The 114,740-nt window shown below is 65.8% G+C and carries 111 protein-coding genes, 2 tRNA genes and 1 pseudogene (2 of these 114 only partly in view); 79 read left to right on the top strand and 35 right to left on the bottom strand.

The window, feature by feature from the left end; genetic code table 11:
• Window positions 1-937, bottom strand: the 5' portion of a protein-coding gene (locus tag H7J93_RS12765) for a PQQ-dependent sugar dehydrogenase (RefSeq protein WP_267306637.1). 185 nt of this gene lie to the left of the window's left edge; 937 of the gene's 1,122 nt are visible here — the first part of the coding sequence; the start codon lies at window positions 935-937; the stop codon falls past the left edge of the window.
• Between the two features lie 136 nt (window positions 938-1,073).
• Here H7J93_RS12765 and H7J93_RS12760 point away from each other — a divergent pair, with 136 nt between their 5' ends.
• Window positions 1,074-1,904, top strand: coding sequence for a DoxX family protein (locus H7J93_RS12760; protein WP_267306636.1), 831 nt, complete (start codon window positions 1,074-1,076; stop codon window positions 1,902-1,904).
• 5 nt (window positions 1,905-1,909) lie between these two features.
• Here the strand turns inward: H7J93_RS12760 and H7J93_RS12755 are convergent, their stop codons facing one another.
• Entirely contained in the window at window positions 1,910-2,251 is a 342-nt protein-coding gene (locus H7J93_RS12755) for a PH domain-containing protein (protein ID WP_267306991.1), read from the bottom strand.
• A gap of 411 nt (window positions 2,252-2,662) precedes the next feature.
• Here H7J93_RS12755 and H7J93_RS12750 point away from each other — a divergent pair, with 411 nt between their 5' ends.
• Genes H7J93_RS12750 through ilvC form a run of 3 tightly spaced genes read left to right on the top strand, consistent with a single transcriptional unit; the run spans window position 2,663 to window position 6,082 of the window.
• Window positions 2,663-4,519, top strand: coding sequence for an acetolactate synthase large subunit (locus H7J93_RS12750; protein WP_267306635.1), 1,857 nt, complete (start codon window positions 2,663-2,665; stop codon window positions 4,517-4,519).
• Window positions 4,519-5,028, top strand: coding sequence for an acetolactate synthase small subunit (ilvN, locus tag H7J93_RS12745; protein ID WP_267306634.1), 510 nt, complete (start codon window positions 4,519-4,521; stop codon window positions 5,026-5,028). Before H7J93_RS12750 ends, ilvN begins: the two co-directional genes overlap by 1 nt.
• Before the next feature lie 52 nt (window positions 5,029-5,080).
• Window positions 5,081-6,082: a ketol-acid reductoisomerase gene (gene ilvC / locus H7J93_RS12740; RefSeq protein ID WP_267306990.1), complete on the top strand. Its 1,002-nt coding sequence runs from the start codon at window positions 5,081-5,083 to the stop codon at window positions 6,080-6,082.
• A 56-nt stretch (window positions 6,083-6,138) separates the two neighbouring features.
• Here ilvC and wrbA read toward each other — a convergent pair whose 3' ends face one another.
• The 4 genes from wrbA to H7J93_RS12720 form a co-directional block, all read right to left on the bottom strand.
• Window positions 6,139-6,738 carry an NAD(P)H:quinone oxidoreductase gene (gene wrbA / locus H7J93_RS12735; RefSeq protein ID WP_267306633.1) on the bottom strand — a complete coding sequence of 200 codons (600 nt, stop codon included), beginning with the start codon at window positions 6,736-6,738 and terminating at the stop codon, window positions 6,139-6,141.
• Window positions 6,739-6,803: 65 nt separating this feature from the next.
• On the bottom strand, window positions 6,804-7,259 hold the full coding sequence (locus H7J93_RS12730; protein WP_267306632.1) for a phosphoribosyltransferase: 456 nt from the start codon (window positions 7,257-7,259) through the stop codon (window positions 6,804-6,806).
• Window positions 7,260-7,307: 48 nt separating this feature from the next.
• A complete protein-coding gene (locus H7J93_RS12725) occupies window positions 7,308-7,736 on the bottom strand; it encodes a hypothetical protein (protein WP_267306631.1) in 429 nt (142 codons plus the stop codon).
• A gap of 37 nt (window positions 7,737-7,773) precedes the next feature.
• Window positions 7,774-9,204, bottom strand: a complete 1,431-nt coding sequence (locus H7J93_RS12720; RefSeq protein WP_267306630.1) for a phytoene desaturase family protein — start codon at window positions 9,202-9,204, stop codon at window positions 7,774-7,776.
• 101 nt (window positions 9,205-9,305) lie between these two features.
• On the opposite strand from H7J93_RS12720, the gene serA reads away from it, so the two are divergent.
• From serA to H7J93_RS12705, 3 genes are read left to right on the top strand one after another with little or no spacing between them, the layout of a single operon-like run.
• Complete coding sequence (serA, locus tag H7J93_RS12715) at window positions 9,306-10,892, top strand: phosphoglycerate dehydrogenase (protein ID WP_267306629.1); 1,587 nt, start codon at window positions 9,306-9,308, stop codon at window positions 10,890-10,892.
• Window positions 10,889-11,899, top strand: coding sequence for a 3-isopropylmalate dehydrogenase (locus H7J93_RS12710; RefSeq protein WP_267306628.1), 1,011 nt, complete (start codon window positions 10,889-10,891; stop codon window positions 11,897-11,899). Before serA ends, H7J93_RS12710 begins: the two co-directional genes overlap by 4 nt.
• Window positions 11,874-12,494, top strand: coding sequence for a hypothetical protein (locus H7J93_RS12705; protein WP_267306627.1), 621 nt, complete (start codon window positions 11,874-11,876; stop codon window positions 12,492-12,494). Before H7J93_RS12710 ends, H7J93_RS12705 begins: the two co-directional genes overlap by 26 nt.
• 4 nt (window positions 12,495-12,498) lie before the next feature.
• On the opposite strand, the gene H7J93_RS12700 is transcribed toward H7J93_RS12705, so the two are convergent.
• On the bottom strand, window positions 12,499-13,683 hold the full coding sequence (locus tag H7J93_RS12700) for an MFS transporter (RefSeq protein ID WP_267306626.1): 1,185 nt from the start codon (window positions 13,681-13,683) through the stop codon (window positions 12,499-12,501).
• A gap of 115 nt (window positions 13,684-13,798) precedes the next feature.
• Between H7J93_RS12700 and H7J93_RS12695 the strand changes: the two genes are divergently transcribed.
• From H7J93_RS12695 to H7J93_RS12675, 5 genes are all read left to right on the top strand, one after another.
• Entirely contained in the window at window positions 13,799-14,587 is a 789-nt protein-coding gene (locus H7J93_RS12695) for a fumarylacetoacetate hydrolase family protein (protein ID WP_267306625.1), read from the top strand.
• Window positions 14,584-16,068, top strand: a complete 1,485-nt coding sequence (gene gltX, locus H7J93_RS12690) for a glutamate--tRNA ligase (protein WP_267306624.1) — start codon at window positions 14,584-14,586, stop codon at window positions 16,066-16,068. Before H7J93_RS12695 ends, gltX begins: the two co-directional genes overlap by 4 nt.
• A gap of 116 nt (window positions 16,069-16,184) precedes the next feature.
• A tRNA-Gln gene (locus H7J93_RS12685) sits at window positions 16,185-16,259 on the top strand.
• A gap of 92 nt (window positions 16,260-16,351) precedes the next feature.
• Window positions 16,352-16,424 (top strand) — tRNA-Glu (locus H7J93_RS12680).
• Window positions 16,425-16,628: 204 nt separating this feature from the next.
• Entirely contained in the window at window positions 16,629-17,519 is an 891-nt protein-coding gene (locus H7J93_RS12675) for a universal stress protein (protein WP_267306623.1), read from the top strand.
• A gap of 50 nt (window positions 17,520-17,569) precedes the next feature.
• Here H7J93_RS12675 and dosR read toward each other — a convergent pair whose 3' ends face one another.
• Entirely contained in the window at window positions 17,570-18,220 is a 651-nt protein-coding gene (gene dosR, locus H7J93_RS12670; RefSeq protein WP_267306622.1) for a hypoxia response regulator transcription factor DosR/DevR, read from the bottom strand.
• Window positions 18,221-18,372: 152 nt separating this feature from the next.
• Window positions 18,373-19,377, bottom strand: coding sequence for an Acg family FMN-binding oxidoreductase (locus tag H7J93_RS12665; protein WP_267306621.1), 1,005 nt, complete (start codon window positions 19,375-19,377; stop codon window positions 18,373-18,375).
• A gap of 115 nt (window positions 19,378-19,492) precedes the next feature.
• Here H7J93_RS12665 and H7J93_RS12660 point away from each other — a divergent pair, with 115 nt between their 5' ends.
• Genes H7J93_RS12660 through H7J93_RS12645 form a run of 4 tightly spaced genes read left to right on the top strand, consistent with a single transcriptional unit; the run spans window position 19,493 to window position 23,523 of the window.
• Window positions 19,493-20,977, top strand: coding sequence for a bifunctional aminoglycoside phosphotransferase/ATP-binding protein (locus H7J93_RS12660; RefSeq protein ID WP_267306620.1), 1,485 nt, complete (start codon window positions 19,493-19,495; stop codon window positions 20,975-20,977).
• A gap of 38 nt (window positions 20,978-21,015) precedes the next feature.
• Window positions 21,016-22,374, top strand: a complete 1,359-nt coding sequence (locus tag H7J93_RS12655) for a WS/DGAT/MGAT family O-acyltransferase (protein ID WP_267306619.1) — start codon at window positions 21,016-21,018, stop codon at window positions 22,372-22,374.
• A 34-nt stretch (window positions 22,375-22,408) separates the two neighbouring features.
• Window positions 22,409-22,657, top strand: a complete 249-nt coding sequence (locus H7J93_RS12650; protein ID WP_267306618.1) for a DUF1918 domain-containing protein — start codon at window positions 22,409-22,411, stop codon at window positions 22,655-22,657.
• On the top strand, window positions 22,654-23,523 hold the full coding sequence (locus tag H7J93_RS12645; protein ID WP_267306617.1) for a universal stress protein: 870 nt from the start codon (window positions 22,654-22,656) through the stop codon (window positions 23,521-23,523). The genes H7J93_RS12650 and H7J93_RS12645 overlap by 4 nt, the downstream gene beginning before the upstream one ends.
• 10 nt (window positions 23,524-23,533) lie before the next feature.
• On the opposite strand, the gene H7J93_RS12640 is transcribed toward H7J93_RS12645, so the two are convergent.
• Window positions 23,534-24,409, bottom strand: a complete 876-nt coding sequence (locus H7J93_RS12640; RefSeq protein WP_267306616.1) for a universal stress protein — start codon at window positions 24,407-24,409, stop codon at window positions 23,534-23,536.
• Entirely contained in the window at window positions 24,406-25,302 is an 897-nt protein-coding gene (locus tag H7J93_RS12635; RefSeq protein WP_267306615.1) for a universal stress protein, read from the bottom strand. The genes H7J93_RS12640 and H7J93_RS12635 overlap by 4 nt, the downstream gene beginning before the upstream one ends.
• A 576-nt stretch (window positions 25,303-25,878) precedes the next feature.
• On the opposite strand from H7J93_RS12635, the gene H7J93_RS12630 reads away from it, so the two are divergent.
• A complete protein-coding gene (locus H7J93_RS12630; protein WP_267306614.1) occupies window positions 25,879-27,594 on the top strand; it encodes a SulP family inorganic anion transporter in 1,716 nt (571 codons plus the stop codon).
• On the opposite strand, the gene H7J93_RS12625 is transcribed toward H7J93_RS12630, so the two are convergent.
• The gene (locus H7J93_RS12625; protein WP_267306613.1) at window positions 27,578-28,279 is read right to left on the bottom strand and encodes an IclR family transcriptional regulator; all 702 of its coding nucleotides are present in this window, start codon (window positions 28,277-28,279) and stop codon (window positions 27,578-27,580) included. The two genes, H7J93_RS12630 and H7J93_RS12625, sit on opposite strands and share 17 nt — an antisense overlap.
• Window positions 28,280-28,317: 38 nt before the next feature.
• Here H7J93_RS12625 and leuC point away from each other — a divergent pair, with 38 nt between their 5' ends.
• The 3 genes from leuC (at window position 28,318) to H7J93_RS12610 (ending at window position 31,182) form a co-directional block, all read left to right on the top strand.
• Window positions 28,318-29,748, top strand: a complete 1,431-nt coding sequence (gene leuC, locus H7J93_RS12620) for a 3-isopropylmalate dehydratase large subunit (RefSeq protein ID WP_267306612.1) — start codon at window positions 28,318-28,320, stop codon at window positions 29,746-29,748.
• 14 nt (window positions 29,749-29,762) lie between these two features.
• Entirely contained in the window at window positions 29,763-30,356 is a 594-nt protein-coding gene (leuD, locus tag H7J93_RS12615) for a 3-isopropylmalate dehydratase small subunit (RefSeq protein ID WP_267306611.1), read from the top strand.
• Window positions 30,357-30,549: 193 nt separating this feature from the next.
• Window positions 30,550-31,182 (top strand): HU family DNA-binding protein, encoded by a 633-nt coding sequence (locus H7J93_RS12610; protein WP_267306610.1) that lies wholly within the window; start codon window positions 30,550-30,552, stop codon window positions 31,180-31,182.
• Window positions 31,183-31,253: 71 nt separating this feature from the next.
• Here H7J93_RS12610 and mutT1 read toward each other — a convergent pair whose 3' ends face one another.
• The 3 genes from mutT1 to cofC are packed head-to-tail and all read right to left on the bottom strand — an operon-like array spanning window position 31,254 to window position 35,141.
• Window positions 31,254-32,180 carry an 8-oxo-(d)GTP phosphatase MutT1 gene (gene mutT1, locus H7J93_RS12605; RefSeq protein WP_308204915.1) on the bottom strand — a complete coding sequence of 309 codons (927 nt, stop codon included), beginning with the start codon at window positions 32,178-32,180 and terminating at the stop codon, window positions 31,254-31,256.
• A gap of 51 nt (window positions 32,181-32,231) precedes the next feature.
• Window positions 32,232-34,442 (bottom strand): RNA degradosome polyphosphate kinase, encoded by a 2,211-nt coding sequence (locus tag H7J93_RS12600; protein ID WP_267306609.1) that lies wholly within the window; start codon window positions 34,440-34,442, stop codon window positions 32,232-32,234.
• Window positions 34,443-34,496: 54 nt separating this feature from the next.
• Window positions 34,497-35,141 carry a 2-phospho-L-lactate guanylyltransferase gene (cofC, locus tag H7J93_RS12595; RefSeq protein ID WP_267306608.1) on the bottom strand — a complete coding sequence of 215 codons (645 nt, stop codon included), beginning with the start codon at window positions 35,139-35,141 and terminating at the stop codon, window positions 34,497-34,499.
• Between the two features lie 44 nt (window positions 35,142-35,185).
• On the opposite strand from cofC, the gene H7J93_RS12590 reads away from it, so the two are divergent.
• The 3 genes from H7J93_RS12590 (at window position 35,186) to H7J93_RS12580 (ending at window position 38,481) form a co-directional block, all read left to right on the top strand.
• On the top strand, window positions 35,186-36,184 hold the full coding sequence (locus H7J93_RS12590; protein WP_267306607.1) for an NAD(P)H-dependent glycerol-3-phosphate dehydrogenase: 999 nt from the start codon (window positions 35,186-35,188) through the stop codon (window positions 36,182-36,184).
• A 4-nt stretch (window positions 36,185-36,188) separates the two neighbouring features.
• Window positions 36,189-37,292: a cystathionine gamma-lyase gene (locus tag H7J93_RS12585; protein ID WP_267306606.1), complete on the top strand. Its 1,104-nt coding sequence runs from the start codon at window positions 36,189-36,191 to the stop codon at window positions 37,290-37,292.
• A 61-nt stretch (window positions 37,293-37,353) separates the two neighbouring features.
• On the top strand, window positions 37,354-38,481 hold the full coding sequence (locus H7J93_RS12580) for a D-alanine--D-alanine ligase family protein (RefSeq protein WP_267306605.1): 1,128 nt from the start codon (window positions 37,354-37,356) through the stop codon (window positions 38,479-38,481).
• Here the strand turns inward: H7J93_RS12580 and H7J93_RS12575 are convergent.
• The gene (locus tag H7J93_RS12575) at window positions 38,478-39,035 is read right to left on the bottom strand and encodes a DUF3515 domain-containing protein (protein ID WP_267306604.1); all 558 of its coding nucleotides are present in this window, start codon (window positions 39,033-39,035) and stop codon (window positions 38,478-38,480) included. The genes H7J93_RS12580 and H7J93_RS12575 overlap by 4 nt on opposite strands.
• 9 nt (window positions 39,036-39,044) lie before the next feature.
• Window positions 39,045-39,287, bottom strand: coding sequence for an Lrp/AsnC ligand binding domain-containing protein (locus H7J93_RS12570; protein ID WP_267306603.1), 243 nt, complete (start codon window positions 39,285-39,287; stop codon window positions 39,045-39,047).
• A 73-nt stretch (window positions 39,288-39,360) separates the two neighbouring features.
• On the opposite strand from H7J93_RS12570, the gene H7J93_RS12565 reads away from it, so the two are divergent.
• Window positions 39,361-40,317 (top strand): thiamine-phosphate kinase, encoded by a 957-nt coding sequence (locus tag H7J93_RS12565; protein WP_267306602.1) that lies wholly within the window; start codon window positions 39,361-39,363, stop codon window positions 40,315-40,317.
• 28 nt (window positions 40,318-40,345) lie between these two features.
• Complete coding sequence (locus H7J93_RS12560) at window positions 40,346-41,029, top strand: uracil-DNA glycosylase (protein ID WP_267306601.1); 684 nt, start codon at window positions 40,346-40,348, stop codon at window positions 41,027-41,029.
• Window positions 41,030-41,108: 79 nt separating this feature from the next.
• Here H7J93_RS12560 and H7J93_RS12555 read toward each other — a convergent pair whose 3' ends face one another.
• Both H7J93_RS12555 and rpmB read right to left on the bottom strand, forming a co-directional pair.
• Window positions 41,109-41,453 carry a hypothetical protein gene (locus tag H7J93_RS12555; protein WP_267306600.1) on the bottom strand — a complete coding sequence of 115 codons (345 nt, stop codon included), beginning with the start codon at window positions 41,451-41,453 and terminating at the stop codon, window positions 41,109-41,111.
• A 48-nt stretch (window positions 41,454-41,501) separates the two neighbouring features.
• On the bottom strand, window positions 41,502-41,696 hold the full coding sequence (rpmB, locus tag H7J93_RS12550) for a 50S ribosomal protein L28 (RefSeq protein WP_083125945.1): 195 nt from the start codon (window positions 41,694-41,696) through the stop codon (window positions 41,502-41,504).
• A gap of 223 nt (window positions 41,697-41,919) precedes the next feature.
• On the opposite strand from rpmB, the gene H7J93_RS12545 reads away from it, so the two are divergent.
• The 4 genes from H7J93_RS12545 to H7J93_RS12530 all read left to right on the top strand — a co-directional run bounded on the left by H7J93_RS12545 (window position 41,920) and on the right by H7J93_RS12530 (window position 47,917).
• On the top strand, window positions 41,920-43,554 hold the full coding sequence (locus H7J93_RS12545) for a DAK2 domain-containing protein (protein ID WP_267306599.1): 1,635 nt from the start codon (window positions 41,920-41,922) through the stop codon (window positions 43,552-43,554).
• Window positions 43,555-43,556: 2 nt separating this feature from the next.
• Complete coding sequence (gene recG, locus H7J93_RS12540) at window positions 43,557-45,821, top strand: ATP-dependent DNA helicase RecG (protein WP_267306598.1); 2,265 nt, start codon at window positions 43,557-43,559, stop codon at window positions 45,819-45,821.
• Window positions 45,818-46,525: an HNH endonuclease family protein gene (locus H7J93_RS12535; protein ID WP_267306597.1), complete on the top strand. Its 708-nt coding sequence runs from the start codon at window positions 45,818-45,820 to the stop codon at window positions 46,523-46,525. Before recG ends, H7J93_RS12535 begins: the two co-directional genes overlap by 4 nt.
• 72 nt (window positions 46,526-46,597) lie before the next feature.
• On the top strand, window positions 46,598-47,917 hold the full coding sequence (locus H7J93_RS12530; protein WP_267306596.1) for an acetyl-CoA hydrolase/transferase family protein: 1,320 nt from the start codon (window positions 46,598-46,600) through the stop codon (window positions 47,915-47,917).
• Window positions 47,918-47,921: 4 nt separating this feature from the next.
• Here the strand turns inward: H7J93_RS12530 and H7J93_RS12525 are convergent, their stop codons facing one another.
• Entirely contained in the window at window positions 47,922-48,752 is an 831-nt protein-coding gene (locus H7J93_RS12525) for an aldo/keto reductase (protein WP_267306595.1), read from the bottom strand.
• A 5-nt stretch (window positions 48,753-48,757) separates the two neighbouring features.
• Entirely contained in the window at window positions 48,758-49,591 is an 834-nt protein-coding gene (locus tag H7J93_RS12520) for an aldo/keto reductase (RefSeq protein ID WP_267306594.1), read from the bottom strand.
• Between H7J93_RS12520 and H7J93_RS12515 the strand changes: the two genes are divergently transcribed.
• The 14 genes from H7J93_RS12515 to smc all read left to right on the top strand — a co-directional run bounded on the left by H7J93_RS12515 (window position 49,590) and on the right by smc (window position 64,794).
• The gene (locus H7J93_RS12515; RefSeq protein ID WP_267306593.1) at window positions 49,590-50,687 is read left to right on the top strand and encodes an alpha/beta hydrolase; all 1,098 of its coding nucleotides are present in this window, start codon (window positions 49,590-49,592) and stop codon (window positions 50,685-50,687) included. The genes H7J93_RS12520 and H7J93_RS12515 overlap by 2 nt on opposite strands.
• Before the next feature lie 34 nt (window positions 50,688-50,721).
• A complete protein-coding gene (locus H7J93_RS12510) occupies window positions 50,722-51,510 on the top strand; it encodes a DsbA family protein (RefSeq protein WP_267306592.1) in 789 nt (262 codons plus the stop codon).
• Complete coding sequence (locus H7J93_RS12505) at window positions 51,507-52,139, top strand: vitamin K epoxide reductase family protein (protein WP_267306591.1); 633 nt, start codon at window positions 51,507-51,509, stop codon at window positions 52,137-52,139. The genes H7J93_RS12510 and H7J93_RS12505 overlap by 4 nt, the downstream gene beginning before the upstream one ends.
• Window positions 52,140-52,161: 22 nt before the next feature.
• Complete coding sequence (locus tag H7J93_RS12500; protein ID WP_267306590.1) at window positions 52,162-55,545, top strand: pyruvate carboxylase; 3,384 nt, start codon at window positions 52,162-52,164, stop codon at window positions 55,543-55,545.
• Window positions 55,542-56,117 (top strand): 16S rRNA (guanine(966)-N(2))-methyltransferase RsmD, encoded by a 576-nt coding sequence (gene rsmD / locus H7J93_RS12495; RefSeq protein WP_267306988.1) that lies wholly within the window; start codon window positions 55,542-55,544, stop codon window positions 56,115-56,117. The genes H7J93_RS12500 and rsmD overlap by 4 nt, the downstream gene beginning before the upstream one ends.
• A gap of 51 nt (window positions 56,118-56,168) precedes the next feature.
• Complete coding sequence (gene coaD, locus H7J93_RS12490) at window positions 56,169-56,645, top strand: pantetheine-phosphate adenylyltransferase (protein ID WP_267306589.1); 477 nt, start codon at window positions 56,169-56,171, stop codon at window positions 56,643-56,645.
• 83 nt (window positions 56,646-56,728) lie between these two features.
• Complete coding sequence (locus H7J93_RS12485) at window positions 56,729-57,295, top strand: hemerythrin domain-containing protein (RefSeq protein WP_267306588.1); 567 nt, start codon at window positions 56,729-56,731, stop codon at window positions 57,293-57,295.
• A 225-nt stretch (window positions 57,296-57,520) separates the two neighbouring features.
• The gene (sepIVA, locus tag H7J93_RS12480; RefSeq protein WP_267306587.1) at window positions 57,521-58,258 is read left to right on the top strand and encodes a cell division protein SepIVA; all 738 of its coding nucleotides are present in this window, start codon (window positions 57,521-57,523) and stop codon (window positions 58,256-58,258) included.
• Between the two features lie 30 nt (window positions 58,259-58,288).
• Window positions 58,289-58,876: a YceD family protein gene (locus H7J93_RS12475; RefSeq protein ID WP_267306586.1), complete on the top strand. Its 588-nt coding sequence runs from the start codon at window positions 58,289-58,291 to the stop codon at window positions 58,874-58,876.
• Window positions 58,869-59,573 (top strand): ribonuclease III, encoded by a 705-nt coding sequence (gene rnc / locus H7J93_RS12470; RefSeq protein WP_267306585.1) that lies wholly within the window; start codon window positions 58,869-58,871, stop codon window positions 59,571-59,573. The genes H7J93_RS12475 and rnc overlap by 8 nt, the downstream gene beginning before the upstream one ends.
• Window positions 59,566-60,423: a DNA-formamidopyrimidine glycosylase gene (gene mutM / locus H7J93_RS12465; RefSeq protein WP_267306584.1), complete on the top strand. Its 858-nt coding sequence runs from the start codon at window positions 59,566-59,568 to the stop codon at window positions 60,421-60,423. The genes rnc and mutM overlap by 8 nt, the downstream gene beginning before the upstream one ends.
• 75 nt (window positions 60,424-60,498) lie before the next feature.
• Window positions 60,499-60,915: an OsmC family protein gene (locus H7J93_RS12460; RefSeq protein WP_267306583.1), complete on the top strand. Its 417-nt coding sequence runs from the start codon at window positions 60,499-60,501 to the stop codon at window positions 60,913-60,915.
• The gene (locus H7J93_RS12455) at window positions 60,899-61,183 is read left to right on the top strand and encodes an acylphosphatase (RefSeq protein ID WP_267306987.1); all 285 of its coding nucleotides are present in this window, start codon (window positions 60,899-60,901) and stop codon (window positions 61,181-61,183) included. Before H7J93_RS12460 ends, H7J93_RS12455 begins: the two co-directional genes overlap by 17 nt.
• A 26-nt stretch (window positions 61,184-61,209) precedes the next feature.
• Complete coding sequence (smc, locus tag H7J93_RS12450) at window positions 61,210-64,794, top strand: chromosome segregation protein SMC (protein ID WP_267306582.1); 3,585 nt, start codon at window positions 61,210-61,212, stop codon at window positions 64,792-64,794.
• A 49-nt stretch (window positions 64,795-64,843) separates the two neighbouring features.
• Here the strand turns inward: smc and fni are convergent, their stop codons facing one another.
• Window positions 64,844-65,863, bottom strand: a complete 1,020-nt coding sequence (gene fni / locus H7J93_RS12445; protein WP_267306986.1) for a type 2 isopentenyl-diphosphate Delta-isomerase — start codon at window positions 65,861-65,863, stop codon at window positions 64,844-64,846.
• A 31-nt stretch (window positions 65,864-65,894) separates the two neighbouring features.
• Here fni and ftsY point away from each other — a divergent pair, with 31 nt between their 5' ends.
• The 6 genes from ftsY to H7J93_RS12415 all read left to right on the top strand — a co-directional run bounded on the left by ftsY (window position 65,895) and on the right by H7J93_RS12415 (window position 74,449).
• Complete coding sequence (gene ftsY, locus H7J93_RS12440; protein ID WP_267306581.1) at window positions 65,895-67,247, top strand: signal recognition particle-docking protein FtsY; 1,353 nt, start codon at window positions 65,895-65,897, stop codon at window positions 67,245-67,247.
• 242 nt (window positions 67,248-67,489) lie between these two features.
• The gene (locus H7J93_RS12435) at window positions 67,490-68,794 is read left to right on the top strand and encodes an ammonium transporter (protein ID WP_267306580.1); all 1,305 of its coding nucleotides are present in this window, start codon (window positions 67,490-67,492) and stop codon (window positions 68,792-68,794) included.
• 33 nt (window positions 68,795-68,827) lie between these two features.
• Window positions 68,828-69,166 carry a P-II family nitrogen regulator gene (locus H7J93_RS12430; protein ID WP_083150001.1) on the top strand — a complete coding sequence of 113 codons (339 nt, stop codon included), beginning with the start codon at window positions 68,828-68,830 and terminating at the stop codon, window positions 69,164-69,166.
• Between the two features lie 80 nt (window positions 69,167-69,246).
• Window positions 69,247-71,736, top strand: a complete 2,490-nt coding sequence (locus H7J93_RS12425; protein ID WP_267306579.1) for a [protein-PII] uridylyltransferase — start codon at window positions 69,247-69,249, stop codon at window positions 71,734-71,736.
• Window positions 71,737-71,814: 78 nt separating this feature from the next.
• Window positions 71,815-73,374 (top strand): signal recognition particle protein, encoded by a 1,560-nt coding sequence (ffh, locus tag H7J93_RS12420; protein WP_267306578.1) that lies wholly within the window; start codon window positions 71,815-71,817, stop codon window positions 73,372-73,374.
• Between the two features lies 1 nt (window position 73,375).
• Window positions 73,376-74,449 carry a metal-dependent hydrolase family protein gene (locus tag H7J93_RS12415; protein ID WP_267306577.1) on the top strand — a complete coding sequence of 358 codons (1,074 nt, stop codon included), beginning with the start codon at window positions 73,376-73,378 and terminating at the stop codon, window positions 74,447-74,449.
• Here the strand turns inward: H7J93_RS12415 and H7J93_RS12410 are convergent.
• The 3 genes and pseudogenes from H7J93_RS12410 to H7J93_RS12400 form a co-directional block, all read right to left on the bottom strand.
• Window positions 74,446-76,017, bottom strand: a pseudogene (locus H7J93_RS12410) (diflavin oxidoreductase). The gene H7J93_RS12415 and the pseudogene H7J93_RS12410 sit on opposite strands and share 4 nt — an antisense overlap.
• Window positions 76,018-76,147: 130 nt before the next feature.
• Window positions 76,148-76,972, bottom strand: coding sequence for a D-alanyl-D-alanine carboxypeptidase family protein (locus H7J93_RS12405; protein WP_267306576.1), 825 nt, complete (start codon window positions 76,970-76,972; stop codon window positions 76,148-76,150).
• 72 nt (window positions 76,973-77,044) lie between these two features.
• The gene (locus tag H7J93_RS12400; RefSeq protein WP_267306575.1) at window positions 77,045-77,923 is read right to left on the bottom strand and encodes a D-alanyl-D-alanine carboxypeptidase family protein; all 879 of its coding nucleotides are present in this window, start codon (window positions 77,921-77,923) and stop codon (window positions 77,045-77,047) included.
• Window positions 77,924-77,968: 45 nt separating this feature from the next.
• On the opposite strand from H7J93_RS12400, the gene H7J93_RS12395 reads away from it, so the two are divergent.
• Complete coding sequence (locus H7J93_RS12395; protein ID WP_267306574.1) at window positions 77,969-78,400, top strand: nuclear transport factor 2 family protein; 432 nt, start codon at window positions 77,969-77,971, stop codon at window positions 78,398-78,400.
• A 3-nt stretch (window positions 78,401-78,403) separates the two neighbouring features.
• Here H7J93_RS12395 and H7J93_RS12390 read toward each other — a convergent pair whose 3' ends face one another.
• Window positions 78,404-78,886, bottom strand: coding sequence for a nuclear transport factor 2 family protein (locus tag H7J93_RS12390; RefSeq protein WP_267306573.1), 483 nt, complete (start codon window positions 78,884-78,886; stop codon window positions 78,404-78,406).
• Between the two features lie 241 nt (window positions 78,887-79,127).
• Between H7J93_RS12390 and rpsP the strand changes: the two genes are divergently transcribed.
• The 4 genes from rpsP to trmD are packed head-to-tail and all read left to right on the top strand — an operon-like array spanning window position 79,128 to window position 81,124.
• A complete protein-coding gene (gene rpsP / locus H7J93_RS12385) occupies window positions 79,128-79,658 on the top strand; it encodes a 30S ribosomal protein S16 (protein ID WP_267306572.1) in 531 nt (176 codons plus the stop codon).
• Window positions 79,659-79,663: 5 nt separating this feature from the next.
• Window positions 79,664-79,906, top strand: a complete 243-nt coding sequence (locus tag H7J93_RS12380; RefSeq protein WP_003881089.1) for an RNA-binding protein — start codon at window positions 79,664-79,666, stop codon at window positions 79,904-79,906.
• Window positions 79,907-79,916: 10 nt separating this feature from the next.
• Entirely contained in the window at window positions 79,917-80,432 is a 516-nt protein-coding gene (gene rimM, locus H7J93_RS12375) for a ribosome maturation factor RimM (protein WP_267306571.1), read from the top strand.
• 14 nt (window positions 80,433-80,446) lie between these two features.
• Window positions 80,447-81,124: a tRNA (guanosine(37)-N1)-methyltransferase TrmD gene (gene trmD / locus H7J93_RS12370; RefSeq protein ID WP_267306985.1), complete on the top strand. Its 678-nt coding sequence runs from the start codon at window positions 80,447-80,449 to the stop codon at window positions 81,122-81,124.
• Window positions 81,125-81,129: 5 nt separating this feature from the next.
• On the opposite strand, the gene H7J93_RS12365 is transcribed toward trmD, so the two are convergent.
• On the bottom strand, window positions 81,130-81,678 hold the full coding sequence (locus H7J93_RS12365; protein ID WP_267306570.1) for a hypothetical protein: 549 nt from the start codon (window positions 81,676-81,678) through the stop codon (window positions 81,130-81,132).
• Between the two features lie 94 nt (window positions 81,679-81,772).
• Window positions 81,773-82,717, bottom strand: coding sequence for a serine hydrolase family protein (locus tag H7J93_RS12360; protein WP_267306569.1), 945 nt, complete (start codon window positions 82,715-82,717; stop codon window positions 81,773-81,775).
• Window positions 82,718-83,025: 308 nt separating this feature from the next.
• Between H7J93_RS12360 and rplS the strand changes: the two genes are divergently transcribed.
• The 4 genes from rplS (at window position 83,026) to H7J93_RS12340 (ending at window position 85,450) form a co-directional block, all read left to right on the top strand.
• Window positions 83,026-83,367 (top strand): 50S ribosomal protein L19, encoded by a 342-nt coding sequence (gene rplS, locus H7J93_RS12355; protein WP_067092307.1) that lies wholly within the window; start codon window positions 83,026-83,028, stop codon window positions 83,365-83,367.
• An 86-nt stretch (window positions 83,368-83,453) separates the two neighbouring features.
• Complete coding sequence (gene lepB, locus H7J93_RS12350; RefSeq protein WP_267306984.1) at window positions 83,454-84,275, top strand: signal peptidase I; 822 nt, start codon at window positions 83,454-83,456, stop codon at window positions 84,273-84,275.
• Between the two features lie 9 nt (window positions 84,276-84,284).
• The gene (locus tag H7J93_RS12345) at window positions 84,285-85,028 is read left to right on the top strand and encodes a ribonuclease HII (protein ID WP_267306568.1); all 744 of its coding nucleotides are present in this window, start codon (window positions 84,285-84,287) and stop codon (window positions 85,026-85,028) included.
• 116 nt (window positions 85,029-85,144) lie between these two features.
• A complete protein-coding gene (locus H7J93_RS12340) occupies window positions 85,145-85,450 on the top strand; it encodes a DUF2469 domain-containing protein (RefSeq protein ID WP_083149988.1) in 306 nt (101 codons plus the stop codon).
• A 4-nt stretch (window positions 85,451-85,454) separates the two neighbouring features.
• Here H7J93_RS12340 and H7J93_RS12335 read toward each other — a convergent pair whose 3' ends face one another.
• Entirely contained in the window at window positions 85,455-85,691 is a 237-nt protein-coding gene (locus H7J93_RS12335) for a hypothetical protein (RefSeq protein WP_267306567.1), read from the bottom strand.
• Window positions 85,692-86,122: 431 nt separating this feature from the next.
• Here H7J93_RS12335 and H7J93_RS12330 point away from each other — a divergent pair, with 431 nt between their 5' ends.
• Genes H7J93_RS12330 through H7J93_RS12300 form a run of 7 tightly spaced genes read left to right on the top strand, consistent with a single transcriptional unit; the run spans window position 86,123 to window position 94,137 of the window.
• Window positions 86,123-87,313: an MCE family protein gene (locus tag H7J93_RS12330; RefSeq protein WP_267306566.1), complete on the top strand. Its 1,191-nt coding sequence runs from the start codon at window positions 86,123-86,125 to the stop codon at window positions 87,311-87,313.
• Window positions 87,310-88,335 (top strand): MCE family protein, encoded by a 1,026-nt coding sequence (locus tag H7J93_RS12325; protein ID WP_267306565.1) that lies wholly within the window; start codon window positions 87,310-87,312, stop codon window positions 88,333-88,335. Before H7J93_RS12330 ends, H7J93_RS12325 begins: the two co-directional genes overlap by 4 nt.
• Window positions 88,335-89,444 (top strand): MCE family protein, encoded by a 1,110-nt coding sequence (locus H7J93_RS12320; RefSeq protein WP_267306564.1) that lies wholly within the window; start codon window positions 88,335-88,337, stop codon window positions 89,442-89,444. Before H7J93_RS12325 ends, H7J93_RS12320 begins: the two co-directional genes overlap by 1 nt.
• Window positions 89,434-90,843, top strand: a complete 1,410-nt coding sequence (locus H7J93_RS12315) for an MCE family protein (protein ID WP_267306563.1) — start codon at window positions 89,434-89,436, stop codon at window positions 90,841-90,843. The genes H7J93_RS12320 and H7J93_RS12315 overlap by 11 nt, the downstream gene beginning before the upstream one ends.
• A 2-nt stretch (window positions 90,844-90,845) precedes the next feature.
• Window positions 90,846-92,012, top strand: coding sequence for an MCE family protein (locus H7J93_RS12310; protein ID WP_372507883.1), 1,167 nt, complete (start codon window positions 90,846-90,848; stop codon window positions 92,010-92,012).
• A complete protein-coding gene (locus H7J93_RS12305; RefSeq protein ID WP_267306561.1) occupies window positions 92,012-93,658 on the top strand; it encodes an MCE family protein in 1,647 nt (548 codons plus the stop codon). The genes H7J93_RS12310 and H7J93_RS12305 overlap by 1 nt, the downstream gene beginning before the upstream one ends.
• Window positions 93,658-94,137 (top strand): Rv2253/PknI dimerization domain-containing protein, encoded by a 480-nt coding sequence (locus H7J93_RS12300; protein WP_372507882.1) that lies wholly within the window; start codon window positions 93,658-93,660, stop codon window positions 94,135-94,137. The genes H7J93_RS12305 and H7J93_RS12300 overlap by 1 nt, the downstream gene beginning before the upstream one ends.
• Here the strand turns inward: H7J93_RS12300 and H7J93_RS12295 are convergent.
• Window positions 94,121-95,227 (bottom strand): NAD(P)H-dependent amine dehydrogenase family protein, encoded by a 1,107-nt coding sequence (locus tag H7J93_RS12295; RefSeq protein ID WP_267306559.1) that lies wholly within the window; start codon window positions 95,225-95,227, stop codon window positions 94,121-94,123. The two genes, H7J93_RS12300 and H7J93_RS12295, sit on opposite strands and share 17 nt — an antisense overlap.
• 107 nt (window positions 95,228-95,334) lie before the next feature.
• On the opposite strand from H7J93_RS12295, the gene H7J93_RS12290 reads away from it, so the two are divergent.
• From H7J93_RS12290 to H7J93_RS12270, 5 genes are read left to right on the top strand one after another with little or no spacing between them, the layout of a single operon-like run.
• Entirely contained in the window at window positions 95,335-95,589 is a 255-nt protein-coding gene (locus H7J93_RS12290) for a hypothetical protein (protein ID WP_267306558.1), read from the top strand.
• Entirely contained in the window at window positions 95,574-96,647 is a 1,074-nt protein-coding gene (locus H7J93_RS12285) for an NAD(P)H-dependent amine dehydrogenase family protein (protein ID WP_267306557.1), read from the top strand. Before H7J93_RS12290 ends, H7J93_RS12285 begins: the two co-directional genes overlap by 16 nt.
• A gap of 18 nt (window positions 96,648-96,665) precedes the next feature.
• Complete coding sequence (locus H7J93_RS12280; RefSeq protein WP_267306556.1) at window positions 96,666-97,712, top strand: LLM class flavin-dependent oxidoreductase; 1,047 nt, start codon at window positions 96,666-96,668, stop codon at window positions 97,710-97,712.
• Complete coding sequence (locus tag H7J93_RS12275) at window positions 97,709-98,905, top strand: cytochrome P450 (RefSeq protein ID WP_267306555.1); 1,197 nt, start codon at window positions 97,709-97,711, stop codon at window positions 98,903-98,905. Before H7J93_RS12280 ends, H7J93_RS12275 begins: the two co-directional genes overlap by 4 nt.
• A 3-nt stretch (window positions 98,906-98,908) precedes the next feature.
• A complete protein-coding gene (locus H7J93_RS12270) occupies window positions 98,909-99,808 on the top strand; it encodes an SDR family oxidoreductase (protein WP_267306554.1) in 900 nt (299 codons plus the stop codon).
• 16 nt (window positions 99,809-99,824) lie between these two features.
• Here the strand turns inward: H7J93_RS12270 and H7J93_RS12265 are convergent, their stop codons facing one another.
• From H7J93_RS12265 to H7J93_RS12250, 4 genes are all read right to left on the bottom strand, one after another.
• Window positions 99,825-101,168, bottom strand: coding sequence for a TetR/AcrR family transcriptional regulator (locus tag H7J93_RS12265; RefSeq protein ID WP_267306553.1), 1,344 nt, complete (start codon window positions 101,166-101,168; stop codon window positions 99,825-99,827).
• A 97-nt stretch (window positions 101,169-101,265) separates the two neighbouring features.
• On the bottom strand, window positions 101,266-101,814 hold the full coding sequence (locus H7J93_RS12260; protein WP_267306552.1) for a nuclear transport factor 2 family protein: 549 nt from the start codon (window positions 101,812-101,814) through the stop codon (window positions 101,266-101,268).
• Window positions 101,815-101,828: 14 nt separating this feature from the next.
• Window positions 101,829-102,485: a nitroreductase family protein gene (locus tag H7J93_RS12255; RefSeq protein WP_267306551.1), complete on the bottom strand. Its 657-nt coding sequence runs from the start codon at window positions 102,483-102,485 to the stop codon at window positions 101,829-101,831.
• Between the two features lie 8 nt (window positions 102,486-102,493).
• A complete protein-coding gene (locus H7J93_RS12250; protein ID WP_267306983.1) occupies window positions 102,494-103,468 on the bottom strand; it encodes an SDR family NAD(P)-dependent oxidoreductase in 975 nt (324 codons plus the stop codon).
• A 184-nt stretch (window positions 103,469-103,652) separates the two neighbouring features.
• On the opposite strand from H7J93_RS12250, the gene H7J93_RS12245 reads away from it, so the two are divergent.
• From H7J93_RS12245 to H7J93_RS12205, 9 genes are all read left to right on the top strand, one after another.
• On the top strand, window positions 103,653-105,299 hold the full coding sequence (locus H7J93_RS12245) for a nitric oxide reductase activation protein NorD (protein WP_267306982.1): 1,647 nt from the start codon (window positions 103,653-103,655) through the stop codon (window positions 105,297-105,299).
• 153 nt (window positions 105,300-105,452) lie between these two features.
• Window positions 105,453-106,298 (top strand): CbbQ/NirQ/NorQ/GpvN family protein, encoded by an 846-nt coding sequence (locus tag H7J93_RS12240; protein ID WP_267306550.1) that lies wholly within the window; start codon window positions 105,453-105,455, stop codon window positions 106,296-106,298.
• 62 nt (window positions 106,299-106,360) lie between these two features.
• Window positions 106,361-107,473: an ABC transporter substrate-binding protein gene (locus H7J93_RS12235; protein WP_267306549.1), complete on the top strand. Its 1,113-nt coding sequence runs from the start codon at window positions 106,361-106,363 to the stop codon at window positions 107,471-107,473.
• Window position 107,474: 1 nt separating this feature from the next.
• Window positions 107,475-108,608, top strand: a complete 1,134-nt coding sequence (locus H7J93_RS12230) for a spirocyclase AveC family protein (protein WP_267306548.1) — start codon at window positions 107,475-107,477, stop codon at window positions 108,606-108,608.
• Window positions 108,601-109,608 (top strand): SDR family oxidoreductase, encoded by a 1,008-nt coding sequence (locus H7J93_RS12225; RefSeq protein WP_267306547.1) that lies wholly within the window; start codon window positions 108,601-108,603, stop codon window positions 109,606-109,608. The genes H7J93_RS12230 and H7J93_RS12225 overlap by 8 nt, the downstream gene beginning before the upstream one ends.
• A gap of 28 nt (window positions 109,609-109,636) precedes the next feature.
• Window positions 109,637-111,091: an aldehyde dehydrogenase family protein gene (locus H7J93_RS12220; protein ID WP_267306981.1), complete on the top strand. Its 1,455-nt coding sequence runs from the start codon at window positions 109,637-109,639 to the stop codon at window positions 111,089-111,091.
• A gap of 20 nt (window positions 111,092-111,111) precedes the next feature.
• Window positions 111,112-112,329, top strand: coding sequence for a cytochrome P450 (locus H7J93_RS12215; RefSeq protein WP_267306546.1), 1,218 nt, complete (start codon window positions 111,112-111,114; stop codon window positions 112,327-112,329).
• A gap of 88 nt (window positions 112,330-112,417) precedes the next feature.
• Window positions 112,418-113,689: a cytochrome P450 gene (locus H7J93_RS12210; protein ID WP_267306545.1), complete on the top strand. Its 1,272-nt coding sequence runs from the start codon at window positions 112,418-112,420 to the stop codon at window positions 113,687-113,689.
• A gap of 84 nt (window positions 113,690-113,773) precedes the next feature.
• On the top strand, window positions 113,774-114,655 hold the full coding sequence (locus H7J93_RS12205) for a mycofactocin-coupled SDR family oxidoreductase (protein WP_267306544.1): 882 nt from the start codon (window positions 113,774-113,776) through the stop codon (window positions 114,653-114,655).
• Between the two features lie 9 nt (window positions 114,656-114,664).
• Here the strand turns inward: H7J93_RS12205 and H7J93_RS12200 are convergent, their stop codons facing one another.
• On the bottom strand, window positions 114,665-114,740 hold the 3' portion of the coding sequence (locus tag H7J93_RS12200; RefSeq protein WP_267306543.1) for a TetR/AcrR family transcriptional regulator. Its footprint extends 572 nt past the window's final position; 76 of the gene's 648 nt are visible here — the last part of the coding sequence; its start codon lies beyond the right edge, outside the window; its stop codon occupies window positions 114,665-114,667.

Raw genomic sequence — 114,740 nt, 5'->3', positions numbered from 1 at the left:
CGCCGGTGACGGCGCCGGTCTCCGGAGCCAGGCGGACGGCGACCGACTGCTTGGTGTTCACCAGGTTCACCAGCACGGTGCCGTCGAGCGCTGCGCACCCCGCCACACCGGGGCGGTCGGGCCACGTCCACACCGTCGACACCTTGGAGTCCTTGGTGATGCGCTGGAGGCGGTCACCGGTCGGGGTGCGGTCGGTGACATACAGCGACTGGTCCGACGGATCGATGCACAGCCCGCCGCCGGCGCCCAGGCCTGACAGCGCCGTCGTCGTCGGCGCCTGATCGACCGTCGTCGGCTGCTCGATCCGCAGCAGCTTGCCTGCCAGCGAACGGGGGTCATTCGCCTCAGCGGGGTTGCCGGCGTCGCCGGTCTGCACCAGCAGCGTGGTCGGGCTGGTGAAGATGAGCGCGCCGGTGTTACCCGTCGCGCCCTTGGGGATGCCGGTCAGGATGGGCTTGGGAATGTCGCCGTCGGCGATGCGGATGACCCGGTTGTCGGTTGGCGTGCTGACGTAGGCGTACATCAGCCGGTCCTGGGTGTAGGTCGGCGACAACACAATGTCCATGAGCCCGCCGTCGCCGCTGCCGTCGACCGGCAAAACGGTTTTGACCTTGGGTTCTGCGCGCACCGACACCTCTTTGACGGCGCCGGTCGTCCGCTCGGCCACCAGCGCCGACTGGCTGTCGGGCAGCATGATCAGACCGCTGGTGCTTTCCAGGCAGCCCTGCATCACCCCTGGTGCCGGGCATTCCTTCGGGAACGGCTTTGGCGGCAGCGGCGGAGGGGGCGGAGGCGACGTCGTCGGCCCTGGCGCGAGTTCCGGCTCGGTGGTGAACGGCTGCGATTGCGCGTCGTCGAATCGCGCGCAGCCGGACCCGACGAGCAACGCCGCACACACCACGGCGAACACACCCCGCATCGACCGGCGCATTCTCATGCGAGCCAGGTTACGGATTGTTCGGCCCTACGCGCCACGCACCTGCGCTCACGCGCCTGCAACGTCCGTGAATAGGGTGCCGAAAGCGCCGCGCCAATCCTCGGTTAACGGGTGACTAGCACTTACGCTGGCTGTCGTGACCAGTAATCCCCACGACCCAAGCGCGTGGCAGCGGCCGGACGACGCGGCTGGGCGCCCCACGTCGGCAAGTCTGGTCGACCCCGAAGACGATCTTCCCTCCGCGGATTACGCGGGCGATTTCGAAACCACGGCGATCCCGTCGTACGACTCGAACCGGTCCTCGACAGAGACTCCCGCATTCTCGCTGCTCAACGACCCGGAACCGCTGCCGTACGTGCAGCCGGGCGGCCGGCACGCAATGCCCCCGTACGGGGCGGAACCAGCCGAATTCGGGTCCGGTGTCGACACCACCGGTGCGGACCGGCGCGGCACGCAGGACCTGGGTCTTCTGCTGCTGCGTGTCGGCGCAGGAGCGATCCTGATCGTGCACGGCCTGCAGAAGGCCTTCGGTTTGTGGGGCGGCCCAGGTCTGGACGCCTGGGGGGACTCGCTGGCCGAGATGGGCTTCAAGTACGCCGACATCCTGACCTACGTCACGACGGTCGGTCAGCTCGCCGCAGGCCTGCTGCTGATCCTGGGGCTTTTCACGCCGGTGGCGGCGGCCGGAGCGCTGGCGTACCTGGTGACGGGGCTGCTGGCCGAGGCGATGGCGGCGCACGAAGCGGCCCGGCTGGGGTCGTTCCTCACCGACGGCCATGAGTACCAGGTCTTCCTGGCGTGCGGAGTTGCGGCGCTGGTCCTGACCGGTCCCGGCCGTTACGGACTCGACGCCGGACGGGGCTGGGCGCGTCGGCCGTTCGTCGGCTCTTTCATTGCGCTGCTGCTGGGCGTCGGTGTCGGCGTCGCGGCGTGGGTGCTGCTCAACGGCGGCAACCCGCTGGGTTAATAGCTCTACGCGTACGGATTGGGCACCCGGCCGCCGCTGATTTCGGTGAGCCGGGGCAGTGTCGCGAAGGTCACTGCGGGAAGCCGCAGTTCCTGGCCGTCTTTGAGCTGCGCGGTCGCCCACGACGACCTGCTGAACCGCAGCCCGTGGATGTCGTCCCACCCGACGGTCTCGCTGCTCAGCAGTGAACGTGCGGTGACCGTCTCGGCGTCCGCGACGGTCCGGTACCGCACCACCGCCACCGACAGCATGATCGGGATGACGAGCAGGAGCGCAACCCACGGCGGACCGGCGAGAATCACTGCCAGCAGGCCCAATGTGAGGAATCCGACCGCGAAGTGCGCCATCGGGGAAATCCGGATGACGACGGGCTTCTGGTCGGTGTCGGCGCTCACCTGGCCATCTTCGCACTGGAGGGGGATGGGTAGGGAATTTGACCGCCCCGGCTGAGCCGGGAATTTGACCGCCCCGGCTGAGCCGGGAATTTGACCGCCCCGGCCGAGCCGGGAATTTGACCGCCCCGGCCGAGCCGGGAATTTGACCGGTGACCAGTGCGGAGGCTACCGTCAACGGTTATGCAGGCCCTGGGAATGCTCGTAGTAATTGGGAAGCGCGTTGATGCCGCGCTTGCCCTCGCCCGGGCATAGCCAACCGCATCAACGCGCGACCCTCGTACAGCAGCCCAGCTGACGGGGGTTTTTTGTTGCCCCACCACCGATTTGAGACCCTAGAAAACACAGGAACAGAGAGAGACCATCGTGAGCGCACCCACCACGCGACCGCCCGAGCAGTCGGAGACCGCGCCTAACGGGGCACCTGCCGCATCCAAGCCAGTGTCGGCGCAGTCCAAACGCATTGCGCCGCACCAACTCACGGGTGCGCAGGCGGTAATCCGGTCGCTGGAGGAACTCGACGTCGACACCATCTTCGGCATCCCGGGCGGTGCTGTGTTGCCGGTCTACGACCCGCTTTTCGACTCGAAGAAGCTGCGCCACGTCCTGGTGCGCCACGAGCAGGGCGCCGGACACGCCGCCAGTGGATACGCGCATGCCACCGGCAAGGTCGGTGTGTGCATGGCGACTTCGGGTCCGGGGGCGACGAACTTGGTCACCCCGCTCGCCGACGCGTACATGGACTCCATCCCGGTGGTCGCGGTCACCGGACAGGTCGGCCGACAGCTGATCGGCACCGATGCCTTCCAGGAAGCTGACATCTCCGGCATCACCATGCCGATCACCAAGCACAACTTCCTGGTCCGCAACGGCGACGAGATCGCTCAGGTGATGGCCGAGGCGTTCCATCTGGCGCGGTCGGGCCGACCGGGCCCGGTGCTGGTCGACATCCCCAAGGATGTGCTTCAGGGACAGTGCACGTTCAGCTGGCCGCCGCAGATCGATCTGCCGGGCTACAAGCCGAACACCAAACCGCACAGCCGACAGGTCCGCGAAGCGGCCAAGCTGATCGCTACGTCGCGTAAGCCGGTGCTGTACGTCGGCGGCGGGGTGATCCGCGGTGAAGCCAGCGAGGAGTTGCTGAATCTGGCGGAGCTGACCGGCATTCCGGTCGTCACCACGCTGATGGCGCGCGGCGCGTTCCCGGACAGCCACCCGCAGAACATGGGCATGCCGGGAATGCACGGCACGGTGGCCGCGGTTGCGGCGCTGCAGCGGAGCGATCTGCTGATCGCACTCGGCACCCGTTTCGACGACCGGGTGACGGGCAGGCTGGATTCCTTTGCGCCGGAAGCCAAAGTCATCCATGCCGACATCGACCCCGCCGAGATCGGGAAGAACCGGCACGCCGACGTGCCGATCGTCGGTGACGTCAAGGCGGTGATCGTCGATCTGATCGAGGCGTTGCGGCGTGACGGCAGCATCGGTTCGATCAAGATCGACAACTGGTGGGAGTACCTGCGCGGCGTGCAGGCGACCTACCCGTTGAGTTACGGCGCACAGAGCGACGGGAGCCTGTCGCCGGAGTACGTCATCGAGACGCTCGGCAAGATCGCGGGTTCGGATGCCGTCTACGTCGCCGGCGTTGGGCAGCATCAGATGTGGGCCGCGCAGTTCATCAAGTACGAGAAGCCGAAGACGTGGCTGAATTCGGGCGGTCTGGGAACGATGGGTTACGCCGTTCCCGCCGCGATGGGCGCCAAGTTCGGTCGTCCCGAGGCCGAGGTGTGGGCGATCGACGGCGATGGCTGCTTCCAGATGACCAACCAGGAGTTGGCGACGTGTGCCGTCGAGGGCGCGCCGATCAAGGTGGCCATCATCAACAACGGCAACCTGGGCATGGTGCGGCAGTGGCAGACGCTGTTCTACGAAGAGCGGTACAGCCAAACCGATCTGGCCACGCACTCGCATCGCATCCCGGACTTCGTCAAGCTGGCCGAGGCGCTGGGCTGCGTCGGATTGCGTTGTGAGCGGGCCGAAGACGTGGAGGCCGTCATCCAGCAGGCGCGTGAGATCAACGACCGGCCGGTGGTGATCGACTTCATCGTCGGCGCCGACGCCCAGGTGTGGCCGATGGTGGCCGCGGGCACCAGCAATGACGAGATCCAGGCTGCACGTGGCATCCGCCCGTTGTTCGACGATCCAGAAGAAGGGCATGCCTGATGTCGACGATTCCAACTCACACTCTCTCGGTGCTTGTCGAGGACAAGCCGGGCGTGTTGGCGCGGGTGGCATCGCTGTTCTCCCGGCGCGGCTACAACATCCAGTCGCTGGCGGTCGGTGCGACCGAGCAGAAGGACATGTCCCGGATGACGATCGTGGTCAGCGTCGACGAGGCGCCGCTGGAGCAGATCACCAAGCAGCTCAACAAGCTGGTCAACGTGATCAAGATCGTCGAGCAGGATGAGGACAACTCAGTTGCCCGCGAGTTGGCGCTCATCAAGGTGCGCGCCGATGCCTCCACCCGCAGCCAGGTCATCGAGGCGGTGAATCTGTTCCGCGCCAAGGTCGTTGACGTCTCAACTGAGTCATTGACCGTGGAGGCGACGGGAACCCCGGAGAAGCTCGAGGCGCTGCTTCGGGTCCTGGAGCCCTACGGAATCCGTGAACTCGTGCAGTCCGGTGTGGTGTCGCTGTCGCGCGGACCTCGCGGCATCGGCACGGTCAAGTAATCCCGAATCACTAGAAGAGTCAAGAAAAGGAAAATTACGAATGCCAGTTGAGATGTTCTACGACGACGACGCGGACCTGTCGATCATCCAGGGCCGCAAGGTCGGCGTCATCGGCTACGGCAGCCAGGGCCACGCCCACTCGCTGAGCCTGCGCGACTCCGGTGTCCAGGTGAAGGTCGGCCTCAAGGAGGGATCGAAGTCCCGCGCGAAGGTCACCGAGCAGGGGCTGGAGGTGGATACGCCTGCCGAGGTGGCCAAGTGGGCCGACGTGATCATGCTGCTGGCGCCCGACACCGCCCAGGCTGAGATCTTCAAGAACGACATCGAACCCAACCTGGAGGACGGCAACGCGCTGTTCTTCGGTCACGGCCTCAACATTCACTTCGACCTGATCAAGCCGCCGGCCAACGTCACCATCGGCATGGTCGCGCCGAAGGGCCCGGGCCATCTGGTGCGCCGTCAGTTCGTCGACGGCAAGGGCGTGCCGTGTCTGATCGCGGTCGACCAGGACCCCAAGGGCGAGGGCCAGGCGCTGGCGCTGTCCTACGCGAAGGGCATCGGCGGTACCCGTGCCGGCGTCATCAAGACGACGTTCAAGGACGAGACCGAAACCGACCTCTTCGGTGAGCAGGCCGTATTGTGCGGTGGCACTGAGGAACTCGTGAAGACCGGCTTCGACGTGATGGTCGAGGCGGGCTACGCGCCCGAGCTGGCGTACTTCGAGGTGCTGCACGAGCTCAAGCTCATCGTCGACCTGATGTACGAGGGTGGCATCGCCCGGATGAACTACTCGGTGTCCGACACCGCGGAGTTCGGCGGCTACCTGTCCGGACCGCGCGTCATCGACGCCGACACCAAGAGCCGGATGAAGCAGATCCTCGCCGAGATTCAGGACGGCACCTTCGTCAAACGCCTCGTCGCCAACGTCGAGGGTGGCAACAAGGAACTCGAGCGGCTGCGCAAGGAGAACGCCGAGCACCCGATCGAGGTGACCGGCAAGAAGCTGCGCGACCTGATGAGCTGGGTCGACCGGCCGATCACCGAGACCGCTTAAGCTAGCGATTTCGGCGTGCTGGGTCACGCTCAGCGTGACCAGCCACGCCGAAATCGCTACGACGCGAGGCGGTTCGCGACCTCGACAACGCGCTTGGCCAGATGGTCAAGCGCGTTGTTCGTTGCGTCGTCGATCTCGGCGATGTTCTCGTGTGTCGCGACGAGACTCGCGCCGTAGGGGTTTCCGTCGACGAATTTCAGCGGGTCGGTGTAGCCGGGCGGCACGATGATGCCGCCGAAATGCATCAGCGTGACGTACAGCGTGAGAATCGTCGTCTCCTGCCCGCCGTGCGCGGTGTTCGACGACGTGTAGGCCGCGTACACCTTGTCGGCGAGCTTGCCGTCGGCCCATAGTCCGCCCAGCGAGTCGAGGAAGTTGCGCATCTGCGAGGCGACGGAGCCGAACCGCGTGGGCGAACCGAAGATGACGGCGTCCGCCCAGACGATGTCGTCGCCGGTCGCCGCGGGCAGGTCCTTCGTCGCCTCGTAGTTGGCGGTCCATGCGGGGTTCTGTGCGAACGACGCCGGGTCCCGCGTCTCGGCGACATGACGGATGCGCACGTCGGCGCCGGCGACCTCGGCCGCGGCGGCGACGCGCTTGGCCATCGTCGCGCCGTGACCGGTCGCGGAGTAGTAGATGACGGAAAGCTTGGCCATGGCGACTAGTTAAGCAGCGATTTCGGCGTGTTGGGTCACGCTCAGCGTGACCCAACACGCCGAAATCACTCGCGACTCCAGGGAAAGTCGATCCAGAGATCGGTGTGGCGCCACACGTACTCGCAATCGACTTCCGATTGCGGCTTCTGGTAGACGACGGCGCACCGCACCTCGGCGGCATGCTGGGCGCAGAAGTCGCGGACGAAGCACAGCGTCGCCCCTGTATCGGCGACGTCGTCGGCAATCAGCATGCGGGCACCACCCAGATCGGCGATGTCCGGCATCGGCGGCAGCAGCACCGGCGCGTTAAGCCGCTCGTCGACTCCGGTGTAGTACTCGACGTTCATCATGTGGACGTTCTTGACGCCGAGCGCGTAGCCGAGCGCCCCCGCGAGGAACAACCCGCCGCGTGCGACGGCCAGAATCACATCGGGTGCGAACCCGTCACCGACAACAGCGGAGGCGAGTTGTCGTGTGGCGGCACCGAACTGGTCCCACGACAGTTCTTCCCGATCGGCCATTGGCAAACCGTAAACCGTCGTGGGCAGATCGGCGAGCGCAACGAGTTTCTACGGCCGGTGTTCGTGACCGGGGTTGCCGTGGGTCCGGCGCCGCTCTTTCATCTCGGCCTCGAATACGTGCCGCACACCCTGCTGCAACTCGTCGCGGACGCGCCGTTCATGATCGCGGAACACCGACCAGTAGTCGTCGTCGAACTCCTCGACGATCTGAAACGTCCAGCGCCCCTGCAGCACGTTGCGACCGACCAGCTCCTTCGCGAGGCGGTCCGCCACTGCCCCGTGGCCGGCGTCGCGCAACTTGTCGCACGCCTCGCCGAGCAACAGGTCGGCACGCCCCATCAGCTGATGAAACGAATACAACTCGCCCCGCGCCCGCTCCACCCATTCCAATGCCTTGGACACCGCGCCGACGGCCTCGACCGTCGCATCGTCCACACCCTCTGGTCGCAGGCTCTTTCTCGTATCCGGCTCGGCCATGTCGCGCGGGTACCCCTGGCCAGATGGGCGAAACGCGCTACGGCGACAGTCGCGGCAGCCTCTTGATGCCGAACTCGCGGCGCAGCACCGTGCGCGCCGCGTAGAAACCCGACATGCCGTGCACGCCGCCACCAGGCGGAGTCGCCGACGAACACAGATAGACCTTCGGGATCGGGGTGGCCCACGGGTTCAACCTCGGTGTCGGCCCGGCCAGCGCATGTATCAGCGAGTTGCCTCCGACGCCGATGTCACCGCCGACGAGGTTGGCGTTGTGGTCGGCCAACCGGGCAGCGGGTACCGAACGCGCCGCGACGACGATGTCACGGAAACCTGGTGCGAACCGCTCGAACACCTTGGTGATCGTTTCGGTCTGATCGACGGGTGAACCGTGCGGCACGTGCGCATACGTCCACAGCGGCCGGCGGCCCTGCTCGTCGACGCGGCCCGGGTCGGCCAGGTGGGGTAGCGCGGCAAGGATCATCGGCCAGTCGGCGTGCCTGCCCTCGGCGATCTCCTTCTCCGCGTGCGCCATCTGCTCCCGGGTGCCGCCCATATGCAGCGTCGGAGCTTCGGCTGCGCGCGGATCCGCCCACGGGATCTCGTCGGACAGCACGAAATCGACCTTCGCCACCCCCGGACCGAACCGATAGCGCTGCAACGCTTTTGCGTACCGGGCGGGAATCCGGTCTCGGTAGATCGTGAGCAGCGCGGTCGGCGCGGTGTCGAAAAGTACGACACCGCTTGGTGGTTCGGCGATCTCCTCACCGGCGGTGATGACGCCCCCGTGGGCGCGCAGATCAGCGATCAGTGCGTCCGGAATCGCCTGGCTGCCGCCGACCGGAATCGGCCAGCCGACGGTGTGCGCGAGTGTCGCCAGCATCAACCCGGCGCCGGTGGTGACGAACGACGGCATCCGGTTGATGGCGTGCGCCGCGACGCCGGTGAACAACGCGCGGGCATCCGCGCCTGCGAGCTTGCCCCACAGTGGCGTGCCCTGTTCGAGCATGTTCCTCGCGATGAACGCCGCGGCGATCGGATCACGCGGAATCGAACGCTTGTCGCCGAGCAGGAAGTTGACGACACCGCCGTCGCGGTTGGTGAGCGGACCGAGCAGCCGTCGCCAGGAATCACCGTGGACCAACTCCGCGCAGGTGCGGTCGAGGTCGTGATACCCGACCGCCGTCGGCTTGCCGGGAAGGGGATTGGCGTAGGAGACCGTCGGCACCTTCAGCGTCACCCCGCGGGCGGGCAGATCGAACTGCGCCAGGAACGGCGATGCGAGTGCCAGCGGATGCACGGCCGAGCAGATGTCGTGGGACACCCCGCCGAACTCGGGATCGGCGAGGGTGCGTGCACCGCCACCCAGCGTCGGCTGGGCCTCGAAAACCTGCACGGACAGGCCGGCGCGGGCACACACCACGGCGGCGGCCAGGCCGTTGGGTCCGCTGCCGACCACGGTGACGTCCACGCTTGCGATTCTCCCGTCCGCCACTTTCGCGATTCTCCCGCCCCCGCGCTTGCGATTCTCCCGCCCACCACCCGCAGATTGCAGCCCATTAGGCTGACCGCGTGAGCCTGCCCGTTGTATTGATCGCCGACAAGCTGGCGCCATCGACCGTGGCCGCCCTGGGTGACCAGGTGGAAGTCCGCTGGGTCGACGGTCCGGACCGACAAAAGTTACTGGCCGCGGTGCCTGAGGCCGACGCGCTCCTGGTGCGCTCGGCGACCACGGTGGACGCCGAGGTGCTCGCCGCCGCGCCCAAGCTCAAGATCGTCGCCCGCGCCGGCGTCGGCCTGGACAACGTCGACGTGGACGCCGCCACCGCCCGCGGTGTCCTGGTGGTCAACGCGCCGACGTCGAACATCCACAGCGCCGCCGAGCATGCGGTGGCGCTCCTGCTTTCGGCGGCGCGGCAGATTCCCGCTGCCGACGCGACGCTTCGCGAGCACACCTGGAAGCGCTCGTCGTTCTCCGGCACCGAGATCTACGGCAAGACGGTCGGCGTCGTCGGCCTCGGCCGTATCGGACAGTTGGTGGCGCAGCGGTTGGCCGCCTTCGGTACCCACATCGTGGCCTACGACCCGTACGTGTCGGCCGCGCGCGCCGCCCAACTCGGCATCGAACTGCTCACGCTCGACGAACTGCTGGGCCGGGCCGACTTCATCTCGGTACACCTGCCGAAGACCAAGGAGACGGCCGGTCTGATCGGCAAGGAGGCGCTGACCAAGGTCAAGCCCGGCGTCATCATCGTCAACGCCGCACGCGGCGGCCTGGTCGATGAGGCGGCGTTGGCTGAAGCCATCGCCGACGGACGGGTGCGCGCCGCAGGCCTCGACGTCTTCGCCACCGAACCGTGCACGGACAGCCCACTTTTCGAGCTACCCCAGGTGGTGGTGACGCCACACCTCGGCGCGTCGACGGCCGAGGCCCAGGACCGGGCGGGCACCGACGTCGCCGAGAGCGTGAAGCTGGCGCTGGCGGGCGAGTTCGTACCCGACGCGGTGAACGTCGGCGGCGGGGTGGTCGGCGAGGAGGTTGCACCGTGGCTCGACTTGGTGCGCAAGCTGGGACTGCTCGTCGGGGTGTTGTCCACCGACCTGCCGGTGTCGCTTTCGGTTCAGGTCCGCGGCGAGCTGGCCTCCGAAGATGTTGAGGTACTTCGCCTTTCGGCGTTGCGCGGCTTGTTCAGCGCCGTCATCGAAGACCCGGTGACGTTCGTCAACGCCCCCGCGCTGGCCGCCGAGCGGGGGGTTGAAGCCGACATCAGCACCGCCACCGAGAGCCCGAACCACCGCAGCGTCGTCGACGTCCGTGCGGTCTATTCCGACGGTGCGGTCGCCAACGTCACGGGAACCCTGTCGGGCCCGCAGCTGGTGGAGAAGATCGTCCAGATCAACGGCCGCAACTTCGATCTGCGCGCCGAGGGCGTCTACCTGATCATCAACTACATCGATCAGCCGGGCACGCTGGGCAAGATCGGCACGCTGCTGGGCACCGCCGACATCAACATTCACGCCGCCCAACTCAGCGAGGATGCCGAGGGGCCGGGCGCGACGATCCTGCTGCGCATCAACCGTGACGTACCCGAGGACGTCCGAGCCGCGATCACCGCGGCCGTGGGCGCCAAGCTGCTGGAAGTGGTGGATCTCTCGTGAAACTGGCGATCATCGCCGGCGACGGCATCGGCCCCGAGGTCGTGGGCGAGGCCGTGAAGGTGCTCGATGCCGTCCTGCCCGGTGTGGACAAGACCAACTACGACCTCGGCGCGCGCAGATACCACGCCAGCGGCGAGGTACTGCCGGATTCCGTGCTCGACGAACTGCGTGGGCACGACGCCATCCTGCTCGGCGCGATCGGCGACCCGTCGGTGCCAAGCGGTCTGCTGGAACGCGGTCTGCTGCTGAGGATTCGGTTCGAACTCGACCACCACATCAACCTGCGGCCCGCCCGGCTCTACCCGGGGGTGAACAGTCCGCTCGCCGGAAACCCGGACATCGACTTCGTCGTCGTCCGCGAAGGCACCGAGGGCCCCTACACGGGCAACGGCGGCGCGATCCGGGTCGGGACTCCGCATGAGATCGCCACCGAGGTCAGCGTCAACACCGCGTTCGGGGTGCGACGCGTGGTGCACGACGCCTTTGCGCGGGCATCGCGACGACGCGGTCAGTTGACCCTGGTGCACAAGAACAACGTGCTGACCTATGCGGGCGCACTGTGGTGGCGCACCGTGCAGGAGGTCGGCACCGAGTACCCCGACGTCGAGATCGCTTACCAGCACGTCGACTCCGCGACCATCCACCTCGTCACCGATCCGGGTCGATTCGACGTCATCGTCACCGACAACCTGTTCGGCGACATCGTGACCGACCTGGCCGCGGCCGTATGTGGCGGCATCGGCTTGGCGGCGAGCGGCAACATCGATGCGACGCGCACGAATCCCTCGATGTTCGAGCCTGTGCACGGCAGCGCGCCCGACATCGCCGGACAGGGCATCGCCGATCCCACCGCCGCGATCATGTCGGTGGCCCTGTTGCTGTCCCACCAGGGTGAAATCGATGCGGCCGCCCGCGTGGACAAGGCCGTCGAGCAGCATCTGGCCACCCGCGGCGACGAGCAGCGCTCCACCACGGAGATCGGTGACCGGATCGCCTCGCTTCTCTGAGCTGGTCGCCGTCGCGACCCTCAGACGACAGTGCTGGTTGTTCGCAATCGGTTCGACGCTGTTCGCGCTCGCGACCGTTCCGGGGATGTCGACCGTCGCGGGCGCCGGGATCGCCAACCTGTTGTGCTTCATCGGCTCCTGGTTCTTCACCGCCGCGGGCTGGATGCAACTCGTGTTGTCCGGACCGCCGATGCGGATCGGCTGGCTCTCGGCGGTCACTCAGTTCGCGGGGACGATCCTGTTCAACATCAGCACGGGCTCCGCGCTGTGGGCGCATGCGGTCAAGCCTGAGCGGCGGTTTGTGTGGGTGCCAGACGTCACCGGATCGATGGCCTTCCTGATCAGCGGTGTGCTCGGGGTGATCGCCGTGACCGCCGCTGTCGGGATCGTCGAGCTGAAATCCCCTGACTGGCAGGGGGAGTGGATCAACATGATCGGCTGCGTGGCCTTCGCGGTGTCGGCGCTCGGTGCGTTCGTGAGCAACTCCGGTGTCACCGAGGACGCGCTGCTGGCCAACGCCGGCACGTTCTTCGGCGCGCTGTGCTTCCTGATCGCGGCGCTGGTGGTGCTGCCACGACGCTCCCGGCACACGTGAGGTGTCAGGTCCGCTTCGGTTCGACCGGTACGACGCGCACCGCCAGTAGCGGTAGGAGGGCGCTCACGGCGAACGCCGCGGCGTAGCCGGCCACTCCGATCAATGCGCCGAAAAGCGGTGCGGCAGCAGCGGAAGCCAGGTGCTGATTGGTGTTCTGCACACCGAGTGCCCGTCCGCTCCAGAACGGGCCGGCGATCTCGGCGATCGCGGTGAACGCCAACCCGTTGTCCGACACCGTGATCACCGAGGCGATCACCATCATCGCCACACTGACCGGTGAACTGAGCCAATCGGTCAGCGCCAACAGGCCCATTGCGACCGCGGCCGCAAGGGCGATGGTGCGGATCGGCCTCAGCCGCGAGCCCGCGACATCCGACCAACGACCGGCAGCGATGCGGCCACCGGCGCCCAATACCTGGGCCACCGTGACGACGAGGCCCGCCGACGCCGCCGACCAGCCGCGGTCGGTCATCAGCCATACCAGCGCGAACGTCCACAGCACCGCCTGGGGCACCACCAGCAGCACGGACGCGGCGTGAATACGCGTCAACACCGACGATGCGCGATATGGGTTCGCCAGGTCCTCGGCCGGAGCCTCGGCGCGCGGCGGACGCGGCGGGTCGATCACCGCCACCGCACAGATCACCGCGGATACCGCGCACACCACTGCGGGGAACAACAGTGCCACCGAGATGCTGTAGCTCTCGGCCAGCCGCGGAATCACCAAGGCGCCCAACCCGACTCCGAGAGGTGTCGCGGTCTGCCGGATCCCCATGACCAACCCGCGTTGATCCGGCGGGAACCAGCCGACCACCAGCCGACCGCTGGCCGAATTGCTGCTCGCGGCCGCCATTCCGCCGAGAAGCAGGAACGCGCCGACGGCGAACAGGGAGTCCACGGACGCAGCCGCGAATGCGGCCGCGGCGATGAGAGCCGAGCCGAGGGACAACACGATGCGCTCACCGACGCGGTCGACCACGTAGCCCCACGCGATGAGCGTGAGCACCAGGCCGAAGCCGGCCATCGACGACAGCAGTCCCGCGGCGGCGAGGTCCAGCCCGCGCTCTCTCTGCAGGCTCGGAATCAGGAAGGCCGCACCGTTGATGAATACGTTGGCACTTGTCGTGGCGGTCAGTGCGATGACGAGCAGCGACCAGCGGCGCGCGGTGCTGATCGTCTCGACGGCCATGACCTCATGGTCGCACAACTGTCTCATATATCTGAATGATTGTCTCACTATCTGAAACAGCGTCGCTGGCAAGTGCGGTCGCAGCGCTGATGACCGCGGCCACTAGGCTGAGGGAATGCGCCTTGGTCGTATCGCCAGCCCCGACGGAGTCGCCTTCGTTGCCATCGAAGGTCCGCCCGATGATCTCAGCCAGGCAGTCGCTCGCGAGATCGCCGAGCATCCCTTCGGCACGCCGACCTTCACCGGACGACAATGGCCCCTTGCCGATGTGCGGCTGCTGGCGCCGATCCTGGCCAGCAAGGTGGTCTGCATCGGCAAGAACTACGCGGCCCACGTCGCCGAGATGGGCGGCGGGGATTTCCCCGACCCGGTGATGTTCATGAAGCCCAACACGGCGATCATCGGCCCGAATGTGCCCATCCAACTGCCGGCCGACGCCAACCCGGTGCACTTCGAGGGCGAGCTCGCCGTCGTCATCGGCAGGCCCTGCAAGGACGTGCCCGCCGCCCGCGCCGCTGAGAACATCCTCGGCTACACCATCGGCAACGACGTATCGGCGCGCGATCAGCAGAAGAAGGACGGTCAGTGGACCAGGGCCAAGGGCCACGACACGTTCTGTCCGATCGGGCCGTGGATCGTGACCGATGTCGATCCTGCCGATCTGGAGTTGCGCACCGAGGTCAACGGAGAAACGAAACAGCGCAGCCGGACGTCACTGATGATCCACGACGTCGGCGCCATCGTGGAATGGATCTCGGCGGTGATGACCCTGCTGCCCGGCGACCTCATCCTCACCGGGACTCCTGAGGGTGTGGGTCCGATCGAAGACGGGGATACCGTCAGCATCACCATCGAGGGTATCGGAACGTTGTCGAATCCGGTTGTCCGCAAAGGAAAGTCATGACAGCTAGCTCCGATATGCGAGTGCGGTTCTGCCCATCGCCGACGGGTACACCGCACGTAGGTCTGATCCGCACGGCGCTGTTCAACTGGGCATACGCCCGCCATTGCGGCGGGACTTTCGTATTCCGGCTCGAGGACACCGATGCCGAGCGTGACAGCGAGGAAAGCTATCTGGCGCTGCTGGATGCTTTGAGCTGGTTGGGGTTGAACTACGACGAGGGTCCCGAAATCGGTGGTCCGTATGCGCCGTACCGGCAGTCTGAGCGTCGCGAGATCTACCGTGACGTGCTCGCGCGCCTTGTGGAGTCCGGTGACGCTTACGAGGCGTTCTCGACGGCGGAGGAAGTGGAGGCGCGCCACATCGCCGCGGGCCGAAATCCCAAGCTGGGCTACGACAATTACGATCGCGAGCTGACGGATGCACAGCGCGCCGCGTTCATCTCCGAAGGGCGCAGGCCGGTGCTTCGGTTACGGATGCCCGACGAGGACATCACCTGGCACGATCTCGTCCGCGGCGAGACCACGTTCGCCGCGGGCGTGGTCCCCGACTTCGCGTTGACCCGCGCCAGCGGAGATCCGTTGTACACCTTGGTCAATCCCGTCGACGACGCGCTGATGAAGATCACCCACGTGCTGCGTGGCGAGGATCTGCTGCCGTCCACACCGCGCCAGATCGCGCTGTACCAGGCGCTGATCCGCATCGGAGTCGCAGAACGGATACCCGAGTTCGCCCACCTGCCGAGCGTGCTCGGAGACGGCAACAAGAAGCTGTCCAAACGCGATCCGCAGTCGAACCTGTTCATCCACCGCGAACGCGGATTCATTCCCGAGGGCTTGCTGAACTACCTCGCGCTGCTGGGCTGGGGTATCGCCGAGGACCGCGACGTCTTCAGCCTCGACGAGATGGTGGCCGCCTTCGACGTCGCCGACGTGAACTCCAACCCCGCGCGTTTCGACCAGAAGAAAGCGGACGCGCTCAACGCCGAACACATCCGGCTGTTGAGCGAGGAGGATTTCACCTCTCGGCTGGCGGCGTTCTTCGCCGCCCACGGCCACGAGACGGGTCTCGACGAGACGCAGTTCGCGGAGGCCGCCCGGTTGGTGCAGACCCGGATCGTCGTGCTCGGCGACGCGTGGGACCTGCTGAAGTTCCTCAACGACGCGGAGTTCGCTCTCGACGAGAAAGCCGCAGCCAAGGAGCTCGGTCCAGAGGCTGTGGCGGTTCTGGACGCCGCCCTCGGTGCGCTCGAGACGATCGGGGAGTGGACCACTGCCGAGATCGAGAACGCTCTCAAAGACTCGCTGCTGGAGAAGCTGGCGCTCAAGCCGCGCAAGGCGTTCGGCCCGATCCGGGTCGCGGCCACCGGCGCGACGGTCAGCCCGCCGCTGTTCGAGTCGCTCGAGCTGCTGGGCCGAGACCGCAGCCTGCACCGGCTGCGGGCGGGCCGCGACCACGCTGCTGCCGCGGCGGCCCACGCGTGAAAGGCAGTCGCAAATCTTTGGTAGTCTGCACGTCGGCCCAGAACAACGCGCGGCGGCACAGCCGAAAGCGTGAAAGGGTCGAAAAAGGCTCGTGACCTGCGGTTACGAGCGGCCAATGGGGTATGGTGTAATTGGCAACACAGCTGATTCTGGTTCAGCCATTCTAGGTTCGAGTCCTGGTACCCCAGCCATTCCGGCGGACGCCGGCGCGACAAGCGTCGAGCTTCGCGGATTATGAACCGCATAATCCGCTGGGCTATGCTGGCTCTCCGGAAATGTTCTAGCCCCCGTCGTCTAGCGGCCTAGGACGCCGCCCTCTCACGGCGGTAGCGTGGGTTCGAATCCCATCGGGGGTACAAATATCGCGGCACCGGTCTCCATGCCATACGGAGACCGCGTCTTCACCTCAACAGCGCCGCTCCTAGGCGTGTTAGTCGCCATCGCGGGACTTTTGACCATTCCGTACAGGACGAATGCCTCCTGAGGTCAGGTCGTTTGCGACGTTAATCTCCGATCAGTCGTGTGATTCAGCAACGTGCCACGGCGACGAGGAGAACGAAATGTCCGCTAAGTCAGATCCGAAGCTCAAGGGCCACGGCATTGTGGTGGGCGTCGACGGCTCACCCGCATCACGTGTGGCGACCGACTGGGCGGCGCGTGAGGCGGCGCTTCGCCATGTGCCGCTGACGGTGGTGACAGTCGTTCCGCCGGCGGAGTTCGGTCCCTTCGTCGATGTCCCGTATTACGCCGAAGAACGCGAGCAACGCGCGCAAGAGGTCATCGACGACGCGCTGAAGCTCGTGTTCGACGCGACGGCTGACGAGCCGAAGCTCGCCGTCGACCACCGCGTCGTGCCCGGCAACGTGGTGTCGGTGCTGGTGGAGATGTCCAAGGGCGCCGAGCTGGTCGTGGTTGGCTGCCGCGGTTTGGGTGGAGTGGCGGGACTGTTGCTCGGTTCGGTCAGCTCCGGCGTTCTCCACCATGCGCACTGCCCGGTGGCCGTCATCCACGACGAGGATCCGTTGATGGACTACCCGAGCGCCGCGCCCGTCGTGGTCGGTGTGGACGGGTCGCCGGCTTCAGAGCTGGCGACGGCGATCGCGTTCGACGAGGCCAGCCGTCGAGGAGTCGAATTGGTCGCGGTTCACACCTGGATGAACTTCGCAGACTTTCCCCTCGACATCCTGCCCGACGAGGTGGTGACGCAGGCTGACGAGGAACTCGCTCAGCGGTTGGCGGGCTATTGCGAGCAGTACCCGGACGTCGTTGTCCGACGGGTTGTCGAACAGGGCAATCCGGCGCATCGGCTCGTCGAGGAGTCCGAGAAAGCGCAACTGTTGGTCGTAGGCAGCCGTGGCCGCGGTGGGTTCGCGGGACTGCTCCTGGGTTCGGTCAGCTCGGCCGTCGCGCAGGCAGCGCGTATGCCGGTGATCGTGGCGCGGGGCAGCTGACCGAAGTCCCTGTGCCGGTGAGGGATTGACCGCGGGCCGGCGCGGAACGACTACTCCTCGGCGTGCGCGCGGGATTGGTTCAATTTCGACACGAACACCGCCGCCTGGGTGCGGCGTTCCATGCCGAGTTTGGCCAATAGCCGTGACACATAGTTCTTTACCGTTTTTTCGGCGAGGAACATTCGCGCGGCGATCTGCTTGTTCGTGAGGCCTTCGCCCAGCAGGTCCAGCAGGACCCGCTCCTGGTCGCTGAGTCCCGACAGGGGGTCGGACTTGTCGGCGGCGCCGCGCAGCTTTGCCATCAGCGCCGCCGCAGCGCGGTTGTCGAGCAGAGAGCGGCCCGCGCCGACTTCCTTGACTGCTCGCGCCAGTTCCATGCCCTTGATGTCTTTGACGACGTATCCGCTGGCGCCGGCCAGTATGGCGTCCAGCATCGCCTCGTCCGAGGTGAACGACGTCAGCATCAGGCACCGGAGATCGGGCAGCCTGGACAGGAGGTCGCGACAGAGTTCGATGCCGTTGCCGTCGGGCAACCGCACGTCGAGCACCGCGACGTCAGGTTTCAGCGCGGGGATCCGCGCCATCGCGTGGGCGACCGAGTCCGCCTCGCCGACCACCTCGAGTTCGGGGTCGGAATTCAGCAGGTCGATCAGCCCGCGGCGCACCACCTCATGGTCGTCGACGAGAAAGACTCTGACCATGGCAAGTCCCTCCTCCGCGCTCGTGCCCGCCACCATACTGACCGGGGACGGCGAAGGGGCACAGAACAACCCGTTGTGCTCGGCGGATGGTGCGACACGATCCCGAGGGTCCGCCGCCACCAGGTCGCGGTGCATTCTGCACCTCCTACTGATCATTGGTGGTGGGAGCGCACCTCGAGGACCTCATCGATCGGCCGCCGTGGCGTCGGGGGCGGCAACTCCTCCAAGCCTGGCGCCTGCCCGACGCGGATGATGACCTGCGGCGTCGTCGTCTGCCCGATCAGCGACGCCACCACGTCGCGTCCGGGCCACAACTCCGTGATGTTGGTCAGCGTGCACGTGGCCAGGCCGGCCACGGTGGCCTCGAGGAGGACGGCAGACAGCATCTCTCCGCACTCGAGCACACTGGTGCGGTCGGTGTCATATGTCGACAACACGAGGATCGTGGCCTGGTCACGAGCCAACTGAGGACGCCGTTCGCTGGTGGGGGTGACTGGAAAGTGGCGGCCTATCTCGACACGATCGCTTTCGGAAGCTGATACCAGCGAACTATGCGGAATACCCTGGGTGGATTCGAAAAGCCCTGTCCACCAATCGAGTTCGGATTGGTAGGCCGAGTCGTAGACGCGGAGTGATTCGGCGATGTCCGATGCCTGCGCCAATTCATTGCGCAGTTCGTCTGAGACCTCGTCGAGGCGCACGGCGTCACTCGTGACGGCTCGTTGGAGCGCGACCGAGACCGACTCCCAGTTGTGCGGCGGGCCGAACGGCAGTCGGTCGGTTCGCCGACGGAGTATGGCGTCCGCGAGGGCGCGGTGCCCGTCGGTCACGTATTCCATGGGACTGAACTCGATCGATGCCAGATGCATCCGGTTGTTGGGATTCGGGAAGCGCTCGACATGCGCCACCCAGCCGGCCGCGGCCATCACCACGCGGAAGTGGTCGAGGGCAGCGCCGCAGCCGAGTAGCGCCTCCGCACCCGTGTGGTCGGTGGCGTGCAAGACCCGGTTCCGGTCGAGGTACAGCATCACCGTGCTCCCGTCGACGCTCCCATCGACCACCCAGCGCCAGGGCTGGCTGTTGTGCAGCGACGGCGCGCGGCAGGCCAGCTGTACGGCCTGCTTGAGGATTCGGGTGTCCACCACGGTGTCGCGCATGCTCTCAGTTTCCGCCGCAAGACCGCGTGTCACCAGGGTCAATGGTCCCGAGGAGCGGGTCTTAATACCCTGGAAAGCGACGGTCAGCACGCCCATGATGTGAACCATGGATGCCATGACGATGTCCGATGAGATCCGCGAGCCCTGGACTGTGGCCGGCAACTTCGCTGCGGAGGTCCACGAGACGCACACGGGCGTCGTCATGCTGCTGGGGGACAAGGCTTACAAGGCGAAGAAGCCGATCGCCACGGATTTCCTCGACTTCACGACCGTCGAGCAACGGGAAAGCGTGTGCGAACGTGAAGTCGCGCTCAACAGCAGACTGGCACCGAACAGTTACCTCGGTGTCGCACACTTCGTGGGGCCGTCCGGAGGACTGGCGGAACCGGTGGTGGTGATGCGTCGCTACGGCGACCACCATCGGCTGTCCTGGAAGGTCAGAAACGGTGAGCCCGTGCACGAGCAGTTGACGGCCATCGCCGATACGCTCGCACGGTTTCATCGCGATGCGGTTCGCAGTGAAGCGATCGCGCAGCAGGCCGGCCCAGACGCCATCACTGCTCGGTGGGAACAGAACCTGCGCGAACTCGAACGCCACGGGGTGATTGCAGCGGACAAGATCACTGAAGTACGTCAGCTGGTCACGTCGTTTGTCGCGGGCCGTGCGCCGTTGTTCGCCCAGCGTGTGGCAGACGGCAGGGTCGTCGACGGGCACGGCGATCTCCTCGCCGACGACATCTTCTGCCCGCCAGGCGAGTTGGCGATCCTCGATTGCATGGAGTTCGACGACACGCTCCGATTCATCGACGGTATCGATGATGCTGCGTTCCTCGCGATGGACCTCGAGTTCCTGGGCCGCCCCGAGCTGGCGACCCACTTCCTCGCGGCATACCGCCGAGCCGCGGGGGAGACGGCGCCCGAGTCGCTCGTGGACTTCTACATCGCATACCGTGCGGTTGTCCGCGCCAAGGTCGATTGTGTGCGTGTGGCACAAGGGCACCCCGCCGCGGGCGTGGATGCGCAACGACATTTCGACATCGCGCTTGATCACCTGAGAGCGGGCGTCGTCAGACTTCTGCTCATCGGCGGCGGCCCCGGAACGGGTAAGACCACCGTGGCCCGCGGGCTCGCGGAACAGATTCGTGCCCAGGTGATCTCAACCGACGACGTCCGCCGCGAACTGCAGCAGAGCGGTGCCATCGGCGGCGAACCGGGCAGCCTCAACGCCGGCCTCTACGACCCGCGCAATGTGGCTGCCGTGTACGACGAAGTTCTGCGGCGCGCGAGTGTTCTGCTCCAGCGTGGTGTGTCGGTCATCCTTGACGGAACGTGGCGCGATACAGGGCAGCGAGAACGGGCGCGCCGCATCGCGGCCGACGCCGCGGCCCCGTTCTCCGAATTCACCTGCTCGATTCCGGCAGACGAGGCGTCGGCGCGGGTTGCGTCCAGGCCGGAGTCGACATCCGACGCCACGCCTGCGATCGCGGTCGAGCTGGCCGAGGAAAGCCAGGGGTGGCCGGGCGGGCATCGCTTGGATACCAGTCGGCCAGTGGCCGACTCAGTCACGGAGGCGCTCGAGATCTGTTGCTTGCAGTTCTGACTTCGGTATTGCACGGGCGTACGGAGAGTGAGGCAGCAGTGGAGCGATTGACCCCCCTTGATGCGGGCTTTCTCGAAGCGGAGGACGCCGACCCCCACATCAGCCTTGCGATCGGCGGCCTATCGGTGCTGGAGGGCCCGATCCCAGAATTCGAAACTCTGGCGGCGGCCGTTTTGGAGAGAGCGACCGCAGTGCCCAGGATGAGGCAGGTACTTCGGACTCACCTGCTCGATCTTCAACCGCCGGAATGGGAGGACGCGCCGGATATCGATCTCTCCCACCATATTCATCACATCGCTGTACCCGCGCCCGGAAGCGACAATGAGTTGTTCCGGCTGACCGCCGACATCATGGAACGGCGGTTGGATCGTGACCACCCACTGTGGGAATGCTGGATCATCGAGGGCCTCTCGGGCGGACAATGGGCGATGCTGCTCAAGATCCACCACTGCATTGCGGACGGAATCACGACCATGCACATGCTGTCCGGGCTCGCCGACGGGGGCAAGGGCGAAACCTTCGCGACGGAGATCCGGGCTGCCAAGCAGGTGCCCGCGAAGCAGGACGCTTCCTTCAAACTGAGTCTGAATCCCTTGGATTGGGCGCGCGCCACCTGGAGTCTCGCTACTGAGGCAGCGGCCAGTGCGGAGCTGGCGGTCGGAGGTGCGGTGAAGATCGCCAGCGCAATCTTGAGTCCGGCCGCCGACTCACCACTCGTTGGCCCCGTGACAACCATGCGGCGTTACAGCGCTGCGCGAGTGAGCCTTCGGGATGTCGCGAAAATACAGGATGCATTTGATGTGACGCTGAACGACGTTGCGTTGTCGGCGATCTCAGCCAGCTACCGGGCCGCGCTGATCCGTCGGGGCACGCCGCCGAAGCGGAACTCATTGCGGACGCTGGTGCCTGTGTCCGTGCGGTCGAACGACGAGATGGACATCACGGATAACCGGGTCTCCGTGATGCTGCCCTTCCTCCCAGTGGACCGCGAGGACCCCGTCGACCGGCTGCAGACGGTGCACAAACGGTTGACGCGGGCAAAGTCCAGCGGACAGCGTGAGGCGGGGAGCGCATTCGTTGCGGCCGTCAACATGGTGCCGTTCGCGTTGACCGCGTGGACCGTTCGCGCGCTCACCAAACTCCCGCAGCATGGTGTCGTGACGCTGGCCACCAACGTCCCCGGGCCACGCCACCGACTCCGAATCTTGGACCGCGAAGTCCTACGGATGATGCCGATTCCGCCGATCGCCCTGAACCTCCGCACCGGCGTGGCGATCGTGAGCTACGCCGATGAACTCACCTTCGGTATCACGGCGGATTACGACGCCGCGCCCGATGTGGACGAACTCGCACGCGGAATCGAGCAGGGAATCGACGAATTGATCGACTTGGTGTGATTGATCTGATGCCTTGATTGATGAGGAGGGAGATATGAAAGCCGAAGTCGGGGATTGGCTTGTGACCAAAGGCCTCACTATCGACCATCCCGAGCGACGCGGACTGATCACTGAAGTGCATTCCGATGACGGCTCGCCACCCTACGTCGTCCGATGGCTCGACAATGACCACACGGCGACTGTGTTTCCCGGGCCCGACGCGGTCATCGTCACGGCTGCTGAGCAACGAGCTGCCGAGGAACGCGCTGGCCATCACGCCGACATCCACGGCCAGCGCACGTGAGCACCGGCGAGGCAGGCGTCGTTGTCGCCGTTGACGGTTCACCTTCGGCCGAGGCGGCCCTTCGATGGGCCGCACATGATGCCCGCCTGCGTGACACGCGCCTGACCATCGTCCATGCCATTGCGCCGGTGGTCGGCACCTGGCTGGCAACACCGGTGCCACCCGACGTGTTGAGTTGGCAGAACGACCTGGGCCGGCAGATCCTCGACGAGGCTGTCTCGGTGGCGACGGACGCTGCGAATGGGGCCTCAGATGGGGCACTGCAGATTTCGACCGAACTGCTTCGCGCGACCGCGGTGCCGGCGCTGGTCGAGATGTCACAGCATGCCGAAATGGTGGTGGTGGGCAACCGAGGTCGGGGACGACTCGCACGCGCATTGCTTGGTTCGGTGAGCATGGGTCTGGTGCACCATGCGCGGTGCCCGGTGGCCGTCATCCGCGAGGAAACGCCAAATGTCGACGGGCCGGTTCTGCTCGGCTGCGATCTCTCGCCCTCGGCGGCGGCGGCCACCTCGCTGGCCTTCGAGGAAGCATCCCGACGTGGAGTCGAATTGGTGGCGCTGCACGCGTGGTGGGGTTCGGGGGCGTTCGAATTCACCCTCGACTGGGAGAATCTGCGCATCGAGGTCGACCAACAGTTCGCTGAGCGGCTGGCCGCGTGGCAAGACCGCTATTCCGATGTCGTCGTGCGCAGGGTGGTTGTTCGGGATCAACCGGCGCTGCGTCTGGTCGACTACCCCGGACCGCCGCAGATGATCGTCGTCGGCAGCCACGGACACGGAGCCGTCGCGAGCACGTTGTTGGGTTCGGTGAGCACCGCGGTTGTGCAAGCAGCGCAGATTCCGGTGATCGTCGCTCGTTCATGACGCCCGGTCGTCAATGACAGATGACGACCGGGGTTGGGCAGTGATGCAAGAGATTGAGCCCGGTGGAGCCCACCAGCGTCGCCGCCAGCAGAGTGCGCTTCCGGCTGCCCACGATGACAAGCTGCGAATCGGCCGCATGCCGCAGGAGAACCTTGGCAGGTCCATCCGGTTCGATGTAGTTCGTCACCTTCACGTCCGGATAGCGCGCGGTCCACGGCTCGAGAATGTTGAGAAGCTTTGCCCACTCAAGGCTCTCGAGACCGTCCCAATCGGTCAGCAACGGCTCGGTGACCCACGCCGGCGGCCGAACCGACGGCCAGGCGTGGACGGCCCTCAACTCGACGTCGAATCTGCTCGCCAACTCGAAAGCAGTTTCAAACGCGACCGCGCCCGTCCGCTCCCCGTCCACTCCGAGCACGATGGGCTTCTTCGTGGGCACGTCACTGTCACCGCGCCACACCACCACCGGACATGCCGAATGTGCCGTTACGGCAAGGGTTGTCGACCCGACCAGCAGAGCGGCCGCAGGCGATATCGCCCCGGCGCCGAGAACCACGAATCGGGCGGAGCGGCTGCGTGAAATCAGCAGGGCGTCGGCAGGCTCATCGGATCGCAGCGTGGTCACCTCGAGCCCGGGCGCCGCGGCGCGCACCTGTTCCTCGGTCGATTTGAGCAGCGCGGCCGCCTGCTCGTGATGCTCGGCGAGCGCGGCGGCCCGGATGGCCATGGCGGCGTCGGTCAGCAGGTGACCGGCTTCAGGTGCGCCACTGACCAACTCGAGCGGAACCTCGAATTTCAGCGCTACCGCGGCCGCCCATATCGCCGCCGACATCGCTGCGTCGCTACCGTCGACGCCGACGACGATGGGCCTCGTGGTGTCCGTCATTTCGAATCACGCCGGGCGCGGACGACGATCACAGGGGCCTTCGACCCCTGCGCCACCTTCGAGCTGACCGAGCCGAGCAGCATACCGGCGAAGCCGCCGCGACCGTGGCTGCCGATCACCACGAGCTGAGCCTTTTCAGACTCCTCGATGAGCCATCGTGCGGGCTGGTCGCAGACGATCCGGCGGTGGATACGCACATCCGGGTACTGCTCCTGCCATCCCGCGAGGCGTTCAGCCAATACCTCGTGTCCCTCGTCTTCGTACTTGTGCCAGTCCATTCCGAGGACCGGCAAGACGCCGACATCACTCCATGCGTGCAAGGCGACCAGATCGACGCCCCTTCGGGACGCCTCGTCGAACGCCAGGGCCGTCGCATCCTCGGATGCGGGGGAGCCGTCGACACCGAGAAGAACGGGTGCGGAGCCGTGGGGCGCAGGAGCCTGGTCGGAGGGAATGATCACGATCGGCCCATACCCGTGGTGGAGTAAACCGCTACTGACCGAGCCCAGAATCGTGCGCCCGATCGCGCCGAGCCCCCTACTGCCGGCCACCGTCATATACGCGTCGCGCGACGCTGTCACCATCGCTGAGGGGGCGTCGATATGCATGACCTCGGATCGAACTTCCGGGGGCTGAGCTTCTCCGATGCTTGCCTGGACCGTCTTCTGCGCTTTGTCGAGAACCTCGCGGGCGAAATTCTCCTGCGACTCGGCGAAGCTCGTTTCCAGATACGCGACGGGCCAGCTGACGACGACAGGCGGGATGGCGTGCAACAGGGTGATCGGCTGGTCACGCATGACGGCCTCATGGGTGGCCCATCGGATGGCCGCCTCCGATTCGGGCGACCCATCGACTCCGACAAGGATCCCGTACTTCGGGGAACTCTGGCTCATCGTCATTCCTCCTACTTCTTGGAATAGCGGCCGTTGATATAGGTGGTCAAAATCGTCATGACGGCGATGACAACAGCGATCAATACTGCGGCAGTGGGCCAATCCATAACGAGCCTCCTTTTCGGCCGACGTTACGGTCGGCCGAAGACGTTAGGCAGGGCCGTTGGTCCCTTCACGCGGTGTCTGTCGTCCCCGATCGAACGGTAATCTGCGGCAAGCGGCGGTGCGGTCAAACCGCGGAAGTCAGCCGGCTGCCCTTCTTCGCACGATGAGCACGACGATGCGGTCCAAATCGGTTGTGCTACCCAACATCGGGACTGGCGCCTGGCGAAGCGGCGCTCCCCGATTGCTGCTCGACCATCGATTCGTGACCCGGCCCGCCGTCGCCTCCCGTGCTCCTGTCCATTCGGCGTTGGTGCGTCAACGGTATTCAGCTGTGGCGTCTTTCGGACCGGGTCGTAGGTCCCTCGGCAACGGCCGAAGGTCACCAACCGTGCGCGGTGGGTGCCGCTGACCGGCACAGATCGGTAGCGTCCTGCTCGTGACAGCACCGTTCGGGAGACACTGACTCACACCATGGGGAACCTGCGGAGCTTCAGAGACTGGGCGCCGGGCGTCGCGCAGTTCCGGAATTACGAGCGCGCCTGGCTGCGTGGCGATGTGATCGCGGGACTGACCGTCACGGCTTACCTTGTTCCGCAGGTGATGGCCTATGCGACGCTGGCGGGTCTGCCCGCTGTCGTCGGATTGTGGGTCGCGGCGGTTGCGCTGGTGGTCTACGTCCTCATCGGCTCGTCGCGCAAGCTTTCAGTCGGGCCCGAATCGACCACCGCGTTGATGACGGTTGCCGTTCTCGCGCCGCTCGCCCTCGGTGACAGCGGGCGGTACGCGATGCTCGCGGCGCTGCTGGCGATCCTCGTCGGCGCCATATCTTTCATGGCGGCGCTCGCGCGGTTGGGGTTTCTGGCCAACATGTTGTCCAAACCCGTGCTCGTCGGCTACATGACGGGCATCGCGCTGCTGATGATCGCCAGCCAACTCGGCAAGGTCACAGGCACCACAGTCGAAGGTGGTGACTTCATCGAACTGATTCGCTCGTTCATCACCAACGTCGACGACGTCCATTGGCCGACGATCGTGCTTGCCGTCGGCGTTCTTCTGCTGTTGGAAGGTCTCGGACGGTGGGTGCCACGAGCGCCAGGACCGTTGATCGCGGTGCTCGCGGCTGCGGCGGCGGTGGCACTGCTGTCGTTGCAGGCCAATGGAATCAGCGTGGTCGGTGCGATCCCGAGTGGCTGGCCGACGCTGGGGGTGCCTCGCGTGGATCCCGGCGATGTCGTTGCCCTGATTCTTCCTGCGGTCGGAATTGCGATCGTCGCCTTTTCCGACAATGTGTTGACTGCGCGTGCGTTCGCGGCTCGCGAGGGCGAGGAGATCGACGCCAATGCCGAACTGCGTGCGCTCGGGGCCGCCAACCTCGGCGTGGGTTTGACACACGGATTTCCGGTGAGTTCGAGCGCGTCCCGCACCGCGGTCGGAGATGCCGTTGGCAGCCGCACCCAGTTGTGCTCGATGGTCGTGGTGGTGACCGTCCTTGCGGTGCTGTTGTGGGGAAGAGGTGTGCTGGCGCAATTTCCGACTGTCGCGCTGGGGGCCTTGGTCGTGTTCGCCGCGTGCCGGCTGATCGATGTCGGTGAGTACCGCCGGCTCGCGCGATTCCGCCGAAGCGAGTTGATCCTGGCGGTGGCAACCGCCGCAGCCGTACTCGGTGTCGGTGTGCTGTACGGGGTGCTCGCAGCGGTCGCCCTTTCCATCCTGGATCTGCTTCGCCGCGTCGCGCACGCCCATGACAGCGTCCTCGGCTTCGTTCCCGGCATCCCCGGGATGCACGACATCGAGGACTACCCGGAGGCCACCTCGATACCCGGTCTCATGATCTACAGGTACGACGCCCCGCTGTGCTTTGCGAACGCACAGGACTTCCGGCGCCGAGCACTGGCGGCCGTAACTGAAAACGACGGACCCGTCGAGTGGTTCGTGCTGAACGCCGAAGCGAATGTCGAAGTCGATCTCACTGCGCTCGATGCGCTCGAGCAGCTCCGCGAGGATCTCGCGCGTCGCGGCGTCGTGTTCGCGATGGCGCGGGTCAAACAGGATCTGCGGCAGGCGCTTGGCGCCGCGGGTCTGCTGGAAAAAATCGGCGAACACCGAATCTTCATGACGCTGCCGACCGCTGTGGAGGCGTTTCGGCAGCGGTCAGATGTCCGAAAACCCTTTACAGGCGACGCGTGAGCGCTTCGGCCGCGGCCAAGAGATCGGCGGCCCATCTCGCTCCAGGGCGCCGGCCCATCCGGTCGATCGGGCCGGACACCGACACCGCCGCGATCACCGCGCCGTGCGCATCACGCACCGGCGCAGAAACACTCGCCACGCCGGGCTCGCGTTCGGCGGCGCTCTGCGCCCAGCCGCGTTTGCGTACCTCGGCCAGGGTTCGGTCGGTGAATTTCGCCGCAGGCAGCACGGCCTGCTGGGTGGCGACGTCGGCGTGGGCGAGCAGCACCTTGGCCCCCGAGCCCGCCGTCATCGGCAGTCTCGTGCCGACCGGAACGGTATCCCTTAGCCCTGCAGGTGGTTCGAGGGCGGCGATACAGATGCGTGAGGTGCCTTCGCGGCGGTACAGCTGAACGCTTTCGCCGGTGATCTCGCGGAGGCGGGGAAGGACGACGGCACCGGCAGCCAGCAGTGGATCGTTGACCTGTGCCGCCAACTCGGTGAGCCCAGGTCCGAGCCGCCATCGGCCGTCTCCGTTACGGGTCAACAGCCGGTGCACTTCCAGACCCGCGGCCAGCCGATGCGCGGTGGCACGCGGTAGCCCGGTGCGTTCACACAACTCGGCGAGCCCGCATGGGGACTCGGCGATCGCGTGAAGCACGCCCACGGCTTTGTCCAGCACGCCGATGCCGCTATCCTGTCTCACAGGGAGATACTATCTTCCCAGAATGTGAGAAAGTCAAGATGGTTACCGAAGAAAAGCCGCGGACGCTGGCAGAAAAGGTGTGGGACGACCATGTCGTCGCCTACGGTTCCGGCGAGGGTGCAGCGCGCGAGCCCGACCTCATCTACATCGACCTGCATCTCGTCCACGAGGTGACCAGCCCGCAGGCATTCGACGGGCTTCGACTCAACGGCCGTCCGGTCCGCAGGCCCGACCTGACCATCGCAACCGAGGACCACAACGTCCCGACGATCGACATCGACAAACCGATCGCCGACCCGGTGTCGCGTACACAGGTCGAAACGCTGCGCCGCAACTGCGAGGAGTTCGGCATCCGTCTGCACTCGATGGGCGATGCGGAACAGGGAATCGTTCACATCATCGGGCCGCAGCTCGGGCTCACGCAGCCGGGCATGACGGTGGTGTGCGGCGACAGCCATACCTCGACGCACGGTGCGTTCGGCGCGCTCGCGATGGGTATCGGCACTTCGGAGGTCGAGCACGTACTCGCGACGCAGACGCTGCCGCTGCGGCCGTTCAAGACGATGGCGGTCAATGTCGACGGCCGACTGCCCGCCGGTGTGAGCGCGAAGGACATCATCCTCGCGGTGATCGCCAAGATCGGTACCGGCGGGGGACAGGGGTACGTCATCGAATACCGCGGCAGCGCCATCGAATCGCTGTCGATGGAAGGCCGCATGACGATCTGCAACATGAGCATCGAGGCGGGCGCGCGCGCGGGCATGGTCGCACCCGACGAGACAACCTTCGAGTTCTTGCGTGGTCGTCCGCACGCACCGAAGGGTGCCGACTGGGATGCCGCGGTGGCGGAGTGGCAGCAACTGCGTACCGACGAGGGCGCCGAGTTCGACACCGAGGTGTACATCGACGCCGCGACCCTGAGCCCGTTCGTCACGTGGGGGACCAACCCGGGTCAGGGCGTCCCGCTGTCTGCGTCGGTGCCCGATCCCGAGTTGATGGTTGACGAGAGCGCGCGGCAGTCCGCCGAGAAAGCGTTGGCGTACATGGATCTTCGGCCCGGTACGGCGATGCGCGACATCGCTGTCGACACCGTCTTCGTCGGCTCGTGTACTAACGGCCGCATCGAGGATCTGCGGGTGGTCGCCGATGTGTTGAAAGGCCGCAAGGTCGCCGACGGCGTGCGGATGCTCATCGTGCCCGGCTCGATGCGAGTGCGTGCACAGGCCGAATCAGAGGGCCTCGGCGAAATCTTCACCGCCGCCGGCGCCGAGTGGCGGCAGGCCGGTTGTTCGATGTGTCTTGGAATGAATCCAGATCAACTCTCGCCGGGACAGCGTTGCGCATCGACGTCGAACCGAAATTTCGAAGGTCGCCAAGGTAAGGGCGGCCGCACACATTTGGTGTCCCCAGCGGTCGCGGCGGCCACCGCTGTGCGCGGCACGTTGTCTTCGCCCGCAGACCTGAGTTAATAGAAGGAATTCCCATGGAACCATTCCGCACCCATACCGGTATCGGCGTTCCGCTTCGGCGCTCCAATGTCGACACCGACCAAATCATTCCTGCGGTCTATTTGAAGCGGGTAACCCGAACGGGTTTCGAGGACGGTTTGTTCGCCGCATGGCGCACCGACCCCTCGTTCGTGCTCAATGTTTCACCCTTCGACAAAGGGTCGGTGTTGGTGGCGGGCCCGGATTTCGGCACCGGTTCGTCACGCGAGCATGCCGTCTGGGCACTCATGGACTTTGGATTCAGAGTCGTCATCTCGTCGCGCTTCGCCGATATTTTTCGGGGCAACGCGGGCAAGGCGGGCCTCTTGGCGGCGCAAGTCGCCCAGGATGATGTCGAACTGTTGTGGAAGCTCCTCGAGGAGCAGCCAGGCATGGAAATTACTGTGAATCTTCAAGATCGGAACGTGGTCGCCGGAACGGTCATGGTGCCGTTCAACATTGACGATTACACCGCCTGGCGACTTCTCGAAGGACTCGACGATATAGGCATTACGCTGCGGAAATGCGATGAAATCGAGGCGTACGAAGCGCGTCGTCCGAGCTGGAAACCACGCACTCTGGCAATGTGACGAATCGGCTCTACGAGCCGACGAATTCATTACTTAACCCGGTTATCCGGGCCCCCGGCAGGAGTCCAAGGGGGGCAAGAAAGTTCGCTAGTTTCTCTTGAAATTGCGCGTGGCTCTTGGAAATCAGTGGCCAATAGGTTTACCGTGTCCACTAGTCGGCCCAAAGTGGGCTACTGGTTTTCGGAGGTTTTGGATGAACAAAGCGGAGCTCATCGACGTACTCACGGAGAAATTGGGCTCGGATCGTCGGTCGGCAACCCTCGCGGTGGAGAATGTCGTAGACACCATCGTGCGTGCGGTTCACAAGGGTGACAGCGTCACTATTACCGGCTTCGGCGTTTTCGAACAACGCCGTCGCGCTGCCCGTGTTGCGCGCAACCCGCGCACCGGCGAGACCGTGAAAGTCAAGCCAACGTCCGTACCGGCATTCCGGCCGGGTGCTCAGTTCAAAGCGGTTGTCTCTGGCGCACAGCGCCTCCCAGCGGAAGGACCAGCAGTGAAGCGTGGTGTGACTGCGGGCGGTGCCCGCAAGGCCGTGAAGAAGGCAGCGGCCAAGAAGGCAGTCAAGAAGGCTGTGAAGAAGGCAGCAGTCAAGAAGGCTGTGAAGCGCACCGCCGCCAAGAAGGCTGTGAAGCGGACCGCGGCGAAGAAGGCTGTGAAGCGCACCGCTGCCAAGAAGGCTGTGAAGAAGGCAGCAGCCAAGAAGACCGTCAAGAAGGCAGCAGCCAAGAAGACGGTGAAGCGCGCTGCGGCCAAGAAGGCTGTGAAGCGCACCGCTGCCAAGAAGGCTGTGAAGCGCGCTCCGGCCAAGAAGGGCCGCAGGTAGGTTCAACAACGAACGCGCCGTGGGTCATCACGACCCACGGCGCGTTTGTGTGTGGCAAGTGAGCGCGGCGCTCACTTCTTGACGGCGAGCGGACTTCCGATGTGGTCGGCGGCGATCACGTGTCCGTCGAACAACGACATCACCCACGTGCTGCCCTTGCGATTGCGCGACTTGTCGGGACGAACACCGTCGCGCTCACACCACCACGAGATGAGATCCGGAATCACCTTGCCCTGCGTACAGATCACGGGCGTGCCGTCGGCAGCGGCGATCTCGAGGAAACGGTTGCGCGCAGCCTTGCGGTTGTCGGCATAGGCTTCCTCGGTCAGCAGCGGTTCGCTCTTGATGCTGGCGCCGAGTTCCTCGGCCAGCGGTTCGAGCGTCTGCCGGCATCGTGTCCGGTCCGCGGCGTAGAGCGTATCGGCGCCGAACGCGAGCAGCTGGCCGACGAGAGATTCGGCTTGTGCACGCCCGCGCTTGTCCAACGGGCGGTGCCGGTCGTCGCCTTTGTAGCGGGACTTACTACCCGCCGTGCCGTGCCTGACTATCAGCACTGTCTTTGTTTCGGCGGGCAGCTTCATGAAGCGGCGTAGCACCTTTCGGTCATGCGGGTAACCGAGTGCTTTGACGGCTTGGGAGGCGGGCAACCACTTGAGTTCGTCGACTTCGTCGTTGGGGCTGAACTCGCCACCGATGGCGCGCGCAGACCAGTACCGCACCTTCTTGATGCCCTGTTCGATGGGGTAGCTCACGGCGGCGAGGCGACGACCGAGATGCGCTGTGTAGCCGGTCTCCTCGGCCACCTCACGCACGGCGGTCACAGGTTCGGTTTCACCGGGGTCGACTTTGCCCTTGGGAAGTGACCAGTCGTCGTACCGGGGTCGGTGAATGATCGCGACTTCGGGCACGGCGGGATCGTCACCGGGTCGCCACAGCACTGCGCCCGCGGCAAGAATGGCCTTGCCCGTCGGGACGGCGTCGGGATTCTCCTTCGGCACGTCAACTCCTGCTGATCATTCGGGCCCCGGAGAGCTCACCGCCGACGGATCTCAAGGGTGCCGGCGCAGATCCATCAGCGACACCTGGTGGTCGCGGACCGTGTGACCCTCTTGCGGCGATGCCGTCCACTTACCGTTGCTGTCCAACTCCCAGCAGCGGGTGGCGGGATCGAGCGCGGAATCGAGGACGTCGTTCAGTTGCGACGTCAGCCTCGGATCCTTGACCTGAGCCATCACCTCGACACGTCGATCGAGATTACGGTGCATCATGTCGGCACTACCGATCCAGAACTCGTCTATGGCGCGGAAGTGAATGACTCGCGAGTGCTCGAGGAACCGGCCCAGAATCGAGCGCACCGAGATGTTTTCGGAGTAGCCGGGCACGCCCGGCCGCAACGCACAGATACCGCGAACCACGACCTCGACCGGCACCCCCGCCTGCGACGCGCGATAAAGCGAATCGATCACCTGCTCGTCGACCAACGCGTTCGCCTTCAGTCGAATGCGGGCGTCGGCGCCTGATTGTTTGGCGGCGATCTCTCGTTCGATGCGTTCGATGATCCCTCTGCGGACGCCATAGGGTGCGACCAACAGGTTGCGGTACGACTCTTTGCGCGAGTATCCGGTCAGTGAGTTGAAGAGATCGGTGAGGTCTGCGCCGATGTCCGGCGCCGCTGTCAACAAGCCGACGTCCTCGTAGAGTCGCGCGGTCTTGCTGTTGTAGTTGCCGGTGCCGATGTGGCAGTAGCGCCGAATCGCCGATCCTTCGCGGCGCACCACAAGACAAGTCTTGCAATGTGTCTTCAACCCGACCAGTCCGTAGACGACGTGCACTCCCGCACGTTCGAGGGCGCGCGCCCATTTGATGTTGGCCTGCTCGTCGAACCGCGCCTTGATCTCCACCAGCGCGACAACCTGTTTACCCGCCGCGGCGGCGTCGATGAGCGCATTGACGATCGGTGAATCACCCGACGTGCGGTACAGCGTCTGTTTGATGGCCAGCACGTTGGGATCCGCCGCGGCCTGTTCGATGAACCGTTGCACCGTGGTGGAGAACGAGTCGTACGGATGGTGCACCAGCACGTCACCGTCGCGCAGGGTCGAGAAGATGCTCTTGGGGGTCTCGCGTTCGCCGAACGCAGGCGGTGTCGCAGGAACGAACGGGCGGTCCTTGAGTGCGGGGCGATCCTGGTCGTAGATCTGCCAGAGCGACGACAGGTCGAGGAGGCCGGGCACCTCGATGACATCGCCGGTGTCCACATCGAGTTCGCGCAACAGTAATTCGAGCATGCTCTCGGTCATGTCGTCGGACACCTCGAGGCGAACCGGTGAACCGAAGCGTCGTCGCGCCAGTTCTCGCTCAAGCGCCTGCAACAAGTCTTCGTCACGGTCCTCTTCGACCTCGAAGTCCGCGTTGCGGGTGATGCGGAACGCGTGATGCTCGACGATCTCCAGACCGGGGAACAGCACCGGCAGGAAGGCCGCGATCAGTTCCTCCATCGGGAGGAACCGCACGATATCGGACGAGCCTTCACGGCGCGCCAGCTCCACGAAGCGGTCGACGTTGTCCGGCACCTTGATTCGCGCGAAGTGCTGTCCGCCGTCCTCGGGCTGTCGCACCGTGACGGCGAGGTTCAGACTCAGCCCGCTCACGAACGGGAAGGGGTGCGCCGGATCAACCGCGAGCGGCGTCAGCACCGGGAACACCTGCTCATGGAAGTACGTCGACAACCGTGCGCGCTCGTCCTCGTCGACGTCGGCCCACGTGACGATCACGATCCCCTCGTCGGCGAGCGCAGGCCGCACCGAATCGAGGAACACATGCGCATGGCGGTTGGAGATCTGCTGAGTGCGTTCGTTGATCCGGCGCAGTTGTTCCCGCGGGGACAGGCCGTCGGCCGAACGCACCGACAATCCCATTTCGTCGCGCCGTTTCAGGCCCGCCACCCGGACCATGTAGAACTCGTCGAGGTTGGACGCGAAGATCGCAAGGAACTTCGCCCGCTCCAGAAGCGGTAGAGACGGGTCGGCTGCGAGTGCCAGCACGCGTGCGTTGAAGTCGAGCCAGCTCAGTTCGCGGTTGAGGTAGCGATCCTCGGGCAGCGCGTTGTCGACCGCCTGCAACGTCGCCGCGGGTGGCGCCTCAGGCGCCGAGTCTCCCGACTGGGGGGCGCTGGGACGCACGGTCGAGTCCGGTGTCGACGGCCGCGCGGCCGACGCGGCGGGGTCGGCGGCAAGGATCTCAGTATCGGCATCCGTCATTCCTCAGATGATCCCCTATTGAGTAGTAGTGCTGCCACCGCGATGAGGTAACTGTTATCTGCCACGTGCGATGGCCTGCGCGGTTGCCGCGCCGACACCGAGCCGACGCGCCACCAGCAGGTCATCGGGGGTGTCGATATCGCAGCGCAGGCCAGGCCACGCTCCGGTCAACTCGATGGCACCCGAATGGCGATGGCGCTGAGCCGAATCTGCGCCGAACCGTGGATCCAGCGGGCTGCCGAAGGCGAGCAACGCCGAGGTGCCCGTGCCGTGCCGGTCTCCGACGAAGCTGCGGGGATAGGTTCGGGCAGCCGCAATGGCCTCGCCGAGTTCCTGCGGTTGCAGGGCCGGTAGATCACCCTGCAGCACAACGAGGTTCGCCGTCTCCGCGCGAACGGATTCCTCGGCGGCGGCGATGGCGTTGTTCAACGGGTCACGGTGGCCCTGCGGAGTCGGGTCGGCCAGCACGCGCGCGCCGAGCTGACGGGCCGCGTCGCCGGCGACGTCGTCGGGTGTCACCACGGTGATCGACTGCACGGCGGGCACCGCCGACGCGGCCGTGACGGTGTCGATCAGCATGGCCAGCACGACGGTCTCGCGGGTGCGCGCCGAGAAGATCGGCGCAAGCCGTGTCTTGGCGGCGGTCAGACGTTTGACCGCGATCACCAGCCCGACATCGGCTTCCGATGACCTGCCCATGAGCGCCATCCTGCCAGCCGCTCGCACCGCGCTAGGGTGAAGGCGTGGTCGACGCGGCGGTGCTGGGCGCCGGAGCTTGGGGAACGGCACTGGCCAAAGTCCTGGCAGATGCAGACAACGACGTGCGGTTGTGGGCACGTCGCCCCGAACTTGCTGCGGAGATAAACGACACGCATCGCAACCCCACGTATCTCGACGACGCCGAGCTGCCGGAGACCATCCGCGCGACCAGTGACCCGGCAGAGGCACTGGCCGGCGCCTGCACGGTGCTGCTCGCCGTGCCCGCCCAGACGCTGCGCGCCAATCTCGAACAGTGGGCGCCGCTGATCGGCGACGACACCACTCTGGTGAGCCTGGCCAAGGGCATCGAACTCGACACCTTGATGCGAATGAGCCAGGTCATCGTGCAAGTCACCGGGGCCGACCCGTCACGTGTCGCAGTGATCTCCGGTCCGAACCTGGCCAGCGAGATCGCCGACGAGCAGCCGGCTGCCACGGTCGTCGCCTGCAGCGACTCCGGACGCGCGGTGGCACTGCAGCGCGCGTTCTCGACCGGATACTTCCGGCCGTACACCAACGCCGATGTCATCGGCGCCGAGGTGGGCGGGGCGTGCAAGAACGTCATCGCGCTGGCGTCGGGGATGGCGGCCGGTGTGGGACTGGGCGAGAACACGGCGGCGGCCATCATCACGCGCGGCCTCGCCGAGATCATGCGGCTCGGAATCGCGTTGGGCGCCAAACCGGCAACGCTGGCGGGTCTGGCCGGTGTCGGCGACCTCATCGCCACGTGTACGTCACGGCATTCGCGTAACCGCGCGTTCGGTGAACGGCTCGGTCGAGGCGGCACCATGGAGTCGGCGCTGCGTGCAGCCGAGGGGCATGTCGCCGAGGGCGTCACATCCTGCCAGTCCGTGCTGGCCCTTGCCGCCAGCTATGACGTCGAGATGCCGCTCACCGACGCCGTACACAGGGTCTGCCACAAGGGCGCATCGGTCTACGAAGCGGTCGCGCTCCTACTCGGTCGCAGCACCAAACCGGAGTAAACCGATGGACGGCCGATACGGCGATTCCACTCGCAGCGTCAAAGCGGTTGGCTCGGAGCCGATTCCGGGCACCCCCGTCGTTTCGCCCCCGGTACCCGCGTCGACCTTCCATCTGTCGCCCGACGACTCGGAGGCGTTGGACAAGTACGGGCGCTACTCGAACCCCACCTGGAGACAGCTGGAATCGGCGCTCGCCGAGCTCGAGGGCGCCGCCGCGGCGTTGGTGTTCGGTTCCGGCATGGCGGCCATCACGTCGGTGCTGCGAGCTCTCACGAAGCCGGGCGCCAAACTCGTCGTACCCGCCGACGGCTACAACCAAGTCCGCCGCTATGCCAGGGAATACCTTGCACCGCAGGGGGTTACAGTCATCGAGGCGACCAGCTCGGAGATGTGCGTTGCGGCGTCGGACGCCGATATCGTGCTCGCCGAGACGCCGGCCAACCCGGGCCTCGATGTCGTGGATCTGCACCGGTTGGCGATGGACTGCAGGAGCAGGGGTTCGACGCTGGTCGTCGACAACACCACCGCGACCCCGCTCGGTCAGCAACCGCTGTCCCTCGGGGCCGATCTCGTGGTGGCCAGCGCCACCAAAGCGCTGTCGGGGCACAGTGACCTGATCGCGGGATACGTCGCGGGCAGCCACGAGGAGTTGATGGCCGCGGTCGAACAGGAGCGTCTGCTCGCCGGCCCCATCCTCGGGCCGTTCGAAGCGTGGTTGTTGTTGCGGAGTCTCGGCAGCGCCGGGCTGCGGTTCGAACGGCAGTGTCAGAACGCGCAGGCGCTCGCGGTGACGCTGGCCCGCCATCCCGCGGTCAAGTCCGTCCGCTATCCGGGCCTGCCAGGCGATCCGTCCCATCCGGTCGCGACGTTGCAGATGAGGCGCTTCGGCGGGCTCATCGCCGTCGAGCTCGAGAGCGCTCAGGCGGTCAACGAATTCGTCGAGCGCAGCGCACTTGTCGTCTCGTCCACGAGCTTCGGGGGCATCCACACCTCCCTGGACCGCCGGGCCCGCTGGGGCGATTCGGTCAGCGACGGCTTCGCCCGCATCTCGCTGGGCATCGAGGACACCGACGACCTGATCAGCGATTTCGAGCAGGCGTTACGGTGAAATTGCAGGTCAGGTGACTGGCACGGCCCTCGCTGAGGCTGGGCGGTAGCCTCTTTAGGTTGTGACTGCCCGCAAGGAATCCGCTGCGAGAGGACGCGTCCGCGTCGCCGTCGTCTACGGCGGCCGCAGCTCCGAGCACGCGATTTCCTGCGTTTCCGCAGGCAGCATCCTGCGCAATCTCGATCCGGGACGCTTCGAGGTGGTCGCCGTCGGCATCACCCCGGACGGAGCGTGGGTGCTCACCGACGCCGAGCCCGACGCTCTAGCGATCGCCGACGGACAGTTGCCGCAGGTCACCGACGCATCGGGCAAGCAGCTGGCCCTCGCGACCGATCCGGGGCGACGCGGTGAACTGCTGTCGCCCGGCGAGGGCGCCGGCGAGGTGCTGGACACCGTCGACGTCGTGTTTCCGGTCCTGCACGGGCCATACGGTGAGGACGGCACCATCCAGGGGCTGCTCGAGCTGGCGGGCGTGCCGTATGTCGGTGCGGGCGTGCTTGCCAGCGCGTCGGGCATGGACAAGGAGTTCACCAAGAAGCTGTTGGCGGCCGAGGGCCTGCCGGTCGGCCCGCACGCCGTGCTGCGCCCGCGCCAGGAGACGCTGGCGCTCGGGGAGCGCGAACGACTCGGGCTGCCGGTCTTCGTCAAACCGGCTCGCGGGGGATCGTCGATCGGCGTCAGTCGCGTGACGGCGTGGGATCAACTACCGGCGGCCATCGAGCTGGCGCGTCGCCACGATCCCAAAGTGATCATCGAGGCGGCGATCGCCGGACGTGAATTGGAGTGTGGCGTACTGGAATTCCCCGACGGCCGGATCGAAGCGAGCACCGTCGGCGAGATCCGGGTGGCGGGTGTCCGCGGCCGTGAGGACTCGTTCTACGACTTCGCGACCAAGTACCTCGAAGACGCCGCGGAGCTCGACGTGCCCGCCAAGGTCGACGACAGTGTCGCAGATGAGGTGCGCCACTTGTCGATTCGCGCCTTCCACGCCATCGACTGCCAGGGTCTGGCCCGCGTGGACTTCTTCCTCACCGATGACGGCCCGATCATCAACGAGATCAACACGATGCCGGGCTTCACCACCATCTCGATGTTCCCGAGGATGTGGGGCGCCAGCGGTGTCGACTATCCGACGCTGTTGGCCACCATGGTCGAGACCGCTCTCAAGCGCGGGACCGGTCTGCGCTAGCCCACCGGTGCAGGGTCGACGGCCTTGGCCGGCAACGATTTTGCGATCAACCGCGAGATCTCCTGAATCGGCGTCGGGCCTGAACCCGGCGGCAGCGTCAGAGCCACATACACGGGGCGGTCAACGGCGAACCATGTGCTGCGCCCGTCGTCGCCACCTGCTCCTGCCTCGCCCACCCGAAACCACGATACGTCGTCCACGACCTGAAGGGGGCTGCCGAGGACGAACTCGGCGGGCCGCTCCACACCGCACCGCAGGATCACCGCCTCGCCGTCCGGGGTCGCCCGCCACGCCGCGGCACCGGCGGGTGCCGGGTCTGCGAGCGTCGCGCGCCGGTAATCGCCGAGCCGCTCAGGCAGCTCCTCGACCATTTCCCGGCACTGTGCGCTTTCTGACTGCGGGGCGGGGATCGTGACGATCGCAACAGGTTGTTCTGGGACCGGACGCTGACGCAGAGCCACCACGACCAGGATCGTGACGATGGCGCCCACCGCCACCACAATCGCCGCGATCATCAAAGCCCGGGGTGGGCCGTCACGCGTTTCGGTGTCCACGCCCAAACTCTATGGGCGCACCCCGTTGGCGATCGGACAGGTCAGCGTCCGGGTGATGCCTGCGATCTGCTGCACACTGGGCACAACGCTGGACTGCAGCTCATCGAGGGTTTCCGAGCCGACTCGCACCACCACGTCGTAGGGACCCGTAACGTACTCGGCGGACAGCACACCTGGCAGGCCCGCGAGCTGCTTGGCGATCACTTCTGCGCGGCCCACCTCGGTCTGGATGAGCATAAACGCCTCGACCACCCGGCTGTCCTCCCTCCTGGCTGCATAGACTCCGCCGCAGGGACCAAACGTACCGCAGCGCAGGGGAGGCGACATGACGAGTGAACAGCCCCCCGAGACTCTGGCCGGCGTGGGTGAGTTCGCCGTCATCGACCGGCTTGTCGCGGGCCGTCGACAACCGGACGTGGTGGCGCTGGGACCCGGCGACGACGCCGCGGTCGTGCGGGCAGGCGACGGCGCGACGGTGGTATCGACGGACATGCTCGTCGAGGGAAGTCACTTCCGGCTCGACTGGTCGACGCCCCACGATGTCGGCCGCAAGGCGATCGCACAGAACGCCGCGGACATCGAGGCGATGGGGGCGGCGGCCACCGCATTCGTCGTCGCGTTCGGGGCGGCGGGTGATACGCCGGCTGCGCAGGTCGTCGAGCTCGCCGACGGTCTGTGGCACGAGGCGCGCCTGCTGGGTGCAGGCATCGTGGGCGGTGATCTGGTGACGGCACCGCAGTGGGTGATCTCGGTGACCGCGCTCGGGGATCTGGGTGGCCGCGACGCGGTCCGGCTCGACGGCGCCCGCGCGGGTGACCACGTGGCCGTCATCGGAGACGTCGGCTGGTCGGCGGCCGGATATGCGTTGTGGCGCAACGATATTGCAGGCTTCGAGGACCTGCGTCGTCGTCATCTGGTGCCGGAGCCGCCCTACGGGCAGGGTCGAGTCGCGTCGGATGCGGGTGCGACGTCGATGACCGACGTCTCCGACGGGCTGGTCGCCGATCTCGGGCATATCGCGCGCGCATCGAAGGTGGGCATCAACCTGTCGACGGATTCGCTGCGGGCAGACCACGATCCACTCGTCGAGGCGGCGGCCGCTGTCGCGATGGATCCGTGGGAGTGGGTGCTCGGTGGAGGCGAGGATCATTCGCTGGTGGCGACGTTCCCGGGCGCCCCGCCGACGGGTTGGCAGGTGATCGGGCGAGTGCTCGACGGCCCGCCGCGGGTCCTGGTCGACGGCGAGCAGTGGCACGGACACGCGGGCTGGCAGTCGTTCTGAGTGGCGACGCACGCTAAGTTGACCCATCGTGGGTGCACGACCGCTGAATGAACTCGTCGAAGAAGGCTGGGCGCGCGCGCTGGAGCCTGTCGCTCCTCAGGTCGCACAGATGGGCGAGTTCCTGCGCGCGGAGCTCGCGGCGGGGCGCCGATACCTGCCTGCCGGTCAGAATGTGTTGCGGGCCTTCACATTTCCGTTCGATCAGGTTCGCGTACTCATCGTGGGGCAGGACCCGTATCCGACGCCCGGCCACGCCGTCGGCCTGAGCTTCTCGGTGGCGCCTGAGGTGCGGCCGTTGCCACGCAGCCTGGCCAACATCTTCACCGAGTACACCGACGATCTCGGCCATCCCGAACCTGCGACGGGCGATCTGTCGCCGTGGGCCGAACGCGGCGTGATGCTGCTGAACAGGGTGCTGACCGTCGCGCCGGGGACACCGGCGTCGCATCGAGGCAAGGGCTGGGAAGCGGTGACCGAGTGCGCGATCCGGGCACTCGTCACGCGACGGCAACCCCTGGTCGCGGTGCTGTGGGGTCGTGACGCGTCGACGCTGAAGCCGATGCTCGACGGCTCCGATTGTGTGGCGATCGAGTCCCCGCACCCGTCGCCGCTGTCGGCGTCGCGAGGTTTCTTCGGGTCTCGTCCGTTCAGCCGCGCCAATGAATTACTGGAGAAGATGGGCGCCGATCCGATCGACTGGCGCCTGCCCTAGGCGGCTTCGCCGAGTGCACGCCTGTTTTACGCCGCGGACGGCGTGTCGCGTACAACAAGCGTGCAGTCGGCGCCCTGCGCTATCCAACGCCGGGGATCGGCGGCGGTGACGGGATCGGCGGCGGGGAGGGGATGGCCGGCGGCGACGGGATGTCGGGCACCGGAATCTCGACGGTGTTGTCGCCATCGCCCGTAGTCGCGGGCGGCAACTCCGGAGGCGGCGCGGTCGTCGTGGGCGCGACCGTGGTTTCGACGGTCGTGGTCTCGACGGTCGTGGTCTCGACGGTCGTGGTCTCGGACGTCGTCGTCGTTGTCGTGGTCTCTTTGTCGCCGGAGTCGCTGCTACACGCAGTCAACAACGAGACCACCGCAGCGCCGGAGGCGAGTGCGAACAGAGCTGTTTTGGATACACCGCGGGATGTCATGCAGCCACGGCTACCCGCGTGCCCGCGGGGACTAAACCGACAAACGCGTCAGCCGCGCGAGACCTTTCCGGCCTTGATGCAGGACGTGCACACGTTGACCCGCTTCTTGTTGCCGCCGGGATGGGTCACGGCGCGCACGGTCTGGATGTTCGGGTCCCACCGACGGCTGGTCCGGCGATGGGAGTGTGACACCGACTTGCCGAAGCCGGGGCCCTTCCCGCAGATATCGCACACGGCAGCCATATGTAGAACTCCTCGAATCAGGTCTTGGGGGTCTGGGTTCCCGCCGCGACCGGCGGCGGTTCGACCGACAACCTGATCAGGATACCGGCCACCACGAGGATCGCCAAAATGGTCTCCACAAGCGGGAACGTTCCGAAGGGAGCTGTCAGCAGGAGTGGATAGGCTTGCGCGCACGGCGGCACCTCGAGCCAGCGGGTGTCGCCACAGTGGGCTGGAGGTGGGCATGTCGAATCGGCGGCTCGACGCCTCCGCATTGCGGGACTGGGCGCACACCGCCGTCGGCGACCTGATCACCCACACCGACGAGATCAACCGCCTCAACGTGTTCCCGGTCGCCGACGCCGACACCGGGACAAACATGCTGTTCACGATGCGTGCGGCGTGGGAACAGGCGGACGCTCTGGCCGCGTCCGACGACGTCGCGGAGGTGGCCGCCGCCCTCGCCCGCGGCGCGCTGCGGGGCGCGCGGGGCAACTCCGGGGTCATCCTGTCGCAGATTCTGCGCGGATTCGGCGACGTCACCGCCTCGGCGGCCGCCGACCGCGGCGGAGTGCTCGCCGACATCGGCGGAGCCCTGTTCGGAGCCGCATTGCGGCATTCGGTCGGCCTGGTCGTCAATTCGATGGGCGAGGCCGTGCCCGGCACCATCGTCTCGGTGTTGCAGGACGCCGCGGGTGCCGCCGAAGCCGCCGCCGCCGACGATTCCGGGCTCGCCGAGGTGGTGACGGCCGCCGCCGACGCCGCGGCCATCGCCCTCGACAAGACCACAGGACAACTCGACGTTTTGGCCCAGGCCGGCGTGGTGGATGCTGGCGGTCGCGGACTGCTGGTACTCCTGGACGCGATGAGCGCCACCCTGACCGGGCATGTCGCGCGTCGCGCGGAATACGTGCCGTCCCCACCACATGGCCATATCGCCGAGACCGCCGCCTCGGCGACGCCCCAGTTCGAAGTGATGTACCTGCTCAGCGGGTGTGACGCCGCCGGGGTGGAGACGCTTCGCCGCACTCTCGACAAGCTCGGGGAGTCGGTCGCGATCGCGACGACGGCCGGCGCGGGCCAGTACTCGGTGCATGTGCACGCCGACGACGCCGGAGCCGCCGTCGAAGCGGCCCTGCCGCTTGGCACGCTGAGCCGTATCCAGATCACCTCGCTGACCGGTGGGCCGGGTGCGCGGCCATCCGGGGGATTCGCCAGGGACCGGGCCGTGCTCGCGGTCGTCGACGGGGCGGGCGCGCACGAACTGTTCGCCGGAGAGGGCGCGCACGTGCTGCCGCTCGATTCCGGCGCGCCCGTCAGCGCCAAGGACCTGCTTCATGCGTTGGTCAACACCGGCGCCGCACAGATCATCGTGCTGCCGAACGGATACGTCGCCGCCGAGGAACTCGTCGCAGGCTGCACCGCCGCGATCGGTTGGGGCATCGATGTGGTGCCGGTGCCGACGGCGTCGATGGTGCAGGGTCTGGCCGCACTGGCCATGCACGAGGCGGATCGGCAGGCCGTCGACGACGGTTACACGATGGCCCGCGCCGCCGCGGGCGCCAGACACGGATCGGTGCGGGTCGCCACCGAGGAAGCGCTCACGTGGGCGGGCACGTGTCAGCCGGGCGACGGGCTCGGCATCTCGGGTGACGAGGTGCTGGTCGTCGGAAAGGACGTCGTCGAGGCCGGTGCAGGTCTGATCGACCTGTTGTTGGGGGTGGGGGGTGAACTCGTCACGGTACTCACGGGAGCGGGCGTCGACGCATCGGTGGGGGAGGCGTTGGCGCAGCACGTCCACCGCGAACACCTGGGCATCGAACTCGTCACGTACCACACCGACCACCGCGGCGACGCGCTGCTGATCGGCGTCGAGTAGCCGTGGCCAAGCTGACCGACCGGCTCGACTTCGTCATCGGCAAGAAGTCCGCCGCTCCGCTGGAGGAGCACTTCGGGATCCGCACGGTCAACGACCTGCTGCGGCACTACCCCCGCAAGTACAGCGACGGAATGAACGTGCTCGGTGAGGGTGACGAACTCGAATTCGAAGAGGGCGAGCACGTCACGTTCGTCGACGTGATCACGGACACCCATGTCGGCGACATGAAGCCGCAGTTCGACAAGAGGACGAAGAAGTTTCGGTCGCGCAAGTGGCTCCGCGTCACACTGGGGAGCCGCAAGCCGGAGGTGACGGCCACCTTCTTCAACGCCGACTGGATGATCGGCAAGCTCGACAAGGGCACCCGGTTGATGCTGTCCGGGGAAGTCGGATACTTCAGGCGCACACTGCAGTTGACCCATCCCGCGTTTCTCGTGCTGAACGATCCGAACGGCAAACAGATCGGCACCAAGTCGCTCAAGACCATCGCGTCGACGTCGGGCGCCACCGATGACGAGCTGCTCAAGGCCTTCGAGCGGGAGTTCTTCCCGATCTACCCGGCCAGCAGCAAGGTGCAGAGCTGGGACATCTACGCGTGTGTGCGCCAGGTGCTCGACGTGCTGGATCCCATCGACGAGCCGCTGCCGGAATCGTTTCTGCGCGAAAACGATCTGATCGGGGAGGACGAAGCGCTGCGTGCGATCCATCTCGCGGAAAGGGCGGCGGAACGCGATGCCGCGATCCGGCGTCTGACCTATGACGAGGCCATCGGGCTGCAATGGGCGTTGGCGCAGCGGCGGTTCGGCGAGTTGAGCGAGGCCGGCCCCGTTGCGACACCCGTCGACGACGGTCTGGTTGCGGCGATGCGCCACCAGATGCCGTTCGAACTGACCGCGGGCCAAAAGGAAGTCCTCGAGGTGCTGACCGACGAACTGGCGTCGAGCCGGCCGATGAACCGGATGCTGCAGGGTGAGGTCGGCTCCGGCAAGACGATCGTCTCAGTGCTGGCGATGCTGCAGGTGGTCGACGCGGGGTATCAGTGCGCACTGCTGGCCCCCACCGAGGTCCTTGCGGCCCAGCATGCCCGATCTGTCAGCGATGTCCTCGGCCCGCTGGCGATGGCGGGGCAACTCGGCGGCGCCGAGCGGGCGACTCGGGTCGCGCTGTTGACGGGATCGATGTCGCCACAACAGAAGAAGCAGGCGCGCGAGGAAGTCGCCTCCGGTGAAGCGGGCATCGTCATCGGGACGCACGCGTTGCTGCAGGACGCCGTCGAGTTCCATCGCCTCGGCATGGTCGTCGTCGACGAGCAGCACCGGTTCGGAGTCGAGCAGCGAGATCGCTTGCGCGCCAAGGCGCCCGAGGGTGTCACACCCCATCTGCTGGTGATGACCGCGACGCCGATACCGCGCACCGTCGCGCTCACCCACTACGGCGACCTCGAGACGTCCGTACTGCGCGAACTGCCGCGGGGCCGTCAGCCGATCACGACCAACACCATCTTCCTCAAGGAACACCCGAAGTGGCTCGATCGCGCGTGGCAACGGATCACCGAGGAAGTGGCCGCTGGGCGGCAGGCCTACGTCGTCGCGTCCCGCATCGACGAGGACGACAACGGCGGCAAGAAGGGAGCGGGCAAGAAGAGCAACCAGGAACAGGGCCCTCCCACGACGACCGTCGTCGAATTGTTCGACCGGCTGCGGGGCGGGCCACTGTCGGGCCTGCGGCTCGGACTCATGCACGGCCGACTGTCCGCCGACGAGAAGGACGCGGTGATGGCCGCGTTCCGGGCCCGGGAGATCGACGTCCTCGTCTGCACCACGGTCATCGAGGTCGGTGTCGACGTACCCAACGCGACGGTGATGCTCGTGATGGACGCCGACCGGTTCGGCATCAGCCAACTGCACCAGCTGCGCGGGCGCATCGGCCGGGGCGAACATCCCAGCCTCTGTCTGCTCGCCACGAAGATGCCGGAGAGCTCAAAGGCGGGCGCGCGGCTCAAGGCCGTCGCCTCGACACTCGACGGGTTCAAACTCGCCGATCTCGATCTCGCAGAGCGCCGCGAGGGAGATGTCTTGGGCTACAACCAATCCGGGCGTCCCGTCACATTGCGTTTCCTGTCGCTCTTCGAGCATCTCGATCTCATTCTGACCGCCCGCGACTTCTGCGATGCGCACTACACGAGGAATCCGGATGACCCGGGAATGGCGGCGCTGGCCGCTCCATTCGTCGACACCGACCGTATCGAGTATCTGGAAAAGGCGTGAACCGCAAGCGTCTACTGTGGCTCGTGGCGATCGTCGCCGCCGCGGTGCTGGTCGCTGTTCAGGCCACGCACTCGTCGATCGAGCGATCGCAGTTCATCGCCAGCGCCGACATCCCGACCATCGCACCGGGAGTCGACCCGCTCGCGGACATCGCAGTCATACCCGTGCGCATCCGCGGCTACGACTACCGGCGGGATGCGTTCGGCGACAGCTGGACCGATGACAACCCGGCACCCGGCGGCCACAACGGATGCGACACCCGCAACGACATCCTCGACCGTGACCTCGTCGACAAGACCTACGTGTCGATCAAACGATGCCCCACCGCCGTCGCGACGGGCCTGCTGCACGATCCGTACACCAACGCAGAAATCGCCTTCACTCGTGGCGAGCAGACCGGCGCGGCAGTGCAGATCGACCACATCGTGCCGCTGGCGCTGGCGTGGGACCTCGGGGCGCGCAATTGGACCGACGAGCAGCGCCTGCGATTCGCCAACGATCCGGCGAATCTGTTGGCCGTCGCCGGAGGAGCCAACCAGGACAAGGGCGATCGCGAGCCCGCCACCTGGATGCCGCCCAACACGGCGTTCCGATGCCAGTACGCCATACAGTTCATCGCGGTGCTGCGCGGCTATGCGCTGCCCATCGACGCACCTTCGGCCACCGCGCTGCGCGATGCCGCGGCCACATGCCCAACCGGCTGAACTGTCACGAAACCTGCCGGCTCGGCGTTTGATGCAGAGTATGGTCCTGCGCGTTCGACGGAAGGTAGGCAAGTGGTAGCCGACGTCACCGAGTTGTACGCCGCCAAACTCACGACCCCGGAGCGCGCGGTGGCACCGATCGCGAATGGCGAGATCGTGTCGTGCGGCATGGCGATCGGCCAACCGCCCGCCCTGCTCGCGGCGACCGCCGATCGCCTGCGTTCCGGCGACCTTGGCCGTATCCGCCTCTACTACAAGATCGCGATGGAACCCCTCGGTTCGACCCTGCTGGCCGAGGACGTCATCGAAAAGGTCGACGCCCACAGCTTTTTCATCGGCGCTCCCGACCATCAGATCATCAAGCGCCAGGCAGAGTCCGGTCACAAGCTGGTGAGCTTCGTGCCGGTGAACTTCAGTCAGATCCCACGGCTGTTCACTGAAGTGATCGACCTGGGCACGTTCCTGGTCACCGTTTCGCCGATGGACTCGGGCGGCTACTTTTCGCTGGGCACCAACAACGACTTCGCCTCGATGGCGGCACGTCGCGCCAACCGACTGATCGTCGAAGTCAACGACAACATGCCTCGGGTGTTCGGCCAGTCGCAGATCCACGTCAGCGAGGTGACGGCCATCGTCGAGAACCACGTGCCGCTGATCGAGGCCGGCGCCAGTGAGCCGTCACCCGAAGGCCGGGTCATCGGTGGATTGGTCGCGCCCATGGTCCCCGACGGCGCCACGATTCAGCTTGGTATCGGCAAGATTCCGTCCGGGGTCGCGGCGGCGCTGGGGGAGCACTCCGATCTCGGCATCCACACCGAACTGTTCTCCCCGGCCATGGCCGACCTCATCCGCAAGGGTGTGGTGACCGGCTCCCGAAAGACGTTGCATCCGCGCAAACACGTCTACACCGTCGCCTTCGGTACCACCGAGTCGTATGCCTTCATGAACAACAACTCCGCGTTCGAGAGCTATCCATCCGACTACGTCAACGACATCCGCACCATCGCCGCCCACGACAACTTCGTGTCCATCAACACGGCGATCGAGATCGACCTCTACGGACAGGTCAATGCGGAGTTCATCGGCGACCACGAATACAGCGGGTCGGGCGGCCAGTACGACTTCGTGAAGGGAGCGTCGTTGGCCCGCAACGGAAAATCGATCATCGCGCTGGCATCGACAGCACGCAAGGGCCAACTGTCCACGATCGTGCCCCGTGCGTCGATGGTCACCGACGCGCGGATGGACGTCGAATGGGTGGTCACCGAATACGGTGCGGTGAACCTACGCGGCAAGTCGACCAAGGAGCGCGCCGACGCGCTGATCTCCATCGCTCATCCCGACTTCCGTGCCGACCTGACCGCGGCCGCACGCAGCGTGACGTTGATCTGAACGGTTAGGAGCCCGTGTAGGTTTCGGGGTCCGGCCGGAAGCGGGTGCCGTCGTTCAGGCCGTTGAGGGTCGCCATCTCGTCCTCGGTCAACTCGAAGTCGAAGACCGCGATGTTCTCCTTGATCCGCTCGGGCGACTTGGAGCGCGGAATGACGACGTTGCCGAGCTGGATGCTCCATCGAATCAGCACCTGCGCCGGCGTCTTCCCGTGCGCCTGCGCCACGGATCCGATCGTCGGGTTGTCCAGAAGGTTGCCCACGCCCAGGGGGCCGTAGGCCTCCGTGACGATCTCGTGTTCGGCGTTGGTCGCGCGCAACTCGGCCTGATTCAGCAGCGGATGCAACTCGATCTGGTTGACCGCCGGCGGGAAATACGACAGGTCGATGATGTTCGACAGGTCCTCGGTGTGGAAGTTCGCCACCCCGATCGACCTGGTGTCACCGTCTTGCTTGCGCTTCATCATGCCGCCCCACGCATCGACGTACCGATCGGGGTTACCGGCCGGCCAGTGGATGAGGTAGAGGTCGACGTAGTCGAGGCCAAGCCGTTCCAGGCTGGCCTTCAGAGCGTCCTGTGACGCCTGAAAGCCCTGGTCAGGGATGTCCAGCTTGGTGGTGACGTACACCTCTTCGCGCGGAATCCCCGATGAGGCGATCGCACGGCCGACCGCGGCTTCGTTTCCGTATGCCTTCGCGGTGTCGAACAATCGGTAGCCCGCCTCCAGCGCGGCACTCACCGCCTGTTCGGTTTCGGCCTCGGAGAGTTCGCCGACGCCGAGACCGATGACCGGGAGGGTGTTGCCGTCATTGAGCGTGACGGTGGGCGTTTGGGTCATGACACCTAACCTGTGAAATCGAAGGTCCGTGGATCGGGACCCAACCGTGTGCCGCCCTCGCCCAGCGAGGAAATGGACGCCATGTCCTGCTCGCTCAGTTCAAGATCGAACACGTCGAAGTTACTCACAATTCGCTCGGGGGTCACCGACTTCGGGATGACTATATTGCCGATTTGGATATGCCACCTAATCAGTACTTGGGCCGGTGTCTTGCCGTGGCGGTCGGCCACTTCGGTCACCTTGGGGTGGTCCAAAAGCGCGCCCTGGCCGAGTGGGGCCCACGCCTCGGTGGCGATGCCCATCTGCTGATGCACCTCACGAAGCTCCTGCTGCTGAAAAAGGGGATGCAGCTCGATCTGGTTGACGGATGGAACGATGCCCGTGGCGTCGACCAGAATTCGCAGGTGCTCGGGCTCGAAGTTGCTGACGCCGATCGAGCGGATGCGGCCTTGGTCGCGTAGCTGCGCGAACGCCTTGAAGGTGTCGACGAACGTATTGCGCGCAGGCAGCGGCCAGTGGATCAGGTAGAGGTCGACGTAGTCGAGACCGAGCCGCTCCGCGCTGGCGTCGAACGCCTTCAGCGTCTTGTCGTAGCCCTGCTCGGAGTTCCACAGCTTCGTCGTGATGAACACGTCGTCGCGGGGCAGGCCGGATGCCGCAAACGCCTGGCCGACACCGCGTTCGTTACGGTAGGCCGCGGCGGTATCGATGTGTCGGTATCCGGCCTCGAACGCAAGACTCACCGCGCGTTCGGTTTCCTCAGGCGGTGTCTGGAAAACACCGAAACCAACCTGCGGGATCGCATTACCGTCATTGAGCGTGATCGAGGGAGAAGCCATGACGAAGAGTCTGCCAGTTCAACAACCGCGGGTCCTCAGCCGTAAGGAGACGATCCTCAATACGGCCGCAGGCGTCACCCTGCGCGCGTTGCCGCGGATCCCTAACCCGGTCAAGCGCGCGATGCTCGGCGGCAAGTCCGTCACCATCGACGGCAACACGCTGGACGCCACGCTGCAGTTGATGCTGGCGGGCCAGCGTGCGGTCGGCATCAACGGACTCGTGACGGACAACGACGTGGCCGTCTGCAGAGACAACCTCGAGATTCTGAGCGCCAGCTTCAAACAGCACATCCCGGTCGCGGCGGTGACCAATCTCTCCATTCCCGGTCCTGCAGGCGAGATGCGCGCCAGGCACTATCGCCCGGTCGACGGAGATGGAGCGCCGCTGCTCGTCTTCTACCACGGCGGCGGCCAGGTCATTGGAAGCATCGACACCCACGACGACCTGTGCAGGAAGATTTGCCGCGAGGGGCGGATGCACGTGTTGTCGGTCGACTACCGGCTCGCACCGGAGCACAAGGCCCCGGCGGGTGCCGACGACGCGCTGGCGGCCTTCCAATGGGCACTCGACAACGCCGCCGAGTTGGGTGCCGACCCGGACCGCGTCGCCGTCGGAGGCGACAGCGCAGGCGGCAACCTGGCGGCGGTGGTGGCGATGCGCGCCCGTACCGAGGCAGCCCGCCTGCCGGCCGTGCAGCTGCTCTTCTACCCGGTGGTGAACTACCGCGACGAGACACGCTCACAGATCCTGTTCGCCGACGGATTCTTTCTCACCAAGGCCGACATCGACTGGTTCAGCGACCACTTCCTCGACGGTGCGGACGTCGACGCGTCCGATCCCCGGGTGTCTCCGCTGCTCGCCGACGATTTGTCCGGTTTGCCGCCGGCGCTGGTGCTGACGGCCGGCTTCGACCCGTTGCGCGACGAGGGCAGGCAGTATGCCGACGCGATGCGTAAAGCGGGCGTGGCCGTCGACTACCGGGAGTTCGGCTCGCTGGTGCACGGTTTCGCCAACCTGTTCGCGCTGGGCGGGGACAGCGCGACCGCCACCGCGGAGTCGATCTCGGCGCTGCGCGCGCATCTGGCCCGCACGTGACGGACCTCGGAAAGGTCGCCGGTACTCTTGTCGCGTGGCTTCGAAACCAAAATACGATCTGAAGGCGTCCGATCGCAGGCGGAATCTGGCAGTTCAGATCGGTCTGACGGCGATCGTGGTGATCTTCGCCGTGGCTATCGTGCTCTACATAGTGCTGTCGGCCGACGAAAAGCCGACCGCGGGCGAAGCCGAATCCATCCGGGTCGCCTCGGCCCAGTTGATCAAGAAGGACGGCACCGACGAGCCCAAGGCCACGCTGTCGCTGTATGAGGACTTCCTGTGCCCGGCCTGCCGCAACTTCGAGCAGAACTTCGGGCCCACCATCAACAAGCTGATCGATTCCGGGGCCGTCGCCGCCGACTACTACATGGTCTCGATCCTGGACCGTCAGGGCCAGGGGTACTCGACGCGGGCCGCCAACGCGGCGTACTGCGTCGCCGGTGATTCGATCGATGCGTTCCGCAGGTTCCATGCCGCGCTGTACGCCCAGCAGCCAGAGGAGGGTGTCGGCCCGTTCCCCGACAACGCCAGGTTGGCCGAGCTCGCGCGTCAGGCCGGTGCCGGAGGGCAGGTGCCCGAGTGCATCAAGAAGGAGACCAACGCCGACATGGTGTCGGGCCTGGCCGCCGCGACCGGGGTGAAAGCGACGCCGACGATTCGCATCAACGGCGAGGATTACAACCCCACGACTCCTGACGCCCTGATCGCCAAGATCGAGGAGATCGTCGGCAACGTGCCCGCGCTCGACGCCGGCGCCCCGCCTCCCGCCGCCGACCCCACCCCGCTCGTTCCTCCCACACCCGCGCCGGCGCCGAAGCCGTGACCATCGCCGCACCCAGCACCGTGCAACCGAGCGATCCCGCCTCGGCACGGTCGACGGGTGCCGCGGTGGGCAGACCCAGCGCCATCTGGGTGCTGATCGCCGGTGTGCTGGGCCTGGCCGCGTCGGTGACGCTCACGGTCGAGAAGATCGAGATCCTGATCAACCCGGACTACGTCCCGACCTGCAGCCTCAACCCGGTGCTGTCGTGCGGATCGGTGATGATCACCCCGCAGGCCTCGGTCTTCGGTTTTCCGAACTCGCTGATCGGCATCGTGTCGTTCACCGTCGTGCTCGTGACCGGGATACTCGCGGTCGCCAAGGTGGCCCTGCCGCGGTGGTATTGGACCGGACTGGCGATCGGTTCGCTGCTCGGCACCGTATTCGTGCACTGGCTGGCGTGGCAGAGCCTCTACAACATCGGCGCGCTGTGCCCGTACTGCATGGTGGTGTGGGCCGTGACGATTCCGCTATTCGTCGTCGCGACGTCGATCGCCGCGGCCCCTGCGACCTCCAACGGTGTTGTGCGCGTGCTTCATTCGTGGCGCTGGTCGTTGGTGGCGCTGTGGTTCACCGCAGTGATTCTGCTGATCCTGGTGCGCTTCTGGGACTACTGGTCCACACTCCTCTAAACGACGACGGGGGCTGCAGCGCGTGATAACCAAGGTCCTGGTGGCCAATCGTGGCGAGATCGCGATCCGAGCATTTCGAGCCGCCTACGAGATGGGCATCACGACCATCGCGGTGTACGCCCATGAGGACCGCAACTCCCAGCACCGGCTGAAGGCCGACGAGTCGTATCAGATCGGCGAGACGGGCCACCCGGTGCGCGCGTATCTGTCCGTCGACGAGATCATCCGCGTCGCACGGCAGGCGGGTGCCGACGCCGTCTACCCGGGATATGGCTTCCTGTCGGAGAATCCGCAACTGGCCGCGGCGTGCGCGGAGGCGGGGATCACGTTCATCGGGCCGAGCGCGGAGATCCTCGAACTGACGGGCAACAAGGCCCGGGCCATCGCGGCGGCGCGTGATGCGGGTCTGCCGGTGCTGAATTCGTCGGCGCCGTCATCGTCGGTCGACGAACTGGTGGCGGCATCCGCGGAGATGGAATTCCCGTTGTTCGTCAAAGCCGTATCCGGTGGCGGCGGGCGCGGCATGCGGCGGGTGTCGGATGCGTCCGCGCTGCCCGAGGCGATCGAAGCGGCCAGTCGGGAGGCGGAGTCGGCATTCGGCGATCCGATGGTCTATCTCGAACAGGCGGTGCTCAACCCGCGCCACATCGAAGTGCAGATCCTGGCCGACCGGCACGGCGACGTCATGCATCTGTTCGAGCGGGACTGCAGCCTGCAGCGCCGCCATCAGAAGGTGATCGAGTTGGCGCCCGCGCCAAACCTTTCCGCCGAGCTGCGCGACAAGATGTGCGCCGACGCGGTCGCGTTTGCGCGTCAGATCGACTACACCTACGCGGGCACCGTGGAGTTCCTGCTCGACGAGCGCGGCCACTACGTGTTCATCGAGATGAATCCGCGCATCCAGGTCGAGCACACGGTGACCGAGGAGATCACCGACGTCGACCTGGTGGCCAGTCAGTTGCGCATCGCCGACGGAGAGACACTGGAAAGCCTTGGGCTGAGCCAGGATACGCTGCAGATACGCGGTGCGGCCATGCAGTGCCGGATCACCACCGAGGACCCTGCGAACGGCTTCCGTCCAGACACCGGGCGCATCACCAGCTATCGGTCACCGGGCGGTGCGGGTATTCGTCTCGACGGTGCAACGCATCTGGGCGCAGAGATCGGCGCGCACTTCGACTCCCTGTTGGTCAAGCTGACGTGCCGTGGACGCGACTACGCGGCGGCGGTTGCCCGGTCCCGTCGCGCGTTGGCGGAGTTTCGGGTGCGCGGGGTATCGACGAACATCCCGTTCTTGTTGGCTGTGGTCAACGATCCCGATTTTCGTGCCGGTCGGGTGACGACGTCGTTCATCGATGACCGGCCGTATCTGTTGACCGCGCATACCCCGGCCGATCGGGGTACCAAGATCCTCAACTATTTGGCTGATGTGACGGTCAATCAGCCGCACGGGGCGCGGCCGTCGACGGTGTATCCGCAGGACAAGTTGCCTGATATCGATCTGTCGTCGCCTGCGCCGCCGGGATCCAAACAGCGGTTGGTGCAACTGGGCCCCGACGGATTCGCGGCCTGGATGCGCGAGTCCAAGGCGGTCGGGGTCACCGATACGACGTTCCGCGACGCACACCAATCGTTGTTGGCGACGCGATTGCGCACCACGGGTCTGGTGATGGTGGCGCCCTACATAGCGCGGATGACCCCGCAATTGTTGTCAGTGGAGTGCTGGGGTGGGGCGACTTACGATGTGGCGCTTCGGTTCTTGAAGGAAGATCCGTGGGAGCGGCTGGCCGCGCTGCGTGAGGCGCTGCCCAACATCTGTCTGCAGATGCTGCTGCGCGGGCGCAACACGGTGGGGTATACGCCGTATCCGGAGTCGGTCACCCGGGCGTTTGTGGAAGAGGCGACCGCGACGGGCATCGATATCTATCGCATCTTCGATGCGTTGAACAATGTGGAGTCGATGCGCCCGGCCATCGACGCGGTCCGCGAGACGGGTTGCTCGATCGCCGAGGTGGCGATGAGCTACACCGGGGATTTGACCGACCCGGGTGAAAATCTTTACACCCTGGACTATTACCTGAAGCTGGCCGAGCAGATCGTCGACGCGGGCGCGCATGTGTTGGCGATCAAGGACATGGCGGGGTTGTTGCGTCCGCACGCGGCCACGGTGTTGGTGGGTGCGCTGCGCAGTCGGTTTGACCTACCGGTGCATGTGCACACCCACGACACCCCCGGTGGGCAGCTGGCGACGTATGTGGCGGCCTGGCAGGCCGGCGCGGACGCGGTGGATGGCGCGTCGGCACCGCTGGCCGGGACCACCAGCCAGCCTGCGCTGAGTTCGATTGTGGCCGCAGCTGCGCACACCGAATACGAGACGGGCCTGTCGTTGTCGGCGGTGTGTGATTTGGAGCCGTACTTCGAGGCGCTGCGCAAGGTGTATGCGCCGTTCGAGTCGGGGCTGCCCGCACCCACGGGGCGGGTGTATCACCATGAGATTCCCGGCGGTCAGTTGTCGAACCTGCGCCAGCAGGCCATCGCGCTGGGGTTGGGGGATCGGTTCGAGGAGATCGAGGCCAATTACGCGGCGGCCGACCGGATTTTGGGTCGGTTGGTGAAGGTGACCCCGTCGAGCAAGGTGGTCGGGGATCTGGCGCTGGCGCTGGTCGGCGCCGGGGTCAGCGCCGAGGAATTCGCCGCCGACCCGGCGCGGTTCGACATCCCGGATTCGGTGATCGGGTTTCTGCGCGGCGAACTCGGTGACCCGCCGGGGGGGTGGCCCGAGCCGTTGCGCACCAAGGCGCTGGCCGGGCGTTCGCCCGCGCGGCCTATCGAGGAGCTGTCCGCGCAGGACGAGGCGGCGCTGACCCAGCCGGGGCCGATCCGCCAGGCCACGTTGAACCGGTTGCTGTTTCCGGGGCCGACCAAGGAATTCGAAGCCCATCGGGAGCTGTACGGGGATACCTCGAGCTTGTCGGCCAACCAGTTCTTCTACGGGCTGCGCAGCGGCGAGGAGCATCGGGTGCGCCTGGAGCGTGGTGTCGAGTTGTTGATCGGGCTGGAGGCGATCTCTGATCCCGACGAACGCGGCATGCGCACCGTGATGTGCATCTTCAACGGTCAGCTGCGCCCGGTGTTGGTGCGCGACACCAGCATCGCCAGCGAGGTGCCCGCCGCCGAGAAGGCCGACCGGTCCAACCCCGACCACGTCGCGGCCCCCTTCGCGGGTGTGGTGACCGTCGGGGTCGCCGCCGGTGACACCGTCGAAGCCGGACAGACCATCGCCACCATCGAGGCGATGAAGATGGAGGCCGCGATCACCGCGCCGAAGGCCGGCGAGGTCAGCCGCGTCGCCGTGTCAGCCACCGCACAAGTCGAGGGCGGGGACCTGCTGGTGGTGGTCAGCTGACCCGCATCGTCGCAGGCGCCCTCGGTGGACGGCGAATCACGGTGCCGCGCACCGGAACCCGACCCACCACCGATCGAGTGCGGGAATCGCTGTTCAATCTCCTGGCGGCACGGATGGATCTCGACGGTATCGCGGTGCTCGATTTGTACGCCGGATCGGGCGCGCTTGGCCTGGAAGCGATGTCGCGCGGGGCGGTGTCGGTGACGTTCGTGGAGTCCGACGCACGCGCCGTGAGCGTCATCGACAAGAACATCGCGGCGCTCGGCGTGAAGGGGGCGACGGTGCGCCGCGGAGCCGTCGCGTCGGTACTGGCGTCAGCGATCGCGCGGCCCGTCGACCTGGTGCTCGCCGACCCGCCCTATGACGTCGACGGCGCCGAGATCGAAACCGTGCTGGCCACGCTCACGCAGGGCGGGTGGGTGACGACCGGAGCCGTCGCCGTCGTCGAACGCCCGGCGTCGGTTCCGGCGCTGACGTGGCCCGATGGGTGGCGGGTGTGGCCGTCGCGTACCTACGGCGACACCCGGCTGGAACTCGCCGATTACGACGCCGCCGCGGTTGTGACGCCGTAGTCGAATGTCGCCGCCCCGTAGCAGCCGAGCTGCCCTGTACCGTCTTCCCCCATGAGCGGCGCCGTATGCCCGGGTTCATTCGACCCGGTAACCCTCGGCCATATCGACGTCTTCGAGCGCGCGGCGGCCCAGTTCGACGAGGTCGTCGTGGCAGTACTGATCAATCCCAACAAGAAGGGGATGTTCACCCTCGACGAGCGCATCGCAATGATCGAGGAGTCCACGACGCACCTGCCGAATCTGCGCGCGGAATCCGGTGAAGGACTGGTCGTCGACTTCGTCAAGAGCCGCGGCCTGACCGCGATCGTCAAGGGTCTGCGCACGGGGACCGACTTCGAATACGAACTGCAGATGGCGCAGATGAACAAGCACATCGCGGGCGTCGACACCTTCTTCGTCGCCACCACACCGACGTATTCGTTCGTGTCGTCGTCGCTGGCGAAGGAGGTCGCCACACTCGGCGGCGACGTCTCTGCGCTGCTGCCCGAGCCCGTCAACGTGCGGCTTCAGGGCAAGCTCAAGGGTTAAGCACCTCGCTCACGGGGTAGGTAGAAGGCGGCGCACAGCCCATTGCGCCCCAACTATTTCCCATGAGTTTTGGAGGTTTTGCCGTGGTTGAGACATTTGTTCAGTCCACCGACGATGTCGTGAAGTTCCTCAAGGATCAGCACAATCTGATCAAGGACATGTTCGAGGAGGTGCTCCACGCCTCGGACGCGAAGGCGCGGGAGGAAGCCTTCGTCGAACTGCGCCAGCTGCTGGCCGTGCACGAGACCGCCGAGGAGATGGTGGTCCACCCGCGGGTCCGCCACGAGGCGGCCAAGGGCGACGAGATCGTCGACGCGCGCCTGGCAGAGGAGCACGAGGCCAAGAAGATGCTGTCGGCTCTCGAGGACATGGACATCGACTCCAAGGAGTTCCTCGAGGAGCTCACCAAGTTCCGCGACGCCGTCATCGAGCACGCCGAGCACGAGGAGAACGAGGAGTTCACCAAGCTCGAACGCAATCTCTCGGCCGACGATCGCGGCCGGATGGCCAAGGCGGTGCTGGCGGCGGAGGCCATCGCGCCCACGCGTCCGCATCCGGGCGTGGAGAGCGCCAAGGCGAACTTCGTCGCGGGTCCGTTCGCCTCGATGCTCGATCGGGCGCGCGACGCGATCGCCGCAGCGGTCCGCTAGTCACGCACAAGACTGCACCCTGAGATTCACTGTCGGGCCCGACCTACGGCGCTGCCGCTTCGTGTTGACATAATGTTCGCGGCGAAACGCAGACGGACCTGCGGCCTGGGGTAGCGGTGACATAAGAATTATCAGCCCAGACGCGACACACCGTGTCGCTAGCTGAGTCACAGGCGTAACACCAGGCACACTGGTAACTGTCAACTATGCCTGGAGGGTGTTGCCGTGTACCGAGTATTTGAGGCGCTCGACGAATTGGGCGCGATTGTGGAAGAAGCGCGCGGTGTGCCCATGACGGCCGGCTGCGTGGTGCCGCGCGGTGATGTCCTCGAGTTGATCGACGACATCAAGGATGCGATCCCCGGTGAACTCGACGACGCCCAGGATGTGCTGGACGCGCGCGACACGCTGCTGAGGGAGGCCAAGGAGCATTCCAGCTCGACGGTCTCCGCGGCGGCTGCCGAGGCGGATTCGCTGGTCAATCACGCCAGGGCGGAGGCGGACCGGCTGCTCGCCGACGCGAAGTCGCAGGCTGACCGCATGGTCGCCGAGGCCCGTCAGCACAGCGAGCGCATGGTCGCCGAGGCCCGCGAGGAGGCCGCACGTCTGGCTGCGACCGCCAAGCGGGAGTACGAGGCGAGCACGGGACGCGCCAAGACCGAGGCCGACCGGCTGATCGAGAACGGCAACCTCGCCTACGAGAAGGCCGTCCAGGAGGGCATCAAGGAGCAGCAGCGGCTGGTCGCGCAGACCGAGATCGTCCAGACCGCCACCTTGGAGGCCACCCGTCTTATCGATTCGGCGCACGCCGAGGCGGACCGGCTGCGCGGCGAGTGCGACATCTATGTCGACAACAAGCTGGCCGAATTCGAGGACTTCCTCAACGGCACGCTGCGCTCGGTGGGCCGCGGTCGGCATCAGCTGCGCACCGCCGCGGGCACGCACGACTACGCCGCCCGCTAGCTCAGCGAGGCCGCCGTAAGATCGACTCTTATGGCGACCCATGCGAATGCGCCCGCGCGGCGCGCATCCGGGTCGCCGCTTGTGCTGAATATCTCCAGGCTGGGGCGCAGGCCCGGGTCGATGATGACGTTCGCCGAGACCGTCGCCAGCCCGGTGCGCATCGGGCTGGACCTGATCGCCATCGCCGAGGGCGCTCCGCTGGACCTCGATCTGCGCATCGAGTCCGTCTCCGAGGGTGTGCTGGTCTCCGGCACGGTCTCGGCCCCCACGACGGGTGAATGCGCGCGCTGCCTGACGTCGATCACCGGGCACGTCGACATCGACCTCACCGAGCTGTTCGCCTACCCGGACAGCGCGACCGACGAGACCACCGAGGCCGACGAAATCGGACGCGTCGGCAAGGTCGGTGGCGCCGACACGGTCGACCTCGAACAGCCGATCATCGATGCGGTCGGGTTGGCATTGCCGTTCGCGCCGCTGTGCACTTCGGACTGCATCGGGCTGTGTCCCGACTGCGGGGTGCCGCTGGCGACAGCCGAGCCCGGACACCAGCACGAGAAGCTCGATCCGCGATGGGCCAAGCTGGCCGGCATGTTCGACGAGGACAACCGTGATTGACCGCGCGCCGTTACTCGAGGCGCTGGGTGTCGACCTCCCCGAGGACCTCCTCACCATCTCGCTCACCCACCGCAGCTACTCGTACGAGAACGGCGGCCTGCCCACCAACGAGCGGCTGGAGTTTCTCGGCGACGCGGTACTCGGCCTCACCATCACCGAGGAGCTCTACCACCGGCATCCCGATCGCAGCGAAGGTGATCTGGCCAAACTGCGGGCGAGCATCGTCAACACCCACGCGCTGGCCGATGTGGGCCGCCAGCTGTCAGACGCCGGGCTCGGTGCCTACCTGTTGCTCGGCAAGGGAGAGGAGAACTCCGGCGGCGCCGACAAGGCCAGCATCCTGGCTGACGGTGTCGAATCTCTGCTCGGTGCAATCTATTTGGCGCACGGCATCGCCACCGCGCGGGAGGTGATCCTGCGACTGTTCGCGTCGCTGTTGGACACCGCGCCGACACTGGGGGCAGGGCTGGACTGGAAGAGCAGCCTGCAGGAGCTCACCGCATCCCGCGGGATGGGTGCGCCGGCGTACGTGGTGACGTCGACGGGTCCCGACCACGACAAGGAATTCACCGCGACGGTCATCGTCGCCGATACGGAATACGGCAAGGGCGTCGGCCGCACGAAGAAAGAGGCCGAGCTCAAGGCCGCTGCGGCGGCCTGGAATACGCTCGAATCCGCTTCCGATGTAGATGCCTGAACTTCCCGAAGTCGAGGTTGTTCGTCGGGGCCTGGACGCACACGTCGTCGGCAAGACCATTGCCGCCGTGCGGGTGCACCACCCGCGTGCGGTGCGCCGTCATGAGGCCGGTCCTGCCGATTTGACTGCGCGGCTGCTGAATTCGCGGATTGTCGGGACGGGTCGGCGGGGGAAGTACCTGTGGCTGGCGCTCGACGACGGGTCGGCGCTCGTCGTCCATCTGGGTATGAGCGGGCAGATGCTGCTCGGTCCGTTGCCGCGCGAGGATCATCTGCGCATTGCGGCGCTTCTCGACGACGGCACCGCGCTCAGCTTCGTGGACCAGCGCACGTTCGGCGGCTGGATGCTCGCCGATATGGTCACCGTCGATGGCACCGATGTTCCGGTGCCTGTCGCACACCTGGCCCGCGACCCGCTCGACCCGAAGTTCGATCGCGAGGGTGTCATTACAGTGTTGCGGCGCAAGCACTCCGAGATCAAGCGGCAGCTGCTCGACCAGACCGTGGTGTCGGGTATCGGCAACATCTACGCCGACGAGGCGCTGTGGCGCGCGAAGATCAACGGCGCCCGGTTGGCGTCGTCGCTGACTCGCAAGCAGCTCGGCGCAGTGCTGGACGCCGCGGCCGAGGTGATGACGGAGGCGCTCGGCCAGGGCGGAACATCGTTCGACTCGCTGTACGTGAACGTCAACGGCGAATCGGGATACTTCGAACGATCGCTGGACGCCTATGGCCGCGAGGGTGAGCCGTGCCGGCGGTGCGGTGCGATCATGCGACGCGAGAAGTTCATGAACCGCTCGTCGTTCTATTGCCCGAAATGCCAACCGCGTCCGCGGGTCCGTCGCCCGTAGGTCCTCGAGACTGCGCACAGATCGCGCAAACTCGCGATTTGGCGATCTCTGCGCAATTTCGGCGAAGATGGAGCCATGACCGAACTGTGGGTGGAGCGCACCGGTGTGCGCAGCTATACCGGGCGTAGCTCGCGCGGCGCGCAGGTACTCGTCGGCAACGAGGACGTCGACGGCGTGTTCACCCCCGGCGAGCTGATGAAGATCGCGCTGGCGGCCTGCAGCGGAATGGCCAGTGACGCGCCTCTGCAGCGCCGTCTCGGCGAGGACTACGCGACCACCATCAGGGTGACCGGTCCGCCCGACCGCGAACAGGAGCGCTACCCGCTGCTCGAGGAGCGCATGGAACTTGACCTGTCCGGCCTGTCTGACGACGAGAGGGCCCGGGTGCTCACGGTCGTCGAGCGGGCCATCGATCAGGTCTGCACCGTCGGCCGGACCCTGAAATCCGGTACCAAAGTGACGTTTGAGGTCAATGATGCAGGAGTTAGCTGAGGTACGACTCACCGCGTGGGTCCACGGCCATGTCCAGGGGGTGGGCTTCCGGTGGTGGACTCGCTCCCGCGCCCTTGAGCTCGGGCTGACCGGATACGCGTCCAACCGGCCCGATGGCCGCGTTCAGGTGGTCGCACAGGGTCCGCGACGCGACTGCGAAAAGCTTCTTGAGCTGCTACAAAGCGGGAACACGCCCGGCCGCGTCGACAAAGTCATCGCCGATTGGTCAGAACTGGGCGAAACGCTATCGGGGTTCACCGAGCGTTAGCCCGCGCGGCGGTAGTGTGGCACGTCGTGCACCTCAAGAGTCTGACCCTGAAGGGCTTCAAGTCGTTTGCTTCGCCGACGACTCTGCGCTTCGAGCCAGGCATCACCTGTGTCGTCGGACCCAACGGTTCCGGCAAGTCCAACGTGGTCGACGCGCTCACCTGGGTGATGGGCGAGCAGGGGGCCAAGACGCTGCGCGGCGGGAAGATGGAAGACGTCATCTTCGCCGGCACGTCGTCGCGGCCGCCGTTGGGCCGCGCCGAGGTCACCGTCACGATCGACAACTCCGACAACTCGCTGCCGATCGAGTACTCCGAGGTGTCGATCACCCGGCGGATGTTCCGCGACGGCGGCAGCGAGTACGAAATCAACGGCACCAGTTGCCGTTTGATGGACGTACAGGAGCTGCTCTCGGACTCGGGCATCGGCCGTGAGATGCACGTGATCGTCGGCCAGGGCAAGCTCTCCGAGATCCTCGAGTCGCGCCCGGAGGACCGGCGTGCGTTCATCGAGGAGGCCGCGGGCGTCCTCAAACACCGCAAGCGCAAGGAAAAGGCGGTTCGCAAGCTCGAGTCGATGTCGGCCAACCTCGCGCGGCTGACGGATCTGACGACGGAGTTGCGCCGTCAGCTCAAGCCGCTCGGGCGGCAGGCCGAGATGGCCCGTCGCGCCCAGACCATCCAGGCCGACCTGCGCGACGCCCGGCTGCGGTTGGCCGCCGACGACCTGGTCACTCGCAAGGCCGAGTTCGAGAACACCAACCAGACCGAGACGACGCTGCGCCGCGAGCACGACGAGCTGGCGGCCCGCCTCGAAGCCCGCACCGTGGAGCTGAACGCCCACGAGTCGGCGGTCGGCAGCCTCAGCGAGCGCGCGGAAGCCGCTCAGCAGACCTGGTTTTCGCTGTCGGCGCTGGCCGAGCGCGTCAGCGCCACGGTCCGCATCGCCAGTGAGCGGGCCCAGCATCTGGACACCGAGCCCGAAGCCTCCAGCGGCCCCGATCCCGAGGCGCTGGAAGCCCAGGCGGAGGAGGTCGCCGCCCAGGAGCGCCAACTGCTCGAAGCGCTCGAGGAATCGCGTGCCCGCCTCGAGGCCGCCCGCGCCGAGCTCAGCGAGCGCGAGAGTGTGGCCGCCGAAGCCGAGCGCGCGCATCTGGCCGCCGCCCGCGCCGAGGCCGACCGCCGCGAGGGCCTGGCACGGCTGGCCGGCCAGGTCGACACGATGCGCACCCGCGTCGAGTCGATCGACGAAACCGTCGCACGGCTGACGACCGGCATCGAGGAGGCCGCTGCCAAGGCCCAGCAGACTCAGGCCGAGTTCGAGATCGTTCAGGGTCGGGTGGGTGAGCTCGACGCCGGTGAGGTCGGCCTCGACGAGCACCACGACCGCACCGTCGCGGCACTGCGGCTCGCCGACGAGCGCGTCGCCGAGTTGCAGGCCGCCGAACGTGGCGCCGAACGCCAGGTGGCCTCGCTGCGGGCCCGCATCGAGGCGCTGTCCGTCGGCCTCGACCGCAAGGACGGCGCGGCGTGGTTGCAGAAAAACCATAGTGGCTCAGGGCTTTTCGGGTCGATCGCCAATCTGGTCAAGGTGCGCCCGGGCTACGAGGTGGCGATCGCGGCGGTGCTGGGCGCGGCTGCCGACGCGGTCGCTGCCGAGAACTCTGCTGCGGCGCGTGCGGCCGTCGACGCGCTGAAGCAGTCCGACGGTGGCCGCGCGGCCATCGTCCTCGGTGACTGGCCGCACCACTCCGTCCCGAACACCGGCCCGGCGCCCGAGGGCGCGTCGTGGGCGCTGGACCTTGTCGACACCCCGCAGCGCCTGCAGGGGGCGATCACCGCGCTGCTGTCGGGCGTCGTGGTGGTGCGCGACCTCTCTGCCGGGCTCGACCTGGTCGCGGTCCGCCCGCACCTGAAGGCGGTCACCGTCGACGGCGACCTCGTCGGCGCCGGCTGGGTCAGCGGCGGATCGGACCGCAAGCCGAGCACCCTGGAGATCACCTCGGAAGTCGAGAAGGCCCGAGCGGAGCTCGCCGAGGCGGAAAAGCAGGTCGGGGAGCTGTCCGCCGCGTTGGCCGGCGCCCTGGAGGAGCAGGCCGCCCGGCAGGATGCCGCCGAGCAGGCGCTCGCCGCGCTCAACGAGTCCGATGCGGCGATCTCCGCGGTCTACGAGCAGCTGGGCCGGCTCGGCCAGGACGCCCGCGCCACCGACGACGAATGGCAGCGGCTGATCCAGCAGCGCAACGAACTCGACGCAGTGCGCAGTCAGACCGTTCAGGAACTCGCTGAACTCGAGCAGCGACTGCACAACGCGCAGCAGGAGCCGACGTTCGAATCCGAACCCGTCGACCGGCAAGAGACGATGGCAGCCGCTGAGGCGGCCCGGGCGGCCGAGGTCGAGGCCCGGCTGGCGGTGCGCACGGCCGAAGAGCGTGCGAATGCCGTTCGCGGTCAAGCGGATTCGCTGCGCAGAGCCGCCGCTGCCGAGCGCGACGCCCGGTTACGCGCACAACGGGCGCGCGAGGCGCGTGTGCACGCCGCAGCGGTCGCGGGGGCCGTCGCGGAGTCGGGCCGCCTGGTTGCGGCGCGGCTCAGCGCGGCGGTGGCCCATGCGTCGCGGGTGCGCGACGAGGTCGCTGCCGAACGTCAGCACCGGGCCGCGGCGCTGGCGAAGGCGCGCGAAGAGGTCAACGAACTGGGCGCCAAGATCGCGTCACTCACCGACGCCCTGCACCGCGACGAGATCGCGAAAGCCCAAGCGGCACTTCGTATCGAGCAACTCGAGGAGCATATTCTCGAGAGCTTCGGCATGGCGGCCGCCGATCTCGTCGCCGAGTACGGCCCCGACGTGCCGCTGCCGCCGTCGGAGTTGGAGATGGCCGAGTACGAGCAGGCGCGTGAACGCGGCGAACAGGTGACGATGCCCGCGCCCATGCCGTTCGACCGGCCGACGCAGGAACGCCGCGCCAAGAAGGCCGAACGCGAACTCAACGAGTTGGGCCGGGTGAACCCGCTGGCGCTGGAGGAGTTCGCGGCGCTGGAGGAGCGCTACAACTTCCTGTCCACCCAGCTCGAGGACGTCAAAGCCGCCCGCAAAGACCTGCTCGACGTCATCGACGATGTCGACGCGCGCATCCTTCAGGTGTTCTCCGAGGCGTACGCCGACGTGGAACGTGAGTTCCAACAGGTCTTTTCGGCGCTGTTCCCCGGCGGTGAGGGACGGTTGCTGCTGACCAATCCCGACGACATGCTCACCACCGGCATCGAGGTCGAGGCCCGCCCGCCGGGTAAGAAGATCAAGCGGCTCTCGCTGCTGTCCGGCGGCGAGAAGTCACTGACGGCCGTCGCGATGCTGGTGGCGATCTTCCGCGCCAGGCCGTCGCCGTTCTACGTCATGGACGAGGTGGAGGCCGCGCTCGACGACGTGAACCTGCGCCGGCTGCTCGGGCTCTTCGAACAGCTGCGTAGCCAGTCGCAGTTGCTCGTCATCACGCACCAGAAGCCGACGATGGAGATCGCCGACGCGCTGTACGGCGTGACGATGCGCGACGATGGCATCACCGCGGTGATCAGTCAGCGCATGCGAGGCCAGGAACTGGTCGGGGTTAGTTAAGCGATTTCGGCGTGCTGGGTCTCGCTCAGCGTGACTGAACACGCCGAAATCACATGGGGGTGACGCCGCGATCGCGGAGTTCGGCGAGGTCGGCCGCTCCGCAGCCGTGCAGGCAGATCAACAGCTCCTCGATGAAGCGTTGCAGCCAATCGACAACGGCGGCAGGCGATTCGATCGCCGGCGCGAGCAGCGGCCGGGCCAGCGATACCACGTCGGCGCCCAGCGCCAGCGCCTTGGCCGCGTCCATCCCGGTGCGGATGCCGCCCGATGCGACCAGCGGTACACCTGGCAACTCCCGCCGCACCTCCAGAATCGCCTGCGCGGTGGGGATACCCCACTCGGCGAGCGCCGGATACCGGATCTCGCCGTAGCGGACGAACTGTTCGACGCGCGCCCACGACGTTCCGCCCGCCCCGGCGACGTCCACCGCCGCGATGGGACAGTCGACGAGTTCCGCGGCCGCCGCGGCCCCGATACCGTGGCCGACTTCCTTGAGCATCACCGGATAACCGATGGTCCCCGCGATCTCACACAGGCGGTCGATCGAACCGGAGAAATCGGTGTCGCCCTTGTGCTGCATGGCTTCCTGCAGCGGATTGGTATGCACCGCAAGGGCATTGGCGCTGACGCGGTCCAGCGCCTGTACGAGCGCGGGTACAACGTCCGGCGTCAGTTGGGTGAGTCCGATGTTGCCGATCAACAGTACGTCGGGCGCGATGTCGCGGACATGGAAGGTCGACGACGCGGCGCCGTTGTCGAGCATGATGCGCTGCGAACCGAGCATCATGCCGATACCGAGTTGCTGGGCCGCATCGGCCAGGTTGCGATTGATGGTGCCGGAGAGTTCGGCGCCACCGGTCATCGGGCCGATGAGCACCGGGGCGCGCAACCGGGTGCCGAGGAAATCCGTCGTCAGTTCGATGGACCCGAGGTCGGTCTGGGTCAGCGCGTTGTACGGCAGCCGGTAGCGCTCCAAGCCGGTCGTCACCGTCTGGAAGTCGACGTCCTCGCTGAGGCACACGTCGATGTGACGTCGTTTGCGGGTTTCCATGCCACCGGGGTCCAGCATCACCGCCTACCCCTCCTGACACAATGACGCAGTGACAGATTCTGTCTTGTGGATCGCGATCGCGGTCATCGCCGTTCTGGTCGTCGCCGCGCTCGTCGTGGGCCTGGTGCGGTATCGGCGCCGACGGATCAGCTTGTCGTCTACAGACACCGCCACTCCTGTCGACCGCTCCGGCGGCTATACCGCCTCGTCAGGCATCACATTCTCACAGTCAGCGCCGGCTGAGCCGGTCGAACGGATCGACACCAGCGGACTGCCCGCCGTCGGCGATGATGCCACCATTCCGCGTGACGCTCCGAAGCGGGCCATCGCCGACGTGCAGCTTCCCGAGCCGCCGGTGGTCGAAGAACCCCCGACCGAGGTCACGCCGCCGGCACCCGAAGAGCCCCCGACCGAGGAACCGCAGCCACCCGCCGCGCCACAGGCTCCCGCCGCGCCACAGGCTCCCGCCCTCGACGAGATTGCCCCGGCGGAGGGCCGGCTCGAAAGGCTGCGGGGCCGGCTGGCCAAATCGCAGAACACGCTGGGCAAAAGCATGCTCGGCCTGCTCGGCGGCGGTGATCTCGACGAGGACTCCTGGCAGGACGTCGAGGACACGCTGCTGATCGCCGACCTGGGCCCGGTCGCGACCGAATCGATCGTCACGGCGTTGCGCGCGCGAATGGCCAGCAGCCGCGTCCGCACCGAGTCCGAGGCCCGTGAGGTGCTGCGCCAGGTCCTGATCGACGAACTGCAGCCCGGCCTCGACCGGTCCATCAAGGCGCTGCCGCACGCCGACAAGCCCTCCGTGCTTCTCGTCGTCGGCGTCAACGGCACCGGCAAGACGACAACCGTCGGCAAGCTGGCGCGAGTGCTGGTGGCCGACGGCCGCCGCGTCGTGCTGGGCGCGGCCGACACCTTCCGCGCCGCCGCCGCCGACCAGTTGCAGAGTTGGGCGTCGCGCGTCGGCGCCCAGGTGGTGCGGGGTCCCGAGGGCGCCGATCCGGCGTCGGTCGCCTTCGATGCGGTGGATGCCGGTGTCGAGAACGGCGCCGACGTCGTCGTCATCGATACCGCGGGGCGGCTGCACACCAAGACCGGCCTGATGGACGAACTCGGCAAGGTGAAGAGAGTGGTGAGTCGACGCGCCGAGGTCGATGAGGTGCTGCTGGTGCTCGACGCGACGATCGGCCAGAACGGTCTGCCGCAGGCGCGCGTGTTTGCCGAAGTCGTCGACATCACCGGCGTGGTGCTCACCAAACTCGACGGCACCGCCAAGGGCGGAATCGTCTTCCGCGTCCAACAGGAATTGGGTGTGCCGGTCAAACTCGTCGGTCTTGGCGAGGGTCCCGACGACCTTGCGCCGTTCGAACCGGCGGCGTTTGTCGACGCCTTGCTGGGTTGACGAACACCCGGATTGGCCGGATAGTACGCGCGCTTTCGTTGGTGAAACATGAGCGTAACCACGAATGCCTGCGCGTTCACATTGATGAAACTTGAGCGCATCACGGGTGAAACGCGCGCCACAGAGTCTCTTTGCGAGGCCGATGCGATTGGCCCGCTTCCCAAGGAGGTTCACACAAAGTGGTTCTAGCCTTACCTTTAGCCCTACCCGACGATGCGTTCGCGCCCTTTGGTCCAGACGGCATGAGCGCCGGCGACACCGCGTGGGTGCTTACGGCTGCGGCGCTGGTGTTGTTCATGACACCGGGCCTGGCGTTCTTCTACGGCGGCCTGTCGCGTCAGAAGTCCGTGCTCAACATGATGATGATGTCGTTCGGCTCCATCGGCACCGTCAGCGTCATCTATGTGTTGTGGGGCTACTCGATGTCGTTCGCGTCGGCACACACCGGCAATAGCGACATCCTGGGTATCTTCGACAACCCCTTCTCGTTATTCGGGGTCAGCCAACTTCTGGAAACCAAGGAAGTCGGCGAGGACACGCTCTACGTTCTCGGCGGCTTCGGGACGGTTCCCGCGATCGTCTGGGTCGGTTTCCAGCTCACCTTCGCAGTCATCACCGTCGCCCTGATCAGCGGCGCGATGGCAGAGCGGATGAAGTTCGGCACCTGGCTGCTCTTCGGGGGCATCTGGGTCACCCTTGTCTACTTCCCCCTGGCCCACATGGTTTGGGGTGGCGGACTGCTGTCGGGGGCCGAAAACGGCTTCGCATCATGGATATTCGGCTACGACGCTGAAGCGGGCTCGGCCAACGTTGCGCCCATCGACTTCGCCGGTGGCACCGTGGTGCACATCAACGCGGGTATGGCAGCGCTTGTGCTCGCTCTGCTTCTCGGTAAGCGACGTGGATTCGGCAAGATCGCCTACCGGCCGCACAACGTTCCGTTCGTCCTGCTCGGTGCGTCGATCCTGTGGTTCGGATGGTTCGGCTTCAACGTGGGCTCCGAGGGTGCCGCCGATATGCTCGCCGGCCAGGTCTGGGTGAACACCACCGCCGCGACTGCCGCCGCAATGCTGGGCTGGCTGTTGGTGGAGCGCATCCGTGACGGCAAGCCGACGAGCGTCGGTGCCGCCTCGGGCATCGTTGCAGGCCTCGTCGCGATCACCCCGGCATGCGGTGCGCTGTCGCCGGTCGGCTCGCTGATCCTCGGTGCCATCGCCGGCGCGCTGTCGGCACTTGCCATCAGCCTGAAGTACAAGCTCGGCTATGACGACTCGCTCGACGTCGTCGGTGTGCACCTCGTCGCTGGGCTGTGGGGCACCATTGGTATCGGCTTGCTGGCGACTGAAACCGGTTTGTTCTACGGCGGCGGTTTCCAGCAGCTGGTCATCCAGGCGGTAATCGCTGTGGTGGCAGTCGTGTTCACCGGGATCATGACCGCGATCATCGCGTTCATCGTGAAGCCGCTGGGTTGGCGTGTGAGCGAAGAAGACGAGGAGACTGGTATCGATGAAGCCGAACACGCTGAAACGGCTTACGAGTTCGCCTGATCGGCGACAATTTCATCGGAAGGGATGAACTAAATGAAGCTGATTACCGCGATCATCAAGCCGTTCACGCTCGAAGACGTCAAGACCGGGCTCGAGCAGACGGGCATCCTCGGAATGACCGTCAGCGAGGTGCAGGGTTACGGCCGGCAGAAGGGCCACACCGAGGTTTACCGCGGTGCGGAGTACTCGGTCGACTTCGTGCCCAAGGTCCGCGTCGAGGTCGTCGTCGACGACTCGGCCGTGGACAAGGTGGTGGACGTGATCGTTCAGGCCGCACGCACGGGCAAGATCGGCGACGGCAAGGTATGGGTCAGCCCCGTTGAGACCGTGGTGCGAGTGCGCACGGGCGAGCGCGGGAGCGATGCCCTTTGACCGACGTGACGTAATAAGAGGTTGTCTCCCGGCCGTTGCACCGTGAGCGTTTAGAGGTAAGGGCCGGGGGAGGACACGAAATGACAGAGCAGAGACCAGATCCCGCCGCCGGGCGTCCTCGATGGGAGGCCCCGGCGGCGGGCTCTTTGCGTCCCGCGACCGATCTGGCGCAGGCCGCCGAGCAGCTGCTGACCAATGACGCCCGCCACCTGGATTCGGCGGCGCTGCGCGACGCTCTGCTGGATCTGCACGAATTCTGGCTCACCACAAAGGCCGCCGAGATCGGCATCACGCCGACCAGCGGCTTCGCCATCGTCGCGACCGGTGGGCTCGGCCGCGGCGAACTGGTGCCCTACTCCGATCTCGACCTGACATTGCTCCACGACAACATGCCGCACGACGTTGTCGGCCAGGTCGCCGAACTACTCTGGTATCCGTTGTGGGACGCCAATATTCGCATCGACCACAGCGTCCGGACGGTGCCCGAGGCGCTGGCCGTCGCCAACGACGACATCTCCGCCGGGCTCGCGATGCTCGAAGCGCGGCATATCGCCGGTGATTCGGATCTATCGAACCTGCTGATCGGTGGAGCGCGACGGCAGTGGCGCACCGGAATCGCCTCGCGCTTCGAAGAACTCGTCGAGCACACCCGCGCGCGGTGGGAGCGCAGCGGCGAGATCGCCCACCGCGCAGAGCCCGACCTCAAATGCGGCCGCGGCGGCCTGCGCGACGTTCAACTGCTCAACGCACTGGCGATCGCGCAGCTCGCCGATGTCTATCCCAGCCGGTCTCTCGCCTCGCCGACCGAGTCGCTGGGTGAGGCGCACATGACGCTATTGAATGTCCGCACCGAGCTGCACCGGGTCGCCGGGCGTGGCCGCGAGCTGCTGCTGGCCCAGCACGCCGATGAGATCGGCGCGGCGCTGCGCATCGGAGACCGCTTCGATCTGGCCCGCATGCTGTCCGACGCGGCGCGCACCATCAGCTTCTACGTCGAGGCCGGTATCCGCACCGCCGCCAATGCGCTGCCCAGACGCGGGCTCTCTGCCTTTCGCCGTCCCACGCGCCGCCCTCTCGACGAAGGTGTGATCGAGTTCGCCGGTGAGGTGATCCTCGCGCGCGACGCGCGCCCCGAACGTGACCCCGGCCTGATCCTGCGGGTGGCGGCCGCGTCAGCCAACACCGGCCTGCCGATGGCGTCGTCCACGCTGGCCCGGCTCTCTGAAACCGCGCCCGAGCTGCGCACCCCGTGGCCGCGCCAGGCGCTCAAGGACCTGCTGGTCATGCTGGCTGCCGGCCCGCCCGCAGTGGCCACCATCGAGGCGCTGGACCGCACCGGTCTGTGGGGCCGTCTTTTTCCCGAGTGGGGTGCGGTCCGCGACCTGCCGCCCCGCGACGTGGTGCATATCTGGACCGTGGATCGCCACCTCGTCGAAACCGTCTCGCGGGCAAGCGCATTCACCACCAGAGTGTTGCGGCCCGATCTGTTGCTCCTCGGCGCGCTGTGCCACGACATCGGCAAGGGCCGCGGTGGCGACCACAGCGTCATCGGCGCCGACCTGGCGGTTCAGATCGGCACCCGGCTCGGCCTGTGGCCATCGGATGTCGACATCCTGTCCAAGGTGGTGCGCCACCATCTGCTGCTGCCGCACACCGCCACGCGACGCGATCTGCAGGACGCCAAGACCATCGCGGCGGTGGTCGAAGCCCTCGACGGTGACCTGGTCGTGCTCGAACTGCTGCATGTGCTGGCCGAAGCGGACTCGCTCGCGACGGGTCCTGGGGTGTGGGGCGACTGGAAGGCCTCGCTCATCGGCGATCTGGTGCGTCGCTGCCGGCTGGTGATGGCCGGGGAACCGTTGCCGGAACCCGATCCCATTGACCCGCGCTACCTTTCGCTGGCGGCCGAGGTCGGTGTGCATGTCGAGCTCACGCCCGCCGACAGTCCCCACATCTACAACGTGACCATGATCGCGCCCGACCGCAGGGGGTTGTTGTCCAAGGCGGCGGGTGTGCTTGCACTGAACTCGCTGCGCGTGCATTCGGCGTCGGTCAACGGGCACGCGGGTTCGGCGATCAACACGTTCGTCGTCTCACCGCACTTCGGGTCTCCGCCGGCGGCCGAGTTGTTGCGGCAGCAGTGGATCCTCGCTCTCGACGGCGACCTCGACGCGCTCGCGTCGTTGGACAAACGCGATCGCGAGGCCGCCCAGTACGGGACGGCGCGCGCAGGGGAGGTGCCGGACGCGGTGCCGATCAACCACGTGACCGCTCCGCCGCGGATCCTGTGGTCCGAGGGTCGAGCCCCGGGTGAGCTGGTGGTGCAGATCCGCAGCACGGACCGCACCGGGCTGCTGGCGAGGCTGACGGCGGTGTTCGAACGCGACGGCGTCGATATCGCGTGGGCGAAGGTCACCACGCTGGGTTCGTCTGTGGTCGACGTCTTCGGCATCTCGGGCCCCGCGCTGGCCTCCGGCAACGTCGAAGCGGTGCGTGCCGAACTCGAGCGCGACCTGTACGCCGTCCTGCCGGCACCTGCGCCTGCGAAGCCGGTTTCAGAGGCCAGTTAGGGTCCGGCGGGCAGGAGAGCGTTGGGGGTACCGCCCGCCGAAGGCAGGGGGACGACCGGGGGAAGTAGGGTGGAGCGCGTGTTTGAATCGCTGTCCGACCGGTTGACCGGCGCCCTCCAGGGGCTGCGCGGCAAGGGGCGGTTGTCCGACGCCGACATCGACGCGACGACCCGCGAGATTCGGTTGGCGCTGCTCGAAGCGGACGTCTCGCTGCCGGTGGTGCGCGAGTTCGTCGCACGGATCAAGGAACGCGCCAAGGGTGCGGAGGTATCCGGCGCGCTGAACCCCGCCCAGCAGGTCGTCAAGATCGTCAACGAGGAACTGATCACGATCCTCGGCGGCGAGACGCGCCAGCTGGCGTTCGCCAAGACCCCGCCGACGGTCATCATGCTCGCGGGTCTGCAGGGCTCCGGTAAGACCACGCTGGCCGGCAAGCTCGCGAAATGGCTGAAGGGGCAGGGTAATTCGCCGCTCCTTGTGGCGTGCGACCTTCAGCGGCCCGGCGCCGTCAACCAGCTCCAGATCGTCGGTCAACGCGCCGGTGTCGAGGTGTTCGCCCCGCATCCCGGCACCATCGAGGGCTCCGACGACTCGGCGCCCGGGGATCCCGTCGCGGTGGCGGCGGCCGGCCTCGCCGAGGCGAAGGCCAAGCACTTCGACATTGTCATCGTCGACACCGCCGGGCGCCTCGGCATCGACGACGAGCTGATGAGCCAGGCCGCCGCGATCCGGGACGCCATCAATCCCGACGAAGTGATCTTCGTGCTCGACGCGATGATCGGCCAGGATGCCGTCACCACCGCCGAGGCGTTCCGCGAGGGCGTCGGCTTCACCGGTGTGGTGCTGACCAAGCTCGACGGCGACGCCCGCGGTGGTGCCGCACTGTCGGTGCGCGAGATCACCGGCGTGCCGATCCTGTTCGCCTCCGCAGGTGAGAAGCTCGAGGACTTCGACGTCTTCCACCCCGACCGCATGGCAAGCCGGATCCTGGGCATGGGCGACGTGCTCACCCTCATCGAGCAGGCCGAGCAGGTCTTCGACGCCCAGAAGGCCGAAGAGGCGGCCGCCAAGATCGGCAGCGGCGAGCTGACGCTGGAGGACTTCCTCGAGCAGATGCTCGCGATCCGCAAGATGGGTCCGATCGGCAACCTGCTGGGCATGCTGCCCGGCGCGGGGCAGATGAAGGACGCGCTGGCGGCCGTCGACGACAAGTCGCTCGACCGGCTGCAGGCGATCATCCGCGGGATGACGCCCGAGGAGCGGGCAGACCCGAAGATCATCAACGGTTCGCGCCGGCTGCGTATCGCCAACGGCTCCGGTGTCACGGTCGGTGAGGTCAACCAGCTCGTTGAGCGGTTCTTCGAGGCGCGCAAGATGATGTCGTCGATGGCGGGCCAGATGGGCATGCCCTTCGGCCGCAAGTCCTCGACCCGCAAGTCGGGTAAGGGCAAGAAGGGCAAGGGGCAAAAGGGCCGGAAGAAGGGGAGCGGGCCGACGCCGCCGAAGGTGCGCAATCCACTGGGCGCCGGAATGCCTGCCGGCTTCCCCGACCTGTCGAATATGCCCAAGGGCCTCGACGAGCTTCCGCCTGGCCTCGCCGACATCGATCTGTCGAAGCTGAAGTTCCCCAAGAACTGATATGCGCCTGCACCTGCGCGGTCGGGGTCTACCCGACGAGGAGCCGGTGGAGTGGTGGATCGTCGACGGTGTTTTGAGCGCGGAGCCCGTCGCCGATGCGGAGACCGTCTTCGACGGCGGATGGATTCTGCCGGGTCTCGTGGACGCGCACTGCCATGTCGGACTCGGCGAGCACGGTGCGATCGACAACATCGACGAGTGCGTCGAGCAGGCCAAGGTCGAACGCGACGTGGGCGCCCTGTTGCTGCGTGACGCGGGCTCACCCATCGACACCCGTAGCCTCGACGATCATGACGACCTGCCGCGAATCATCCGCGCGGGTCGCCACCTCGCCAAACCCAAGCGCTATCAGCGCGGCTTCGCGATTGAGCTGGACGACGAGTCCCAGCTGCCCGAGGCGGTCGCCGAGCAGGCGCGGTTCGGCGACGGCTGGGTGAAGCTCGTCGGCGACTGGATCGACCGCGAGATCGGAGACCTGGCACCGCTGTGGTCCGACGACGCGTTGAAAGCCGCCATCGATGCCGCCCACGACAACGGCGCCCGCGTCACCGCGCACGTATTCAGTGAGGACGCGCTGCCTGGGCTGATCAAAGCCGGAATCGACTGCATCGAGCACGGCACCGGCTTGACCGACGACACCATCGACCTGATGGTCGAGTACGGCACCGCGCTGGTACCCACGCTCATCAACATCGAGAACTTCCCCGGAATCGCCGATAACGCAGCCAAATTCCCGGTTTACGCACGCCACATGCGCGACCTGCACCAGAAGTGTCCCGCGCGCATCGCCGCCGCGCGCGAGGCGGGCGTGCCGCTTTACGCGGGCACCGACGCGGGCAGCATGGTCGCGCACGGGCGGATCGCCGACGAGATCGACGCGCTCAAGGGCGTCGGGATGAGTCCCACCGACGCGTTGGGCGCGGCGTGCTGGGACGCTCGAGAGTGGTTGGGCCGGGCACGAATCGAGCACGGCGCCTCGGCCGACCTGGTCTGCTACCGCGACGACCCCCGAGCGGGCGCGGACGTCGTCAATCACCCGGACCTGGTGATCCTGCGGGGCAAGGTGTTCCGCTAGTAAACGTCGCGCAGGTACCGGTGTGACTTGATGAGGTCGTTGACGTACGCGTGCGCCGCAGCCGGATCCATTCCGCCGCAGGTGGCGACGATGTCGTGCAGTGTCGCGTCGACATCCTTGGCCATCCGTTCGGCGTCGCCGCAGACGTAGAGGTACGCGCCGTCCTGCAGCCAGCGATAGAGCTCGGCGGCGTGTTCCCGCATACGGTGCTGCACATAGGTTTTCGGCGTCCCCTGCGTACTGTCACGTGAGAAGGCGAGGTCGAGTCTGCTGAGGGTGCCCGCCTCCGCGAAGGCCTGCAACTCGTCACCGTAGAGGAAATCGGTGGCCCGTCGCCGGTCGCCGAAAAACAACCACGACCGTCCCCGCGCTCCGGTCGCCTGACGCTCCTGCAGGAAGGCGCGGAACGGCGCGATGCCCGTGCCAGGGCCGATCATGATGATCGGCGCATCATCGGCGGGCAGCCGGAAGTGGTGGTTCGGGCGCAGATGCACGCGCACCATCTCCCCGCGTTCGGCCAGGAACGTGGAGGCCACGCCGCCGTGTGTGCGGTCCTCGGCGTGGTAGCGCACTGTGGCGACAGTCAGGTTGACGCGGTCGGCGGATATCAGCGGGCTCGACGCGATCGAGTAGTCGCGGAACTGCAGCGGACGCAGTGTGTCGATCACCTCGTCGGCGGCCAGGCCGCCCAACTTGATCAGGTCGAGCACATCCTTGCCCTAGAGCCAGGAACCGGGCACCGTCGCACCGTCACTGTTGAGCGCGGCGATCGCCTGTTCATCGTTGGTTCGGCTGGCCACCAATGCCTTCAGCGCGCGTGATGGCGTCCGGATCTCCAGGCTATTCGTCAGCAGCACGCCCAGCGGTTCGTCGTGGCCGACGACCGGGTAGTCGGCTCCGACGCCCAGCTGTGCCAGCACCGCCTCGACGAGTACGGGATCGTTGGTCGCGTGCACCGCAATCGAATCGCCTGCGGTGTAAGTGATTCCGGTGTTGGCGAGGTCCAGTTCGTAGTGGCGGACCTCCTTGTCGGACGCGTCGGCGGTGAGCCGTCGGTTGACGACCAGTCGGACGTCGACGGGATGGTTACGCTCGCGGGTCGACGTAGGCTCGGTGTCCTCGATGACGGTGACGACGGCAGTCGGCGTCGAACCGCTCTGTTCGGCGGCCAGCAACTTGACGACATCGGTCGACCACGCCTTGGCCGGCTCTTCGTAGAAGCCGTCGATGTCCACTCGTTCGGTCAGCCGGGTGGCGCCGAGTTCCTCGAGTCGCTCGTCGAGCAACTTGCCTGCGTTGCAGAAGAGGTCGTACGAACTGTCGCCGAGGGCCAGCACAGCGAAGCTCAGGTGTTCGAGTCGCTCTGTCTCACCGCTGATCGCTTCCCAGAACAGGGTGGCGTTGTCGGGGAACTCACCGTCGCCGAACGTGGATGTGACGACCACGAAGTGGGTGGCCGTCTGAAGGTCGCCGACGTCGATCTGGTTGAGTTCGATGGCCTCCGCTTCGATCCCAGCGGTGCCGAGCAACTCGGTGAGGGTCATCGCCGCGTCCTCGGCGTTGCCCATATCGGTGCCATATCCAACGATCAGTGAAAACTGCCGGCCGGCCACGAACGCTTCCCCTCGGTCTTGAATTTAGGGACCTTACTTGAAGGGGAAGCGCTGCGTGGGGCTCCCTTTTTCGGGGGAGGATGCGTCAGCGGGACTGGCTAAAACCCCAGTCGAACAGCTTGATCGCCTGGCCGTACAGATCGCCGGTGCCGTACATCTCGACGACGACGAGTCGCCGGTTACCCCGCTGGGCGGCCGCGACATAGGTGTGGCGAGCGAGGTTCGTGAACCCCGTCTTGCCCGCGAACGTGCCGGGGTAGCGGGTCAGCAGTTCGTTCTGGTTGGTAAGGGTCTTGCCGGGGAACTCCGCCGATTGCGCGCGCATGACCTGCGCGATCAGTGGGTTGGCAAGCGCCGCGCGATAGATGACCGCGAGGTCGTGTGGCGTGGTGGTGGATTCCCATCCCGGCCCGTCGAGGCCCGACGGCGACGACGCCTTCGTCGAACGCGCACCCACGGCCGCCGCCTTGCGGTTCATGGCGGGCAGCGCGACACCTTGTCCACCGAGCATGTCGGCCAACATGTTCGCCGCATCGTTGCCCGACACCATCAACAGTGCCGCGAGCAGCTGGCGCACCGTATACGGCTGGCCCGGCTTCAGGCCCACGCAGGAGCACTCGACCTCGGTGTGCGACGAGTTGGCGCGGGCGAAGCTGTCCGGGTGCAGATGGTCCAGCACCACCATCGCCAGCAGCGGCTTGATCGTACTCGCCGGTGCATGCGGCTCATATGGGTTGCGGGAGGCCAGAATTGCGCCGGTGTCCAGATCGGCGAGCAACCACGCCTGCGCCGGCCCGTCGGGCAGCGCGACAGCGCCCGCAGGCTCGTTACCTGGCTGGGCTGCAGCATACGGCGCGACCGTAGTGGCCGCGCATAGCGTGATCGCCAACGCGGCCAACAACTTTCGCACGAACGCCGAGCCTAACCGGCGCGTTTGCAGACCCGGTCTCGAACGCGTTGCGATTCAGCAACTTTGCATCGGCTAGAGCGTGCCGACGCTTGCGCTCCTGTCGAGTGAGAAACCCCAGTCGAACAAGCTCGTGGCCTGATCCCAGTAAGTCGGCTGACCGGGTTTGTCCATGCCGTACATCAATGCGACGACCAGTCGCCTGCCGTTACGACCGGCCGCGCCGACGAACGTCTTCTGCGCGAGGTCCGTGAAGCCGGTCTTGCCGCCGAGCATGCCTGGATAGCGCTTCAGCAATTCGTCCTGATTGACCAGCACCTTGTCTCCGGTCTTGGTGGGGAAGACCGCGGTCGGCTGCGCGGTGATCTGCGCGAACACCGGGTTGGCCATGGCGGCGCGGAAGATGACCGCCAGGTCGTGCGGCGAGGACCACATGTCGATGCCCGGGCCGTCGAGTCCCGACGGTGACCCGGCGTTGGTGCCGTACGCGCCGAGCAGTGCGGCGTTGCCGTTCATCTTCATCACGGCGACGTCCTGGCCGCCGAGCATGCTGGCCAGCGTGTTGGCGGCGTCGTTGCCGGACACCAGAAGCAACGCCTCGAGCAACTGGCGCGCGGTGTAGACCATGCCGGGCGTCACGCCCGCACAGTTGCATTCGACCTTGGTATCGGCTTCGTTCGCGACGATCGTCGTGTCCAGCGGGAGCTCATCGAGCACCGTCAATGCCAGCAAGACCTTGATGGTGCTGGCCGGTGCGTACTGGCCGTACTCATCGCGCGACGCCAACACGGCACCGGTGTCCATATCGGCGAGGATCCAGGCGCGGGCCGGCCCGTCGGGAATCGGCACCGAACCCGATGGCTGAACGACGCCGGCGGGTACCGCCGACGCGACCGCGGTCCCCCCGGCGACCAGGCACAGCGTGGACGCGATGCAGACGAGAAACCTCCGCATGACGGGTGAGCCTATCGTCGCGCTGCAATCGTGTTCAATCGACGCATGTTGAGCTTGGAAGAGATATCGGATCGGTTCGAGATTCAGCAGTTGATGGTCGACTACTCATCGGCGATCGACCGCAAGCAGTTCGACGACCTGGATCGAGTCTTCACCCCGGATGCCTATATCGACTATCGGGTCACCGGTGGGATCGACGGCCGCTTTCCGGAGGTCAAGGCATGGCTGAAGGATGTGCTGCCCAATTTCCCCGCGTACTACCACATGCTGGGCAACTTCGATGTGCGCATCACCCGCGATCAGGCTGGCGACTCCGCGTCGTCGCGCACCATCTGCTTCAACCCGATGGTCTTCAACGTCGAAGAGAAGCAGATCCTGTTCGTCGGCATCTGGTACGTCGACGAGTTCGTTCGCACCGCCGAGGGCTGGCGGATGAGCAAGCGCGTCGAGGAGAAGTGCTTCGACAAACTCCTGTAACGCTCACCGTCGAGCCAGTTTGGCCGCCGTCCGCGTCATCCGGTCCGAAATACGCACGGAGAACAGCGGATTGAAGATATCCGTGCGTAAACGTGTCAGTGTCGAACTCTTGATGCGCCACTGACCGTCGATCTTTTCGTAGGTTTCGTGATAGTGCCCCCAGCCGTCGAGGTTGAGCCCGGGCGCCAATCGCACGATGTCATTGAGCGCCCAAACGCCGCGCGCCGTCGTCGGCGACGTCAGTTCGATCTCCGGTGCGTGCACCTGGTGCACGGTCGGTTGGTCCTTCAGGTTCTTGCGCACGAATGCGACGAACTCGTCGGCGCCGTCGATCACCTTGCCGCCCGACGGCGACGTATCGCTGTGGAAGTCGTCGGCGAAGATGTTCCGCCACGCCTGCCAGTCCTTGGTGTCCAGGAACCGGCAGTAGCGGGCCTTCAGCTGCTTGATGGCCTCGATCTCGAGCAGGGTGGTCGCGGCATCCATCCCGCGAGCGTGACACTATCGGCCGAAGTTGTAAAGAATAGACACTGACTGGTGGAGCCGGACGAATCCGTACGCTGGAGCGCGATTTTCCCCGGTAGGGGCTGTTCTGGCACAATGGTCGGCTGTCTGCCATGCGACTACGGCTGCATGGCGGTCACACACGTAAAGCAAAACCGGGTGCAGGCAACCGGCCGGCACCGCTGAATTGCGGCGTGGCAATTACAGGAGAAGTCGCTTAACCATGGCTGTCAAGATCAAGCTGACCCGGCTTGGCAAGATCCGCAATCCCCAGTACCGCATCGCCGTCGCCGACGCGCGCACCCGCCGCGATGGTCGCTCGATCGAGGTCATCGGCCGGTACCACCCGAAGGAAGATCCGAGCCTCATCGAGATCAACTCCGAGCGCGCGCAGTACTGGCTCAGCGTCGGCGCTCAGCCCACCGAGCCCGTGCTGCAGCTGCTGCAGATCACCGGCGACTGGCAGAAGTTCAAGGGTCTGCCGGGTGCCGAGGGCACGTTGAAGGTCAAGGAGCCCAAGCCGTCGAAGCTGGATCTGTTCAACGCGGCGCTCGCCGAGGCCGAGGGCGGTCCGTCGGGCGAGGCCACTCAGCCCAAGAAGAAGAAGGCCCCGGCCAAGAAGGCCAGCGACAAGGCCGAGAAGGCCGACGAGAACGCTGACGACACCGCTGAGAAGGCCGCCGAGACCGAGCCGGCTGCTGAGGCCGCCGAGGCCACGCCTGCCGAGGCCGCACCCGAGTCGTCCGAGAGCTGACCGCTGTGAGTTCTGTCGTCGTCGACGCAGTCGAGCACCTGGTTCGCGGGATCGTGGACAATCCCGATGATGTTCGTGTCGATATGGTGACCAGCCGCCGCGGGCGCACCGTCGAGGTGCATGTCCATCCCGACGATCTCGGCAAGGTCATCGGCCGCGGCGGACGCACGGCGACCGCGCTGCGCACCTTGGTGGCCGGCATCGGGGGCCGGGGAATCCGCGTCGACGTGGTGGACACCGACCAGTAGAGCGGTCGATATGGACCTGGTTGTCGGGCGGGTCGTCAAGGCACACGGCATCACCGGTGAGGTGGTCGTCGATGTCCGAACCGACGACCCCGACATCCGATTCGCGCCCGGCGCCAGCCTCCGTGCCCGCGCCAAGGGTGGAACCGAACGCCGCTTCGTGGTCGAGTCCGCGCGCCCGCACGGCGGGCGGCTGCTGATCCGGCTCGACGGGGTCGCCGACCGCGACGGTGCCGACGCATTACGCGGCACACTGTTCGTCGTCGATACCTCCGAGCTGCCGCCCATCGACGAGCCCGACGAGTTCTACGACCATCAGCTCGAAGGGTTGCAGGTGCGCACGACTGACGGAGAGGCGGTCGGCACCGTCGCCGAGGTGCTGCATACCGCGGCGGGCGAATTGCTCTCGGTGCGAACCGGCGAACGTGAAGTCCTGGTGCCCTTCGTCGAAGCGATCGTGACGTCTGTGTCGCTGACCGATCAGGTCATCGAGATCGACCCGCCCGAGGGCCTGCTGGAACTCGAATGACGGAGCGCACAGAGTTGCATATCGACGTGGTGACCGTTTTCCCGGATTACCTCGACCCGCTGCGGCAGGCCTTGCCGGGCAAGGCGATTGCGGCCGGCATCTTCACGCTCGCCGTGCACGATCTGCGCCGCTGGACCCACGATGTGCATCGGTCGGTCGACGACGCGCCCTACGGCGGTGGTCCAGGCATGGTGATGAAGGCCCCGGTCTGGGGTGAGGCTCTCGACGAAATATGTTCCGAGGAAACACTTCTCGTGGTTCCGACACCTGCGGGCAGGCTGTTCACTCAAGCGGACGCCCAACGGTGGAGCACCGAGAAGCATCTGGTGTTCGCCTGTGGCCGGTACGAAGGCATCGATCAGCGTGTCGCCGACGATGCGGCGCGCCGGATGCGGGTCGAAGAGGTGTCGATCGGTGACTACGTGCTGCCCGGCGGGGAGTCCGCGGCGTTGGTCATGATCGAAGCGGTGGTTCGGCTGTTGCCCGATGTGCTCGGCAATCCCGCGTCACACCAGGATGATTCGCATTCCGACGGGCTGCTGGAAGGTCCGAGCTACACCCGGCCGCCGAGCTGGCGCGGACTCGATGTACCCGAGGTCCTACTGTCCGGCGACCACGCCAAGATCGCGGCGTGGCGACGCGAGCAGAGTCTTCAGCGCACCCGTGAGCGTCGCCCCGACCTGTTGGACTAACGCGCTCAGGTGACGTACTCGACGCTTCCGTTGAGGTCCATGATGCCGAGTTCCACTTCGAGCAGTGGCTGACGCTGCTGCACCTGATTACGGAACTCCCGCAGCGCGGTCGACAGCACCTCGGTTTCATACGCCCTGTCCGTCCTGATCCGGTCGCCATAGGCGACCGCGGCGGCACCGCAGTCCCGGTGCGTCATGCCGATGATCCGGTTCAACCAGTGCAGCTCGACGGAGATGGCGAGGTTTTCCCAGAACGTCTCCTGCCACGCCGCGAAGGCCGGTGCCACCACGCCGACCGGTCCGCCGGCGAGTGCGAACTCGCTGTAGTTGTTCTGCCAGCCGCGACCCGTCATGTAGTTCCAGGCGTCGGTGGTGAACCGAGGGTCGATGCACTTCATCAACATCGCCTCATAACCCTCGTCGGGGGCGGCCTGGGCCTGCGGGGCGGTCCCCGTCGCGATGACAGTGGACACCGCAGCGGCACCGACGCCTAGCCCCGCCAGCAGTGCTCGACGTGTTAGGTGGGCTTCGTGCGAGCCCTCGACCCGTTCCATCGCGCGCCTTTCGTCCGCGTTAATTATTGCCGCCGCGAATAATCCACCAGCGCGACAGCCAGTGCCCACTTTTGTCCGACTTCGGCGTGGCGAGCTAGATACGGCCGCCAGGGAACATCGTCTTGATCGCCTGCGTGATCGTGTTGCGGGCGGTGACGTCGTCGGTCGGTTGCATGGCGCCGATCGCCATGACGTATCGGCGATCGGGCCCGATCACTCCGGTCGACAAGTGCACCCAGTCACCGGCACCCCAACAGCAGAACCAGCCCTGCTTGACCGCCACGCGCTCGTTGTAGAAGCCCTCAGGGATGCCGAACCGTTGGGGGTAGACGCCGCCGGGCACGGTGCCGTCGGGCGCGGTCGGAGTGGAGGCCGCCAGGTTCGAGAGGATGACGCTGGCCTGCTCGGGCGGCAATCCGCCTGCGCCTGAGAGCAGCTCGTCGTAGTACCGAACGAGGTCTGCCGTCGTGCTCAGGGTGGTGTACCAGCGCCCGTCGTATGGCGTCGTCGTCGACTTGAGCCCGTATCGCTCGGTGACCCGCGAAATGATCTCGCTGCCTCCGCTGCGATTCCAGAAGACCTCGGCCGCGCTGTCGTCGGAAGCCCGCAGCATGTAGTCGAGCGCCTTGCGGTCGTCGGGGGAGAGCTCCACTTCACCGCGGGACTCCTGAAGCAGCAGGTCATCGGCGATGAACAGCTTCGACACCGACGCGATGGGCATCGCCCTGGAGTCGCCGCTGGAGACGATCTGGCCGGTGTTGCGGTCCAAAACCGTGAGCGTGATGTCGGCGCCGGCCTCCTCGGCCTGGGCGACAGCCAGCTGGGCCCGCTGTTCGAGGCCGGTGAAGGCGGCCGCAGGCTCGTCAGGCGGGGCTTCCGGCAGGGGCGCCATCCGGCCCTGCGGCACGACCACGGTCAGTTGCGGGCCGGCGGACTCCGGAGCCACGCCATAGACCCGTGCCTCACAACCGTTGACCAATGGGGCGGCGACGACGACGATCGCAGTCGCCGTGACCAGCTTCGATAGCCGGCGTCGCATTGGCCTCCCTTGCCTTGCCACAACTCAAATTCCCGCCCTATCAGCCTAACTCCAGCCTTGGCCCGACGCTTGGTTAGGTAGGCTTCGTGTTCCGCAGTGAACGCTGGCTACCGATCAGGCCGACCGAGGTCACCGGATTTCACTGGATCGGGGCTCATCTGGCACAATTGAGCAGTTGTCTGCGTGCGGCGAGTACTCCGCCCACCGCGAGATACACCCCGATACACCCGATAGACCGGCTCAGCGCCGCGAGTAAGAAGCGCGACAGCACGCCCGCAGCCGGCCAACAGCAAGGAAGAGTGTCACCGATGAACACGCTGGACTTCGTCGATCAGACGTCGCTACGCGACGACATCCCGGACTTCGGCCCCGGCGACACGGTGAATGTGCACGTCAAGGTCATCGAGGGCTCCAAGGAGCGCATCCAGGTCTTCAAGGGCGTCGTCCTGCGTCGCCAGGGCGGTGGCATCCGCGAGACGTTCACCGTGCGCAAGGAAAGCTACGGCGTCGGTGTCGAGCGGACGTTCCCCGTGCACTCGCCGAACATCGACCACATCGACGTCGTCACCCGCGGTGACGTGCGCCGCGCGAAGCTGTACTACCTGCGCGAACTGCGCGGCAAGAAGGCGAAGATCAAGGAGAAGCGCTGACCGTGTCCGGCCGCCGACGCGCAGGGTGCTGACGCGTGGCAGCCGACGACCGGGGCGACGAGCATCGCGCTGGCTACCCTGATGCGGTGACCGAATCCAGCGATCCCGATGGGCCGGCCGAGGGTTCGACCGACGTCTCCAATTCGGCGGACGACGCCGAAGAGCCGAAGAAGAAACACGGCGCCCTACGCGAGTTCGCGATTCTCATCACCATTGCGTTGGTGCTGTACTACGTCATGCTGACGTTCGTCGCGCGCCCGTACCTCATTCCGTCGGAATCGATGGAGCCCACCCTGCACGGCTGCCCGGGGTGCACCGGTGACCGGATCATGGTGGACAAGCTGACCTATCGTTTCTCCGAGCCAGAGCCGGGCGACGTCGTTGTCTTCAAGGGCCCGCCGAACTGGAACATCGGCTACAAGTCGATCCGGTCCGACAACACCCTGGTGCGCTGGCTGCAGAACGGGCTGTCCTTCATCGGCTTCGTCCCGCCGGACGAGAACGACCTGGTCAAGCGTGTGATCGCGGTAGGCGGTCAGACGGTCGAATGTCGTGTCAACACCGGCCTGACGGTCGACGGCAAACGCCTCGACGAGCCGTACCTCAACTTCGACACGATGAATGTCGAGCCCTCGAATCCGTACGCCGCCTGTCTCGGCAATGAGTTCGGGCCGGTGACCGTTCCCGAAGGCAAGGTCTGGGTGATGGGAGACAACCGCACCCATTCCGCCGATTCACGCGCACACTGCACCAGTACGCCCACCGATGCCCAACGTGGGGTGCTGTGCACGGGTGACCCGCAGGCCGGCACGGTGCCGATAGAAAATGTGATTGGAAAAGCACGGTTCATCGCCTGGCCCCCGTCGCGATGGGGTGGTGTAGGCAGCGTGAACCCGCAGACCCAGTAGGAGTTGCATTTGCCGGCGACATGGCCTCCGCGAACGGTGATCCGGAAATCCTCTGGACTGCGCACGCTGGAGTCTGCGCTGTACCGCAGTGGGCTGGGACCGGTGGCGGGCGTGGACGAGGTCGGGCGCGGGGCCTGTGCGGGCCCATTGGTGGTGGCGGCATGTGTGTTGGGGCCGAACCGGCTGGAAAGCCTTGCCGCGCTTGACGACTCCAAGAAACTCAACGAGCGCGAGCGCGAGCGCCTGTTCCCGCTCATCCGTCGGTATGCGCTCGCCTACCACGTCGTCTTCATTCCCTCGGCGGAGGTGGATCGCCGCGGTGTACACGTGGCGAACATCGAGGGCATGCGACGTGCCGTGGCCGGCCTGTCCGTGCGGCCCGGTTACGTGTTGTCGGACGGATTCCGCGTACCGGGTCTGCCGATGCCGTCGCTGCCGGTCGTCGGCGGTGACGCGGCCGCGGCGTGCATCGCCGCCGCGAGCGTGCTGGCGAAGGTGAGCCGTGACAGGCTCATGGTGGAGATGGAGGCCGAACATCCTGGCTACGGCTTCGCCGAGCACAAGGGCTACAGCACGCCCGCCCACAGCGCCGCACTTGCGGAGCTGGGTCCGTGCAGCGAGCACCGGTATTCGTTCATCAACGTCCGGCGGCTTGTGGCGGTCGACGGCCAGCTGGGCACCGAGATGGGTGCCTACTTGGTCCCCGACGTCGACCTCGAGGGCGAACCCGAGCAGCAGAGCCAATTCGGGTAGGGGAGGATTGGAGTCGCGATGAGCGCTTGCGTGACATGGGGCCACCCCTTCGGGAGGTTGGGGTTCCCACCCCGCGGGGCCGGAGAGCGAGACGGACATGAAGGACGATTGAGCAGATGAGTGCCGAGGATCTCGAGAAGTATGAAACCGAGATGGAGCTCTCGCTCTACCGCGAATACAAGGACATCGTCGGGCAGTTCAGCTACGTCGTGGAGACCGAGCGCAGGTTCTACCTCGCCAACAGTGTCGAGCTGGTGCCCCGCAACTCCGACGGCGAGGTCTATTTCGAGCTGAGGCTGGGCGACGCCTGGGTGTGGGATATGTACCGGCCCGCGCGCTTCGTCAAGCAGGTTCGCGTCATCACCTTCAAGGACGTCAATATCGAAGAGGTCGAGAAGCCCGAGCTGCGGCTGCCGGAGTAGCCCCTCACGGGCCTTGATGTCCGAATCCCGCGGCGCGGAATCGGTTGGAGAACAACAACTCTCCCTTGGTAGGCATCGCTGCGCGTTGTGGCTTCGGCAGCGTGCCGACAAATGCGCCGCACGTTTCGAGGGCGCGGAAGCGTTCGAGCTGATAAGCGGACTTCTTGAACTGCCAGTCTCTATTCTCGCTAATATTGCAAAGTTGGCGGCTCAAAGCCCACGCCTGGGTCATCATGGTCATCAGGGCGGAGGAGACCGGGGACACCGGGCGTCGAGCGGTTACGGCGCCGTCGGTGCGGTCGACAGTGAGGTTCGTAACCTAACTTTTGCTCCATCTTCGCAATGTTGAATTGGCGCACGACGAATTCAGTGGCGACGTTTCAGGAACAAGACAGAAAACTCAATGCTGTCTCATTTTTAGGGGTTGAAGTGCATCGCAGCATATGAGAGCCTTGCACAGCAAACCTAGAACAGCCGGAATATTGACCTCAGCGTCATCGGATTCGAGGTTGGATGCGATGTCGAACAACGGAAACATTGACCCAAAGATATGTTCCCAAGTAGAGTCCTGCGCGGACTTCGGACGCACGCTGGAGGTGGGACAGGCTTGTCTGGCCGAGCGGCGGGGCGCCTGCTCACGCGGCCCCGACGCCCGTGTGGAGGCGGTCGCTGATGCGAAGTGCCGTGCGCCCGCTGATCGGTTTGGCTTCCATCGCCCTCATCGTCGTGGTGTTTCTGGTCGCCGCGAATCTGTTCCGGGGAGGGTTTTCCGACAGTGTCCCGGTGACTGTCCTCTCCGATCGCGCCGGACTGGTGATGAACCCCGACGCGAAGGTGCAAGTACGTGGGGTGCAGGTCGGCAGGGTGGCGTCGATCGAAGAGTTGCCCGGCGGCCAAGCGGCCCTTCATCTGGCGATGGACCCGTCGCGGCTGGACGCCATCCCAGCCAACGCACTCGTCGACATCGCATCGCCGACGGTCTTCGGCGCCAAGCAGGTTCAGTTCGTCTTTCCGCCCGACCCCTCCCGCGAGTCGTTGCGGGCCGGCCAGGTGATCGACGCGCAGCGCGTCATGATCGAGGCGAATACCGTCTTCGAGCAACTGACATCGTTGTTGTCGACCATCGAACCTGCCAAGCTGAACGCCACTCTGAGCGGGATCGCCTCTGCGCTGTCAGGCCGGGGCGAGAAAATCGGGCAGATGCTGTCGGACCTTGACTCCTATCTCGCGAAGCTCGAGCCGACCCTGCCGGCGCTCAGTCACGACCTGGAAGTCGCACCGGACGTCGCTCGCGCATATGCCGACGCAGCAGACGATTTCGTGACCATCGCCGACCGCGCATCGCGAATCAGCGACTCGATCGTCGACGAACAGAACAATCTCGATGCCGCGCTGGTCAGTGTGATCGGCCTGGCGGATATCGGCAATCAGGTGATCGGCGAGAACCGCCAGCCGCTCACCGAGGTGCTGCATCTGCTCGTGCCCACCACTGACTTGGCCAGCGAGTACGGCGAGGCCTTGTGGTGTGGGTTATCCGGAATACTCGAGTTGTCCAGACGCCCGCCGCTGAACGAGCCGGGAGTGACCGTGCTGGCGGGATTCCTATGGGGGCAACAGAATTACCGTTACCCACAGGATCTGCCCAAGGCGGGCGCGAAGGGCGGACCCCAGTGCACCGGCCTGCCGAATATGCCGTTCGGAGCCGCCCCGCCATATGTGGTCGCCGACACTGGAACCAACCCGTGGCGGCGCACCTACCCGGGCATCGTGCTCAACTCCGACCTGATCAAACAGATCATGTTCGGTGACACCGAGACTTCTGGCCCCCCGCGTAACAGCGCGCAGATCGGACAGCCGGGATGAGGCGTTCACTGCGGTCCACGCTGATCAAGTTCGGCATGTTCGTCGTCGTCATGATGTTGCTGACGGCATCGCTATTCTTCATCTTCGGCCAGTATCAAACCGGCTCCACGAAAGACTATTCGGCGGTGTTCGCCGACGCGTCGCGGCTCGAGGCGGGTCAATCGGTACGTGTGGCCGGTATGAGAGTCGGCACGGTCAAACGCATCAAACTCCAACGCGACAAATCCGTCCTCGTCACCTTCGACGCAGATCCGGGCGTGCGGCTCACCACCGGCAGCCGTGCCGCGGTGCGTTACCTCAACCTGGTCGGTGACCGCTATCTGGAACTCATCGAGGGCACCGACGGCACCCCACTACCCCCGGGATCGCAGATCCCGAAGGAGCGCACGCAGGCCGCGCTGGACCTCGATTTGCTGCTCGGAGGGCTCAAACCCGTTATCCGGGGACTCAATCCGCAGGACGTCAACGCGCTGTCGGCTGCGCTGATTCAAATATTCCAGGGGCAAGGCGGCACTCTACAGTCGTTGTTCTCCAACACCTCGGGGTTCACTGCGGCGCTGGCCGAACACAACCAGACCATCCAGGCGTTGATCGACAATCTGCGCACCCTGTTGGCGACCCTGACGAAAGAGGGGGACAAGTTCTCGGGCACGATCGACCGGCTCGAGAAGCTGGTCACCGAGCTCGCCGCTGAAAAGGATCCGATCGGCGAGGCGATCGAGTCGTTGAACAACGGATCCGCCTCGATCGCCGACCTTCTCGGTGACGCGCGGCCTCCGCTCGCGGGAACCATCGATCGGCTGAACGTGCTGGCCTCCAATCTCGACAATCAGAAGGACCGACTCGACACCAGCCTGAAGAAGGCTCCCGAGAACTACCGCAAGCTGATCCGTACCGGTTCCTACGGCAGCTTCTTCAACTACTACATCTGTGAACTGAAATGGCGGGTCACCGACCTGCAAGGCCGCACAGCGGTCTTCCCGTGGCTCAAGCAGGAGAACGGGAGGTGCACCGAACCCTGATGCTGAAATACCGTGGAAAGCAACTCATCCGGGCGGGATTCATGGGCGTCGTCCTCGCCATCCTCGTCATTGCCGTGGGCCTGGCGCCGGAACGGTTGGTGTCGTGGGCGACGGCGATCCGCTACCAGGCGCAGTTCGCCGACGCGGGTGGCGTCGTCGTCGGTAACGACGTGACGATCTCAGGCATCAAGGTGGGCACCATCTCAGACGTCGCGCTTCAGGGGCGCAATGCTCTGGTGACGTTCACCATCGACGGGTCGGTGCAGCTGGGTTCGGATACCACCGCCCACATCCGCACCGGGACGCTGCTGGGTGAGCGGGTGCTGACGTTGGAGTCCAAGGGCGAAGGCACGATGCGACCCCTGGAGGTCATCCCTGCATCGAGGACGGCCTCGCCGTATTCGTTGACCGAAGCTGTGAACGAGCTGACGTCGAACACCGCGGGCACCGACATCGCATCCTTGAACCAGTCCCTGGACACGCTGTCGTCGACGCTGGATCAGGTTGCGCCGCAACTGGGTCCGACCTTCGAATCGGTGACCAGCCTTTCCCGTGCGCTCAACGACCGCGACGACACGTTGGGTGCATTGCTCGAAAACGGTGCGGACGTCACCAAGATCCTCGCCGACCGCAGTCAACAGGTGAACACTCTGCTGCTCAACGCCAACGACCTCATCGCGGTGTTGTCGGAGCGCCGGTATGCGATCGTCGAGTTGCTGGCCCACACGTCCGCGATGGCCACCCAGCTGTCCGCACTGATCCACGAGAATGAGCAGGAGCTCGCGCCCACGCTGGACAAGTTGAACGCGGTGACGGCGGTCCTGGAGAACAACCGCGACAACATCGCCAAGGCCCTTCCGGGGTTGGCCAAGTTCCAGACCACCCTCGGCGAGACCATCGGCAACGGTCCGTACTACCAGGCTTACATCCCGAACATCATTTTCGGCCAGCTGCTGCAACCATTCCTGGACTACGCGTTCGGCTTCCGTCGTGGGGTCAACGCGGGTCAACCCCCGGACAACGCGGGTCCACGTGCCGAACTTCCATTCCCCTACAACGGAATTCCCGGTCCGGGGGAGCAGTGGGGACACCGCCGTGATGACCGGTAACCGAATCGTGAGGCTCGCGCTGGCGGCTGCGTTGGTCGTCGCGCTCATCGGCGGCGCCGCCATTGTCATTCGGCAGACCTTCTTTCCCTCGACAACCATCACCGCCTACTTCACCACCGCCACCGCGGTGTACCCCGGCGACGAGGTCCGCATCGCCGGGGTGAAGGTGGGCTCCATCGAGTCGATCCAGCCGGTCGGGACGCAGGCGAAGATGACCTTGCGCGTCGAGAACGGCATCCGCGTCCCGGCCGACGCGAAGGCGGTGCTCGTCGCGCAGAACCTCGTCTCGGCGCGTTACGTCCAGCTCACCCCGGCGTATGAGTCCGGACCGGCGATGAGCGACGGGGCGGTCATCCCGATCGAGCGGACCGCCGTGCCGGTCGAATGGAACGAGGTCAAGGAGCAACTGACGCGACTGGCAACCGAATTGGGGCCAACCAACGGTATGTCGACGGGTTCGGTCGGGCGCTTCATCGACAGCGCGGCCACCGCGATGGACGGCAACGGCGAAAAGCTGCGCCAGACGCTGGCGCAGCTGTCCGGCGTGGGGCGGATCCTCGCCGACGGAAGTGGCGACATCGTCGACACCATCGCGAACCTGCAGACCTTCGTCACCGCACTGCGCGACAGCAACGAGCAGATCGTCCAGTTCCAGGACAGGTTCGCGACCCTGACCAGTGTCGTGAACAACAGCAGGTCCGATCTCGACGCGGCGCTGAAGAACCTGTCGGACGTGGTCGGGGAGACGACGCGATTCATCAACGGCACGCGCGACAAGACGGCCGAGCAGATCCAGCGGCTGGCCAACGTCACCCAGACCCTTGCGGACAACCGAATGGCGCTGGAGAACGTCCTGCACATCGCGCCGCACTCGATCGCCAACGCCGTCAACATGTTCGACCCGCGGACCGGGGCAGCCAGCGGGGTGTTCGTGTTCAACAACATGTCGAATCCGGACTGGGCTCTTTGCGGCATGGTCGGCGCCCTCGAGAACGTCACCGCGCCCACCTCTCGTAAGCTGTGTTCGCAGTACCTGAGCCCGGCATTGGACCGGCTCAACTTCAACAACCTGCCGTTTCCGTTCAATCCGTTCCTGACGGCGAACCCGCCGCCATACATGCTTCGCTACAGCGAACCGAGGCTGATGCCAGGAGGCGATGGCGAGGCGGACCCGCCGGAACCCCCACCGGCCGTGTCCGCGTTCACGGGGTTGGACGGCGACGTCCCGCCGCCACCGGGCTTCGGTCCGCCACCCGGTCCACCACCCGGCCCGCTGCCCGGTGCCGCTCCGGCGCCACCCACGCCCAGCCTGCAGAGCATGTTGCTGCCCGCCGAAAGGCCGCCTGCGCCAGGTGAAGTGCCTGCCCCGCCGCCACCCGCTGACGGGACACCGCCATGACCGTGCTCAGAGTCGGCCGACGTGTGCTGGCGGTCGCCTTCGCGATGATGGTGACCGTCACCGGATGTGCGTTCCAAGGAGTCAACTCCCTGCCGCTGCCCGGTGCGGTCGGACGGGGTGGTGACGCCGCGGTGTATCACGCCGAACTGGCGAACATCGGTACGTTGGAGTCGAATTCGCCGGTGATGATCGACAACGTCGTGGTGGGCAGCGTCGGGAAGATGACGCTGCGAGGTTGGCACGTCGATCTCGAGCTGAACGTGAAGCCCGACGTCGTCGTGCCCGCCAACGCTGTGGCGACCGTCGGGCAGACGAGCCTGTTGGGCTCCATGCACGTGGCCCTCGACCCGCCGGTGGGGCAGGCACCCGCCGGTCGGCTGAAACCAGGGTCGACGCTCGGGCTGAGCGAGACATCGACGTATCCGTCGACAGAACAAACGCTGTCGTCGGTCGCCGCGGTCGTCAACGGCGGCGGGCTGGGCCAGATCGGCGACATCATCCACAACTTCAACGCCGCGCTGTCCGGGCGCTCCGACGCCGTTCGGGATCTGATCAACCGCCTCGACACGTTCGTCGGAACGCTGTATCAGCAGCGGGACAACATCATTGCGACCATCGAGGAGCTGAACCGGTTCGCGCAGCGGCTCGGCAGTCAACAGGAGACGCTCACCCGCACCTTGAACAAGATCCCGCCGGCGTTGGACGTCCTCTTGCGCGAACGACCGCGGTTCACGACCGCGCTCGTGGAGCTGGGCCGCTTCAGCCAGACGGTGTCCGGGTTGGTCAACGACACCAAGGCCGACCTGGTGAAGAACCTGCAGAACCTCGAACCCACGCTGAAGGCCCTCGCCGATGTCGGACCCGGAATCGACACCGCCCTCGCGTTCCTCCCGACCTTCCCGATGAGCCAGAACCTCATCGACCGCGCTGTCCGCGGTGACTACGTGAACCTCTTCGTCACGGTTGACTGGACGAATCCACGACTCAAGCGGGGGCTTTTACTCGGTACCCGGCTGGGGCAGGACCGAGCGTCGCTGATCCCTGCCCCAGGTGACCCCGGCTACGACGCCTACTACACGAAGTTCCCGCTCGGTGTGGGGACTTCACCGCCGTTCGGTCCGATCCCCAACGTTGATCCCGCCCCGTGGGACCCCGGCGGTGGTGGCTGATGCTGTCACGCTTCGTCCGGATTCAGTTGGTCATCTTCACGATCGCGTCGATCGTCGGCGTTCTGGTGATGGTGTTCGCCTACATGCAGGTGCCCACACTGCTCGGCGTCGGCAAGATCACGGTGACACTCGAACTGCCGTCCTCCGGTGGCCTGTACCGGTTTTCGAACGTGACGTATCGCGGCGTGCAGGTCGGCAAAGTGACCGCGATGGACGTGTCCCGCAGCAAGGCCACGGCGACACTGACGCTCGACACCTCACCGAAGATCCCCGCGGATCTGGAGGCGGAGGTACGCAGCGTCTCGGCGATCGGCGAGCAGTACGTCGAGCTGCTGCCGCGCACCGATTCGCCGCCCTATCTACATGACGGCTCAGTGATCGCCATGAGCGACACCAAGATTCCACAACCGGTCAGCCCGATGCTGGATCGCGCCAACGACCTGATCCAGAGCATTCCCAAGGACACGTTGACCGGGCTGATCGACGAGTCGTTTCTGGCGTTCAACGATGCCGGTTTCGATCTCGGCTCGCTGTTCGACTCGTCGGCACAGATCTCCGCCGACCTGAATCGGACAGCCGATCGCTCCACCACGCTCATCGAAGACTCGCAGCCACTGCTGGATTCGCAAGCCGCGACAACCGATGCGCTGCGCTTGTGGGCGCGAAGCCTCGCAGGAATCACCGATCAGGTGGTGGTGAACGACCCGCAGATTCGGTCGCTGCTGCAACAGGGTCCGGATGCGGCCAACGAGGTCTCGCGGCTGTTCGATCAGATCAAGCCGACCCTGCCGGTGCTGCTGGCCAATATGACCACATTCGGCAAGGTGGCGGTCACGTACCGGCCCTCGCTCGAACAGGTGTTGGTACTGCTGCCACCGTTCGTCGCCAACGCCCTGTCATCTGCTCCCGAGAACAATCCGACGGGAATTCCGCTGGGCGACTTCCGTATCTCACTCACTGACCCCAACCCGTGCACGGTGGGGTTCCTCCCGCCGTCGCAGTGGCGTAGCCCGGCCGATCAGACCACGGTGGACACGCCGGACGGCATCTACTGCAAGCTACCGCAGGATTCACCGATCGAGGTGCGGGGTGCACGCAACGCGCCGTGTATGGGAGTACCGGGCAAGAGGGCGCCGACGGTGGAGGAGTGTTACAGCGATCAGCCCTACAAGCCGCTTGCGATGCGCCAGCATACGGTTGGCCCCTACCCGATGGATCCGAATCTGATCGCGCAAGGCGTTCCGCTCGACGATCGGGTCACTTTCCAGGAGAACATCTACGCGCCGATCCAGGGCACGCCATTACCGCCGGGGGTAACACCCGCGCCCGCGGGCGTTGCGCCGGCACCGCCGATGGCTGCGCCATTGCCTCCGGGAATACCGCCGATGCCGGGTTTACCGGCGACGGCCGCACCGACTGGGCCACCACCTCCCGGTCCGCTGGCCGGCGCCGTGCCCGCCACGCCAAGTTCGTTGGTTCCCAACGCTTCCGGACCGAATCCTTCGGTAGGTCCTTCGGTAGCGATCGCGCACTACGACCCCGCCACCGGCCAGTACGCCACACCCGACGGCACCGTCGCCAGGCAGACCGACCTCGCCGAGCCGCCGTCGACCTGGCAGGACCTGATGCTCGGGGGAATGCCGTGATCCGCGCCCTGGTAATCGCTGCGACGGTGATCGCGGCGTGGACGACGTGCGGGGCTGCTCCGGCCGCGGCGCAGGACGAGGAGGCGATCAACGGGACGTTCATTGCTTTTTCGGACGGGCAGTGGGCCAAGACCAACGACTCGTACCACCCCGAGCGCAGTGTCACGCAGACATGGACGATCACGTCCTCCTGCACGACGTATCAGGATTGCACGGGTCGTGTGACGAGCGACCACGGTTGGAGCGGTGACCTCGTGTTCATGAGCGGACGATGGAAGGTCAGCCACGTCGTGGAGAACTGGGAGCCGTGCATCGACGGCACAGCTCATCCGGGCACGCAGTCGTTTGTCTTCTGGCGGGGTTATCCAGACAGCAGCCAGTACCTGGGCTGGGACAGGACGGTGGGTCCCAGCGGGGCCTGCGGCTTCAACAAGGTGCTCGACATCGAGATGCCGCTGAAGCTCACCCGTGTGGGCTGAACGCGTGCTGCGGAATCGTCAACGGCAGATCGACTGAGCTGAGTAAACCTGGTTGCGCGGCAATGACATACGGGATGGCGTTCACGACACGCATGGCGGTGGCCACCATCGCGCCCGCCCCTGAGGTCATGCTCTCGATGCCCGCTTTCTTGCGATCACGGAGTGTCACATCGTAGGTGCAGTCGATGTCCGGTGTGCCGGTGATGACCACGCGGTAGCCGAGGGCATTCGGCAGCGTCGGCCAGTCGGGTGCGACATCGGGAGCCAGCCGGGTGACGTGCTCGATGACAATGGCCTCGCGGCCATCCACGACACCGATCGCCTGCATGCGCAGGGCGCCGCAGGTGCCGGTGTCCACCGTGCCCATCGCCACTTCCAGCGTCCGGTTCGTCACCGCGCGGTCGAATTTCTCCCTCACCTCGGTCACCTCGACGCCGAGCGCGTCGGCGATCATGCGAATCTGGCCCTGCCACTCGCCGGCAATGGCACCCGGGAGGCTGATCCACGGCTGGTAATCTAGCGGACGGCCGAATCCCATTGCGTCGCTCATGATGTCGGGCACACCGTAGTCGTCGTAGAGGCCGATCTCGTAGGCGTGGATCTTCTCGATTCGCGACGATTGGGTGGCGAGCACCAGGGGCAGGTAGTCGGCGGCGAAGCCGGGTTCGATACCCGATGCGTACAGCGACACCTGCCCTTCCTTGGCGGCGGTGACGAGTTGATCGCGCCATTCGGCGGGCTCATAGGCATGCGGGTTGACCAGCCGGGTGGTGCTCGTGGTCACGACGTTGATCCCGGCGGAGAGCAGCTTCACGTAATCGGGGATCGCCAGCGCATCGCGTTCGGGACCGCTGGCCGCGTAGATGACGCAGTCGGGTTTGAGCGCGATGAGTGCGTCCGCGTCGGCGGTGGTGGACAGCCCGATCGGTTCGCCGTTGGCGAGTTCACCGGCGTCCTTACCGTCCTTGTCGGGGGAGTGCACCCACACGCCGACGAGTTCGAGGTTCGGTCGCTCCTGGATGGCGCGGATCGCGATCGAGCCGATGCCACCGGTGGACCAGACCACGACGCGATGCTTGCCCTCTGCCATCTTTCCTCCTCGTCGAGACCCCCGGACCACGATTTAGAATAGCAATCACTATTACAACGGAGCAGAACAAATGTTAGGTTATAGTCGGTCGGCGTGACCACCCCCTGTTGGATCCGGCGCTGGTGCTCACCCTGCTGTTCGACATGTGGGCGCCCGACCTCAGCGCATTGCGTGAGACGCAGGGTCCGTACCGGATCTTCACCGTCGACGGGGCCGCCGCGTACATGCGGGGCGGCCGTCCGCTTCCGCTGCTTCCACTGTGCGGCGGTGTCCCGCCGGACATCGCCTGGCCGTATCTGGAACGCGCTGTGATGGCGGCCAACGTGCCTGACCATAAGGAGGACTCGTGTCAGCACCGCTGAGAACCGTGGTGTGGTCGACCGGCGGAGTCGGATCGATTGCCATCGACGCGGTCCGCGGCCGACCAGACCTGGACCTGGTCGGGGTGTGGGTGCACTCGCAGGAGAAGGTGGGCAAGGACGCGGGCGTGCTCGCGGGCATCGCGCCGATCGGCCTCAGTGCCACCAACGACGACGCGGCACTGATCGCGCTGCAACCCGACTGCGTGGTGTATGCCGCCAGCGGTCCCGAACGCGACGCGGCCGCGGTGTCCGACTACGTGAAGCTGCTCGAAGCGGGTATCAACGTCGTATCGACGTCGTCAACCAGCCTGGTGTATCCGCCGTCGTACTACTCACCGCAGTGGCGCGAGCAGATGGAAACCGCTGCGAAATCGGGAAATGCGTCGTTCTACGCATCCGGCATCTTCCCCGGGTTCGGCTCCGATCAGCTCGCGCTGATGCTTTCCACGCAGTCCAAGAAGATCCGCTGCCTCAAGGTCACCGAGGTCGCACTCAACGACCACTACCCGGTCGCCGACGTGATGATGAACGGAATGGGTTTCGGCCACCCGCTGGACTTCGAACCGCTGCTGAAGACCCCCGGCTTCATCGAAATGGCCTGGCGGGCACCAATCCATCTGATCGCGGCAGGACTCGGGGTCGAGGTCGAAGAGATCCGCGGAACTCTCGACCGGAAAATCACCGACAGGGATATCGAGGTGGCGTTCGGCACGATCAAGGCGGGGACCTGCGGTGCGGTGAGCACCCGGGCTGCGGGCGTGGTGAACGGACGCGAAGCCATCGTCGTCGAGCACATCATCCGGATGGCGCGCGATGTCGCACCGGAATGGCCGGCATCGGAGTTCGACGCGACATACCGCGTCGACATCGAAGGCGATCCCGACATTCACTGCGCGATGAATGTCGGCGCCGCGGAGGGACATGCCGCAGGCCACGCCGCGATGTCGGCCACGGCGATGCGGGTGGTCAACGCGATTCCCTACGTGGTCGACGCGCCGCCGGGCCTGCTGAGCTCGCTCGATCTGCCGAACACGTTGCCGCGTCACGCATTCGAATGAGTTGAAGGGAGACCGCCAGTGTTCTCGATACGGTTCGACATGCGCGCACCCGCCTTCGGCGCACCGACGACGGACCTGTACGCGGCGGCCATCGACATGTCGGCGTGGGCTGAGGAGCACGGTTGCCTCGCAGCCGTTCTGTGTGAGCACCACGGCTCCGAGGACGGCTACCTTCCGGCGCCGCTGGTGCTGGCGGCTGCCATCGCGGCCCGCACCGAACGGCTGGTGCTCAGCCTGGTCGTGATCCTACCCTTCTACGATCCCGTCCGGCTGGCCGAAGAGATGGCGGTCCTCGACATCATCAGCAGGGGACGGGCATCCTATGTATTCGGAATCGGCTATCGGCCCGAGGAATTCGAACATTTCGGCCTCGACGTGAAGCGCCGGGGCAGGCTCGCCGACGAGAAGCTCGATCTGCTGCGCAGCCTGCTCACCGGCCAGCCGACCGTGCATGACGGCCGCCGTATCTTCGTGTCGCCGCCACCGCAGACCCCCGGCGGTCCGGCGCTGATGTGGGGTGGTGCGAGCATCGCGGCCGCTCGGCGGGCCGGCCGATACGGCCTCGGCCTGCTCGCCAACGGCACCGTCGCCGGTATGCAAGAGGCGTACGAATCCGCGTGCCGCGAACACGGTCACGAACCCGGTGCAGCGCTGCTGCCCCCGCCGGACACGCCCACCGTCACCTTCGTCGCCGATGATGTCGACGCCGCATGGAACGAGATCGGTGAGTACCTGCTCCACGACGCCCGAATGTACGCGCAGTGGAATCCGGGTAACGAGGTCTCCGCAGGCATCTCGAATGCGGGCGATGTCGCGAGCCTTCGAACGGACTTCCCCTCACACCGAATCATCAGCGTCGACGAGGCTGTAGAGATCGTTCGCCGCGGAGGAATTCTCAACCTGTCCCCGCTGTGCGGCGGTATCCCGCCAGACCTTGCGTGGCCGTATCTCAAGCGGGTGGGCGAACAGGTACTGCCTGGGGCCGCGCGTTCCAACGACTCATCGCCCGACGGACTCAGTGATGCATTCACCGATCTGATGACCAACCAGAGGAGCAGTCGATGACCGGCGCCAGCACCACCGAGTTGTATTACGACCCATTTGACTTCGACATCGACGACAATCCTTATCCGATCTGGCGGCGGATGAGGGACGAGGCTCCGCTGTATTACAACGAGAAGTACAACTTCTATGCCCTGAGCCGCTATGACGATGTCGCGCGCGAACTTCACCACTGGGATACCTATCGCTCGGGCAAGGGCACCACGATGGACATCATCATGAGCGGTGTCGAGGTACCACCGGGAGTGATCCTCTTCGAGGACCCACCACTTCACGACATCCATCGGCGGGTCCTGTCAAAGGTTTTCACGCCCCGTCGGATGGAGGCCATCGAGCCCCTGGTCCGTCAGTACTGCATCCGTGCACTCGATGCACTGGAAGGCGCGTCCAGTTTCGACTTGATTGCGGACTTCGGGGCGCTGATCCCGATGCGGACCATCGGATATCTGCTCGGCATACCCGAAGAAGGTCAGCAGCAGATCCGGGACAACACCGATGCATCGATCGGTCTGAAAGATGGCAGTTTCCAGTCGGTGTCGGCCGCCACCTTCGAAAACGCATACCAGCTGTTCGCCGACTACATCGAATGGCGAGCCGAACATCCGGCCGACGACTTGATGACACAACTGCTCAACGCGGAGGTCGAAGAAGACGGCGAGCTGCGACCGCTGACCCGTATCGAGGTGCTGACCTATACCAGCATGATCGCCGGGGCGGGCAACGAGACCACCACCCGGCTGATCGGCTTCATCGGCCAACTCCTCGCCGAACACCCGGACCAGCGGCGTGAACTCGTGGACGACTTTTCGTTGATCCCGGGCGCTATCGAGGAAGTGCTGCGTTTCGAGTCGCCGTCGCCGGTGCAGGCACGCCATGTGGCCCGGGATACCGAAGTTCACGGCCAATCCGTTGTCGAGGGATCGATCATGTTGCTGCTCAACGGTTCAGCGAACCGTGACGAACGGCGCTATCCCAGCGGTGAGAGTTTCGACATCCACCGGACCGGATCCCATCTGTCGTTCGGTCAGGGACTGCACTTCTGCCTGGGGTCGTCGCTTGCTCGAATGCAGGCGCGGGTCGCACTCGAGGAGATGCTGTCACGGTGGCCCGAATGGGACGTCGACTTTGACAATGCCGCGATGGCGCACACGTCCAGCGTCCGTGGGTGGGGTCGCCTGCCCGTCATCACGCGATAGCCCATGAACAGCGCCAATGGAGGTTCACGGAGCGTCGTCATCACCGGTGCGTCACGCGGTCTCGGGCTCGCCTCCGCGTCGCTTCTCTACCGCCAGGGGTGGACGGTCGTGGCGGCAATGCGGTCGGTGGAGTCGGGTTTGGACAGACTGCGCGAGATGACAGGCGCAAGCCGCGACGACGGCCGCCTCCTTGGCGTCCGACTCGACCTGACCGATCCCGATTCGATCGAGCAGGCCGCTTCGACGATCACCGCCACCGTCGGCGCGCCATACGGACTGGTGCACAACGCCGGGATATCGGCCGCAGGCATGGTCGAAGAGACGCCGCTCGATCTGTGGGAGCGGATGTTCGCCACCAACATCTTCGGCCCGGTGGCGCTGACGAGGGCGCTCTTGCCGTCGATGCGCACGGCGGGGCGCGGGCGAATTGTGCTGGTGTCCAGCGAAAGTGGAATCCGCGGCATGCCCGCCACCGCACCGTATTCTGCGGTGAAGGGGGCACTGGAGCGATGGGGCGAGTCGATGGCCGGCGAGGTTGCGCCGTTCGGGATCGGCGTGACGATCCTGGTGGCGGGCACCTACGACACCGAGATCATCACCGACGAGGGCACCACCGACTCCCGCGATCTCGCCGGGCCGTACGCTCGGCACCACAAGACGATGGACAAGCGCGGCCGCTACGCGATGAAGGTGGCGGCCCGCCCACCGGAGAAGTTCGCCGTCGGTCTGGCCAAGGCGCTCGATAGCCGCAAGGCCTTTGTGCGGCGATCGGTCGGACCGGATGCGCGGATGCTGTTGTTGGCGAACAAGTTCATGCCCTCAGTGGTCATGCATCACATGATCCGCGTGATGATGGGCATCCCTCGCTTCGGTGCGCTGCGGGACCATCGCGGATCGGACTGACAGCTGTTCGTCGTCATCAGACCTTACGCACGCTGATGCCCCGCAGGGTGGTGTCACGAGCCAGGAGCAACGCATTACGCGTGCCGATTCGCTGCAGGATGTTCTCCGGTATCCACTGCTCACCGATGATGCACCGGGCCAACATGTCGGCGGCCGGACTGTCTTTACGTATTTCCCCTGCTCGAATACCTTCGGAGAGCAGCGCTTTCATCTGCCGAATCCGTGTCGTGAACGACCACGCGGGATTGGCGGTGTCCGGGGGAGTGTGGCGTAGCCACGCCAGCTGAATGCGGAACTCGTCGGGGAACTGGTCGAGCGCGTTGATGTTCAACCAGCTCAACGCATCAAGCTTCTCGATCGTGGTGGAGTCCGACCGCACGATGTCCGTCCACGCGCCGCCGACCTTGTGCCCGAACTCCAGCATGATCGACATCAGCAGTTCGTCTTTCGAGCCGATGACGCGGTAAACGGTGCCGGTGCCCAGGCCTGCGGCGGACGCGATGTCGCGGATGGTCGTCATCTCGTAGCCGCGCCGGCCGAATTCGGAGCGGGCCACGGCGCGCACGTGCGCGGCCTTGAGGTCGCTGTCGTCCTCGGTGTCCACCCAGCTCTTGATGACCTCCTCGGCGGCCGCGAACGCGTTCGACTTGTCGAGGTCCGCATCGGAGGGCATATCGACCGCGAGGCCTTCGAGGGCGATGTGGCTCTTGAGCGTCGCCACCTCATCCGGTGAGGCCTTGTGCCGAACGACGTCCAGGCCGCTGTGCAACATGCTCTGGCATACCCGGTCGGCCAGGGTGGGAAGGTCGAGATCGCCTCGGATGTAACCGCTCCAGCGTCCGGCCCGAAGCGCCTGCAACATCGCGGTCTGGATGGCCGTCGGCGGGCGTTGGGTCAGTTCCATCAACTCGGGATCTGAGCTCGGCCCCTCGTAGAACGACATCTGCAGGGCGGCCCCGTGTTCGGCCGCGCAGCGTGCGATCGCGCAGCCAAGCTCGGTGATCTGCTCGGCGACCGGACGGGGGTCCGCCTCATCGAGGCGCATCAACGCCTCCTCGCCGACGCGGTCCAGGTCGGCGTGGTAGCGCCTGATCAGCTCGACCAGGATCGCTTCCTTGGAGTCGAAGTGGTGATAGAGGCTGCCCGCAAGGATGCCCGCAGCATCTGCGATCTGCTGCAACGACGTGCGAAGTCCGGTGGTGGCGATGACCGAGTTCGCGGTCTTGAGGATCTCCGTGCGCCGTGTGGCGTCGCCAGCTGGTTCATTGCTGATGGCCGTGAGTTTCGGGGCACGCTTGCCCCTCTTGACCGCGGGTCGTCCGCTCCTCGGAGTCCGCCCCACGGCGTCGGCATTGGCCATCGCTACCTGCGTACCTTTCCTGGGGTGGTCGGCCCTGACAACTGCAAGCAGATCCTACCGACCCCCGCCGAAACTGCGGGGACGCCGCAGGGGCCGCTCATGACAACGCGTCCGTGCGTGAGGCGACCAACGGGCGGTCATACGACGGATCCGTCGTGTCATGCGTGGCGACCTTCATGGAGCCGGCCATCATCGCGATCACCTCGTCGGTGATGAACGACGTCGACTCCGCGTTCCACTCGACGACGCACACCCGGTCGACGATCGCCCACCGGCCGTCGCGACGTTCCAGCCGATCCACATACCGGCCGCCCGAGAGCGTCATGTGGTTGGCGGGCTCACGGTCGGTCCCGACGAAGAGGTAATAGGTTTCCGCGTGCGCTTCGTCGCCGTTGAGATCGACGGTGTGGTTCAGCAGATAATGCTGGTAACGGGTCTGGGTCGAGTGGTATGCGAACGCCCAGTCGATGAAGTCGTCGACCTCGCCGATGAATCCGACGTGATCGTCGACGGCGCCGTCGTGATAGGCCGACCGGAGTAGGGCCCGGTCACGTCGGTCCATGCCACGCGCGTAGCGCATCATGCACTCGCGGATCTGCTCGCGATCCTCCAGCCGGGCAACTCTTTCAGCCAGGTCGTCGCTCATCTTCGTCCTTTCCATCAGTCGTCTTCCCCATGTCGTCCCTCCCAACCGTTGATGCCGATGACCTCGTCGATCGCACGGCGGGGTGCCGCCCTGAACCGGAAGCCGTCGCGCAGGCGTCCCACGGGGAGCAGACAGCCCTGGGTGAACGACTCGGGAATGCCGAGCAAGTCCCGCACTTCCGCCTTGTGGTGCAAGTGCAGGGTCGTGATGCAGGTCCCGTACCCGCGGCTGTGCAGCGCCAGGGCGAAGTTCCACACCGCGGGAAAGATCGAACCGTAAAGAGTTGCCAAATAGAAGGATTCGTCACCCGCTGTTCTCGGCATCGTGGCTTCGTAACAGGGAATCACCAGCGCGGGGATGTCCGCCAGGTGCTCCACGAGCCACTCGGTAGACGACATCAGTTTGGCTTCGGAGGTGCCCGCGGGCATCAAACCGGAGATCATCTGGCCGCCCACCTTCGCCAGATAGGCGGTGCGATAGAGATCGGCGATCTTGTCGCGCAACACTTTGTCGGTGACGACCACCCAGCGCCACGACTGCTGATTGGAGCCGTTCGCGGCCTGCAGTCCGATGCGCAGGCAGTCGCGGATGACGTCGATTTCGATGGGTGCGTCCAGATCGAGTGCCTTGCGAGCGGATCTGGTCGTCGTGAGAAGTTCGTCGATATCCACGGCGGTTTCTATCTCTTCGTCGGCTCGGGAAAGGCGACCTCGGCGTTGTCGGGCATCGCGCTGATGCCGAGGCGGTCGCAGACTTCGAGTACCTCGTCGACGATCGAGTCGGGCACGGTGAACTTGTCGGTCGCCGACACCTCATCGAGGTGCGTGGCGATGTCCTCGGCGGTCGGTTCGGTCCCTGCGTCGGCCAGCCAGCCCTCGCCGAGCCCGACGAATACCCGGGCGTAGCGTCCCGCGCACGCCGAGTAGTTGTGGTGGGTGCAGTCGCAGGTGCGGCTGGCCAGGAAGACCACGAGCGGTACGACCAGCTCGGCACGAATGGCGCGCATGAAACCCGACTCTTCGAGGAACTTCTCGTCACCGACCGTCTCGGTGACCATCCTCGAGAAGCCGGTCGGCAGAACGGTGTTGGAGAGAATTCCGTGTGCCGCACCCTCGATCGCGATGACATTGGACAGGCCCACGAGGCCGGTCTTTGCGGCTGCGTAGTGGGCCTCCATCGGCTGGCCGAAGTTGCCCGCCGACGACGAGATGAACACGAACCGGCCGTAGTTCTGTCTCATCATCACCTTGAACGCGGGCTGGCTCAGGTAGAAGCCGCCGTCGAGGTGCACCCGCAACATGCGCCGCCAGTCGTCGGGGGAGAGCGACTCGAACGGGATGCTGTTGAAGATTCCGGCGTTGCTGACCACGGCATCCAGCCGCCCGAAGGTGTCTACCGCGGTGTCGACGATCGCCTGGCCGCCCTCGGGACTGTCCACCGAATGATGCGATGCGACCGCCTGTCCGCCCGCTGCCCTGATCTCGTCGACCACCTGATCGGCAACGGCGGTATCCGCGCCCTCGCCACCCATGGTGCCTCCGAGGTCGTTCACGACCACCGCCGCACCCCGTCGGGCCAGGTCCAGTGCGTACAGCCTGCCCAGTCCACGGCCTGCCCCGGTCACGATCGCGACCTGGCCTTCGAAGTCGATCACCATGTACTCCTTGCTGATTCGGCGCTCGTTCTGCTCACCGATCGGCACGTCTGCGTCAAGCCTGCATTTGATTGACTCCAGTACGACCGGACTCTACGGTGGAACAGATATTTGGTCAACGGTGGACTGGTCGGAGGTGGCTGTGGCGAACAACGCCGGTGGCGACCACCTGCAGGCGCTGGGCATGTTGGCGTCCGCGCTCGCCGGTCGACCCGTCGCGGTGGCACCCCTCGACCCCGGCGAGCCGTCGTGGACCGACGGACAGTCCATATTCGTCGATCCCGCCGCACCCGCGCGCGAGAATCTGGAATCGGTCGCGGCTCATGCCTCACTGATCGCGGCGGGCAGCCTCGCCCCCGACATCGTGGGCGCATTGCTTCGGCATCCCCGGGTGGCCGAACGCTATCTGACCGTCGAAGGACATCGGGCTCTCGCCGCCAACGCCGATGTGTTGCCGGGTGTGCTGTGTTCGTTCGCCGACGCCGAAACAGGGGGCCGTAGCGACTCCCCAGAGTCCTCGCTCGCCATCGCGTCGGGTAAGGATCCGCTCGACGATCCGCCGACCACATTCGGTGTCATTCGGCCCAAGAAGGTGCTTGCGGTCGGCGTCCGAGCGGCCGAGCAGGTGGACCACGACTCCGTGGCGCACGTTCCCCGGCGCGAAAGCAAGGAAGCCCTCGAAGAACTCGATGACGGTGAGGTCGACGACAGCGGCGACCCCGATCTGTTCACCAATCCGGTTGGCGGGGGCGGATTCATCGGCAAGTGGTTGAAGAAGATGTTGTCGTCGGCGCGGAAGTCGGGAAGCAGCGGCGGCGGACCGCCGGGCGCCGATTCGCCGACCCATCGCACCAATTCGGCGAACCGAGGCGCGTTCGCGGTGTCGTCCACGGCCAGAACGTCGGCCGAGGACGTCGCCGACATCGAGGCGCACGGTCTGAAGTATCCGGAGTGGGACGCCGATCGGAAGAGCTACCGGCCCGACTGGTGTACCGTGCGCGAGATCGAACCGCGGATCAAGCCGTCCGCGCCGCAGGCCATTGAGGCCGCCATCGGGGTGCGCCGCCCCCTGGCGCGTCTCGGTATGGGCTTGCATCGCCGGCATCGACAGGCCCAGGGCGACGACATCGACATCGACGCGTCGGTTGAGGCGCGTGTGGAGGTGCGGGCCGGATCCGTGCCCGACGAGGCCGTGTATCTCGACAGTCTGCGGCGTCGCCGTGACCTGTCAGTGCTTCTGCTGCTCGATGTTTCGGGCTCGGCGGCGGAACCGGGAACGGTGGGACGGACCGTTCATCAGCAGCAACTCGCGGTGATCACCGATCTCACCGTCGCGCTGCATGACCTGGGTGACCGCGTGGCGCTCTACGCGTATTACTCACAGGGCCGTGCAGCGGTGAACATGGTGCCCGTCAAGAGATTCGACGACCACCTCGACGCGCGGGTGATCCGACGCCTGAACAGCCTGGAGCCGGGTGCGTATTCGCGTCTCGGGGCCGCTATCCGCCACGGTTCCGCTGTCCTGGAGACGCGTGGCGGCACGTCGCGGCGCCTGCTGGTCGTCGTGTCTGACGGACTGGCATACGACCACGGTTATGAGCGTGCCTACGGAGCCGCCGACGCGAGGCGCGCGCTGACCGAAGCGCGTCGTCGGGGGACCGGCTGTGTATGCCTGACGGTGGGAGCAGGCACCGATATCGCGGCCTTGAAGAAGGTTTTCGGAAGTACGGCGCACGCGACCATCGCCCGACCCGAACAACTGGCGAGCATCGTCGGACCGCTCTTCCGATCGGCCGTTCGTTCGGCGGAAGTACGGCGCCGTGCATCGTGACTTTGCTTGTGCGCCAACGCTGGAAGCCCCAAGTGCGGCCACCGAAGGCGTTATCGGCACTGCGGATCGGAACACCCGACATCCTTGAAACAAACATCTGTTCCGTCTAGGCTTTGACTCAACGCAACGACGCGGGGCGACGAAAGGGGCGCTATGGGCACCGAGTCCGGGCTCGCGTATCAGAATGGCGCCATGCCGCAGGTCGACCCTTCGCGCCCGTACTACCGGGCGGTGGGCAACGAGGAGGCCGTCTTCAAGGCGGCGTATCACCAAGGCCTGTCGCTGGTCCTGAAGGGTCCGACCGGTTGCGGCAAGACGCGCTTCGTGGAGGCGATGGCGTACGACCTCGGCCGCCCACTGATCACCGTGGCCTGCCACGACGACCTCACCACCGCCGATCTGGTCGGTCGATATCTGCTGCGGGGCGATGAAACGGTATGGGTGGACGGGCCGCTGACCCGCGCGGTGCGAGAGGGCGCGATCTGCTACCTCGACGAGGTCGTCGAAGCCCGTCAGGACACCACGGTCGTGCTGCATCCGCTCGCCGATTACCGCCGGCAACTGCCCATCGAGCGGCTCGGGATCACGCTTGACGCGGCGCCGGGGTTCGGCCTGGTCGTGTCCTACAACCCCGGCTACCAGAGCGTCCTGAAGGACCTCAAGGACTCCACCAGGCAACGGATGGTCGCCATCGAGTTCGATTTCCCCGAGCCCGAGGTCGAAGAGGGGATCGTTGCCCACGAATCGGGCGTGGACCGGGCGACCGCTGCCGAACTGGTGAAATTCGGGCAGGCCATGCGCCGGCTCGAGACCGGCGGATTGCGCGAGGTCGCCTCGACACGGGTGCTCATCGCGGCGGGACGGCTCATCGCCGAGGGCCTGACCATGCCCGATGCCGCCAGAGCCGCGATCGCGGGGCCGCTCACTGATGACGCGTCGGTCGGGCGTGGTCTCAACGAGATGATCGACGTCTACCTCGGTACCCCCGACGTCCGTTGACGCTGCGAACCGCCGCCCGCTAGGGTCTGAACAAATATTAGGTCGACCCCCAGGGAGGTCAGATGTCCTACGAAAGCACCGCGGAGCCCATCAAGGTCGGCTATCTGATGGACTTCACGCTGCCCCCTGGTTTTCCAGAGGAACTACTGGCCTCTTTCACCCAGTGTTTCGACCTGATCTTCGAAGAAGCCGTCGAGCAGGGCCTGATGGATCGTCCGGTGCAGATGATCTACCGCGAGGTCGAAGGCCTGCCGAAGGGTTCGGTGAAGGCGGTGATCGATGCCTACGGTGAATTGGTCGACGAGGGCTGCCTCGTGGTTTTCGGCCCCAACATCACCGACAACTGTGTGCCGATGCGTGAGGCGATCGAAGAACGCTTCAAGGTGCCTGCTATCAGCGTCACCGGCACCGACGATTGGCTGGGTGAGTGGACATTCGCGTTTCCCCAGGGGTCGATGACCGACGAACCAATCTTCATCGCCGACCTCGTCGCCAAACGCGGCCTCAATGAGATCGGCGTCCTGGTCGAGCAGAGTCTGATCGGCGAGAGCTATCTGAAGAACCTGCGGAGCGCGTGTCGCCGCAAGGGAATTCGGATCGTCGCCGAAGCGTCGATCGCTCAGACCGCGCAGGACATCAACGAAGCGGTACGCACGTTGCACGACGCGAAGGCCGAGGCGATCGTGCACCTGGGCTTCGGGTTCGGCATCGTGTTCGTCAACCCGGCGCTCGAGGCCGTCGACTGGGACCCGCCGCGGTTCACCACCACCGCATTTCAGAACGCGTGGGTGAACCCCATCATGTGGAACGCGTTCATGGGCTGGATCGGGGTCGATCAGTACGACGAGGAGAACCCCATCGGACAGGAATTCCTGGACCGGTATGCGGCGAAGTACGGCAGTCGTCCGGAGTTCTGCGTGACGGTGGTGAACCGCGACGTCGCCGCGACACTTGTCCGTGCCTTCACCGACGCTCACCCGCTGAGCCCGCGCGGGGTGAAGGAGGCGCTCGAGCGCGTGAAGATGATGCCCGCCGCCTCGGGAGCACCGGGAACCCGTGTGTCACTGGGCAAATGGACTCGTCGAGCCTGGATGGGCTCGGGATACCTGGTGGCTCGCACGCTCGATGCCGATGGCGTCAACTCACATCTGGTCGACCGGTTCGGGGAGGAATGACATGACCACGGATTCGAGACCGCTTCCCACCGAGCAGGAAAAGGCGCAGGCGCCGCGCAAGGGGCCGAACTGGGGCCGCGTCATCTCTCTCCTGGCGTGGCTGGGCTTCTTCGGCCTGTTTGCCGCGGTCGGCCGGACGGCTGTCGACCCGCGCGTGGCCAACCCCAACGTCGAGGGAAGGCCTCGCCCGGTCGAATTCCTGACGGGGTTCGACCACTGGCAGATCATCCCGCAGGTCGGGGCGGTGATCATCGTCGTGGCGTTCACCGTCGGCTTCATCCGTGGCTGGCGCAAGAACCCGGGTAGCCCCGTTCTGCTGATGGTCCTCGTCACCACGCTGATCGTGTGGCAGGACCCGATCATGAACTGGTCGCCGTACGCGGTGTACAACCCCGCGCTGCTGCACTGGCCGGAGAACTGGTACCTGATCATGATGTCGCCGACGGTCGAACCGTTCATCGTGTTCGGGTACGTCCTGTTCTACTTCGGCCCGTACTTCCCAGCGATCTGGATCCTGCGCAAGCTGCAGGCCAAGCATGGTCCCGAGGCTTTCGTCAGCCGGCACCCGCTGATCAGCCTCGGCGGGCTGGTGCTGGTGATCGGCTTCATCTTCGACGCGATCCTGGAAGTCAGCTTGGTGCGCACAGGGTTGTACATCTACTCGCAGGCCATCCCGTTCGGAACGTTGTTCCCAGGCAGCACATTCCAGTTCCCGCTGATCTGGGAGTCGCTGTCGGTGACGTTCGTGATGATTCCGGCGGCCATCCTCGTCTACCGCGACGACACCGGAAAGTCGGTGGCGGAGAAGCTCGCTGCAAAGGCCAGGCTGTTTCCGAAGAAGCCGGTACTCGGCACGTTCCTGGTCATGTTCGTGATCATCAACGTGGCGTACTTCGCCTACGGCGGGTGGTTCTGGGCGATCAAGGCCAGCGGTCTGGCCACCTCGGTTGCCTGCCCGTGGCCGTACCCCGAGGCGAAGGTGTATGACCCGCAGGGGTATTACCGCGCCAACGGCGCCGAGGGTCCGTACTCGGTAGGCAAGTGGGCCACCTGGCAGCAGGGGCCGTACCGCAACGTCGACGTCGAGCTGGGTTCGATCAGCAACCGCTGCGCGACTGAAAGTACGAATGACTGATACACGCAGCATCGTCATCACCGGTGCTTCCAGGGGTTTGGGCTTCGCATCGGCGGCGCGCCTCTATGACGAGGGGTGGCGCGTCGTAGCAGCCATGCGCAATCCGGATCGCGGGATGCCGTTACTCCGCGAGGAGACCGGTGCGCAGGCCGACGACGATCGGCTGATCGGCGTGCAACTCGACGTCACCGACAGCGCGTCGATCGCGGCGGCGGCCAAGTCGATTGAGGAGGCAGTGGGCCCTCCCTTTGCCGTGGTGCACAACGCCGGGATTTCGGCTGCGGGCATGGTCGAAGAGGCCGACATGGAGCTGTGGCAGAGAATGTTGGCCACACATGTGCTGGGTCCGGTCGAGCTGACGAAGGCGCTCCTGCCTGGGATGCGCGACGCCGGACGAGGACGAATTGTATTGGTGTCCAGTGCGGGCGGCGTCAGGGGTCAGCCCGGCATCGCCCCGTATTCGGCGGCCAAGGGCGCACTCGAGCGGTGGGGCGAGTCGCTGGCCGGTGAGATCGCGCCGTTCGGCCTCGGGGTCACGATCCTGGTCACCGGCACCTACGACACCGACATCATCACCGACGCCGGCACGACCGACGATCGCAACTTCGACGGCCCCTATGTGCGCATCCACAACACCATGAACACCCGCGGGCGGTTGGCAATGAAGCTCGCCCGGCCTCCGGAGAAGTTCGTCGACGGATTACTGAAGGCGCTGAGTGACCGGGCACCGTTCCGCCGCCACGGCGTAGGCCCGGATGCCTCGATGTTGTTGGTGTCCAACAGGATGCTGCCGGCAGCGGGGATGCATCACATGTCACGGCTCGTCATGGGGATACCGCGGCAAGGTGCGATGCGCGGCGGTGCATACCCCTTGACGGCGACCCAGCGGGCGATGGTTCTTGCCGCCAAGATTCTTCCGCCGGCGGCGTTGCAGCGCATGGCGTCGTTGGCGGCGCGAAACACGCAACAGGCACCCGACAGGAGTGAGAGCAGTGACTGAAGCCACCGCAGTGAAATTCGAATCCAGGATGCTCATCGACGGCAAGCTCGTCGATGGGGAGGCGGGGACCTTCACCAACATCAATCCTGCGACCGAGGAGGTCATCGGCGAGGTCGCCGATGCGTCGAAGGCCGACATGAATCGCGCAATCGACGCCGCCAGAAGGGCTTTCGACGAGACCGACTGGTCGACCAACCGGGAGCTTCGGAAGCGTTGCCTGCTCCAGCTGCACGAAGCGATCGAGAGCGAGCTCGAGGAGTTGCGCGAGGAGCTGATCCTCGAGGTCGGCGCTCCGCGAGCGGTGACGCACGGCCCGCACCTCGATGCACCGCTGGAGGACGGCCTCAAGTATCCCGCCCGGCTGATCGACAGCTTCGAATGGGAGGCCGACCTCGGTGACAAGGTCGTCTCGGTGACGGGCGTGAACACCAGGCGGAAGGTGTGGCACGAGCCGGTCGGCGTGGTCGGCGCGATCGTGCCGTGGAACTTCCCCTTCGAGGTCACGATCAACAAGCTCGGACAGGCCCTGGCGACAGGCAACACCGTCGTCCTCAAACCCGCCCCCAACACACCGTTCAATGCCACCCGATTGGGTCGGCTCATCGCCGAGAAGACCGATATCCCAGCGGGTGTGGTCAGCATCGTGACCGCGTCGGATCACTTCGTAGGTGAGGAACTGACCCTGTCGCCGAAGGTCGACATGATCTCGTTCACCGGTTCGACCGTGGTGGGCCAGCGGATCATGGAAAAGGGCGCGGCGACGATGAAGCGCCTGTTCCTCGAACTCGGCGGCAAGTCGGCGACCATCGTGCTCGAGGATGCGGACTTCAACACTGCGTGCCTGATCGGCATCGGACCGCTGATGCACGCGGGTCAGGGCTGCGCGGCCCCGACGAGGATGCTGCTGCCGCGGTCGCGCTACGACGAAGGCGTGGCGATCCTGCGCGGTATCTACGAGAACATCAAGGCAGGCGATCCGCAGGACCCCGGCACGATCTGCGGTCCGGTCATTTCGGCCAAACAGCAGTCACGCATCCTGTCCTACATCCGCAAAGGTGTCGACGAGGGCGCGACGATGCTGGTGGGCAGCACGGAGCCGCCGAAGGAGTTCGACAAGGGATTCTGGGTCAGCCCAACACTTTTCACCGATGTCGACAACAAGATGACCATCGCGCAGGAGGAGATCTTCGGCCCCGTCCTGGCCGTCATCCCCTACGAGGACGAGGACGACGCGGTGCGAATCGCCAACGACAGTGTGTACGGCCTCGCGGGCAACGTGATGTCGAGTTCACTGGACCATTCCCTGGCGGTGGCGCGGCGACTGCGGGCCGGCTTCATCGGTCTCAACGGAACCGCAGGCTACGGAGCGGACACGCCCTTCGGCGGTTACAAGGCCAGCGGCGTCGGCCGGCAGAACGGCATCGTCGGGTTCACCCAGTACACGGAAGTCAAGTCTGTCGCCTATCCGGCCGACCAGGAGTAGCAGCCCAAAGGAGCGCATGTATGTCACAACTCTTCGACGACCTCGAGGACTTCGGGTCCTTCGACGACGCCATTTCCGGCGACGTTCGTGACCCGTATACGGAACTGGCGCGGATCCGCCGCGAAGAGCCCGTGCAGCGCCTCGAAACGTCGGGCGCGCTGCCACACGAAGAGTCGCTGCCGATGTTCATCGTCTACCGCCACGAAGACGTTCAGCAGATGCTGCGTGACAACGAGACCTTCTCGTCGTCGGCGGTCATCGCGGCGTTCGGTCCCGTGCTGGGTCAGGGTGTGATGCTGGGCATGGACGAGCCGATCCACGGTCGGCTGCGTGGTCTGGTCTCGAAGGCATTCACGCAGAAGTCGTTGGCTCGGTGGGAGGACGAACTCGTCGGCCGGGTGGCCAACGGCCTCATCGACAAGTTCGCGCCCAACGGCAGGGCAGATCTGGTCAAGGAGTTCACCTTCGACTATCCGAGCCAGATCATCGCCGGTCTGCTCGGGCTGCCGGTAAAGGACTACCCGCAGTTCCAGCGCTGGTCCATCTCGCTGCTGAGCTGGCTCATGAATCCCGAACGGGGACTTGCCGCCTCGGCAGCCCTGTGCGACTACTTCGCACCGATCCTCGAAGCCCGCAGGGCCCAGCCGCGCGAGGATCTGATCAGTGCGCTCGCGGCGGCCGAACTCGACGGGGAGAAGCTCGACGATGAGGAGATCTTCTCCTTCCTGCGACTGTTGCTGCCAGCGGGCGTGGAAACCACCTACCGGTCATTGGGCAGCCTGTTGTTCGCGCTGCTCTCGAACCCGGACCAGCTCGATGCGATCCGCGCCGACCGCTCGCTGATCCCACAGGCCATCGAGGAGGGGGTTCGGTGGGAGCCGCCGCTGCTGACCATCACCCGGGTGGCGACCAAGGACACGGTCCTCGGTGGAGTGGAGATCCCCGCAGGGGCGACGGTGATGCCGATGCTGGGATCCGCCACGCACCAGGAGGACCGATTCCCGGACCCCGACAAGTTCGACATCTTCCGTCCGCAGAAGAGCCACATGGCGTGGGGCCACGGCGTCCACGTATGCCTCGGCATGCACCTCGCCCGACTCGAAATGCGAACTGCCATCAACCTTCTGCTCGACCGGCTGCCGAATCTGCGTCTGGACCCCGACGGCGACGATCCGCACGTCAGAGGTCAGGTGTTCCGATCGCCTACCTCGGTGCCCGTCCTGTTCGACCCGCAGTGAGAACCGTTCGCGACGTGATGGTCATCGAGAGGGGATAACTGATGTGTATTCGGAGCGCGCCGGATTCGGCGGGCAGCGAGGGGGCGCAGTGAGCGATATCGAGTCGATCGACTACTTCACCGATATGTCGCTGGTGCCCAACCCGTATCCCTACTACGAACAGCTGCGCTCGAAGTGCCCTGTACAGCTGGCAACTCCGTACGGCGTCGTCGCGGTGACGGGGCACCAAGAAGCGCTCGCCGCCTACAAAGACCCCGCGATGTCGTCGTGTGTGGCCGTGGCGGGACCGTTTCCGCCGTTGCCGTTCACGCCGGAGGGTGACGACATCAGCGCCCAGATCGAGGAACACCGCGCGGCGATTCCCATGGCCGAGCATGTGGTGACCATGGACGCCGACGAACACCAGAAAACACGTGGACTGCTGAGCAGGCTGATCACTCCGAAGCGGCTCAGCGAGAACGAAGACTTCATGTGGCGTCTCGTAGACCAGCAGCTCGACAAGATCGTCGACCGCGGCTCGTGCGAGTTCATGGAGGACTTCGCGAAACCGCTGGCGCTGTTGGTGATCGCGGATCTCCTCGGGGTGCCTGCCGAGGATCACCAACAGTTCAAGCAGGCGCTGGGCGCCGAACCTCTGGGCGAGGTCGACGGCAACGAGGGTGAGACCGTCGCGCACAACCCGCTCGCCTGGCTGGATGACAAGTTCACCTCTTACATCACCGACCGGCGGCGCGAACCGCGCCAGGATGTGCTCACCGGACTCGCCACCGCCACATACCCCGACGGATCGGTGCCCGAGGTCGACGAGGTCGTCAAACTGGCGACGTTCCTGTTCGCCGCGGGTACCGACACGACAACCAAACTCGTCAGCACCGCGATGCGGGTGATGGGGGAGCGACCCGACATCCAGGCGTCCCTTCGCGACGATCGCACACAGATTTCCGCGTTCCTCGAAGAGTGTCTGCGGATGGAAAGCCCAGTCAAGAGCCATTTCCGGCTGGCACGCACGTCGACAACCATCGGCGACATCGAGATCCCTGCGGGCACGATCCTGATGATGCTGCCCGGCGCCAGCAACCGCGATCCACGCAAGTTCGAAGACCCGGACGTGTTCAAGCACGACCGGCCCAATGTGCGCGAACATGTCGCCTTCGGGCGCGGCCCCCATTCGTGCCCCGGCTCGCCGCTGGCGCGGTCACAGGCGCGTATCGCCGTGAATCGCATCTTGGATCGCATGTCCGACATTCGCATCTCAGAAGAGATGCACGGTCCAACCGATGACCGAAAGTACGAGTACGAACCGACATTCATCATGCGGGGCCTGACCGCACTGCACGTGGAGTACGTTCCGATCAAATGAGTCGCTGAGCAGACGCAAAAGACCCCGACACGCCGGAAAGAACGGGCATTCTATGTCTGTTCGCCAGAACCCAAGGAGCACTACATGACCGGAAAGCTCGACGGCAAGGTCGCTTTCATCACCGGAGCGGCTCGCGGCCAGGGTCGCGCCCACGCGATCGAGATGGCCAAGGAGGGCGCCGACATCATCGCGGTCGACATCTGCCGCGACATCCCGTCCAACCCTTATCCGTTGGCCACGCCCGACGACCTCGCCGAGACGGAGCGGTCGATCAAGGAGATCGGGCGTCGCGTCGTCGCCCGTGTCGCCGACGTTCGGGAACGCCACGAGTTGCGCGATGCCGTCGAGACAGGCGTCGCCGACCTCGGCAAGATCGACATCGTGGTCGCGAACGCGGGCATCCTGCCGATGGCCATGGGCAGACCGCATGACGCCATGTCGTTCGTCGACGCCAGCGACGTAGACCTGCTCGGTGTGATGAACACCGTCGCGGTCACCATTCCGCATCTGCCCGACGGCGCCTCGGTGATCATCACAGGATCCACCGCGGGGATGATCCGCGGCACGACCGACAACCCGAACATGGGACCTGGCGGCCGAGGCTATGGCTGGAGTAAGCGGGTATTGATCGAGTACGTCGAAGAGATGTCGATGGCGCTGGCGCAGCGGATGATTCGCGTCAACGCCATCCATCCGACCAATTGCAACACCCATCTGTTGCAGAACGACGGCATGTACAGCATGTTCCGGCCCGACTTGACCATGGAGGGGAAACAGGCCACCCGTGAGGACGCAGAGCCGTTGTTCACGATCTTCCAGGCCATGCCGATCCCGTACATCGAACCCGTGGACATGGCGAAGCTGGGTGTGTTCCTGGCCAGCGAAGACAGCCGCTACATCACCGGCCAGCAGATCCGTGTCGACGCGGGCTCGTTGCTCAAGTGGCCCAACGGACCCGGGGGATAGCCACTGCCGCTACGGCCGGCGCAGGAACCTGTGGAGGGTTGCCTGGACGAGTTCGTCGACGATCGCCTCCCGCGACGGCGGCCGG

It is taken from the genome of Mycobacterium barrassiae, from assembly GCF_025822765.1.
Classification (GTDB): Bacteria; Actinomycetota; Actinomycetes; order Mycobacteriales; family Mycobacteriaceae; genus Mycobacterium; species Mycobacterium barrassiae.
Note: the sequence above shows the minus strand (reverse complement) of the source record. Positions and strands in the feature narration are given on the sequence as shown.

What these genes read in the sequence shown, in the direction of transcription:
- H7J93_RS12755 (WP_267306991.1), bottom strand. Translation starts at nt 2,251, where the DNA reads ATGGCGCACTTCGCGGTCGGATTCCTCACATTGGGCCTGCTGGCAGTG.
- ilvN (WP_267306634.1), top strand. Translation starts at nt 4,519, where the DNA reads ATGTCGACGATTCCAACTCACACTCTCTCGGTGCTTGTCGAGGACAAG.
- ilvC (WP_267306990.1), top strand. Translation starts at nt 5,081, where the DNA reads ATGTTCTACGACGACGACGCGGACCTGTCGATCATCCAGGGCCGCAAG.
- wrbA (WP_267306633.1), bottom strand. Translation starts at nt 6,738, where the DNA reads ATGGCCAAGCTTTCCGTCATCTACTACTCCGCGACCGGTCACGGCGCG.
- H7J93_RS12730 (WP_267306632.1), bottom strand. Translation starts at nt 7,259, where the DNA reads ATGGCCGATCGGGAAGAACTGTCGTGGGACCAGTTCGGTGCCGCCACA.
- H7J93_RS12725 (WP_267306631.1), bottom strand. Translation starts at nt 7,736, where the DNA reads ATGGCCGAGCCGGATACGAGAAAGAGCCTGCGACCAGAGGGTGTGGAC.
- H7J93_RS12700 (WP_267306626.1), bottom strand. Translation starts at nt 13,683, where the DNA reads ATGGCCGTCGAGACGATCAGCACCGCGCGCCGCTGGTCGCTGCTCGTC.
- H7J93_RS12695 (WP_267306625.1), top strand. Translation starts at nt 13,799, where the DNA reads ATGCGCCTTGGTCGTATCGCCAGCCCCGACGGAGTCGCCTTCGTTGCC.
- gltX (WP_267306624.1), top strand. Translation starts at nt 14,584, where the DNA reads ATGACAGCTAGCTCCGATATGCGAGTGCGGTTCTGCCCATCGCCGACG.
- H7J93_RS12675 (WP_267306623.1), top strand. Translation starts at nt 16,629, where the DNA reads ATGTCCGCTAAGTCAGATCCGAAGCTCAAGGGCCACGGCATTGTGGTG.
- dosR (WP_267306622.1), bottom strand. Translation starts at nt 18,220, where the DNA reads ATGGTCAGAGTCTTTCTCGTCGACGACCATGAGGTGGTGCGCCGCGGG.
- H7J93_RS12665 (WP_267306621.1), bottom strand. Translation starts at nt 19,377, where the DNA reads ATGCGCGACACCGTGGTGGACACCCGAATCCTCAAGCAGGCCGTACAG.
- H7J93_RS12660 (WP_267306620.1), top strand. Translation starts at nt 19,493, where the DNA reads ATGACGATGTCCGATGAGATCCGCGAGCCCTGGACTGTGGCCGGCAAC.
- H7J93_RS12650 (WP_267306618.1), top strand. Translation starts at nt 22,409, where the DNA reads ATGAAAGCCGAAGTCGGGGATTGGCTTGTGACCAAAGGCCTCACTATC.
- H7J93_RS12640 (WP_267306616.1), bottom strand. Translation starts at nt 24,409, where the DNA reads ATGACGGACACCACGAGGCCCATCGTCGTCGGCGTCGACGGTAGCGAC.
- H7J93_RS12635 (WP_267306615.1), bottom strand. Translation starts at nt 25,302, where the DNA reads ATGAGCCAGAGTTCCCCGAAGTACGGGATCCTTGTCGGAGTCGATGGG.
- H7J93_RS12630 (WP_267306614.1), top strand. Translation starts at nt 25,879, where the DNA reads ATGGGGAACCTGCGGAGCTTCAGAGACTGGGCGCCGGGCGTCGCGCAG.
- leuC (WP_267306612.1), top strand. Translation starts at nt 28,318, where the DNA reads ATGGTTACCGAAGAAAAGCCGCGGACGCTGGCAGAAAAGGTGTGGGAC.
- leuD (WP_267306611.1), top strand. Translation starts at nt 29,763, where the DNA reads ATGGAACCATTCCGCACCCATACCGGTATCGGCGTTCCGCTTCGGCGC.
- H7J93_RS12610 (WP_267306610.1), top strand. Translation starts at nt 30,550, where the DNA reads ATGAACAAAGCGGAGCTCATCGACGTACTCACGGAGAAATTGGGCTCG.
- H7J93_RS12600 (WP_267306609.1), bottom strand. Translation starts at nt 34,442, where the DNA reads ATGACGGATGCCGATACTGAGATCCTTGCCGCCGACCCCGCCGCGTCG.
- cofC (WP_267306608.1), bottom strand. Translation starts at nt 35,141, where the DNA reads ATGGGCAGGTCATCGGAAGCCGATGTCGGGCTGGTGATCGCGGTCAAA.
- H7J93_RS12585 (WP_267306606.1), top strand. Translation starts at nt 36,189, where the DNA reads ATGGACGGCCGATACGGCGATTCCACTCGCAGCGTCAAAGCGGTTGGC.
- H7J93_RS12565 (WP_267306602.1), top strand. Translation starts at nt 39,361, where the DNA reads ATGACGAGTGAACAGCCCCCCGAGACTCTGGCCGGCGTGGGTGAGTTC.
- H7J93_RS12555 (WP_267306600.1), bottom strand. Translation starts at nt 41,453, where the DNA reads ATGACATCCCGCGGTGTATCCAAAACAGCTCTGTTCGCACTCGCCTCC.
- rpmB (WP_083125945.1), bottom strand. Translation starts at nt 41,696, where the DNA reads ATGGCTGCCGTGTGCGATATCTGCGGGAAGGGCCCCGGCTTCGGCAAG.
- H7J93_RS12545 (WP_267306599.1), top strand. Translation starts at nt 41,920, where the DNA reads ATGTCGAATCGGCGGCTCGACGCCTCCGCATTGCGGGACTGGGCGCAC.
- H7J93_RS12525 (WP_267306595.1), bottom strand. Translation starts at nt 48,752, where the DNA reads ATGACCCAAACGCCCACCGTCACGCTCAATGACGGCAACACCCTCCCG.
- H7J93_RS12515 (WP_267306593.1), top strand. Translation starts at nt 49,590, where the DNA reads ATGACGAAGAGTCTGCCAGTTCAACAACCGCGGGTCCTCAGCCGTAAG.
- H7J93_RS12520 (WP_267306594.1), bottom strand. Translation starts at nt 49,591, where the DNA reads ATGGCTTCTCCCTCGATCACGCTCAATGACGGTAATGCGATCCCGCAG.
- coaD (WP_267306589.1), top strand. Translation starts at nt 56,169, where the DNA reads ATGAGCGGCGCCGTATGCCCGGGTTCATTCGACCCGGTAACCCTCGGC.
- H7J93_RS12475 (WP_267306586.1), top strand. Translation starts at nt 58,289, where the DNA reads ATGGCGACCCATGCGAATGCGCCCGCGCGGCGCGCATCCGGGTCGCCG.
- mutM (WP_267306584.1), top strand. Translation starts at nt 59,566, where the DNA reads ATGCCTGAACTTCCCGAAGTCGAGGTTGTTCGTCGGGGCCTGGACGCA.
- H7J93_RS12460 (WP_267306583.1), top strand. Translation starts at nt 60,499, where the DNA reads ATGACCGAACTGTGGGTGGAGCGCACCGGTGTGCGCAGCTATACCGGG.
- H7J93_RS12455 (WP_267306987.1), top strand. Translation starts at nt 60,899, where the DNA reads ATGCAGGAGTTAGCTGAGGTACGACTCACCGCGTGGGTCCACGGCCAT.
- fni (WP_267306986.1), bottom strand. Translation starts at nt 65,863, where the DNA reads ATGCTGGACCCCGGTGGCATGGAAACCCGCAAACGACGTCACATCGAC.
- H7J93_RS12435 (WP_267306580.1), top strand. Translation starts at nt 67,490, where the DNA reads ATGAGCGCCGGCGACACCGCGTGGGTGCTTACGGCTGCGGCGCTGGTG.
- H7J93_RS12430 (WP_083150001.1), top strand. Translation starts at nt 68,828, where the DNA reads ATGAAGCTGATTACCGCGATCATCAAGCCGTTCACGCTCGAAGACGTC.
- H7J93_RS12425 (WP_267306579.1), top strand. Translation starts at nt 69,247, where the DNA reads ATGACAGAGCAGAGACCAGATCCCGCCGCCGGGCGTCCTCGATGGGAG.
- H7J93_RS12415 (WP_267306577.1), top strand. Translation starts at nt 73,376, where the DNA reads ATGCGCCTGCACCTGCGCGGTCGGGGTCTACCCGACGAGGAGCCGGTG.
- H7J93_RS12400 (WP_267306575.1), bottom strand. Translation starts at nt 77,923, where the DNA reads ATGCGGAGGTTTCTCGTCTGCATCGCGTCCACGCTGTGCCTGGTCGCC.
- H7J93_RS12395 (WP_267306574.1), top strand. Translation starts at nt 77,969, where the DNA reads ATGTTGAGCTTGGAAGAGATATCGGATCGGTTCGAGATTCAGCAGTTG.
- H7J93_RS12390 (WP_267306573.1), bottom strand. Translation starts at nt 78,886, where the DNA reads ATGGATGCCGCGACCACCCTGCTCGAGATCGAGGCCATCAAGCAGCTG.
- rpsP (WP_267306572.1), top strand. Translation starts at nt 79,128, where the DNA reads ATGGCTGTCAAGATCAAGCTGACCCGGCTTGGCAAGATCCGCAATCCC.
- rimM (WP_267306571.1), top strand. Translation starts at nt 79,917, where the DNA reads ATGGACCTGGTTGTCGGGCGGGTCGTCAAGGCACACGGCATCACCGGT.
- H7J93_RS12365 (WP_267306570.1), bottom strand. Translation starts at nt 81,678, where the DNA reads ATGGAACGGGTCGAGGGCTCGCACGAAGCCCACCTAACACGTCGAGCA.
- H7J93_RS12360 (WP_267306569.1), bottom strand. Translation starts at nt 82,717, where the DNA reads ATGCGACGCCGGCTATCGAAGCTGGTCACGGCGACTGCGATCGTCGTC.
- rplS (WP_067092307.1), top strand. Translation starts at nt 83,026, where the DNA reads ATGAACACGCTGGACTTCGTCGATCAGACGTCGCTACGCGACGACATC.
- H7J93_RS12340 (WP_083149988.1), top strand. Translation starts at nt 85,145, where the DNA reads ATGAGTGCCGAGGATCTCGAGAAGTATGAAACCGAGATGGAGCTCTCG.
- H7J93_RS12335 (WP_267306567.1), bottom strand. Translation starts at nt 85,691, where the DNA reads ATGACCATGATGACCCAGGCGTGGGCTTTGAGCCGCCAACTTTGCAAT.
- H7J93_RS12330 (WP_267306566.1), top strand. Translation starts at nt 86,123, where the DNA reads ATGCGAAGTGCCGTGCGCCCGCTGATCGGTTTGGCTTCCATCGCCCTC.
- H7J93_RS12325 (WP_267306565.1), top strand. Translation starts at nt 87,310, where the DNA reads ATGAGGCGTTCACTGCGGTCCACGCTGATCAAGTTCGGCATGTTCGTC.
- H7J93_RS12320 (WP_267306564.1), top strand. Translation starts at nt 88,335, where the DNA reads ATGCTGAAATACCGTGGAAAGCAACTCATCCGGGCGGGATTCATGGGC.
- H7J93_RS12315 (WP_267306563.1), top strand. Translation starts at nt 89,434, where the DNA reads ATGACCGGTAACCGAATCGTGAGGCTCGCGCTGGCGGCTGCGTTGGTC.
- H7J93_RS12305 (WP_267306561.1), top strand. Translation starts at nt 92,012, where the DNA reads ATGCTGTCACGCTTCGTCCGGATTCAGTTGGTCATCTTCACGATCGCG.
- H7J93_RS12295 (WP_267306559.1), bottom strand. Translation starts at nt 95,227, where the DNA reads ATGGCAGAGGGCAAGCATCGCGTCGTGGTCTGGTCCACCGGTGGCATC.
- H7J93_RS12275 (WP_267306555.1), top strand. Translation starts at nt 97,709, where the DNA reads ATGACCGGCGCCAGCACCACCGAGTTGTATTACGACCCATTTGACTTC.
- H7J93_RS12270 (WP_267306554.1), top strand. Translation starts at nt 98,909, where the DNA reads ATGAACAGCGCCAATGGAGGTTCACGGAGCGTCGTCATCACCGGTGCG.
- H7J93_RS12265 (WP_267306553.1), bottom strand. Translation starts at nt 101,168, where the DNA reads ATGGCCAATGCCGACGCCGTGGGGCGGACTCCGAGGAGCGGACGACCC.
- H7J93_RS12260 (WP_267306552.1), bottom strand. Translation starts at nt 101,814, where the DNA reads ATGAGCGACGACCTGGCTGAAAGAGTTGCCCGGCTGGAGGATCGCGAG.
- H7J93_RS12245 (WP_267306982.1), top strand. Translation starts at nt 103,653, where the DNA reads ATGTTGGCGTCCGCGCTCGCCGGTCGACCCGTCGCGGTGGCACCCCTC.
- H7J93_RS12240 (WP_267306550.1), top strand. Translation starts at nt 105,453, where the DNA reads ATGGGCACCGAGTCCGGGCTCGCGTATCAGAATGGCGCCATGCCGCAG.
- H7J93_RS12235 (WP_267306549.1), top strand. Translation starts at nt 106,361, where the DNA reads ATGTCCTACGAAAGCACCGCGGAGCCCATCAAGGTCGGCTATCTGATG.
- H7J93_RS12230 (WP_267306548.1), top strand. Translation starts at nt 107,475, where the DNA reads ATGACCACGGATTCGAGACCGCTTCCCACCGAGCAGGAAAAGGCGCAG.
- H7J93_RS12225 (WP_267306547.1), top strand. Translation starts at nt 108,601, where the DNA reads ATGACTGATACACGCAGCATCGTCATCACCGGTGCTTCCAGGGGTTTG.
- H7J93_RS12220 (WP_267306981.1), top strand. Translation starts at nt 109,637, where the DNA reads ATGCTCATCGACGGCAAGCTCGTCGATGGGGAGGCGGGGACCTTCACC.
- H7J93_RS12215 (WP_267306546.1), top strand. Translation starts at nt 111,112, where the DNA reads ATGTCACAACTCTTCGACGACCTCGAGGACTTCGGGTCCTTCGACGAC.
- H7J93_RS12205 (WP_267306544.1), top strand. Translation starts at nt 113,774, where the DNA reads ATGACCGGAAAGCTCGACGGCAAGGTCGCTTTCATCACCGGAGCGGCT.